The following is a 113,678-nucleotide window of genomic DNA, read 5'->3' as shown; positions in this document are numbered from 1 at the left end:
ACCGGGGGCGCCGCCGCGCTGGTGCGCCCCGATCAGTATGTCGCCGCGCGCTGGAAATCCGCAAGCCCGGCCGATATCGAGGCCGCGCTGGCGCGCGCCAAGGGAGGAACGGCATGCCTGCACTGAACCTGACGTCCGCGCTGAAAGAGCATGACGAGATCTACGAACAGCTCGTTCGCATGCATGAGGGCCTCTCGGAGCAGGAAAGCCTGAAGCTCTGGGCCAGATTCGCGCTCATCCTCATCAATCATATCGGTGATCGTGATGTCGTCGACGAGGCGATCCGGCTTGCGCGGTCGCACGCTGCTTCATAACGGTCTCCGGAGCAATTTGCGTTCAGGCCGATCCATCGAATTGAACGCAAATTGCGGTAAAATGTGAAAATGAGCGCGGGATGGCGATTCAGCCTGATCACGTCCCGCTCTAGGTGAAGGCCGGCTTCAGCCACCGGGCGGAGAGGTGACTGTCGACCACCGCATCGACAAAGGCGACGCCCTTGAGCCCATCGGCGGAAGTGGGAATGGAGGCGGGATCGTGGGCGGGCGTGCGCCCCTCGATATGGGCGCGGATGGCCTCCGCATAGCCCGTGTAGAGGTTCGCGAAAGCCTCGATGTAGCCCTCCGGGTGGCCGGGCGGCGTGCGGGCGCGGGTTTTCGCGTCGAGCGCGAGGTCGTCCCGCCCGCGCTTGATGATGGCGGGCGCGCCGCCGAGCGGCGTGAACGCCAGTTCGTTCGGCTGCTCCTGCTGCCACGTCAGGCTTGCCTTTTCGCCATAGACGCGCAGGCGCAGGCTGTTCGACTGGCCGATGGCCACCTGCGAGGCCCAGAGCAGGCCGCGCGCGCCGCCCTCGTAGCGCAGCAGCACATGGGCGTTGTCGTCCAGCGCGCGCCCTGCAACGAAAGTTGCAAGGTCCGCGAACAGCGACTCGACCTTCAACCCGGTCACGAAGCCGGCCAGATGATAGGCGTGGGTGCCGATGTCGCCGATGGCGCCGCCGCGGCCGGATTTCTTCGGGTCCGTCCGCCACGCCGCTTGCGCGTTGCCTTGCAGTTCGATGCCGGTCGCCATCCACTCGAGCGGATATTCCACCTGCACGACGCGGATCGCGCCGAGTTCACCCGCCGCCACGAGCGCGCGCGCCTGGTGAATGGCGGGATAGCCGCTGTACGTGTAGGTCACGCCGACGAAGAGGCCCGTGGACCGCGCGCGTTCGTGCAGGGCCACGGCATCGTCGAGCGTGGTCGTCATCGGCTTCTCGCAGATGACGTGAAAGCCCGCATCGAGCAACGCGGCGGCGATGGGGAAATGGGTATGGTTCGGCGTGCAGATCGCCACCACGTCGACCCGGTCCGCGCGTGCGATCTCGCCGGCGATGAGGGCGTGCACGTCGTCGTAGGAGCGGTCGGGGGCGATGTGGTTGGCGGCGGCGAAGCGGTGGCCGCGCCCGGCATCGGCGTCGAAAGCGCCGGCGACGAGGTCGTAGTGGTTGTCGAGGCGCGCGGCGTAGCGGTGGATGCCGCCGATATAGGCCCCTTCGCCGCCGCCGATCATGCCGAGGCGCAGGCGGCGGGATGGTGTGGTTGCTGATGTCATGGGCGGGCTCCGGGTATGCTCGCAGGCCAAGCGTGGCTCACAGGCCAAGCGTGGCTTACAGGCCAAGCGTGGCTTACAGGCCAAGCGTGGCTTGCAGGCCAAGAATCTGGCGGTTGACGGCGCGGTCGGCGTCGGCCTTCACGAAGTCGTCGAAAGGCCGTTCCGCGACGCGGATGATGTGGTCGCGGATGAACCGCGCGCCTTCCCGCGCGCCGTCTTCCGGGTGCTTCAGCGCGCATTCCCACTCCAGCACGGCCCAGCCGTCGAAGTCGTAGGCCGCGAGCTTGGCGAAGATGGCGGCGAAGTCGACCTGCCCGTCGCCGGGCGAGCGGAACCGGCCGGCGCGCGAGATCCACGGCTGGTAGCCGCCATACGCGCCGGTCTTGCCGGTGGGACGGAATTCCGCGTCCTTGACGTGAAAGGTGCGGATGCGCTCATGGTAATGATCGATATAGGCGAGGTAATCGATGGATTGCAGCACGAGATGGCTCGGATCGTACATGATGTTGCAGCGGGCGTGGTTGTCGACGCGGGCCAGAAACATCTCGAAGGTCAGGCCGTCGTGGAGATCTTCGGTCGGGTGGATCTCGTAGCACAGGTCGACGCCCTCGGCGTCGAAATGGTCGAGAACGGGCCGCCACCGCCGCGCCAGCTCGTCGAAGCCCTCCGCGATCAGGCCGTCCGGCCATTGCGGATAGGGGTAGAGATAGGGCCACAGCAGCGTGCCGCTGAAAGTGACGTGCCGGTCGAGTCCGAAGCGGCGCGAGGCGGTGGCCGCGAGGTGCAGTTGCCGCACGGCCCATTCCTGCCGCGCGGCCGGGTTGCGATGGACCGCCGCGGGCGCGAAGGAATCGGCGGGCAGATCGAACGCCGGATGAAGCGCCACGAGCTGCCCCTGAAGATGGCTCGCAAGCTCCGTCACCACGAGGCCGTGGCGGGCGAGCGTTCCCGTGATTTCATCGACATAATCCTGGCTGTCGGCGGCCCGCTCCAGATCGATGACCCGGCTGTCCCAGGTGGGGATCTGCACGCCGGCGAAGCCTTTTTCGGCCGCCCAGCCGGCCAGGCCGTCCAACGTATTGAACGGAGGATCGTCTGCGGCGAACTGGGCCAGAAAGACACCGGGACCTTTCAACGTGCGCATCGGCGAACTCCTCGACATGATGCAATTGGACATGATTCAGTTTGCAGGGCGGTATGACGGCCGTCGCTGCGCCGCGCCGCAGATCGCGGCCCCGATGAAGGCGGCGATGCAGCCGCCGAGAAAGACCGTGGCCTCGTCGCCCACGAGGATCAGCACGCCGAGCACGGGGCCGGCGAACCCGAGCGCCAGATCCTGAAAGGCGGCGAACGCGCCGAGCGCCGTGCCCCTGTCCTGAGGGCTCACGCCCTTGAGCGCCTCGATCGCCAGGGAAGGAAAGATCAGCGAGCAGCCGAGCCCGGTGATCGCCGCGCCCGCAAGCGCGACGGCGGGCGAGGGAGAAAGCCACAGCACCAGTTGCCCCACGGCTTCCACGGCGAGGGAGATGCCGGCGACGCGCATGCCGCCGAGCCGGTCGGGCAGGTGCCCGACGACGAGCCGCGCGCAGGCGAAGGCGGTGCCGAAGGCCGTCAGCGCCAGCCCCCCGCCGGACCAGCCCCGCGCCGCGAACATCAGCGAGGCGAAGGTGGTGAGCGCGGCGAACCCGAGGCCCGCCAGCCCGAGCAGCGAACCGGGAAAGCGGATGCGGGCCACGATTCCGGGAAGCGGCTGCCGCTCCCCGCCGGCCGGCGGCACCGCAGCGAGCGGCAGCGCCACGATCAGCGCGAGGACGGGGGCGCATGCCGCCGCCGCAGCGAGCGCGGCGAAGCCCGATGTCTCGAAAAGCGCCACGCCGAGCGGCGCGCCGGCCGCCAGCGCGCTGTACTGGGCGACGCCGTTCCAGGATATCGCCTGCGCGGCGCGTCCCGGCCCCGCGCGGCCCACGGCCCATGTGAGGATGCCCGTGATGACGAGGCTCTCGCTCACGCCGAGCACAATGCGCCCCGCCAGCAGGATCGTCAACGCGAGAACCGGCGTGGCGGTTGCGGCCGCGCTGGCGAGAGCGACCACATTGGCGGCCGCGGCGAGGCAGATGCCCAACAGGAAGATCGGCTTCGTGCCGGCGCGATCCGCCGCGCGCCCCGCCCACGGGCGCGCGGCGAGATTGGCCAGCGGTTGCAGGCCGACGGCCAGGCCCGCCACCACCGTGCCGAAGCCCAGCTCCTCATGCACGAGGATGGCGACGACCGGCAAAGGCATGCTGACGGCAAGGTAGGCGCAGAACATCGCGACGCACAGCGGCGCGAGACGGCGCGCCGCCGCCGGCTCGGCCGGAGCCCGGGCGATATCCTGTTCGGCGTTCGGCATCGCGGTGGCTTCCGTGAAGTGCGTTCAGAGCGGTGCGGCGGGCGCGGGCGCGGAATCGTAGGCCGCCCAGATCGATTGATCGTAGTTGACCACCGAACCCGTCATCAGGCCGGATTCCGCGCTGGACAGGAAGGCGACCGCGCGGGCCACCTCCTTCGGGTCGATCAGCCGGCCGAAGGGCTGCGCGGCGGCGGCCGCGTCCAGCCAGTTCTCTTCGGCCCCGTGATATTCGCGCTGGATGCGGTCTTCGCCATCGGAGGCCATCCAGCCGATGTTGAGAGCGTTGACGCGGATACGGTTGCGCAGCACCGCATAGGCCGTGTTGCGCGTCAGCGTCGCCAGCGCGCCCTTCGAGCTGCAATAGGCGGCGATGAAGGGCTGGCCGGCTTCCGCCGACATGGAGCAGATGTTGACGACGGTGCCTTCCGTCTTTTCCCGGCGCATCAGCTTGAGCGTCTCCTGAATCAGGAAGAACGGTCCACGCACGTTGACGGCGAACATGGCGTCGAACAGCTCCGGCGAGGTATCGAGGATCGTGCCCCGATCGGTGAGCGCCGCCGCGTTGACGAGCGCGTCGACACGGCCGAATTCGCTGTCGGCGCGATGAATGACGCTGCGGCAGTCCTCGACGTTGCCGAGATCGGCCTGCTGAAACACCACGCGCGCGCCGCTGCGCTCGGCGATGGCCTGCGCCTGCGCCTCGCCCTTGTCGCGCGAGCGGCCGCAGATGACGATGCCGGCCGCGCCCCGCGCGGCGAAGAGGGAAGCGATGGCCGCGCCAAGCCCCTGCGTGCCGCCGGTGACGACGGCGATCTTGCCTTCAAGCGTGCTCATGCTGCATGTCCTTCTATCGTGTAGCCGGCGTCGACGAGTGCGCGCGACAGGGCGTCGTAGCCCTTGACGGCATATTCGGCGGGTGGCGCCTTGGCGGGGTCCTGCTCGGCCTCCACCACGAACCAGCCCTCATAGCCGGTACCGGCGATGCGCTTGACGATGGCGCCGAAATCGAGCGAGCCGTCGCCCGGAACGGTGAACGCCCCCTTGAGCACGGCGTCGAGGAAGGAATCGCGGTCGCGGTCGAGACCGTCGATGATCGGCGCGCGGATATCCTTGGCGTGGACGTGAACGATGCGGCTGCCGTGCTTCTCGATCACGCGCAGCACATCGCCGCCCGCGAACGCGAGGTGCCCGGCATCATAGAGCAGGCCGACCGCCTCGCCGGTGTGGCGCAACAGCAGGTCGATGTCGTGCTCGGATTCGATGGCCGTGCCCATGTGGTGATGGAAGGCGAGTGGCACGCCCGCCTCGGCGCAATGCTCGGCGAAGCGGGTGAGCCGGTGGCCGTAGACGCGGATTTCATCCTCGGACAGCCGGCGGCGGGTGTTCAGGGGCGCATTGCGCTTGTTCTGGATCGTGCCCGCCGTCTCGCCATAGGCGAGGCATGCGGCGCCGAGCGCGCTGAACAGGGCGAGCTGGCCGGCGACCTTGTCCTTTTCCGCCGCGAGATCGTCGGGCGCGTCGAGGACCGTGCCGGAATACCAGCCCGAGGCGAGTTGCAGGTTGTGGGAAGTCAGCTCCCGGCGCAGGTCCGCGATGGCCGTGGGAAATTTGCCGCCGGTCTCGACGCCGGAAAATCCGGCCGCGCGGCTTTCCCGCAGGCAGGTTTCAAGGGGAGTATCGCCGCCGAGTTCGGGGAGGTCGTCGTTCGACCACGCGATCGGGGCAATGGCAAGCTTGGCTTTCATGCGTGCGACTCCTCTGTCCGGCACCGCGCGACGGCGGCCGGAGCAGTTGCAGGATGGAAAACGAGGGGTTGGGCGTCAGACGCCGACGCGCTGCTTCCTGCGCGCATCGAGTTGCTGCCGCGAGGCTTCGCGGACGCTCTCGCGTTCGCTGACCTGCGGCACGCCGACATCCCACCAGGCATCTCCCGGCGTCCAGGTAAAGGCGTCGGAGACGATGGTGAGCACGGTCGTGCGGTCCGTGGTCTTCGCCCATGCGACGGCCTCGCCGAGTTCCGCGAGGCTCTCGACATGGCGCGTCAGCGCCCCCATGGAGCGCGCGTGCGCCGCGAAGTCGACGGGGAACTGGTCCCTTACGCGGCAATCCTTGATCAGATTGTTGAACGACGCGCCCCCCTTGGCGTTCTGGAGGCGGTTGATGACGGCATAGCCGCCGTTGTCGCAGACGATGAGAATGAACTTGTGTCCGGCCAGCACCGACGAATAGATTTCGGAGTTCATCATCATGTACGTGCCGTCGCCGATCATGACGATGGGCGTGCGGGTGGCGTCGGCCATGGCCGCGCCCCAGCCTGCGGCAATCTCGTAGCCCATGCAGGAGAAGCCGAACTCGCAGTCGAAGGTGTTGGGCGTCTTCACACGCCAGTTCTTCACGACTTCACCCGGCAGGCCGCCCGCCGCCGTGATCAGGAGATCGCGCTCGCCCGCATGGGCGTTGACCACGCCGACGACCTGCGCATAGGTCGGCACCGGCTCGTTGTTCGGTCGCTGGTAGGTGTCGAGCGCCTCGTTCCAGCGGGCGAATTCCGCGCGGCCCTTCCGCGTCCAGCCGGCCTCCGCCGTCCAGTCGCCGAGGGCGGCGTCGAGTTCGGAGACAGTCTCCAGCGCATCGCCGACGACAGCGAGCGCCCGGTGCTTGGTCGCGTCCCAGCGCGCCGCGTTGATCGACAGGAAGCGCGCTTCCGGCGCGAAGACGGACCACGATCCGGTGACGAAATCCATCAGCCGCGTGCCCACCGCGATCACGACATCGGCCTCCGCCGCCAGCGCGTTGGCGGATGTCGAGCCCAGGATGCCGATGGGGCCGACATGGACGGGATCATCGTGGACGACGGCGCCCTTGCCGGCGATGGTTTCGGACAGCGGAATGCCGCGCTTGTGCGCGAAATCCGCCAGCGCCCGCTCCGCGCCCGAATAGCGCACGCCGCCGCCCGAGATGATCAGGGGGCGCCGCGCCGATTGCAGCAGCGCAACGGCTTCGGCGAGGCGCTCCCGGTCCGGCCGGGGGCGGGGAATGGCGTGGATCGTCTCCTCGAAGAAGGCTTGCGGATAGTCCCAGGCGATTTCCTGCACGTCCTGCGGCAGGGCGATGAAGGCGGGGCCGCAATCGGCGGGGTCGAGCATCGCCGCCACCGCCTGCGGCAGCGAGGAAATGATCTGCTCGGGATGGGTGATGCGGTCCCAGTAGCGGCTCACGGCCTTGAAGGCGTCGTTGACGTTGATCGTGGGATTGCCGAAATGCTCGACCTGCTGCATCACCGGGTCGGGACGGCGGTTGACGAACGTGTCGCCGGCAAGCAGCAGCACCGGCAGGCGGTTGGCGTGGGCGAGGCCCGCCGCCGTCACCATGTTGAGCGCGCCCGGGCCGATGGAGGCCGTCGCGACCATGATCTGCCGCCGGCGCTTCGCCTTGGCGAAACCGATCGCGGCCAGCGCCATCGCCTGCTCGTTTTGCGCCCGCCAGGTGGGCAGCCTGTCCTGCACCGCCTCCAGCGCCTCCGACAGGCAGGTGACGTTGCCGTGGCCGAATATGGCGAAGACGCCGGGAAACAGCGGAACCTTCTCTCCGTCGACAAAAGTTTGCTGCGCACAGAGATAACGCACCAGGGCTTGCGCCACGGTGAGGCGAACCGTTGACATGAAATGGTCCCTCCCAGGACTGTCGGCATTCTCGACTGTCGGCATCCTTGTCGGTGCCTGTGTTATGAAATTTATATTGCTGATATTATGTTTCTGCAACAAAAATTGCAAAAAGGGGCAAAAATTTTGTAATCATTTGGAAAATATGGATTAATTCACTTTCTTGCGCATCATGGTCTCGGTGACGGTGGGAATGCGCGGCGTCTGATCCGTGTTCGGATGGAGCCTGATGGCCGTCGCCGTCGCGATGGACTGAATGAGGCACATCGGCGCCGCCAGCGAGCGGGAAAAAGTATATTCGTCTTCCGCGATCGTAAACAACACCTCGGCATCCTTGGCGAGCGGCGAGAGCTGGCTGTCGGTGAGCGCGATCAGCGGGATGTCGCGCGCGACGGCCGAATCGGCGATGGTCACGACCTCCTTGGCGTAGTGCCTGAAGGCGATGGCGACGAGCACGTCCCGCTGCGTCATCGTCGCCGCCATCTCGGCCGCGAGCCCGCCGGAGGGATCGAGCAACACCACACGCCGGTGCAGCATCGTGAGAAGATAGCGCATGAGCGAGGCGATCGGTTCGGATCGCAGTTGTCCGGCGATGTAGACGGTATCCGCCTCCGCCAGAAGCACCGAAGCCCGTTGCAGGTCATCCGCGCTCACGGTTTCCAGCAGGTCCTGCAAGGCCGCGATGTCCCGCACGACCAGCGCATGAAGATGGCCGACGCTCTCCGTGCCGGAATAGCGCGACAACTCCTCCTCCAGCGCCCGGATGCGCTCCTGGAAACCGGGGGCGGCCGTGGCGATGCGGGTCTGGAACACCGTCTGCATGTGCTTGAAACCCGAAAAGCCGAAATGCTGCGCGAAACGGACGAGGCTCGACGAATGGGTGCCGCATTTGCTCGCCAGCGCATTGATCGATTCGAGCGCGACGCTGTTGGGATTTTGTGTCAGGAAGCGGGCGATTTGCTGAAAACCGGCGGACAGCCGCGGATATTCCTTCGTGATCAGATTGACGACGCCCTCGTAATTGTCGGGCACCGGCCATGTGACGCTCAGTTTCTTTCGGGACATGCATGCTCTCCGGATGTCTCTCGTGACGCACGGTCGGTTGCCGCGCGCCGCATCGATTATTGCAGGAAACGGCTTGACAAGGAAAAATAATTGCTAAATTAATTAAGCAACAATTTTTGTTGCGGATCATTCCGCCGATCCCCCCTGCGTCTGGCGGCCATGGCGGACGGCGCGCGGACACAGGCCCGCCGAGGGTGGAAAATCGTCAAGGATTTCATTGTTTCCCGAGTGTGATTCCGATGCGTCTCGCGACGAGCCCGCATTGAATCTAGCCACACAACAAAGAAACGCAACAAAAGTTGCAACATTGCCGGTCCTGCTACGGATCAATCCCATGGGGGAGGAAGCAGACATGTATGAGAGTTTCGGGCTTTTCATCGGCGGCGGCTGGCGCTCCCGGGGCGGCGGAGGCGTGATCGAGGTGGAAGATCCGGCGACGGCATCCGTTATCGGTTCCGTCCCTTCCGCCGGCGTCGCGGAGGTCGAGGAGGCCATCGATCTCGCGCAGGCCGCGCTGAAGACCTGGCGCGCGACTCCGGGCTGGACGCGGGCGGATGCGCTGCATGCGATCGCCGACCGGATGGTCGCCCGCGCGGAGGAGGCGGCGCGCATCATCACGCTGGAGACGGGCAAGCCGCTGGCCCAGTCGCGGCGCGAATGGGGCCTGTCGACGGACCAGTTCCGCTGGTACGCCGAGGAAGCCCGCCGCATCTACGGCCGCATCGTGGAAAGTCGCGCGCCGGGCGGGCGCATCGAGGTGCTGCACGAGCCCGTGGGCGTCGTGGCCGCTTTCACGGCGTGGAATTTCCCGGCCGTCCTCGTCGCGCGCAAGGTCGCGCCGGCGCTGGCGGCGGGTTGCAGCGTGATCGTGCGCCCGTCCAGCGAAACGCCCGGCAGCGCCATGATCATCGTCGATTGCGTGCGTGAGGCCGGCCTTCCCGCAGGCGTCGTCAGCCTCGTCGCGGGGTCGGTCTCCGCCACCTACGAACCGCTCGTCGCCTCGCCCGTGGTGCGCAAGATCACGCTCACCGGCTCCACCGCCGTCGGCCAGCGGATGATCCGCGACTCGGCGGCGACGGTGAAGCGCGTCAGCATGGAACTCGGCGGCAACGCGCCGCTCGTCGTGTTCGACGACGCCGATTTCGACAAGCTGCTCGATCTCGTGGTGCCGACGAAATATGCCAACGCGGGGCAGGTCTGCGTCAGTCCCGACCGCTTCTACATCCACGAGTCGCTCTACGACCGCTTCGCGGAGGAGTTCGCGCGCCGCGTGGCCGCGTTGAAGCTCGGCCACGGCCTTGAAGAAACGTCCCAGATGGGGCCGATCATCAATCTGCGCCGCCTGGAGGCGATCGAGGGGGTGGTGGCGGACGCGCAGAAACGCGGCGCGCGGCTGCTCGCCGGCGGCAAGCGGCCGCAGAACGGCGGCGGCTACTTCTTCGAACCCACGGTGCTGAAGGATGTGCCGGACGACGCGCAGGCGCTTGCCGAGGAAAACTTCGGCCCGATCGCCGCGATCACGCCTTTCAGCCGGCCGGATGAGGTCTACGAGCGGGCGAACGCGGGCGATTTCGGCCTCGCGGCCTATGTCTTCACGCAGAGCGCGGCGCGGGCGCGAGAAGCGGTGGCCAGTATCGAGTCCGGCATGGTCGGCGTCAACAGCTTCGCGCTGGCGGCGGCCGAGGCGCCGTTCGGCGGCATCAAGCTGAGCGGCATGGGACGGGAAGGCGGCAGCGAGGGAATCCACGATTTCCTGAACGTCAAGCTGTCGCAGGTCGCTTTCTGAGGGGCGCGTTCATGTTCAAGAATCCGATACGGGAAAGATGGGCGGCCGGTGAGGCGGTCGCCAACGGCTGGTTGTCCATCGCATCGCCCTTCGTGGCGGAAATCATGGCGGGCCAGGGGTATGACGCCGTCACGATCGACCTGCAACACGGCTTCGTGGGTGTCGAGGCGGCCGGCGCGATGTTCCAGGCGATGCGCGGCAGCAGCGCGGCGCTGATGGCGCGCGTGCCCTGGCTCGATCCGGGCGATATCATGAAGGTGCTGGACGCCGGGGCGCACGGCGTCATCTGCCCCATGATCAACACGCCGGAGGAAGCGGCCCGGCTGGTGTCCTACGTGCGTTATCCGCCGCTGGGCGTGCGCTCCTTCGGCCCGACGCGGGCGATGTTCGCGGCGGGCAGCGACTACGGCCAGCATGCCGACCGGGAGATCGTCTGCTTCGCGATGATCGAGACGCAGGAGGCGGTCGCCAATCTCGACGCGATCGTCGCGACGCCGGGCCTCGACGGCGTCTACATCGGGCCGGCCGACCTCACGCTGGGGCTGACGGGCCGCACCTACCGCACCGGCTTCGACCGGGAAGAACCCGAGATCGTGGAGGCCATCCGGCACATTCTCGACAAGGCCCACGCCGCCGGCATCCGCGCCGGCCTGCATAACGGCTCCGCCGAATATGCCGCCGGGGCGGTGGGCTGGGGGTTCGATCTCGTCACCATTTCCAACGATGTCCGGCTGCTCGCGGGTGCGGCCGAGGCGAGTCTCGCCACCTTCCGCCGGAGCGTGGAAGGGCGCGCGCAAGCGGGGCGGGAAGCGGACGCGTCTCCCCGGCAGATTCAAGGAGGATATTGACATGCCTCATGTTCTCGTTGCGGGCCGCATCCATGAAGCGGGCATCGAGCGGCTGCGCCGGGCGCCGGGATTCACGTTTCAGGTCGTCGACGAGGTCTCGACCGAGGCTTTCGCGCCCCACGTCGGCGCGGCGGATGCCCTTCTCCTCCGCACCCAGCCGCTGCCGGAAAGCGTCATCGCCGGGGCGCCGGAGTTGAAGATCGTCTCGCGGCACGGCGTCGGCTACGATTCCGTCGACGTGGCGGCGCTCAATGCGCGCGGTATCGCGCTCGCCATCGTCGGCGACGTGAATTCCGTGTCGGTCGCCGAACATACGCTGATGCTGATGCTGGCCGTGGCGCATCGCACCATTGCATATGACGCGGCGACAAGGGCGGGGCGCTGGGCGTTCCGCAACGGCTTCGAGGCGACGGAACTGTTCGGCAAGACGGTTCTCGTCGTCGGTTACGGGCGGATCGGCCGCGCGGTTGCCCGGCTGTGCGCCGCTTTCGGCCTGCGCGTGCATGTCCACGATCCCTTCGTCGACGCCGCGCGCATGGAAGGGGACGGCTTCCGCCCCTTGTCGGATCTCGACGCCGCCCTGCACGATGCGGACGTGGTGACGCTGCACGTGCCCTTTTCCGGCGGGCCGCTGTTCGGCGCGCGGGAACTGGCGCTGCTGAAGCCGGGCGCAGTCGTCATCAACACCGGCAGGGGCGGGCTGGTCGACGAGGCGGCGCTCGCCGAGGCGTTGGCCTCCGGCCATGTCCGGGGCGCGGGCCTCGACGTCTTTTCCGCCGAGCCGCCCGACAGCGATAACCCGCTGCTCGCCTCGGACCGCGTGGTGCTCAGCCCCCATTCGGCCGGCCTGACGGTGGAATGCGCCGAGCGGATGGCCTTCTCGGCGGCGGACAACATCGTCAGCTTCTTCGAAGGCAGCCTGAGCCCCTCGCTGGTCGTCAACCGCAACGCCATCGCGTTCGGACCGCGGGAAGCCGAACACGCCTGAAGCGGCCTGATCCGCCTGCAACGATAAAACTATTTTTCGGGGAGAGATGCAAAATGGTGCGTATCGCCGTTCTTGGCGCCGGCCGCATCGGCCGGATCCATGCCAGAAATGTCGCTGAAAACCCGGCCGCGACGCTCGTCGCCGTCGCCGATCCGTTCGGAACGGCGGCCGCCGACCTCGCCGCGCAGTTGTCGAGCGAAGCCGCGCTCGATCCCGTGAAGACCATCGAGCGCGAAGACGTTGACGCGGTCGTGATCGGCACGCCCACCGATACGCATGTCGATCTGCTGCTGCACGCGGTGCGTCACGGCAAGGCCGTGTTGTGCGAAAAGCCGATCGATCTCGCGCTGGCCCGCGTGGATGCCGCGGTGGCGGAAATCGCCCGGCTCAACGGCCGCGTGATGCTGGCCTTCAACCGGCGTTTCGATCCCAGCGTCAGGGAGTTGCGCCGGGCCATCGATGCAGGCGACATCGGCGAGGTGCGGCAGGTCGTCATCACAAGCCGCGATCCCGGCCTGCCGCCGGAAGGGTATCTGCGCTCGTCCGGCGGCATCTTTCGCGACATGACCATCCACGACCTCGACATGGCGCGCTGGCTGCTGGGCGAGGAGCCGGTGGAGGTTTCGGCGATCGGCGGCAGGCTTGTCGATCCCGAACTGATGAGCGCCGTGGACGACTACGATACGGTGATGGTGCAATTGCGTACCGCATCGGGCCGCCAGTGCCACATCAACAACTGCCGCGAGGCGGTTTACGGCTACGATCAGCGGCTGGAGATATTCGGATCGACGGGCGCGGTGTTCAACGAGAACCTGCGGCCGACCACCGTGCGGCGCTGGACGCGCGATGCCACCGACGTGCGGCAGCCGTTGCTGAACTTCTTCCTTGAACGCTACGCCGATGCCTACCGGGCGGAAATGGACGCCTTTATCGACGCCATCGCGGAAAACGCGCCGCTCCCCGTGACGCCCCATGACGGGCGACAGGCGTTGCTGCTGGCCGACAAGGCGCTGGAGTCGCTGCTCGCGGGCAAGACCGTGGCTGTCTAAAGCGTTTTCAAGCAAAGCGGATACCGCTTTGCGTGAAGAAAACGCGTCAAGTCAATAAGATAGAGCATTTCTGCGTTTCAACGAAACGCCGAAATGCTCCAGGGGAGAAAAGATCATGCGTTCGGAAATCGGTGTCGGCATCATCGGCACGGGATTCATGGGCAAGGCGCACGCCTTCGCCTATCGGTCGGTGGCCTCGTATTTTCCCGAAAGCGCCATGCCGGTGCTGCAAGTCGTCGCGGATGTCAACGAGGCGGCGGCGGAGGCGGCGAAGGCGCAGTTCGGCTTCCGGCGCGCCACGACGGACTGGCGCGATCTCGTCGCCGATCCGGCGGTCGCGATCGTCTCCATCACCGCGCCCAACGTCCTGCACAGGGAAATCGCGCTGGCGGCGGCCGCGGCGGGCAAGCACATCCATTGCGAAAAGCCGCTCGCGCCCGATGCAACGGCGGCGCGCGCCATGGCGGATGCCGCGGCCGCGGCGGGCGTCGTCACGCAGGCCGGCTTTAACTATCTGCAAAATCCCCTCATCAGGCTGGCGCGGGACATGATCGCGGCCGGGGAACTGGGCGAGATCACCTCGTTTCGCGGTATCCACGCCGAGGATTACATGGCCGATCCGCAAGCGCCGTGGACCTGGCGGCTCGATCCGGCCGGCGGGGGCGGCGTCATCGCCGATCTCGGCAGCCATATCATCGCCATGGCGCGGTTCCTGCTCGGCGGGATCACGCACGTGAACGCCGATCTGGAGACCGCCATCGCCAGCCGCCCCATCGCGCCGGGGGCGGCGGAACGCCGGAATGTGGAGGTCGACGACATTGCCCGCCTCACGTTGCGTTTCGCACGCGGCTGCGGCGGTCATGTCGAGGCCAATTGGGTCGCGACGGGGCGCAAGATGCATCTTGCTTTCGAAGTGGCCGGCAGCAAGGGGTCGCTCGTCTTCACGCAGGAGCGGCTGAACGAGTTGCAATTCTACCGGGTCGGCGACGATCCGCGCCATGCCGGATTCGTCCGCATCGAGGCCGGACCGCAGCATGCGCCTTATGGCCGCTTCTGTGTGGCGCCCGGCCATCAGCTCGGTTTCAACGACCTCAAGGTGATCGAGGTGGCGGCGTTCCTTCAGGCCATCGCCGGGCAGGCGCAGGGGAGCGGAGAAGCCATCGGGCCGGATTTCCGCGAGGCATGGGAGATCCAGAAAGTCATCGACACCGCAATCCGTTCCTCCGCCAGCCGCTCCTGGCAGGCTGTTTCATAACGGGGATGGCGAGATGAGCGAGGAAAAGCCTCCCGTTTCTCTCCCGCCGGTTTCGCTGCGCAGCGCCCGGCGGTTCGCATCCGACGATCTGCGCGGTTTCGGCCATCGCTCCCGCGTCATGCAGATGGGCTATGCGCCTGAGGATTGGGCCGGCAAGCCCGTCATCGCCATGGCGCGGCGGGCGGGACACGACATCTCGCTCGACGACTTCGACGCCATGAGCCGCAAGGTGCCGGTGATCGCCAACATCAGGCCCAGCGGCGACACCTATCTGATGGAGGATTTCTACTATGCCGGCGGTCTGCCGGCATTGATGAAGCGGATCGCGCCGCATCTCTTCCTCGGGGAAACGACCGTAAGCGGCCGGACGCTGGGCGAGACCATCGCCGGTGCCGAAGTTCACCGACGACGACGTGATCCGCCCGCTGGAACGGCCGATCTATGCCGAGGGCGCGCTCGCGGTGCTCAGGGGAAATCTGGCCGAGAACGGCTGCGTCATCAAGCCGAGCGCCTGCGCGCAACGTTTCCTGCAACACACCGGCCCGGCGCTCGTGTTCGACGATTATCCGTCGATGAAGGCCGTCATCGACAGAGACGACCTCGATGTGACGGCAGACCACGTGCTGGTGCTGCGCAACGCCGGCCCGCAGGGCGGCCCCGGCATGCCGGAATGGGGCATGCTGCCCATTCCCCGCAAGCTGGTGCGCCAGGGCGTGCGGGACATGCTGCGCCTGTCCGACGCGCGCATGAGCGGCACGAGCTACGGCGCCTGCATCCTGCATGTGTCGCCGGAGGCATATGTCGGCGGCACGCTGGCGCTGGTGCGGACGGGCGATCTCATCACCGTCGACGTGCCGCGCCGCCGCATTCATCTGGAGATCGGAGACGCGGAACTGGCCAGCCGCCGCGAGGCGCTGACGCCGCCGTCGCCGCGTTTCGGCCGGGGCTACGGCTACATGTTCGCCCGTCACATCCAGCAGGCGGACAAGGGATGCGACTTCGATTTTCTGGAAACCGGGTTCGGACCCGCGACGGGCGAACCGGCCATCTTCTGACCGACCGAAATCGTATCGGCTGCAAGAATGAAAATTGCATGAAATAAAATTATGCAATAATTATTGCAGAAAGAGGCGATTTTCGGGTAGTCTCCGCATACCGGCCTTACGGGGCTCGGTTTCGGCATCCGGGAGCCGGCAGGCGCAGCCCCTGCTCCCGTTCCGCAAGAAGCAGCCGTTGCAACAATACGATAACGACGGCTTATGAACCGGGAGGATACTGACAATGAAGAAGCTTTTGATGGGTGTCGCGATCGCCGCGCTGTCGACCGGCATCGCTCACGCCAGGAACATCGGCATCAGCATGTCGTTGTTCGACGATAACTTTCTGACCGTGTTGCGTCTCAACATGCAGGACTACGCGAAAACGCTCGACGGCGTCAGGGTGCAGGCCGAAGATGCGCAGGGAGACATCTCGCGCCAGCAGAGCCAGATCGAGAACTTTCTCGCGTCAGGTGTCGACGGCATCGTCGTGATGCTCGTGGATGCGGATTCCGGCCCCGCGATCTCGGCGGCGGCGGCGCGTGCGGGCGTGCCTCTGGTCTTCGTCAACATGGCGCCGACGGGAGTCGACAACCTCCCGGCCAACCAGGCATGGGTCGGGTCGGACGAGATACAGGCCGGCACGCTTCAGGCGCAGGAGGTCTGCCGCCGGCTCGGCGGCAAGGGCGAGGCGGTCATCCTGATGGGGCAGCTTGGCACCACCGGCCAGCGCGGCCGCACCAAGGCGGTTCATGACGTGCTGGCCACGGACGAATGCAAGGGGATCTCCGTTCTCGCCGAGGAGACCGGCAACTGGATGCGCACCCCCGGCATGGACATCATGACCAACTGGATCACATCCGGCCTGAAGCCTGACGCCGTGATCGCCAACAACGACGAGATGGCGCTCGGCGCGATCCAGGCGCTCAAGGCCGCCCGCGTCTCGCTGGACGACGTGGTGGTTGCCGGCGTGGATGCAACGCGCGACGCGCTGCTGGCCGTCCAAAGCGGCGAACTCGATCTGACGGTTTTCCAGAACGCCCGGCAGCAAGGCGTCGGCGCGATCGATGCGGTGCTGAAGATCGCCGGCGGCGAGAGCGTCGAGCGGAAGAACTTCGTTCCGTTCGAGCTTGTGACGAAGGAAAACCTGGAGAGTTACCTCGCTCGCAACTGATGACGGAACGCATCCGATTGCATTCACGCGTTGCGGACGAGGCTGGCGACATCTTTTCCGGCAAATGGCGGAAAGTTTGCGACGGCCTCCGTCCGCGGCGCGCAGCCGAGGAAGGAAGCGCGAGCCATGATCTCGAACAAGACTTTGGAGGCGGTCGAGGCCTATACGCAGGGCAGGGGAGACGATCTGCTGGTCGTCGAGGGCATCAGGAAGGAATTTCCCGGCGTCGTGGCGCTTGACGATGTGCGGTTCAGGCTCAGGCGCGGCACGGTCCACGCGCTGATGGGCGAGAACGGCGCGGGCAAATCGACCCTGATGAAGATCATCGCCGGGATTTACACGCCGGACCGCGGCCGCATCTACCTGCGCGGGGAGGAAGTCACGCTGGACTCGCCCCTTGGCGCGCTGGAGCATGGCATTGCCATGATTCATCAGGAACTCAACCTGATGCAGTTCATGACGGTGGCGGAAAACATCTGGATCCGCCGGGAGCCCAAAAACCGTTTCGGATTGATCGATCATCGCCGCATGAGCCGCATGACGCGCGAACTGTTCGAGGATCTGCATATCGACATCGATCCCGATGTGGAGGTGCGGAAGCTGTCGGTCGCCGCCCGGCAGATGGTCGAGATCGCCAAGGCCGTGAGCTACCAGAGCGACGTGCTCATCATGGACGAGCCCACCAGCGCGCTGACGGAAACCGAGGTCGAGCACCTGTTCGACATCATCCGCAAGCTGCGCGCGCAGGGCAAGGGCATCGTCTACATCACGCACAAGATGAACGAGCTGTTCGAGATCGCCGACGAGTTCTCGGTGTTTCGCGACGGCACCTATGTGGCGACGCACGACAGCGCCGACGTCACGCGCGACGACATCATCAGGATGATGGTCGGGCGCGAGATCACGGACATGTTTCCCAAGGAGACCGCCGAAACAGGCGATGTGGTGCTCTCCGTGGAAGGGCTGACGCTCGACGGCGTGTTCCGCGACATCAGTTTCGACCTGCGCGCCGGGGAAATCCTCGGCATCGCGGGCCTTGTCGGCTCCGGCCGCTCCAAGGTGGCGGAGGCGCTCTTCGGCGTGACGCCGGCGACCTCCGGCGCCATCCGCATCCGGGGCCGGGAAACGGCCATCCGCAGCCCGCGCGACGCCATGCGCAACGGCATGGCCTTTCTCACCGAGGACCGCAAGGAAACCGGCTGTTTCCTCATGCTCAGCGTTCTGGAGAACATGCAGATCGCAGCCCTGCACAACGCGCATGTGCGCGGCGGGTTCGTCGATCAGACGGCCGTCAACAAGCGGTGCGAGGATATGAAAGGCCGGTTGCGGATCAAGACCCCCGGCCTGCACGAGCGCATCGAGAACCTGTCGGGCGGCAACCAGCAGAAGGCGCTGATCGCGCGCTGGTTGCTGATCAAGCCGTCCATTCTGATCCTCGACGAGCCCACGCGGGGCATCGATGTCGGGGCGAAGGCCGAAATTCATCGCCTGGTCAGCCAGCTCGCATGCCAAGGCGTCGCCATCATCATGATCAGCTCGGAACTGCCGGAAGTGCTCGGCATGTCGGACCGCATCATGGTGATGCACGAGGGCCATGCAACGGGGATCGTCGACCGCAGCGAGGCCGATCAGGTCAGGATCATGGAACTGGCGGCCAAATAATCAAGCAATATCGGGGAGTGAAACAGGAATGTCCATACAACAGATCGACACCGCCGTGGTGGCTGCGGACCGTTCCCGAAGGCGGCTGCCGCCCGAGCTGAACATTCTGTCCGTGCTGCTCGGCGTCGCCCTGATCTTCGAGGTGCTCGGCTGGGTTCTGCAAGGACAGAGCTTCCTGATGAATCCGCAGCGCCTGACCATCATGATCCTTCAGGTGAGCGTGATCGGCATTATCGCCGTGGGGGTGACGCAGGTCATCATCACCGGTGGCATCGACCTGTCGTCCGGCTCCGTGGTCGCCATGTCCGCGATGGTGTCGATGAGCTTCGCCCAGATCGCCACCGATCGCGCGGTGTTTCCGGGCCTCACCGACCTGCCGGCGATCGTGCCCATCATGATCGGGCTGACCTGCGGATTGCTGGCCGGCCTCGTCAACGGCGCGCTGATCGCCTACACGGGAATTCCGCCGTTCATCGCCACGCTCGGCATGATGGTGACGGCGCGCGGCTTCGCCAAATGGTATACCAAGGGCCAGCCGATTTCCTTCCCCACGCCGGAGTTCGCCGCCATCGGCTCGGGCATCTGGCCTGTCGTCATCTTTCTTACCGTGGCGGTGATATTCCATGTCTGCCTGCGCTATACGAGATACGGCAAGTTCACCTACGCGATCGGCGCCAACCCGCAGGCCGCGCGCGTTTCGGGCATCAATGTCCGCACCCATCTCGTGAAGGTTTACGCCATTGCCGGCCTGCTCGCCGGTCTGGCGGGCATCGTCACGGCGGCGCGCGCCCAGACGGCGCAGGCGGGCATGGGCATGATGTACGAACTCGACGCCATCGCGGCGGCGGTGATCGGCGGCACCTCGCTCGCCGGCGGCGCGGGGCGCATCACGGGCACGGTGATCGGCACGCTGATCCTGGGGCTCATGACGTCGGGATTCACTTTCTTGCGCATCGACGCCTACTATCAGGAGATCGTCAAGGGCTGCATCATCGTGACGGCGGTTATCGCGGACGTCTATCGCCAGAAGAAGCGCTCGAAAGGGGCCTGAAATCCCGATCGCGGCGGACGGGATCGCGTCTCCCATCCGCGCCGTTCAGTGATAAGGCACGAAGCGTCGGCGCTCCTCGCGGAACCGGCGCACGACGAAATCCCGCAGCGCCGCGATTCTCCTGATGTTGTGCGTGTCGGGATGGGAGAGCAGATGGTAGCTGCGGCGGAAGCCGATCTCGGGCAGAATGCGCGTCAGGCCATCGATGCCGCCCGCCGCGAAGTCGTGCAGGACGCCGATGCCGGTGCCGGACCTCACCGCCTCGATCTGCCCCATGACGCTGGCGCAACGGAATTTGCTCCGTGCCTGTCTTTCCAGCGTGGCGGAATAGTCGAGCGCCGACGCATAGGCGAGATCCTCCACGCCGGTGACGACCGTATGGTCGCTCAACGCCTCGATGGAGGCGGGCGTGCCGGCGCGTTCGAGATAGCCGTGCGCGGCGTAGACGCTGAGCGTGTAGTCGATCAGACGCGATATGACCAGCCGGCCTTCGGCGGGGCGGTCCAGAACGATGGCCAGATCCGCCTCGCGCCGCGACAGCGAGAAGGTGCGGGGCAGGGGAACGAGTTCCACCACGAGATCGGGATGGCGGCGCGTCAACTCGCCCAACTCGGAGGCGAGGAAGTAATTCCCGAGCCCGTCCGGCGCGCCGATCCGCACGGTTCCCGAAACATCGGCGTCCTCCTCGCGGAAGCTTTCCGCCACGCCGAGCAACTCGAACTCGATCCGCTCCGCCACGGGAAGCAGGCGCTCGCCCGCCTGCGTCGGGACGCAGCCCGACGCCCGGCGCTCGAAGAGCGGCGTGCCGAGCGCGCCCTCCAGCGCGTCGAGACGGCGCGCGACCGTCGCGTGATTGAGCCCGAGACGCCGGGCGGCGGCAAGCAATTGCCCATGCCGCGCCACCGCGAGGAAGATGCGCAGATGATCCCAATCCATATGCCGGTCCATCCAGACTATAAATCCCGCACATCGATTGATGGAAAAACGGGATTGATGTGCGAAACGCGATATTGGATGACGGTATCGGGTTCGTCAATGCCGCCCGGCATTCATCCGCCCGCAAGCGACAGGACAGGGATTACGAGGAGGTCATCGTCATGACGGGGAACATCAATCATTTCATCGGCGGACGCGAGGTCGCCGGCACGAGCGGCCGCACCGCGCCTTCCTTCAACCCGGCCACCGGCGAGGAAACCGGGCGCGTGGCGCTCGCCTCCGCCGCCGAAGTGCGCCACGCGGTCGAGACCGCGCTGGCGGCGGCGGCGGACTGGGCCAACACCACGCCGCTGCGCCGGGCGCGCATCCTCAACCGCTTCCTGCGCATCATCGAGGAACGCATCGACGATCTCGCCGCCGTCATCACCGCCGAGCACGGCAAGGTGTTGTCCGATGCCAAGGGCGAGATCCAGCGCGGCCTTGAGGTCGTGGAATTCGCGACCGGCATTCCGCAGCTCCTCAAGGGCGAGATCACCGAGAACGTCGGCACGCGCGTCGACAGCCATTCCGTGCGCCAGCCGCTCGGGGTCGTGGCCGGTATCACGCCGTTCAACTTCCCCGCCATGGTGCCGATGTGGATGTTCCCGGTGGCGCTGGCCTGCGGCAACGCCTTCATCCTGAAGCCCTCCGAGCGCGATCCTTCCGCCTCCCTGCTGCTGGCGCAATGGCTGAAGGAGGCGGGCCTGCCGGACGGCGTGTTCAACGTGGTGCAGGGCGACAAGGAAGCGGTCGACGCGCTCCTTCACGATCCCGACGTGCAGGCCGTCAGCTTCGTCGGCTCCACGCCGATCGCGCGCTACATCTACGAAGTGGCGGCGAAGACCGGCAAGCGCGCGCAGGCGCTCGGCGGCGCGAAGAACCACATGATCGTCATGCCCGACGCCGATCTCGACCAGGCGGTCGATGCGCTGATGGGCGCGGCCTACGGCTCGGCCGGCGAGCGCTGCATGGCGATCTCGGTCGCGGTGCCGGTGGGCGAGAAGACGGCGGATGCGCTGATCGAAAGGCTGGAGCCGCGCGTGCGCGCGCTCAAGATCGGTCCCGGCACCGATCCGCAGGCCGAGATGGGGCCGCTCGTCACGCGGCAGCATCTCGACAAGGTGCGCGGCTACATCGACGCCGGCGAGGCGGAAGGGGCGAAGCTCGTCGTCGACGGGCGCGGGCTCGCGCTGCAAGGTTACGAGAACGGCTACTTCATCGGCGGCACGCTGTTCGATAATGTCACCACGGACATGAAGATCTACAAGGAAGAGATCTTCGGTCCGGTGCTCGCGGTGGCGCGCGCGGACAGCTACGCCACGGCCGCGAAGTGGATCAACGAGCACGAGTTCGGCAACGGCACGGCCATCTTCACCCGCGACGGCGATGCGGCGCGCGAGTTCGCCCACGCCATCAAGGTCGGCATGGTGGGCATCAACGTGCCGATCCCGGTGCCGATGGCGTTCCACTCCTTCGGCGGCTGGAAGGCGTCGCTGTTCGGCGATCACCACATGCACGGGCCTGAGGGCGTGCGTTTCTACACGCGCCTGAAGACCATCACCACCCGCTGGCCGACCGGCATCCGCGCCGGCAGCGAGTTCGTCATGCCCACACTCGGGTGACGCCCGGCTCCGGGCCGGACACCGGAAGCGCCTCTTTGCGAGCGGGCCGCCGTCCTTGCGACGGCGGCCCTGCCGCTCGTGCACGGGCGTTGCCGTTGTTTCGGTCGCGGGATTGTTTCATTGAAAAGGTTCGGATCGGCGATCCGGCGTTTCGGGCGCGACCGAACTCATCTTCGGCAGGAGTTCCGCCAGCCAATCGACGAAAACGCGCACCTTGTTGCTGAGGTGCCGGTTGGGCGGATAGATGATGTGCAGCGGCTTCGGGGCCGTGCACCAGTCCAGCAGGAGCGGGACGAGGCGTCCGTCGGCGATCGGCTCGCGCGCCATGAAGGTCGGCAGTTGCATGATGCCGTGGCTGGCGAGGCCGGCGGCGAGATAGCCCATGCCGTCGTTGACGGCAATGGTGTAGCGCCCGGTGATCTCGATCGTCTCGCTGTGGTTCTGGTAGACCATCGGCAGAATCCGGCCGCCGAGCGCCGGCCGATAGGCGACGATGCGATGGCCGTCCTCGATGTCGCGCGGATGGCGCGGCGTGCCGAAGCGGGCGAGGTAATCGGGCGTGGCGCAGGTGATGACCTGCATCTGGCCGATCCGGCGGGCGATCAGGCTCTGGTCGGTGATCTCGCCGGCCCGCACCGCGCAATCGAGATTCTCGCCGAGCAGGTCGGCCGGACGATCGTTCAGGCCGAGATCGAGCTGGATGTCGGGGTAGCGCGCGTTGAATGCGTGCAGCGCCGGGATGATGACGGATATCGCCAGCGCCGAACTGCAATCGACCCTGAGCCGACCGCCTGGCCGCGCCTGCGCCAGCGTCAGGCTGGCGTCGAGTTCGTCCAGTTCCGACAGGAGACGCAGCGCCCGCTCGTAATAGGCCGCGCCGTCCATCGTCACCGTCACGCGCCGCGTGGTGCGGTTCAGCAGCCGGGTGCGCAAATGCCCTTCGAGCTGCTGGATCAGCTTGGTGACGGTCGGCTTCGGCATGTCGAGAATCTCGGCCGCGCGGGTGAACGTTCCCGCCTCGACCACCCTCACGAAGGCTCGCATCGCCGCCAACTGGTCCATCTTGCTCCGATTGTTTCTCCTGGTGAACAATGAATGAGCGAATATCCTATTTATTCCAAAACGTCGATTCACTAATTTGTGCTGCATCGCAATACCGAGGATGGGCCATGCCAGTGACCGTCGCGCAGGAGCTTCAGCCGGTTCTTTCCGTCTTTTGGCGGGAAGAAAGCCTGAACGTCCGTGGGGAGGCCTTTTCGGGGCGTCTCTACGTTCCGGCCAGGGTGCCGGAGAAGGCCGGCCTCGTGCTGCATCTGCATGGCGGCCACTTCAACAGCGGCTCGCCGGCGGAAGGGCAGGCCGTCGCGGCGGCTCTGACCGAGGCCGGCGCGGTCGTGTTCTCGCTCGCCTATCCGCTCGCGCCGGCCCGGCGTTTTCCCGAGACGCTCGAACTCGTCTATGGCGCGCTCGAGGCGCTGGCGAAGGGGCGGAGCCGCCGGGTGGCGCGCGGCGCGCCGCTCTACGTCGCCGGCGAGGAGGCCGGCGGCAATCTCGCCGCCGCGCTCGCCATGATGGCGCGGGACCGCGGCGGCCCGGCGCTTGCCGGCCAGATCCTGCTGTCGCCGATGCTCGACGCCTGTCTCGCCACCGCTTCCCTGCGCGGCGCACAGGCCGGCCCGGTCGGCTGCTGCTGGGCTGACGGATGGGCGGATTATCTCGGCACGCCCGAGCGCGCCGCGCATCCCTATGCCGCGCCGCTTCAGGCGGCGCGCCTCGCCGGCCTGCCGCCGGCGCTGCTGATCAGCGCGCAGGACGACCCGATGCGCGACGAGGCGGCGCAATATGCCGCCCGGCTCGGCGCCGCCGGTGTCACCGTGCGCCATGTCGAAATCGCCGCGCCGACGCATTGGCCGCAGGCTTATGCGGATGCGCCGCAGAAGGGTTCCTGTCTCTGTCAAACCTGCGGCGAAATCGCCGCCTTCTACGGGCGCACCGCGCCTTCCTGACACGCTTTCCTTCCATTTATTCCGCATTCCTGTCGAAGAAGGATCAACCCTATGATTCAGGGAACGAACCGTCGTGGCCTGTTGGCCGGCCTCGCTGTCTCGGTCGCGCTGGCCGCCATCGTCGCCTTCACCCTTTCCGACATGCGCGCGCAGGGCGATACCGTCGCCGCTCCCGCTCCCGCTCCCGCCGTGCCGGTTTCCGTCGCCACGGTCGAAGCGCGGGAGGTTGTGCCGTGGGCCGCGTTTTCCGGCCGGCTGGAGGCGATCGAGCGTGTCGAGTTGCGCTCGCGCGTTTCGGGCGTCGTCGAGGCGGTGCATTTCCGCGAGGGCAATCTGGTGAAGCAGGGCGATCTGCTCGTCAGCATCGACCCCGCGCCCTATCTGGCCGAGCTTGAACGCGCCCAGGCGCAGGTGCTTGCCGTGCAGGCGCGTGTCGCGCTTGTCGAGAAAGAGCACGAGCGCGGCCGGCAACTCATCGCCACCCGCAATCTGTCGCAACGCGATCTCGATACCCGCGTCAACGCCCTGCGCGAGGCCGAGGCCAATCTGCGCGCGGCGGAGGCCGCTCGCCGCACGGCGCAGCTCAACGTCGATTACACGCAGATCCGCGCGCCGATCAGCGGCCGTATCGGCCGGCTGGACGTCACGGTCGGCAATCTGATCGCCGCCGGCAATCAGGTGCTGACCAGCCTGTTGTCGGTCGATCCGATCTACGCGGCCTTCAACGCCGACGAGCGCAGCGTGCTCGACGCGCTCGCCTCGCTGCCGGCCGGCTCGCATGCGCTGGAGCAAATTCCGGTGCGGATCGTGACGGCGACGGCCGAGGCGGGGCAGTTCGGCGGCCGCCTGCATTTCGTCGACAACGGCATCGACGGCGCCAGCGGCACGGTGCGGGTGCGTGCGCTGCTCGACAATCCCGACGGGCGGCTGATGCCCGGCCAGTTCGTGCGGGTGCAGCTCGGGCGGGCGCGGGCCGAGCCGCAGCTTGTCATCAACGAGCGCGCGGTGGGCACCGACCAGAACAAGAAATTCGTCTTCGTCGTCGGCGACGACAGCAAGGCCGCCTGGCGCGAGGTCTCGCTCGGCCCGTTCCATGACGGGCTGCGCGTGGTCAATGACGGGCTGAGGCCCGGCGAGCGCATCATCGTCAACGGCGTGCAGCACGTCCGGCCGGGCGCGGCGGTCGCGCCGGAGCAGGTCCCGATGGCGGAGAAGAGCGAGCTGAAGAAGCCCGCGACCGAACTCTCGCAACGTTGAACCTTCGGCTGAACCGACGACCGTCCGCGGAGGCCGCGAAGCGGGACCGCGGACCCGAGGCTACATGCCTGCAAGGATATGTCGCTCGAAAAGGGGGCACTCCATGAACCTGTCCAAGTTCTTCATCGACCGGCCGATCTTCGCGGCGGTCCTTTCCGTTCTGATCTTCCTGGCAGGGCTGCTGTCGATGAGGGCCCTGCCGATCTCCGAATACCCCGATGTCGTGCCGCCGACCGTGGTGGTGCGGGCGCAATATCCCGGCGCCAGCCCGCGGGTGATCGCGGAAACCGTGGCGACGCCGATCGAGGAGCAGATCAACGGCGTCGAAGGCATGCTCTACATGTCGAGCCAGGCGACGACCGACGGCGTGATGACGCTCAACGTCACTTTCCGGCTCGGCACCGATCCCGACAGGGCCCAGCAGCTCGTGCAGAACCGCGTCGCCCAGGCGGAGCCGCGGTTGCCCGAGGAGGTGCGCCGGCTCGGCATCACCACGATCAAGAGTTCGCCGGACCTGACGATGGTGGTGCACATCATCTCGCCGAACGGCCGCTATGACATGACCTACCTGCGCAACTACGCGGTGCTCAACGTCAGGGACCGTCTGGCGCGCGTCGACGGCGTCGGTCAGGTCCAGATCTTCGGCTCGGGCGACTACTCGCTGCGCGTCTGGCTCGATCCGCAGAAGGTCGCCGAGCACGGCCTTTCCCCCGGCGATGTCGTGCGCGAAATCAGGGCCCAGAACGTGCAGGCCGCCGCCGGCGTCATCGGCGCCTCGCCGAACGCGCCGGGCCTCGATTTCCAGCTCTCCGTCAATGCCCAGGGCCGGCTCGAGTCGGAGGAGGAGTTCGGCGAGATCATCGTCAAGACAGCCGGCGACGGCGCGGTCGTGCGCCTGAAGGACATCGCCCGCATCGAACTCGGCGCTGCCGAATACGCATTGCGCTCGCTGCTGAACGGCCAGTCGGCGGTTGCGGTGCCCATCTTCCAGGCGCCCGGCTCCAACGCCATCGCGATCGCCGATCAGGTCGACGCGGTGATGGCCGAAATCAAGCAGAACATGCCGGAGGATGTCGACTACAGCATCGTCTACGACACCACCCAGTTCGTGCGCGCCTCGATCAACGCCGTCGTCCACACGCTGCTGGAGGCGGTGGCGCTGGTCGTGCTGGTCGTCATCGTGTTCCTGCAAACCTGGCGGGCGTCGATCATCCCGCTGCTCGCCGTGCCGGTCTCCATCGTCGGCACCTTCGCGGTGATGTATCTGCTGGGCTTCTCGATCAACGCGCTCAGCCTCTTCGGGCTCGTGCTGGCCATCGGCATCGTCGTCGACGATGCGATCGTCGTGGTCGAGAACGTCGAGCGTAACATCGAGAACGGCCTTGCCCCACGGCAGGCGACCTACAAGGCCATGCGCGAGGTTTCCGGCCCGATCATCGCGATCGCGCTGGTGCTCGTCGCGGTCTTCGTGCCGCTCGCCTTCATCTCCGGCCTCACCGGCCAGTTCTACCGCCAGTTCGCGCTCACCATCGCGATTTCGACGGTGATCTCGGCGGTCAATTCGCTGACGCTCTCGCCGGCGCTCGCGGCGCTGCTCTTGAGGGGCCACGACGCCCCGAAAGATGCGCTGACGCGCGGCATGGACCGGATGTTCGGCTGGTTCTTCCGCGCCTTCAACCGCTTCTTCCTGCGCTCCTCGGAGGCCTATGGCGGCGGCGTGCGCCGGGTGATCTCGCACCGCGCGCTCATGCTGGGCGTCTATGCGCTGCTGCTCGTCATGACGGGCGTGCTGTTCAGGGCGGTGCCGGGCGGCTTCGTGCCGGGGCAGGACAAGCAGTATCTCGTCGGCTTCGCGCAATTGCCGGACGCCGCGACCCTCGACCGCACGGAGGATGTGATCCGCCGCATGGACGCGATCGCGCTCAGGCATCCGGGCGTCGAGAATGCGATCTCCTTTCCGGGCCTGTCGATCAACGGTTTCACCAACTCGTCGAACGCCGGTGTCGTCTTCGTGGGGCTGAAGCCCTTCGACGAGCGCAAGGATCCGTCCCTGAGCGGCGACGCCATCGCCATGCAGCTCAACAAGGAGTTCGCCGGCATCAAGGAAGCCTATATAGCCATGTTCCCGCCGCCGCCGGTGCAGGGGCTCGGCACCATCGGCGGCTTCAAGCTCCAGATCGAGGATCGTGCCGGGCTCGGCTACGCCGCGCTTGACGAGGCGACCAGGGCCTTCATGGCCAAGGCCGCGCAGGCGCCGGAAATCGCGGGCATGTTTTCCAGTTTCCAGATCAACGTTCCGCAGCTTTACGCCGACATCGACCGCACCAAGGCCCGCCAGCTCGGCGTGCCGGTGAGCGAGGTGTTCGACACGTTGCAAACCTATCTCGGCTCGACCTATGTCAACGACTTCAACCGGTTCGGCCGCACCTACACCGTGCGCGTGCAGGCCGACGCCCCCTTCCGCGCCCAGCCGGAGCATATCGGGCGGTTGCAGGTGCGCTCGAACACGGGAGAGATGATCCCGCTGAGCGCCGTGCTGAACGTGCGTGCCGACGCCGGCCCCGAGCGCGCGATGCGCTACAACGGTTTCCTCTCCGCCGACATCAACGCCGGCGCGGCTCCGGGCTTCTCCTCCGGCCAGGCGCAGACGGCGGTGGAGCGCATCGCCGCGGAGACCTTGCCGAAGGGCTTCGCCTTCGAATGGACCGAACTGACCTATCAGGAGATCCTCGCCGGCAATTCGGCGGCGATCGTCTTTCCCGTAGCCATCCTGCTCGTCTTTCTGGTGTTGGCGGCGCAGTATGAGAGCCTCACCCTGCCCATCGCGATCCTGCTCATCATCCCGATGGGCCTGCTGGCGGCGCTGGGGGGAGTGTGGCTCACGGGCGGAGACAACAACGTCTTCACCCAGATCGGCCTCGTCGTGCTCGTCGGCCTGTCGGCCAAGAACGCCATCCTGATCGTCGAGTTCGCGCGCGAGCTTGAATTCGAGGGCAGGACGCCGGTCGAGGCCGCGATCGAGGCGAGCCGGCTGCGCCTGCGGCCGATCCTGATGACCTCGCTCGCCTTCGTGATGGGCGTGGTGCCGCTGGTCGTCTCGACCGGGGCGGGGGCCGAGATGCGTCAGGCCATGGGCGTCGCGGTTTTCGCCGGGATGATCGGCGTCACCGCCTTCGGCATCTTCCTGACGCCGGTCTTCTACGTGCTGATGCGCAAGCTGGCGGGCGAGCGGCCGCTGGCGAGGCACGACGCCGAGGCGCCCGTGCCGCAGGCCGCGGAGTGACGGACAAGCCCGTCGAACACCGTTCCCACCCGTTTTCGACATGGGAGCGTTTGACTCGGAGCCCTTGATGATGTACGACTGACGAAATTATAAATTCGTCAGTCGTAAAGAGAGGCGCTCGAAGTGATGGATGACACTCCCGCAACCGGGGCCGACAATGCCCGGCAGGAGAATGTGTCGAGGATACTCGACAGCGCGGAGCGCCTTTTTCGTCATTACGGCTACAGCAAGACCAATGTTGCGGACATCGCCCGTGATCTCGGCATGTCGCCGGCCAACATCTATCGGTTCTTCGATTCCAAGGTCGACATCCATCAGGCTGTCTGCGGGCGCATGCTGGCGGCTTCTTATGAGGCGGCTCGGACGATTTCCCGCCTGCCGCTCAGCGCCGGCGAGCGGCTGCGCCGCCATGTGATGGCGCAATACCGGATGACGCTTGAGACCATGGTCGACGAAGAGAAGTGCCACGAGATGGTCATTGTCGCCATCGAGCGCGACTGGCATGTGATCGAACAGCATATCGACCGCATGCACGCGATTATCGCGGATCTCATCCGGCAGGGCATCGCGGCGGGTGAGTTCGCGCCGCAGGACGCCGACATCGCGGCGCGCTGTTTCGGCGCGGCGACCGTCAACCTGTGCCATCCGCAAATGGTCGCCCAGTGCCGCGCCAAGGAAAATCGGGCGGCGCCGGAGCAGATCGTCGAATTCGCCCTCAAGGCGTTGAAGGCATAGGCGGGGTCGCAGCGGCCCCGCCCGAAGGGATTTCTTAACGTGGAGTACAGGCGGATGTCCGTCGTCAAAGCCATCATTCCCGGAGGGCGGGGCCGCGCCGGTCTTTCCGTGGCCATGCTGTCGCTGCTGCTGCTTGCGGGCTGCACGGACGAACAGGCCGAGGCTCCGCATGTCGTGCGGCCCGTCAAGGTCGTCGAGATCGCGGGCGCGCATCACGGACGCACGTTGCAGTATTCCGGTTCCCTGAAGGCGCGCACCGAGATGAATCTCGGCTTCCGCGTCGGCGGCAAGATCACCCGGCGGCTGGTGGACATCGGCGACAGCGTCACGGAGGGGGAAGTGCTGGCGCGGCTCGATGCCGTGGACTACGAACTGTCGTTGAAAAGCGCCGCCGCGAGCCTTGAGGCGGCCAGGCGGCAGGTCGAGACCGCCGCCATCACGCGCAACCGCGCGGAGCAGCTTCTGGCCCGCAACGTCGTCGCCAAATCGCAGTTCGAACAGGCCGATCTCGCCTATCAGCAGGCCGTGGCCATGCGCGATTCCGCTCAATCCGCGCTCGCCCAGGCGGAGAACCAGGTGAGCTACACGGAACTCAAGGCGGTCGGGAACGGCATCGTGACGGGCGTCGCCGCCGATGTCGGCCAGGTCGTCGGCTCCGGCACGCCCGTCGTCACCGTGGCCGTCGACGGCGAGAAGGAAGTGCAGATCGCGGTTCCCGAGGTGGACATCGCCCATTTCTCGCCGGGCAAGGCCGTGAAAGTCGGTTTCTGGTCCGACGCCATGCTGAGCCTCGACGGCAGGGTGCGCGAGGTGGCCGGCAGCGCCGATCCGCAGTCGCGCACCTTCGCCGTGCGCGTCAGCGTGCCGAACGATCCGCGCATTCTGCTCGGCATGACGGCTACCGTCAAGACCGAAGCGGAGGCGCGCGAGCCGCTCATATCCATTCCGCTCAGCGCGTTGTCGAAGCGGGACGGCGCCGCCATCGTCTGGGCGGTCGACAAGGCGGCGAGGACGGTGCATGCCCGGCCTGTCCGGGTCGCGGATTTCACCGCTGATGGCGTGCGCATCACCGAGGGGCTGGCCGTGGGCGATGTCGTCGTCACCGCCGGCACGCAGTTCATGACCGAGAACCTGCAAGTGAAGCTGCCCGATTCCGCGCCGCATCAGTCCGCCGCCGCCCGGAGGGACGTGGTTCTGCGCTAGAGCATTTCGGTGTTTCGTTGAAACGCCGAAATGCTCTATCTCATTGACTTGACGCATTTTCTTCACGCAAAGCGGTATCAACTTTGCTTGAAAACGCTATAGAGCGCGTCTTCCTTCCGCCCGATACGAGTAGGGGCGGGCTCGCGCTTGCGTCGCCGCAGGCACGGGACCCTCCTTGCGCAGCAACCGGACATCGCCGATGACGACCTCCACCCCGGAAAAGCAGTCCTTCAATCTCTCGCGCTGGGCCATCGGCCATGCCAGCATGGCGCGCTTCCTGTTCGGCTTCATCCTGCTGGCCGGCGCCTTCGGGCTGTTTCGCATGGGCCAGAAGGAGGACCCGGATTTCACCTTCCGCGTCATGGTGGTGCAGGCCGCCTGGCCCGGTGCCTCCATTCAGGAGATGGAAGATCAGGTGGTGAACCGCATCGAGCGGAAGTTGCAGGAAACGCCCCATCTGGATTTCATCCGCTCCTACACGCGCGCCGGCAGCGCCATCATCACCTTGCAGATCGAGGGCGACACAAACGCCCAACAGGTCGCCGACACCTTCTACGAGGTGCGAAAGAAGGTGGACGATATCGCCGGCGAACTGCCCGAGGGCCTGATCGGGCCTTATTTCAACGACGAGTTCGGCGATACCTTCATCACGCTGCATTCGTTCAGCGGCGAAGGGTTCACCTTTCCCGAGCTGAAGAAGCTCGCCGTTCAGGCGCGCGACATGCTGCTGTCGACGCCCGGCGTCGAGAAGGCCGTCATTCTCGGCGATCAGCCGGAAAAGATCTTCATCGACATCTCCTCGACGGCGATGGCGGAGCGGGGGCTGACGCTCGACGACCTGCGCAACGCCCTTGCCGGGCAGAACACGGTGGATTCGGCCGGCTTCGTCGAGACGGAAACGCGGTCGGTGCGCATCGCGGTCGAGGGCAGCGTCAACCGGCTGGAAGATATACGCAATCTGCGCCTGCGCACCGGCGGCCACGTCACCCGGCTCGGCGATATCGCCACCGTCTCGCTCGGACTGGAAGACCCCTTCGCGCGAAAATTCCGCTTCAACGGTGCGGACAGCGTCCAGGTCGGCGTGGTGATGGCGGCAGGCTACAAGGTGACGGATGTCGGCCGGGCGGTGGAGGAAACCTACAGGCGTTTCGAGGCCGTGTTGCCCTATGGCGCGCGGATCGATCAGATCTCCAATCAGCCCGAGGTGGTGACGGAAGCCGTCGGCGAGTTCATGAAGGCGCTGGGCGAGGCGCTGGCCATCGTGCTGGTCGTGTCGTTCCTGTCCATCGGCTGGCGCGCGGGGCTCGTCATCGCCATCGCCATTCCGCTGACGCTGGCGGCCACATTCGCCATCATGTACGAACTGGGGATAGAGCTTCAGCGCATTTCGCTCGGCGCGCTCATCATCGCGCTCGGCCTGCTGGTGGACGATGCGATGATCGTCGTGGAACTGATGGAGCGCAAGCTGGAGGAGGGGCTCGTCAAGATCGAGGCGGCGAGCTTCGCCTATACCTCGACGGCGTTTCCGATGCTCACCGGCACGCTGATCACCACCGCCGGCTTCATCCCGGTCGGCTTCGCCGCGTCCACGGCGGGGGAATATGTGCGCTCGCTGTTCTATGTCGTCGGCATCGCGCTGGTGGTGTCGTGGTTCGTGGCGGTCTATTTCACGCCGTGGCTCGGCTACATGATCCTGAAGCAGCGCCATCACGCCGGCAACCATCACGACGTTTTCGACACGCGCTTCTATCGCCGCCTGCGGGGCGCCGTGAGCTGGGCCGTGCGCCACCGCCTCGTGGTGCTCGCGCTCACGCTCGTCGTTTTCGCGGCGAGCCTGTGGTCCTTCCAGTTCATTCCGAAGAACTTCTTCCCGCAATCCTCGCGGCCGGAAATCCTCGTCGACCTCTGGCTGCCGGAAGGCACCAGCATTCACGAGGTCGAAAGGCAGGCGAAGGCGCTCGAAGCCCGCATCATGAACGACGACGACAAGCGCTTCGTCGCCACCTATATCGGCGAGGGCGCCCCGCGCTTCTTCCTGCCGCTCGACCAGCAGCTTCGCAACCCGAATTTCGCGCAGCTCCTCGTCATGGCGAATGACGAGCCCGCCCGCGAGCGCCTGATCGCCAGGCTGCGCCGCATCCTCGCCGAGGATTTCCCGGACATTCGCGGCAAGGTCGACCGCCTCTTCCTCGGCCCGCCGACCGGCTGGCCGGTCCAGATGCGCGTCACCGGGCCAGACCGCGGCGAGGTGCGGCGCATCGCCGATCAGGTCAAGGCGCGTTTCCTCGCGCATCCGCAACTGGCCTCCGTGCATGACGACTGGCTGGAGCCCGTGACCGCGATGCGGCTCGTCGTGGATCAGGACCGCGCCCGCGCGCTCGGCGTGACTTCGCAGCGCATCCGCCAGATGCTGCAAGCGGGTATGTCCGGCGTGCCGCTCGGCGCTTTCCGCGATGGCGAGGAGACCGTCGCCGTGGTCGTGCGTGAGCCGGATGCCAGCCGGCGTCTGCTCTCGGCGGTGGAGTCGATCTACATCCCGACGGATTTCGGCGGCTTCGTGCCCCTGTCGCAGATGGCCAAGGTCGTGCCGGAACTGGAGCAGGGGATCGAATGGCGGCGCGACCGCCTGCCCACCATCACGGTGCGCGCCACCCTGCCGGACAGCGTGCAGCCCAACGATGTCGTGCTGAAGATGTATGCCGACATGCAGGATCTGCGCGACCGGCTGGAGCCCGGCTACCGGGTGGAGATACAGGGCGGCGCGGAGGATTCCGCCGAAAGCCAGGCGTCCATCGCCGCCAAGGCGCCGGTGATGATGGCCGTCATCATCGTGCTGCTCATGGTGCAGCTCCAGCATTTCGGCAAGGCCATGCTGGTGCTCGTCACCGGGCCGCTCGGCATCATCGGCGCGGCGGCGGCGCTTCTCGTCAGCGGCGCGCCGTTCGGCTTCGTCGCCATTCTCGGCGTGATCGCCCTGCTCGGCATCATCATGCGCAATTCGATCATTCTGGTCGACCAGATCGACCAGGACATCGCGGCGGGGATGGAGCGCTCCGAGGCCATCGTGGGCGCGGCCGTGCGGCGCTTTCGCCCCATCGTGCTGACGGCGATGACCGCCGTCCTCGCGCTCATCCCGATATCGCGCGGCGTGTTCTGGGGGCCGCTGGCCTATGCGATGATGGGCGGCATCCTGGTGGCCACCGTCCTGACGATCCTCGTGCTGCCGGCCGGCTACGCCCTGTTCTTCGGCAACAAGCGCAGGGAGCGCGAGCAGGCGGCGGCCGTCGCCGCCACGCAAAGCGAGGTGGCGGCGCGATGATGCGCCCGGCCCGCGGGGGCCGGGCCTGACGGCGCGACTTTACGGAGCACCGTTTTCCAGCATCTCCTGGAACGTCTTGCGCAGATCCCGCTTGAGGATCTTGCCCGCCGTGTTGCGGGGCAGCTCGGGCAGGAAGATGACGCGCTTGGGCAGCTTGAAGGGCGCGAGCAGCGGGCGCACATGGGCGACGAGATCTTCCTCCGTCGCCTGCGAGCCCTGCCGCAGCACCACGAGCGCCGTCACCGCCTCGATCCACTTGGGGTCGGGGAGGCCGACGACGGCGACTTCCAGTACCGCCGGGTGAGTGAACAGCGCTTCCTCGACCTCGCGGCTCGCCACGATGGTGCCGCCGGTCTTGATGATGTCCTTCACCCGGTCGACGACCGTGATGTAACCTTCCTCGTCGCGGATGCCGACGTCGCCCGAGTGGAACCAGCCGCCCTCGAACGCCTCCTTCGTTTCCTCCGGCTTGCCCCAGTAGCCGACGAGCAGTTGCGGCGAGCGGTGCACGATCTCGCCGGACACGCCGGGCGGCACGTCGTTCATGTCGGTGTCGACGATGCGGGTCTGCACGTTGTAGATCGGCCGTCCGGCGGAGGCGGGGCGCGCGTCGTGCTCCTCGGGACGCAGCACGGTCGCGAGCGGGCCGATCTCGCTCTGTCCGTAGCAGTTGAAGGTCTGCGCGCCGGGCAGGCGCTCGCGCAGCTCATGCAGCACCGGCACCGGCATGATCGATGCGCCGTAGAAGACCTGCTTCAGCGACGACAGGTCCCGCTTGTCGAAGTCCGGCGCGCGCAACAGGCTGATCCACACCGTCGGCGGCGCGAAGAACGAGGTGATGCGCTGTGCCTCGACAAGCTCCAGGCAGATCTCGGGCTTCGGCGTCTCGATGAGCACGGTGGTCGCGCCCACCAGCAGTTGCGGCATGGTGAAGACATGCATCTGCGCGGAATGGTACAGCGGCAGCGCCGCGAGCGCGCGGTCCGCCGCCCGGAAACCGAGTTCGATGATGCAGCTTTCGTATTCGGACAGCAGCGAGCGATGCGTCATCATCGCGCCCTTGGGGGCGGCCGTCGTGCCCGATGTGTAAAGGAGTTGCACGACGTCCGTGTCGTCGTTGGCGGCGCCGATATCGGACGCGATCGTCAGGCTCTCGTCGAGGGCGGTGGCCACGATGTCGAAATCGCCGCCGCCGGAAAGCGAGCCGATGACGGACAGCCCCACGATGTCGGCGACGGCCTCACGGGCCTTTTCGGCCAGGGCGGGATCGACGAAGAGGGCGCGCGCGCCGGACTGGTGAACGATGTAATGCAGTTCCCGCCCGACCAGCGCGTAGTTGATCGGCACATGGACCAGACCCGCGCGGGTGCAGGCCAGCCACAGGATGAGGAAGGCGTCGGAGTTGCGGCCGTAGGCCGCCACGCGGTCTCCGGGTTCGAGGCCCGCCGCGAGAAGCCGCGTCGCCACCCTGTCGAGCGCCCGGTCCAGCCCGGAAAAGCTCCATTGCCGGTCGCCGAAAATGAGCGCCGTCCGTTCCGGATAGCGGCCCACCGCGCGCTGGAATGCGTCGGAAATGGTGTTGCGTCGTGCGCGATCACCGATGTCCCGCACGGGCGACAATGCTGCACACATGGTTGGCCTCTCCCTGTCGTGGTTATCCCGCGCCATCCGGCGCGGGGATTGCCTTGTTCAAGCTGATATGGTCGAATATTCGGATATGATCCGCAAATATTATCGCGGTATGTCCATGCCGTAATAGGGTATGGCATGTCGGAATCGTGTTCATTGATTCTCGATTTCAGATATTGCGAGAAATCAGTTCTTTCATGATTTCGGTCGTGCCGCCGTAAATACGCTGCACGCGGCTGTCCGCGTAGAGGCGGGCGATGGGATATTCCAGCATGTAGCCGTAGCCGCCGAAGAGTTGCAGGCAGGTGTCCACGATGGCGCACTGCTTCTCGGTGGTCCACCATTTCGCCATGGCCGCGGTGGTGGCGTCGAGCCCGCCGTCGGCGAAACGGGCCACGCAATCCTCGACGAAGACGCGGCCGATGGCGGCTTCCGTCGCGCATTCCGCCAGCCGGAAGGCCGTGTTCTGAAAGGCGCGCACGGGGCGGCCGAAGGCCTCGCGCTCGCTCGTGTAGGTCTTCGCCAGCTCGATGGCGTAATCGATCGTCCCGATGGCGCCGATGGCGAGCATCAGGCGCTCATACGGCAGTTGCGCCATCAACTGGGCGAAGCCCGCGCCCTCCTGCGGGCCGATGAGGTTGCGGCGGGGGATACGGCAATCCTCGTAGAACAGTTCCGCCGTGTCCTGCGCCTTCTGGCCGATCTTGTCCAGGTTGCGCCCGCGCCGGAAGCCGGCGAGACCGTCCGTCTCCACGCCGATGAGCGACACGCCGCGCGCGCCGTCATCGCCCGTCCGCACCACGGTGACGATGAAATTCGCATTGATGCCGTTGGAGATGAAGATCTTCGAACCGGAGACGATGTAGTCGTCGCCCCCGGTCACGGCCCGCGCCCTGATCGCCTTCAGATCGGAGCCGGTGCCGGGCTCCGTCATGGCGATGGCGCCGACGAATTCGCCCGATGCCAGCTTCGGCAGCCAGCGGGCCTTTTGCTCGGGCGAGCCGTAGGCCAGCACGTAATGGGCCGCGATCAGATGGACATGCAGGCCGAAGCCCGTGATGCCCAGCCGGCCCAGCGCGTCGAAGATGACGGCGTCGTGGAAGATCGTTCCGCCGCTGCCGCCGTATTCCTCCGGCAGGGAGGCGCCGAGAATGCCGGCCTGCGCGGCTTTTTCCCAGAAGGCGCGCGGCACGATGCCCGCCTTCTCCCATTCTTCCTGATACGGCAGGTATTCCGCCGTCAGGAAGCGGACGATGCTTTCCTGAAGAAGGGCGAGTTCTTCGTTCCACCAGCCCGGTTTGCGTGTCATCGGTGTTCCTTGCCTGCCTTCCGAAACCGCAATCCGGTCACAGCCGCTCGAAGATGGCGGCGATGCCCTGTCCGCCGCCGATGCACATCGTCACCAGCGCATAGCGGCCCTTGATGCGTTGCAGTTCATAGATGGCCTTCGTGGTGATGATCGCGCCCGTCGCGCCCACCGGATGGCCGAGCGAGATGCCTGAACCGTTGGGATTCACCTTCGCGGGGTCGAAGCCGAGTTCCCGCGCCACCGCGCAAGCCTGTGCGGCGAAGGCTTCGTTCGATTCGATCACGTCGAGGTCGTCGACCTTGATGCCCGTCCGCTCCAGCACCTTGCGGGTGGCGGGGATGGGGCCGATGCCCATCAGTTCCGGCTCGACGCCCGCGTGCGCATAGCCGACGAGGCGGGCGAGCGGCACGAGGCCGTCGCGTTCGGCGCGGCCGGCTTCCGCCAGCACCACGGCCGCCGCCGCGTCGTTGATGCCGGAGGAATTGCCGGCCGTCACCGTGCCGTCCTTGCGAAACACCGGCTTCAGGCCCGCAAGGCTCTCCGCGGTGGTGTCGGCGCGCACATGCTCGTCGGTGTCGAAGACCGTGACGCCCTTGCGCGTGGCGATCTCGACCGGCGCGATCTGCTCGCGGAAATAGCCGGCCTCGATGGCGTGGGCCGCGCGCCGGTGGCTTTCGGCGGCCAGCGCATCCTGATCCTGCCGGCTGACGTGAAAGCGCTCCGCGACGTTCTCGGCCGTGATGCCCATGTGGATCTTGTGCCATGGGTCGTGCAGGATGCCGAGCATGTAGTCGATGCTGCGGCTGTCGCCCATTTTCGTGCCCCAGCGGGCGTCAAGGGCGAAGAACGGGCCGCGGCTCATCGATTCCGCGCCGCCGCCGATGGCGATGTCGGTATCGCCGAGCCGGATGGCCTGCGCGGCGGAAACGATGGCTTGCAGCCCGGAACCGCAGAGGCGGTTGACGTTGAAGGCCGGAACCTCCTTCGGCAGCCCGGAGTCGAGCGCCGCCACGCGGGCGAGGTAGGCGTCGTTGGGCTCCGTCGGGATGACGTTGCCGAACACGACATGTCCGACCTGATCGGGCGCGACCTTCGAGCGCTCCAGCGCCGCGCGCGTCGCCTCGGTGGCAAGGCGCGTCATCGGGACGTCCTTCAGGCTGCCGCCGAACGTGCCGATGGCGGTGCGGGCCGCACCGACGACGACGATTTCGCGAGTCATATCCTTCCTCCAGTTGCTTCCGTTATGCCGATGGCGGGCCGCGGCACGCATGCCGCCCCGTTTGCATGTCGTTTCGCTTGATGCTGTTTCGCTTGCATCCCGCGTCGCTTGCGCGTGCCGCCCTACCCGCGCGGCCGCGCGGGCATGCCCGTTGAAACAGGCCCTTGATGCAATGCAGCTTGGTATGGGGACTTCATGCGACCTCCCTTGCCGCCTTCTCGTTTCCCGGAAGGCGTCCTGATGTGCGGCGGATATGCAGGGCTTGCCAGACGCAGGCTTCGCTGTGATGCGCGTGATGTCTCACTCACGACAGGCCAGTTCGTATCCGCTTTATTTTGACATGCATATTAGCGAGCGGCGTCGAGATCGCAGATGACAGAGCTTGCCGAAATATATACATTTCCCGCCATATGAAACGTCACATGTCCGGCGGGCGAGCCGCCGACAAGGCCATGATCGAGAACTGTCGCGACCCCGGCGCCGAAACGCGCACCATTCCCATCCGCTTCATGACCGAGATGCTGGCCTGTGCGTCGCAGCGCGGACCGGTGGATACGGCGCGCGCGCTGGCGACGGTCGGCCTTCCGCCGGATCTGCTGGGACAGGAGGGCGCGCGCGTCACCGTGGCGCAGTTCGGGCAGCTCTACCGGTTTCTTGCCGGCACGCTCGACGACGAATGCCCCGGCTTCTTTTCCCGGCCCCTCTATGGCGGGACGTTCAAGTTTCTCTGTCTCAACCTGCTGAACGCCGACAATCTGCGCGTCGCGCTCTACCGGTTCGGCCAGTATTTTCGGCTGATGCTGGACGATCTGCGTTTCGAACTCGGCCGCGAGGATCATCTGGGCAAGATAACCATCGTCCAGCTTGCGCCGCCCGGCCCGCATCACGTGCTCGTCCACGAGGTGATGCTGATGCTGCTGCAAGGGGTGGCGTCCTGGCTGGTGGGGCGCAGGATACCGTTCTGCCGGGCGGAATTCGCCTTTCCCACGCCCGAATACGCATCCGAATACGTCAACATCTATCCCGCGCCGGTGTTTTTCGACTATCCGCGCACGACCTATTATCTCGAACTCGGCTATCTGGATCTGCCGATCCGGCAGAGCAAGTCGACGCTGGCGACCTTTCTGCGCAACGCGCCGATGGACTGGATTCAGGTCGCCGTCAACGAGAAGCGCATGACGCACCGCGTGCGCGATATCCTGAAGACGCAACTCGGCTTCGCCACGACCATCGAATGCGCCGCGCAGGGGTTGCATCTCTCCACCCGCACGCTGGCGCGCCGGCTGGAGGAGGAGGGCACGCATTTTCAGGCGGTCAAGGATGCGTTGCGCCGGGATGTGGCGATCGCCCAGATCCTCAACACCAGCATGTCCATCGCCAGCATCGGCGCCATGCTCGGCTTCGACGATCCCGCCGCCTTCAACCGCGCCTTCCGCAACTGGACGGGAAGCCCGCCGGGCAGCTACCGCAGGCGCGGCGTGAAGCCGCTGCCGGCCGACGACCCCGCAGCGGAGCGCGACTGACATTCCTCGCCAAAATACCGGCATTTTCGGCCATCCCCTTTTCGGGGCCGGCGTCTTCGTTCTACCTTGCGGCAAATCGTGATGCGCCCGCGTGACGACGCGCCGGCGCGAAACCTGTGCAATGAAAACATGATCGGGAGAAATGCATGACGGCCGGGGAGGCACGCGCTGAAGGCGCGCATGAACACGATATCGCCGTACTCTACGAGGCGCGCGACGGCGCGGCCTGGATCACCTTCAACCGTCCGGCGCAGCTCAATGCTTTCGACCTCGCGCTGGCGCAGGGCTTCCGCGAGGCGGTGACGCGGGCGCTTCGGGACGACGACGTGCGCGTCATCGTCGTGCGCGCCGCCGGGCGCAGCTTCAGCGCGGGCGGCGATCTCGGCTATCTGCAAGCGGCGCAGGACAAGCCCGGCGCGGCGCTCGCGCTGATCGAGCCCTTCCACGCCACGCTGGCCGATCTCGCCCGCACGCCGAAGATCGTGCTCGGCAGCCTCAAGGGCGCTGTCGCGGGCGGCGGCATGAGCCTGGCGCTCAATCTCGATCTGCTGATCGCGGCGGACAATACGGTGTTCAATTTCGCCTATGCCCGCATCGGCACCTCGCCCGACTGCGGCGGCTCGTGGGCGCTGCCGCGCCTCGTCGGCCTGCGGCGCGCGCTCGCCATCGCCTTGCTGTCGGAGAGCGTCGACGCAGGGGAGGCGCTGTCGCTCGGGCTCGTCAACAGCGTCGTGCCCCGCGAGGCGCTGGACGAGGAAACGGCGAAGCTCGCCGCCCGTCTGGCGCAGGGCGCGCCCCTCGCGCAAGGGAACATCAAGGCATTGCTGCGCGCTTCGCTCGACAACGGCTATGACGCCCAGCTCGCGCGCGAGGCCACGGGCTTCGCCGCCTGCGCGCGCACGCAGGACTTCGCGCAGGCGCTCGACGCCTTCATCGACAAACGCAAACCGGTCTTCCACGGCCGCTGACGCGCCGCGCGGGCATCGCGGACGACGGCACCACGAGAGGTTTCCATGGCTACGCAAATCGTATTTCCCACCGTGTTCGGCGTGGAGCGCGCCGGTATCCGCCGCGCCGCCGTGATCGGCGCGGGTTCCATGGGGGGCGGCATCGCCGCGCAATTCGCCAACGCGGGCATCCCCGTCGATCTTCTGGATATTCCGGGCGGGGAGGGCGCCTCCCGCCATGCGCCGGCGCAGACGGGCATCGAACGCCAGCTCAGGGCCGGCGGCTTCATGGACCCCGCCGTCGCCGCGCTGGTGCGCCCCGGCAACACGGAAGACGATCTCGCGCGCCTTGCGGATGCGGACTGGATCGTCGAGGCCATCATCGAGGACCCGGACGCCAAGCGCGCCCTGTATGCCCGCATCGATACCGTGCGCAAGCCGGGCTCCATCGTGTCCTCGAACACCTCGACCATTCCGCGCGCCGCGCTGGTCGAGGGGGCGGGCGAGCGTTTCCGCGCCGATTTCGTCATCACCCACTTCTTCAACCCGCCGCGCGTGATGCGTCTCGTGGAGCTTGTGTCGACGGCGGAGAACGATTCCGCCGTCGTCGAACGCGCGCGGCTGGCCTGCGAGACCGTGCTCGGCAAAGCGGTGGTCGACTGCAACGACACGCCCGGCTTCATCGCCAACCGTATCGGCTGCTACTGGATGGCGGTCGGCGTGCTGGAGGCACTGCGCCTCGGCGTGACGCCCGAGGAGGCGGATGCTGTCGCGGTGGCGCTGGGCGCGCCGAAAACCGGCGTGTTCGGCCTGCTCGATCTCGTCGGCATCGATCTCGTGCCCCATGTCTGGGGCAGCCTGCTGAAGGCCCTGCCGCCTGAAGACGGCGCCCATGCCTTTGACCTGCCGGCCGATGGCCTCATCCGCACGCTGATCGGGCGGGGGCTGTTCGGCCGCAAGGCGAAGGCCGGTTTCTACCGACTCGCGGCGGACAGGTCGCGCGAGGTGTTCGATCCCGCCTCCGGCGACTACCGGCCCGAGCGGCCGTTCGACCCCGAAAGCCTGCCCGGCGGCGGGCGCGACGTGGCGGCGCTGGTGGCGGACGACGGCAGGCTCGGCCGCTATGCGTGGAGCGTGCTGTCGCACCTCGTCGCCTACACGGGCGCCTGCGCGCCCGAGATCGCCGCCGACACCGCCGCCGTCGACACCGCCATCGCGCTCGGCTACGCATGGCGCGACGGCCCCTTCGCGCTGGCGCAGAAGGCGGGCCTCGCCGACATCGTCGCGCGTCTGGAGCGGGAAGGGCGCGCGGTTCCCCCGCTGCTGCGGCATGCGCATGCGGCGCAAGGCTTCTTCAACGCCGCCGGCGCGCCCTTGCTGTCGGACGGGCAGGGCTACCGCGCGCAGGCGGATGCGGCGTCCGGCGTGATCCGCCTCGCGGCCGTGAAGGCGGCGGGCAAGACGATCGCCGGCAACGAGGCTGCGTCCCTGTACGATCTCGGCGACGGTGTCGCCTGTTTCGAGATCCACACCAAGCTCAACAGCCTCGCCGCCGGCGTGTTCGATCTCATCGAGGAAGCGCTGGCGCGCGCGGGCAAGGATTTCAGCGCCCTCGTCATCGGCAACGACGATCCGCGCGCCTTTTCAGCCGGCGCGGACCTCGCATTCATCGCCGCGCTGGTGGAGCGGCAGGACTGGCGCGCGCTGGAAGCCTATATCGCGCGCGGGCAGGCGCTCTACCTGCAACTGAAATACGCGCCGTTTCCCGTGGTCGCGGCCGCGCACGGCTTTGCGCTGGGCGGCGGATGCGAGCTGACGCTGCATGCGGACACCGTCGTTTCCCATGCGGAACTCACCATCGGATTGCCGGAGTTCAAGGTCGGCATCATCCCTGCCTGGGGCGGCACGACGCAACTGCTCGTGCGCGCGCAGGCGGGGCGCGCGGGCGATGCCGTGTCAGCGGCGCGGCGGGCTTTCGACATCGTGACGGCGGCGGAAACGTCGCAATCCGCGCGGCACGCCTTTTCGCTCGGCCTGCTGCGGGCCGGCGACGGGATCGTGATGAACCGCGATCTGCTGCTCGCCGCCGCTGCGCGCCGGGCGGCCGAACTGCGCGAGGCAGGCTATCGTCCGCCGGAGAAGGCGGCGATCGAACTGGCGGGCAAGGCCGGCTACGAGCATCTCGTGGAAATCGCCCGCGACAAGCGGGACGCGAATGTTTTCACGCAGACCGACGTCGCCATTGCCGAGTCGCTGGCGCGGGTGCTGACGGGTGGCGCGGATGCGGCTGCCGGCGGCGCGCAGACCGAGGAAGCCGCCATGCGGCGCGAGCTGGAAGCACTGCTCGATCTTGCCGCCAAACCGGAAACGCAGGAGCGCATCCGGCATGTGCTCGCCACCGGCAAACACCTGCGCAACTGACTTGCCAGCGGACTTGCCAGCGGACTTGCCAACAGACTTTTCAGCGGACTTGCATTGAACAATGCCGATGGCCGATGAGAATGACTCATTGGCCATCGGCGAGGCATGCCATCTCTTACCCGGTTGCGGACGAGGTGCGGGAGAGGCGGGACCGGCGGATATAGAACACGCCGTAGGCCAGGCCGATGATCGCGGCGAGCGTCGACGCCAGCAGCACGCCGAGCTTGGCGGCGCCGAGCAGGCCCGCATCCGTGAAGGCGAGATTGGCGATGAAGATCGACATGGTGAAGCCGATGCCCGCGAGCAGGCCCATCAGCAGCACGCCCGCCCATGTGACCTGCGGCGGCAGGTTGCAGATGCCGAGCCGCACGGCGCCCCAGCTCGCCAGCATGATGCCGAGCGGCTTGCCGACGACCAGCGCCGCGATGACGCCGAACATCACATGACCCGCGCCGGCATGCGCGATATCGATGTCGTCGAGGGTCACGCCCGCGTTCGCCAGCGCGAACAGCGGCATGATGCCGAAAGCGACCCAGGGGTGCAGCGCCGATCCGATCCGCGTCACCGGCGCCAGCAGTTCGCGCTGGGCCAGGCGCAGCTCACGCAGCGGCCGGCTCATGGCGGCCGCATCGCGGCCTGACGCCCCGGCGATATCGAGACATTCGCGCACCGCCCGCGCCGCCGCATCGAGCGGCGCCTCGTCGGCGCGTCCGGGAAGCACCGGCGTCAGCAGGCCGAGCACGACGCCGGCGAGCGTCGGATGCGCGCCCGTCTGCAACAGCCCGATCCAGACGATCGCGCCCGGCGCGACATAGGCGAAGGCGTTGCCGATCCCGATTCGCTGCAAGCCGATGACGGCGATGATCCCGAGCAGCGCGACGAGCAGGCCGCTGAAGTCGAGCCCGCCGGAATAGAACAGCGCGATGATGAGCACCGCCACGACATCATCGATGATGGCCAGCGCCAGCAGCAGGATGCGCACATTGCCGGGAATGGATTTCCCCAGGATCGCCAGCACGCCGACGGCGAAGGCGATGTCGGTTGCCGTCGGCACCGCCCAGCCGTTGAGGAGCGGCGGGCGGCCGTTGATCGTCGCGTAGATGAGGGCCGGCATCAGCACCCCGCCGAGCGCGGCGATGACGGGAAGCGCCGCGAGCTTGAGATTCGCCAGCGCGCCGTCGTGGATTTCCCGCCGGATCTCCATGCCCACGACGAGGAAGAAGACGGTCATCAACGCATCGTTGATCCAGAAATGCAGGCTTCTGGTAAAGACGAAATCGCCGAAACCGAAAGTGACGGGCGCATGCCAGAAATCATGATAGCCGTGCGCCCACGGCGAATTGGCCCAGATCAGCGCGCCGGCCGCGGCTACGAGCAGGACCACGCCGCTCACCGCCTCGATATGCATGAAGCGCTCGACGGAGCGCATGGCCCGCCGGGCGACGATCTGGGCGCGGGTCGGCGGACGGTGGGTATGGAAACGGCTCATGGCACAGGTTCTCCTGTGCTGGCGGCCCGACCAACACGACAAACCTGCCACCCGGACCCTTGCCGACATGACACCCGACCGTAAATCTAGCCGCTCGCAACTGATTCGCCCACGCCGAAAATGCGCCGGCGCGTCCGCGTCTGGACGGGACGGTGCACAGCCCATATCGTGAGCGCCGGACGTCGGGGAACGTGAACGGCAACGGCAAGAATTTTTCGGGGGAAACCGGTGAACCTGAGGCAGCAGATCCTGGCGCTGGCCATCGTGCCGCTCGTGGTCGCCATTCTCGCGATCACGGCGCTGATCACCTGGCAGTCGACCAACCTCGTGCGCTCCAGCATCGACACGTTCGAGCGCAACATGCTGGCGGCCAAGCAGACGGAGCTTCTCAACCTCACCAACCTCGCCCTTTCGGCCATCAACGACATCTACGTCAGCGCCGGCCCGGACGACGAGGCGGCGAAGGAAAAGGTCCGCGATATCCTGACCGCGCTCGACTATGGCGAAGACGGCTACTTCTTCGTCTACGATTACGGCGGCACCAGCATCGCCCATCCCCGGCAGACCTTCCGTCCCGGCCGGAACTGGATCGACCTGACCGATCCCGACGGCAACAAGGTCATCGCCAGCCTGATCGAGAAGGCGCGCGAGGGCGGCGGGCTGTTCCAGTACAAATGGGAGAAGCCTTCCGCCAGCGCGACCGCCGACAAGCTCTCCTTCGCGGTCGGCCTCGACAAATGGGGCTGGATGCTGGGAACGGGGGTCTATCTCGACGATGTTTTCGCCCAGACGGCGGCCGCCAACGCCGACTTGCGCGGCAGCATCGGGCGCACGTTCTTCATCGTGGCGATCATCGCCGTGCCGGCGGTGCTGGTCGTCTTCGCCACCTGCATGCTGATCAACCTGCACGAGCGCCGGCTCGCCGACGGCAAGCTGAAGAAACTGACCCAGCGCATCATCGACACGCAGGAGGAGGAACGCTCCCGTGTCGCGCGCGAGCTGCATGACGGCATCTCGCAGAATCTCGTCGGCGTGCGCTACGCGATCGATCTGGCCCGGCGCAAGGTCGACCATGATAACGTCGAGGCGGTCAACGCCATCGAGCGGGGCGCGGGCGCCCTCAACGACGCCATCAAGGAGGTGCGCCGCATGTCGCACGAACTGCGCCCCCGCGTGCTCGACGACCTCGGCCTGACGGCGGCGCTGGAGGCGCTGGTGCACAACTTTTCCGAGCGGAACAACGTCGAGACCACCCTCGAATCGGTCGCCTTCAAGAACCGTCTGGTGCCCGAGGCGAAGATCGCGCTCTATCGGGTAGCGCAGGAGGCGCTGACCAACATCGAGCGCCATGCCAATGCCACCAGGGTGACGGTGCGCTTCTCCAGCACGTCGCAGCCGGAAACCGGCGGCGGCCCGGCGCGCGGGCGCGTGCGGATGGACATCATCGACAACGGGCGCGGCTTCCCGGCGGCGGGGTCTCAAGCCGCGGGCCTCGGGCTGCGCAACATGCAGGAGCGGATGGCGCATTTCGGCGGCTACATCGAGGTCGACAGTTCGCCCAAGGGAACGCGGCTGACGGCGGTGCTGCCGCGCTCCGCGCTGATCGGCCAGCACAATCTGGCGGAGGCGGCCTGATGCCCGGTACACCCGCCACGACGGTGCTGCTCATCGACAATCATCCGCTGGTGCTGGACGGCCTGCGCTCCATCCTCGAAACCTACGACCACATCGCGGTGGTGGGCACCGCCCCGCTGGCGGCGGAAGGGCTGGAGATCGCCGTCCGCACCCGGCCGGCCGTCATCCTGATGGATATCAACATGCCCCGGATGAACGGCATCGACGCCATCGAGCTGTTCAAGGAGCGGGTGCCGGAATGCCGGCTGCTGATGCTGTCGATGCACGACAGCCGGGAATATATCTCGACCTCGGTCATGTACGGCGCCTCGGGCTACATCCTCAAGGATGTATCGACGGAGGAGATCGTCGCCGCCATCGATGCGGTCGCGGCCGGCGGCACCTATTTTTCCGCCGGCGTGCGGGAAGCACTGCTCGAACGCCAGACGCCGCAGACGCAGACGAACGCGCTGACCACCCGCGAGCAGGACGTTCTCCTGCTCATCGCGCAGGGCGTAAGCAACCGCGATGCAGCACGCGCGCTTGATATTTCGGAAAGAACGGTGGAAACCCATCGCAAGAACATCAAGAAGAAGCTCGGCATCGCGACGACCGCCGGGCTCACGCGTTACGCCATCGACAACGGACTGATCGGCCGCGGGCGCCCGGCCTGATCGGTCGCAGGCGCTCAGGCGCCTTTCTGGGACGGATTCTAGCCAATGACGGAAATCTTTCTGCTGCTTGCGGGCATCTTGAGCGGCGCGGTCAACGCGCTGGCCGGCGGCGGTTCGTTCATCCTGCTGCCCGCGCTCATGTTCGCGGGCGTGCCGCCGGTGCTCGCCAACGCCTCCAACACCTATGCGGCGATGCCGGGCTATATGAGCGGCGCGGCGGGGTTCTGGAAGTCGATCATCCGCTATCGCGAGCGGCTCATCGCCTATTCCGTCGTCTCCGTCATCTTCGGCTATCTCGGGGCGGAGCTGCTGCTCGTCGTTTCCGACGAGCAGTTCGCCGCGATCGTGCCGTGGCTGATGTTGATCGCCGTGTTGCTCTTTGCCTTCGGCGGCCGGGCGGCGGCGTTCATGCAGTCGCTCTCGTCGAACCGTCCGGGCGCCAGAACGGCCGGCGCCGTGGCGCTGTGGGTGTTTCTGGCGGCGGTGTGCGCCTATGGCGGGTTCTTCAATGCCGGGCTCGGCATCCTGCTGCTCGCCTTCCTCGCCACCGCGGGCCTGACGGACATTCATGCGATGAACGGGCTGAAGCTGTGGATTTCGGCGCTCATCGCGCTCGTGGCCGTCATCCGCTTCGCGGCGAGCGGCGCGATCGACTGGTACAACGGCTCGATCGCGCTGCTCGGCGTGACGGCGGGCGGATATCTGGCCGCGCGCTACGCCTATCTTATCCCCGCGAAAGCGCTGCGCATCGCCATCATCGTCTACGGCGTGACGATGACGGGCTATTTCTTCTGGAAGGTGCCGGGCTGAAAAAAAGGAGGGCGGTTGCGCCGCCCTCCGGTCTTCGCTCTCCGCTGCCGATCCGGGGTCAGCGGCCCGCGGCCTGCGCGGCGAACACGTAGCTGTCGTAGGTGTATTCGGCGACGCGGAACCACTCGAAGCCTTCGTCGCGGAACTGCTTCCACGCCGGGTAGATCTTCGCCCAGGCGGGATGCTTGCTGCCGTATTCGGCGTAAAGCTCGAAGGCGGTCTTGTAGGCGGCGTCCAGCACGTCGCGCGGCAGCGGGCGCAATTGCGTGCCCTTGCCGACGAGCGAACGGATCGCCGTCTTGTTTTTCACGTCGTAGAGCGACTGCATGTTGATGTTGGCGGCCTTGAACGAGGCTTCGAGCGCGGCCTTGTAGAAGTCCGGCAGCTTTTCCCATTCGCCTTTGTTGATGTAGAAGTGGATGGTCAGGCCGCCTTCCCAGTAGGCGGGATAGTAGTAATACGGCGCGATCTGGTAGAAGCCGAGCTTCTCGTCGTCGTAGGGGCCGACCCACTCGGCCGCGTCGATGGTGCCGCGCTCGAGCGCCGGGTAGATATCGCCGCCGGGCAACTGCTGCGGCACCACGCCGAGGCGCGACATCACCTCGCCGGCGACGCCCGCGATGCGCATCTTGACGCCCTTGAGGTCGGCAAGGCTCTTGATTTCCTTGCGGAACCAGCCGCCCATCTGCGCGCCGGTCGCGCCGCCCGGCCGGCCGATGATGTTGTAGGCCGACAGGAACTCGTCATACGCCTCGTTGCCGCCGCCGTGGTAGAGCCAGGCGTTTTGCAGGCGCGAGTTGAGCCCGAAGGGGATGGCCGAGCCGATGGCGAACGTCGGGTCCTTGCCGGTAAAGTAGTAGCCGCAGGTGTGCGCGATCTCGACCGTGTTGTTCTGCACGGCGTCGATGGCCTGCGGGCCGGGCACGATTTCGCCGGCCTGGAACACCTGGATCTGGAACTTGCCCTGGGTGATGGCCGAGAGGGTCTGCGCCGCCACCACCGCGCCGCCGTAGATGGTGTCGAGGTTGTTCGGAAAGCCCGAGGTGAGCCGCCAGCGGATGCTCGGCAGCTCCTGGGCGACGGCCGGCGCCGAAAAGGCGGTGGCGGCGGCAGCCGCCGCGCCGGCGCCGGTCAGCGCGGTTTTCGACAGGAAGCCTCTGCGATCGATTGCGTTGGTCATGGTTTCCTCCACGAAGTTATCATGCTGGATCGATACCGGCCGGGGCGATGTCGGCGGGGCGGGCGCTGCCGCCGCCGCGTCCCTCATCGTCCCGGCGGCCGTTCAGTTGGGGGCGTCCGCGGGTTTCGCCCCGAACGCCGGCGGCGGCGGGAAGGCCGGCGCCGAACTCTCCGGCGCCGGGGGAGCGCCGAATGACGGGGCCGGCGGCGCGCCGAAGGGGGCCGCCGGCGTGTCGAACGGGTTCTCGCCGCCCGCGCCGGGCATGGGCACGTTGAGCTGGATGGTCGCCGGATCGAAGGTCCGCTCGCCCGCCTTGTAATGCATGACGAGCTGCGGGAAGGCCACCACGACCGCGACCATGGCGAGCTGGATGATGAGGAACGGTATCGCCCCCATGTAGATCTGCATCGATGTCACGGGCTGGATGGTCGCCCCTGTCACCCTGTCCCTGTAGGCGCGCACCGGAGCCACCGAGCGCAGGAAGTACAGCGAGAAGCCGAACGGCGGATGCATGAACGACGTCTGCATGTTGATGGCGAGCATCACGCCGAACCAGATCAGGTCGACGCCGAGGCTGTCGGCCACGGGCGCCAGCAGCGGGATGATGATGAATGCCAGCTCGAAATAGTCAAGGAAGAAGGCGAGGAAGAAGACCAGCAGGTTGGCGAGGATCAGGAAGCCGATCACCCCGCCGGGCACCGACGTCATCAGGTGCTCGACCCAGACGTGGCCGTTGACGCCGTAGAACGCCAGCGAGAACACGCGCGCGCCGAGCAGGATGAACATCACGAAGGCCGACAGCCTGGCCGTGGCGTGCAGCGATTGGCGCAGCAGCGACACGTTGAGCTTGCGGTTGAACGCGGCGAGGATCAGCGCGCCCGTCGCGCCCATGGCGCCGCCTTCCGTCGGCGTGGCGATGCCGAGGAAGATCGTCCCCAGCACGAGGAAGATCAGCACCAGCGGCGGCACCAGCGAGGTGATCACCTTCTGCAACAGCTTCCAGCCGTGCAGGGTGCGCGCCTCCTTCGGCAGGGCCGGCAGCTTCTGCGGGCTGAGAATGGACACGACGATGATGTAGAGGGTGTAGATGCCCACCAGGATCAGGGCGGGGAAGAGCGCGCCCTTGTACATGTCGCCGACGGAGCGGCCGAGCTGATCGGCGAGGATGATCAGCACGAGGCTCGGCGGCACGATCTGCGCCAGCGTGCCCGAGGCCGCGATCGTGCCGGCGGCGACCCTGCGGTCATAGCCGTAGCGCAGCATGATCGGCAGCGAGATGAGGCCCATGGAGATCACCGACGCGGCGACGACGCCCGTCGTGGCGGCGAGGATCGCGCCGACGAAGATCACCGCGAAGGCGAGGCCGCCGCGCACCGGGCCGAACAGTTGGCCGATGGTGTCGAGCAGGTCCTCCGCCATGCCGCTCTTTTCGAGGATGAGCCCCATGAAGGTGAAGAAGGGGATGGCGAGCAGCGTCTCGTTGGACATCTGCCCGAAAATGCGGTCCGGGATCGCCCCGAACAGGTTGATCGGCAGCAGGCCGAGCTCGATGCCGATAAAGCCGAACGCGAACCCCACGAACGCCAGTGCGAAAGCCACCGGATAGCCCAGCAGCAGCACGACGATCAGCGAGGCGAACATGATCGGCGCGAGATTTTCCGAAATGATTGCGATCACGACAGGTCTCCGGCGCGCCGTTATTGGGATTGGAGGGCGGCTGCTTCGGCATCCGCCAGCAGGACGGGATCGGGGATATCGCCGCGCAGGATGGCGATCCGCTTGATCAGCTCCGACACGCCCTGAAGGGCGAGAAGCGAGAAGCCCAGCGGCATCAGCGCCCAGACCGGCCAGAGGATGAGACCGCCGGTGTTGTTGGAGACCTCGCCCGAAGCGAATTTGGCCAGCACGATGGGCCAGGACAGGTAGACCGTGATGAGGCAGAACGGAAGCAGGAAGAACAGGGTGCCGAATATTTCAATCCACAACTGGCCGCGCCGCGGCAGCTTGCCGTAGAGCAGATCGACCTTGACGTGCTCGTTGTTGAGCAGAGTGTAGGCCGCCGCCAGCAGGAAAACCGCCGAGAACAGATACCACTGCGCTTCGAGCCAGGCATTGGAACTGAGCGAGAACGCCTTGCGGGCGACGGCGTTGACGGAGCTGATCAATACCGCAGCCAGCATCAGCCAGGATACGGTTTTGCCCACGAATGTATTCAGGGAATCTATGGCACGCGACAATGACAGGAGTAATGCCATTCTTGCTTCCTCCCCCGCCTTGAAGGCGGTTTGGTATATTGTGACAAAGCCATCGTTTGCAGGCCGATCATTGTCGGCGAACGATTGATCCTCATTATTTCATGTCCGCAGGCGCCACAATAAATCTGCGCGCGGATTGTGATATCCGCTACGTAGAACTGGGTAGAACGGAAAGCGGGCCTGCCCCGGGCAATCCGGCCCCGGGCGACGGCGAGAGCGGCCGGCTGCCGATGGCGTCGATCATGATCTTGTCGGAAAACGGCGGGGTCAACCGCCCGCGCCGCTTTTTCCATAGACGGCGGGGCGGGCGCCGAATCAAATTTCATTGAAGCGCAGGAGCGCCGTATCCGTTCGATCCGGCGCGTTTTCCTCACGCAAGCCGTTATCTGCCTGCGAGAACCTGATTTCGTGCTCCAGAAGCCAGCGTTTACGGTTGAGCCCGCCGGCATAGCCGGTGAGCGCGCCGCTCTTGCCCACGACGCGGTGGCACGGCACGACGATCTGGAACGGATTGTTGTGATTGGCGCTCCCCACGGCCCGCGCGGCCCTGGGATTGCCGACCCGTGCGGCCTGTCCGGCATAGGTGGCGGGACGTCCCGCCGGGATCTCGCGCAAGGCCGCCCAGGCGCGGTTCTGGAAATCGGTGCCGCCGAAAACAACCGGCAGCGTATCGATCGCGGCGAGATCGCCGGCGAAATACCGCTCGATCGCCGCCGCCACGGATGGCGGAGCGCCGCCGGGGCTCAGGCCGTAGCCGGCCCGGCCCAGCCGACGCCGGAGCAGGCGGTGAAGCCGCTCCTCGATATCCGCGTATTCACAGGCGTGAAGGCGTCCCCCGGCGTCGGAAACCAGCAGCAGGTCTCCGACGGGTGTTTCCATCCGGCCGCGTATCAGATCAATTCGCATCGTGAAAGATGATCCCGAGTGTGTGGCGCATTCCCGAGCGGATGCGGCTGACGCCGTGGCGCAGGTTGACGCGATAGGAGCCCTTCGCTCCCCGCACGGGCCTGTTATGGACCGCGAAAACCACGGCGTCTCCCTGCGCGAGCGGCACGACCTCGGCGCGGCTTTGCATCCGCGGACGCTGCTCCGTCAACACGAACTCGCCGCCGGTAAAATCCCGGCCGGGTTCGGACAGGAGAAAGGCCGCCTGAAGCGGAAAGGCGAGGTCGCCGTAAAGATCCTGATGCAGACAGTTGAAGTCGCCCGAAACATATTGCAACAGCAGCGGCGTCGGCCGATTCTGGCCCGCAGCGTGGCATTGTCCGAGAAAGCCGGCATGGTCTTCGGGATAACGCCGATCGACGCCCATGCGCTCGCACCAGTCGTTGGCGATGCCGGCGAGATGCGGATAGAGCGCGGTTCGCAAGCCGCCGACGACATCCGGCAGCGGATATTTGAAGTAGCGATACTCGCCCTTGCCGAAACCGTGCCGCGCCATGTGGACATGACTGCGGAAATGCCTCTCGTGCGGATAGAGCGCCGCGAGCCCGTCGCATTCTCCGGGTGACAGAACGCCTTTCAGCACCGCGCAGCCATGGTCGTTCATTTCTTGAGCGAAAGCGCTCCAGTCACGGCCGGCAAGCCGCCTGCCGGCGGCGGAGACGGCCTCTTGCGCCGGAATGCGGCCGCTCGCGGCGCTCATGCCTGCGTCTCCTTGTCGAGCAGGGCGCGCTTGCGCTCCACGCCCCAGCGATAACCGGAGAGCGCGCCGTCGTTGCGCACCACGCGGTGGCAGGGAATGGCCACGGCGATGTGGTTGGCGCCGCAAGCCTGCGCCACGGCGCGGAACGCCTTCGGCTCGCCGATGCGCCGCGCGATGTCGGCGTAGGAGACCGTCTGTCCCGCCGGCACCTGCCGCAGGGCCTGCCATACGCGCTGTTGAAACGCGGTGCCGCGGATGTCGAGCGGGAGATCGAGGCCGATCCGCGGCGCCTCGACGAAGCCGACCACCTGAGCGACGAGCTTTTCGAATCCCGCATCGCCGCCGATGATATTGGCTCGCGGGAAGCGGTCCTGAAGATCGCGCACCAGCGCATCCGGGTCGTCGCCGAGCGTGATGGCGCAAATGCCCTTGTCGCTTTGCGCCACAAGGATGGCCCCCAGCGAGCATTGCCCCACGGCAAAGCGGATGTCGGCGTTCCTGCCGCCGTTCCTGTAGGCGGTGGGCGTCATGCCAAGCACCTCGTTCGATTGCTCGTAAAAGCGGCTGTTGGCGTTGAAGCCTGCGCCGTAGATCGCGCCGGCGATGCTGTCGTCCCGCGCCAGAAGCTCGTCCCTGACCTTGCGCGCCCGGTGCGCCGCCGCCCAGCGCCTCGGTGTGAGTCCTGTGATCGCCTTGAATTGCCGATGAAAATGGAAACGACTCATACCCATCCGTTCGGCGAGATCATCGAGCTTCGGCAGCGCGTCGGAAGCCTCTATCAGCCGGCAGGCTTCCGCGACGATCGCCGCATTGGCCTGTGCGGGCGATTGTCCCGCGGGGTTGCAGCGCAAGCACGGTCGAAAACCCGCCGCTTCCGCATCGGCAAATGAGGCGTAAAAGGTGACGTTGGCGGGCTTCGCGGTGCGGGAAGGACAGGAGGGCCGGCAATAGACGCCCGTGGTCTTCACTGCATAGACGAACGCTCCGTCGGCATCCGCGTCGCGTGCGATCACGCTTTGCCAGCGCGGGTCCTGCTCTGTCAATACTCTTGCCTCAGACATGGCGTTTGCAGACATGGCGTTTGCGCCCCGGTCAATGATGTTGACGACAATATAATGCAGGGCGTCGGCGGGCTCACCCCGTTCCTTGCTTTCAAATTCGCGGTCGGGGCGGATTTCGGGAACAATGTCGGGAAGGCGACGTTGCTTCTTCCGTAGTCGTCCGAATTTGACGAGGAGGAAGGATCATGCCCGCGCGATCAAGAGCCCAGCAGAAAGCGGCCGGCGCCGCCCTCTCGGCGAAGCGCGACAGCCGCGAGAAGCGCCGGTTGAAGGGCGCATCGAAAGAGATGTTCGAGTCGATGACCGAAAAGGAACTGCGCGATCTGGCTTCGACAAAACACAAGGGGAAGCCCGAACACGTCTCCAAATCGTAGATCGGCCGCATTTCCAGCGCTGCCATGCGGATGGGCCGTGTGCGGGTGAAACCGCCGGGCCGGTTACTTGTTTTCGGCCTCGTCCTTGATGCCGGCGGCTACCTGCAATTTTCGCAAGATCCACAGAATGGCCACACCCAGCCCGGACGCCAGCAGGGCCAGCGGCCACAGCCCGAGGCCCGCCGAAAGGCCGATCGCGCCGGCAAGCCACATGCTGGCCCCGGTCGTGAGGCCCTTCACGTCGCCTCTGGAATAGACGACGACGCCCGCGGCCAGGAACGCGACGCCGGCCGTGACGGCCTCGACCAACCGGATCGGGTCCATGCGCGCGGCATCGCTCGACGAATGCAGTTCGTTCATCATTTCGAGCGTCACGATGCAGAGTATCGCCGCGGCCACGCCGATCAGCATGTTGGTGCGCAATCCGGCCTCGATCCGGTGAAGTTCCCGTTCGAGGCCGATCAGCCCGGAGAGGACCGCGGCTCCAAGCAGGCGCACGAACACGACCTCCAGCGGTATGGTCATCGACATCGACAACTCCTGAAGCAATGTTTCCTGCATGTCCTGTCCCTCGGAGCGGCCCGTCATGATCCATCCGGTACTGAACGCCGTGTGCGTGGCGAGTGTTCCCGTCCGGCGCGATTGCGTGAGCGGACGGGCCGGAATGGGAACAGTTTCGGCAGAGGGGCGTTACCGGGAGCATGGCAAGCACGGAGGCACACCATGGCGGACTCGACGGACGACCGGAATCCCCGGCCCGAGGAAAAGCAGGAGGTCCTGCCCGCGACCAGGACGCGCCCCGGAGGCGTGGGACGCACGGTGTTCTACATACTGGTGGCGAGCCTGATCCTGGTTGCGATCGCTTGGTTGGCGCTTGAAATGTGGGCATATGGCGGCGCGGCGGGATCTTGAGAAATGACGGCGGGTTTGGCGACGGGGGGCAGAAAGGTTACGCTGAAGAAAAGACAGTGGAAGAGGCCCGCACGATGAACAACCTGGACCTTGGCGTGGTCGGCAACAGCACCGTCGCGGCGCTTGTCGACAATCAGGCGAGCCTTGTCTGGATGTGCTATCCTCAGCTCGATGGCGATCCGGTGTTCCATTCCCTCCTCGGCACGGCCGCGCATGGCGGCGGTGCTTTCGACATCGCGCTCGAGGGGCTGAGCGCGAGCCGCCAGTCCTACGCCCACAACACCGCCATCCTCGAAACCGTGCTGGAATCGGAGGACGGCGGGCGCGTGCGCGTCACGGATTTCGTTCCGCGCTTCAGGAGCCGCGGCCGCATATATCGTCCCGCGATGGTGGTGCGCAGGATCGAGCCGCTCGCCGGCACGCCCCGCATCACGCTGCGCGTCCGCCCTTCGGGAGACTACGGGCGGCTGCCGGCGGAGGTGACGCGCGGCTCCAACCATGTCCGCTATATCGTCGGGCGGCAGGTGCTGCGCCTGACAACCGACGCCTCGCCCGGCCTGATCGTCAACGAGGTGCCTTTCATTCTGGAGCGCACGCTGACCTGCCTGCTGGGGCCGGACGAGATTCCCTCCGAGGCGCCGGGTATTCTCGGCGCGCGCTTTCACGACGAAACGGCGCGCTACTGGCGCGAATGGGTGCGCTATCTCGCCATTCCGTTCGAATGGCAGGACGTCGTCATCCGCGCCGCGATCACGCTGCGCCTGTGCGCGCTGGAGGAGACGGGCGGCATCGTCGCCGCGCTCACGACCTCGATCCCGGAATTCGGCGCGTCGGGCCGCACCTGGGATTACCGCTACTGCTGGCTGCGCGATTCCTTCTTCACGGTCCGCGCGCTCAACCGGCTCGGCGCCACCCTCACCATGGAAGACTATATCGGCTATGTCACCAATGTCGTGACGCGCAACGGCGAGCGCGAGTTGCAGCCGTTGTTCGGGCTCCAGTTCGAGGCACGGATACCGGAGGAAGTTATCGAGGGTCTGCCGGGCTACCGGGGTTACGGGCCGGTGCGGCATGGCAATGCCGCCTACATGCAGCACCAGAACGACGGCTACGGGTCCGTGATCCTGGCCATCGCGCAATGCTTCTTCGACGAGCGTCTCCAGCGTCGCGGCGACCTTGCCCTGTTCGAGCGGCTCGAGGCGCTCGGCCACCGGGCGGTGGCGGTATGGAACACGCCGGACGCCGGATTGTGGGAGTTTCGCGCGCTCGCCCATGTTCACACGCATTCGGCCGCGATGTGCTGGGCGGCCTGCGACCGGCTGGCGCGCATCGCGCTGAGGCTCGATCTCGCGGACCGCGCGGCGTTCTGGCGCGAGCACGCGGACGCCATCCGCGAGGAAATATTCGCGAATGCGTGGAACAATGAGCTGCCCAGCTTCGTTTCCTGCTTCGGTGGGAATGATGTCGATGCGAGCCTGCTGCTGCTCGCCGATATCGGACTCATACGCGCCGACGATCCACGTTTTCGCTCCACCGTCGAGGCCATCGGGCAGCGGCTGAAGCGCGGATCGCATCTTTTCCGCTATGCGGGCGAAGATGATTTCGGTGTACCCGAGACGGCGTTCACGATCTGCACGCTCTGGTACATCGAGGCCCTCGCCAAGATCGGGCGGGAAGGGGAAGCGCGCGCCCTGTTCAACGAGTTGCTCGGACGGCGCAACAGCCTCGGCCTGCTGTCGGAGGGCATTCATACGGAGACGGGAGAACTCTGGGGCAACTTCCCGCAGACCTATTCGATGGTGGGTCTCATCCACGCCGCGCTCTCGCTGTCGCGGAAATGGGAGGAAGCATTCTGAAGTGTTTTCGAGCAAAGAGGATAATGGATTGCTTGAAGAAAATGCGTCAATTCACTGAACTGAAGTATCGCGGCGTTCCATGGAATTGTCGAAATGCTTTGGAATGACGGGTCAGGGGGCGTTGTGAAACTGATCATTGTATCCAACAGGGTGACGGTGCCCGGCCGCAAGAGCCATGCCGCCGGGGGGCTGGCGGTCGCGCTCAACGATGTGCTCGCGAAGCGGCGCGGCATGTGGTTCGGCTGGAGCGGCAAGATCGGCCCCGAGCAGACACAGGCTACCTTGTCCGATGTCGGGGGTGTCACCTATGCCCTGTGCGATCTTTCCGAGGAAGATTACGCGGAGTATTACAGCGGCTTCGCCAACCGCGCCCTGTGGCCGCTACTGCACTATCGCCTCGACCTGACGGAATTCGCGCGCAAGGATCTCAACGGATACAGGCGCGTGAACAGCTATTTCGCCGATCTGCTGCTGCCGCACATCGCGCCCGACGATGTGATCTGGATCCACGACTATCACCTCATCCCGCTGGCGGAAGCGCTCCGGGCGCGGGGCGTCGCCAACAGGATCGGCTATTTCCAGCATATTCCGTGGCCATCGGTGGATGTTTTCCTGGCGTTGCCGAACCATGCGGAGATTGCGCGCGCGCTCACCGCCTGCGACCTCGTGGGTTTCCAGACGCGGCGGGACGCGGCCAACTTCGGCGACTATCTTGTCTCCGAAGCGGGGGCGACCTCGGACGATCACATGCACTACCGCGTCGGCGGCAACAGGCTGCGGGCGGGCGTATATCCCGTCGGCATCGACCGGACGGGTTTCGCGCGGGCCGCCGCGCGCGCGGCGCGAAGCCGTTTCGTGCGCGATGTCGAGGAGAGCTTCTCCGGCCGCGCGATGCTGCTCGGCGTCGACAGGCTGGACTATTCCAAGGGGCTCTCTCAACGTCTCGATGCTTTCGCGCGCCTGCTGGAGACCCATCCGGGATATCTGGACAAGGTGACTTTCCTGCAAATCACGCCCCGCAGCCGGGCCGACATTCCCGAATACGCGGCCATGCAGCGCGCGCTCGGGGAGACGGCGGGGCGGATCAACGGGCTCTATGGAAAAGCGTCCTGGACGCCGATCCGCTACATCAACCGCACGCACACGCGCGCGGAACTGGCCGGCCTCTATCGTCTGGCGAAGGTGGGGCTGGTCACGCCGCTGCGCGACGGCATGAATCTGGTCGCGAAGGAGTTCGTCGCCGCCCAGGACCCGGCCGACCCCGGCGTGCTCGTGCTGTCGCGTTTCGCCGGCGCGGCGACGGTGCTGAAAGGAGCGTTGCTGGTCAATCCCTATGATCTCGACGGTACGTCGAAGGCCATCGATCAGGCGCTCAAGATGCCGTTGGAGGAACGCGTCAATCGCTGGACGACCATGTGGGCGGGCGTGGGCGAAACGGATATATCGCAATGGGGCGAGCGTTTCCTCGCCGATCTGGAAAGCGCCGGCGAAGACGGTGATTCCGCAACCCGGCCGGACGGCGACATGCCGGTTGCCGAGGTTCTCGCTCCATCGGCGGTCGATGACCCCGGTGTCCTGTCCGCCGGCGCCCGGCGCGTCCGGTTGAAAACGCCGCGACGGGCGATCGGGCTTCCCGCGGCGTTTTCGTCATGCAGATAGCCGGCGGCAACCGGCCGGGGGAAGCGGCGGCGCCGCCTTCGTTCCCCGCGTGGGCCACCGACGCGCCGGTTCTGACCGCACTGGCGGAAAATCCGGCGCAATGGGCGCTGTTCCTCGATATCGACGGCACGCTTGTCGACATCGCGCTGACGCCCGATACGGTGGACGTGCCGGCCGGCCTGACGGACAGCCTCGCCGCCGTCATGAGGGGTCTGGGCGGCGCGATGGCGCTGGTGACGGGACGCGCGACGGATTTCGTCGACGGGCTGTTCCATCCGCATCGTTTCCCGCTCGCGGGCCTGCACGGCGCGCAGATGCGTCTTGCCGACGGCCGCAGGCGCGACAGCGAACCCGGCCCCGCGCTGCTGCGGGCGAAGGATATGCTGCGCGCGGGCGTGCGAAACTGGCCCGGCGTCCTTTTCGAGGACAAGGGAGCGGCGGTCGCGCTTCACTTCCGCCTCGCGCCGCAGCAGCAGGAGGCCGTCGAAAACCTGATGCGGGATGCCGCCGTGCTCGCCGGGCCGAAATGGGCGCTGCAACGCGGCAAGATGGTCATCGAACTGAAGCCGGCGGCGGCCGACAAGGGTGCGGCCTTGCGATCCTTCATGGATACCGGGCCGTTTCTTGGCCGGTGGCCGGTCGCGATCGGCGACGACCTCACCGACGAGGACATGTTCGCAACCGCGATCGCGCTCGGCGGGCAGGCGGTCAGAGTGGGAAAGGACGCCAGGCGATCGCTGGCCTCCGGCCGGCTGCAAACGCCCGCGCAATTGCGCGAGGCGCTTGCAGGCATCCGCGCCATGTGGGAAAAGGGCAGGCCGTCAATGGAGCGTGGCGGCGAATGGAACGGCGGGCATTCAGGATGAATACCGACGCTCATCCACCCTTCTTGTCCGGGCCTGAACTTTCCGCACCCCGAAGGACGGCGAAGCGAAAAGTGGATACGCTTTTCAGCATCATGATCCGACGAGGCGGCGCGGTTCGCGCGCGGCCTTGCTGACGGCAGGGAGGAGCGCCATGACGCCGTTTGCCCAACTCAGCCTGCTCGTTCGCTGCGCATTGGGTAACGAGCCCGATCCCGTCGCCGCCATCGCCGCCGCGGGCATCGATGGCAAGGCCGTGCTCCGCCTTGCCCTCCAGCACAGGATCGCGCCTTATCTCGCCGGTCTGGCGGCCGATCCCGCCATTGGCCCGGTTCTGCCGCGCGATCTTCGCGGTCTGCTCGCGACTGTCCGGGACGCCAATGCGGAAAGGAACGCGCGGCTGCTGCGGCAGGTCGAGGAAGCGCTGGCGTTGCTCAACCGCGCCGGCATCGAGCCTGTCCTCCTCAAGGGCGCTGCGCGGCTGGCCGACGGCGTTCATGACGATATCGCCGCCCGCTTCATGCAGGATCTCGATTTTCTCATTCCCCGGCAACGGCTGGAGGATGCGGCGCGGATTTTGCGGGCGGCCGGATACCGCCCTGTCGAGCCGGCCGATCCGAACGGACGCGAGCACCATCACCTGCCGGGCTTGTGGCATGAGCAGGTGGAGGCAAGCATCGAGCTTCATCGGGAGGTTGCCGGTTCCCGGTGGCGGCATCTGCTGCCCACGGATGATTTTATCATCCGATCGACCGCCATTCCGATCGGCGGTTGCGTGGCCCGTTTGCCTGCGCCGAGTGACAGCCTCGTCCATCTCGCCGTGCACGGCTTGCTCGCGCATGCGCGGCTGCTCAAGGGCAGCCTGCTGCTGTCGGAGGTGGTGGAGTGCGTGTTGCTGGTGCGTCGGGCGGGGAATGCGGCGCTGACGGAGGCGTCTGCCCGCGCATCGGAGGCGGGGGGCGGGCTGGCCTTTGCCGCTTTCCTGCATACCAGCGAACTGATCACCCACGAGCCTTTGCGGGTTGCGGGGCAGGTCGCGGGCGCGCAAGGCGTCGCCGGCCGCCTGCTGGGGCTGCGCGCGGTATGGCAGCAGGACAGCCGGATGCTGCGGATTGCGGGTTACGTTGCGTGGGCGGCCACGACATTGCGCCACAACCCGGATGTCCGGCAGCACTTTCCGGGGCGTCTGGCGCAGGCCGCGTTCTATGGCAAACGCTGGCAGGAAATCCGCAGCCTGCTTCGTCACTAGAGCAACTTGCGTTCAAGCCGACCCATCGGCTTGAACGCAAGTTGCGGTAAAATATGGAACTTAGAGCGGGATGGCGATTCAACCTGATCGCATCCCGCTCTAAGAGCAGTTTGCATTCAATTCGATGGATCGACCTGAACGCAAACTGCTTTAAACCGCGCGCCGAACCGTGTCGCGCCCGCTCAGTCTTCGACGCCGCCGGCCGTGGCCGCGGCGCGGGCGCTGGCGGGATCGAAGAGCAATGCCACGATCGGCGTTGCCGCCGCCATGTTCAGCATGATCTTCGCCGCCTCGCGGCGATCCAGCTCGGGGGCGCCGTTTTCGGTGGCGGGAGCGACTTCGGATTCATGGCCGTTTTCGGTGCGGGACGTCGACTTGTCAGTCATAATGTTCATCCTCCTCAGAAACACACGGAACGATGCTTGTCGATTTTGGTTGCGCATTGTTTTCGGAAAAGGCTATCCGCCTTCCGATATACTGATCTAAAAAATGAAATCGCTCGCCGTCAGATTGGTCACGCCGAGCAACAGCACCGAATTGACGCCGTCGAACTTGACGAGCGTATCGGCGCTGCCAATGGTGCTGATGGTCAGTGCCGCAAACGATGTGGCGTAGGCGCTGACATCGATCTTGTCCGCATCGCTCTTTCGGAAATCGTGTATCGTGTCCTGCCCGCTGCCGGGGCCGAAGATGAAGGTATCGGTCCCGCCGGCCGAGATGCCGGGACCATCGCCCCACAGATGGTCGTTGCCGGCGCCGCCGGTGAGCCTGTCATTGCCGAACACCAGTTCGTCGCCGGTCGAACTGCCGTTCGGCGGGGTGAACGCGCCTGCGTCGCCGTAGATGGTGTCGTTACCGTCGCCGCCGTCAAGAATGTCGCTGCCGAAAAACAGATATGGAATGACGTTGCCGCCCGCCAGATCGAGAGCGCCGACATCGCCGTAGATGACGTCGTTGCCCTTTCCGCCCCTGATGGTGTCGAAACCAAATTCGATCCATTGAAAGAACGTCGTGGCGTTCGTCAGGTTGAAGCCGCCCGTATCGCCGTAAAGAACGTCGTTTCCGTCATCGCCGTCGATCGTGTCGCCGCCGAAGTTCAATCTTCTGTTGGCCAGAAAGCCGTTCGTGACCTCGAATTCGCCGATATCCCCGTAGATGGTGTCGTCGCCCTTGCCGCCGTCGAGCAGGTCGCCGGGAAGGGAGCGCGCGGAAATGACGAAATTGCCGTCAGCGAAACGGAAAACGCCCGCGTCGCCGTAAATGGCGTCGTTCCCGTCGCCGCCGTGAATGGTGTCAGCGCCGAAGCCTTGAAGCCAGGGCGTCGAGAAATCTTCCGCGAAGCCGTAAACCGCCGCATCGCCGTAGAGATGGTCGTTACCCGAGCCCGACCAGATCGTATCGCTTTCCGTCCAGCCCACAGCCGTCACGTCCAGCGCATAATCCGGGATATCGTAGCGTGCCTGCCGCTGCGGATTGACCGTGAGATCGAGGATGTCGCTTCCCTCGCCGAGGTTGAACGTATGGAACGTGTTGACGAAACGCTGGGTCGTCTTGTCCTCGTTGACGCCTCCGTTGAACAGGAGATCGTAGATGATCGCGTCGTTCTTGTTGGTGGAATGATGATCCCCGTTAAGGATGCCGTCGCCATCATCCTGCAAGATGCCGCGATTGAGATTTCCCGTCGTTCGTTTGCCGGCGAGTGACGCAGTTTGCTGCGTGTTCCATATATTCGTGGCCCAGCCGCTTGTGATGGTTGCGCTTGTAACGAAACTGGTCATGCTGGCTTCCTCCTTGTGCTTCGGATTTCACCCGTGCTGCATCCTGCGCCATGTACGATGTGACATCCGCGAAATGCATGTTTAAGTGGAGCGAATAACTATCTGTGATTGTTTGTATTGGATTGAGAGTTGTGTGTGAAACTGATTAATTGAATTACGATTACTGAACATCTATCACATTCGCATTTGAGTGGCAAACGGATACGGATGTTGTATGCAAAAAGCATCGATGCGTCATCGTCATCACGCTGAATGTGTTGGTTTAGAACACCTTGCGCACCTGCGACATCGGTGTCGCCTCGAAAGCGCCGACCGCGCCGATTCCGGCAGTAAACCGCCGCGCGGGTTGCGCATGGAGGCGATGACGGTCCAGTCATGAAATCATGCTGGTCGAGGCGCTGCGCGTCATGTTCCGGGAAGGCTGCGAAGCCCCGCTGCGTCATCATCACGAGATCGCGGCCGGGGGCGCTCCTTCCGGGACGATGCTGCTGATGCCGGCGTGGATTCCGGGCCGCTATCTCGGCGTCAAGCTCGCCAATGTCTTTCCTGGCAACGGCGCGCGCGCCCTGCCGGCGGTGCAGGCGCTCTACATCCTGTGTTCCGGCGAAACCGGCGAAGTGCTGGCGACGCTCGACGGCAACGAGCTGACCGCGCGGCGCACCGTCGCGGCTTCGGCGCTTGCCGCCGCCTGTCTCGCGCGCCGCGACTCCGAAACGCTGTTGCTGGTCGGCGCCGGCCGGCTGGCGAAGCTGATGGCGCAGGCTCATGCGGCCGTGCGGCCGCTTCGTCATATCATGGTGTGGGGCAGGGACGCGGCCAAGGCCGCGGCACTCGCCGGGGAATTGCGCGATGCGTTCGCGCAGGTCTCGGTGGCGGACGACATCGCCTCCGCCATGGCCAGGGCCGACATCGTGAGCTGCATGACGCTGAGCCGCGAGCCGCTCGTCCATGGCGCATGGCTGCAACCCGGAACGCATCTCGATCTCGTCGGCGGTTTCCGCCCGGACATGCGCGAGACCGACGACGAGGCCGTCCGGCGCGCCAGCGTCTTCATCGATACGCCCGGCGCGATCCACGAGGCCGGCGACATCGCCGCGCCGCTCGCCACGGGGGCGCTGGCGCTCGACGACATCCGCGCCGACCTCGCGGCGCTGGTGAGGGCCGCCCATCCGGGCCGAACGGATGAAAAGGAAATCACGCTCTTCAAATCCGTGGGCGCGGCGCAGGAGGACCTTGCGGCGGCGATCCTCTGCTACGAGCGCGCGCTCGCCCGCCGGGAAGCCGCCTGAGCGGCCGCGCGTGCGGATCTTGGCGGCGCATGCCGATGATTGAAAACAGATCAAGCAATCACACAATGGGGAACTGTTTCATGAAACGCATTCTTGCTTCGGTATTCATCAGTCTTGCTGCACTCGGGGGAGGCGTGCAGGCCGAGCCGGTTCGCGGCGGGCGCGCCAATATCGTCATCCAGCCGGAGCCGCCCAGTCTGATGATCGGGCTGTTCCAGAACGCCACCACCCAGACCGTCGCGGGCAACATCTGCGAGGGCCTGCTGCGCTACGACACGAAACTCAACCCGCTGCCCTCGCTCGCCCGCAGTTGGACCGTTTCCGACGACGGCCTCACCTATACGTTCACTCTGGAGGAGGGCGTGAAGTGGCATGACGGTGCGCCCTTCACCGCGGCGGATGTGGTGTTCACGGCGGATGTGTTCCTGCGCGAGCGCCATCCCCGCTTCCGCGCGGTTCTCGCGCATGTCGAGTCGATCGCGGCGCCTGATGCGAACACCGTGGTCTTCAAGCTGAAATCGCCCTTCGGTCCCTTCCTGAACATCTTCGAGGTCGGCTCGATGCCGATCGTGCCCAGGCACATCTACGAAGGCACCGATTTCAACGCCAATCCGGCCAACAACACGCCGATCGGCACCGGCCCGTTCAAGTTCGGGGAATGGGTCAAGGGCTCCTACATCAAGCTCGTCAGGAACCCCGATTACTGGGACGAGGGCAAGCCTTATCTCGATGAAGTCTATTGGCACGTGATCCCGGACGCGGCGTCGCGCGCCGTCGCCTTCGAGACCGGCAAGGTCGACATCCTTCCCGGCGGCGCGGTGGAGAACTTCGACGTGCCGCGTCTGGCCGCGCTCGACAATACCTGCATCACCGAATCCGGCTGGGAGTTCTTCGGCCCGCAGTCCTGGGTGTGGTTGAACAACCGCCGCGGGCCGACCGCCAGCAAGGAATTCCGGCAGGCGATCATGTACGCCATCGACCGGGACTTCATCCGCGACGCCTTGTGGAGCGGCATCGGCAAGGTCTCCACCGGGCCTTTCGTGGCGTCGACTTCGGCGGCTGGGTCGACGATGTGCTGATGCGCGTGACCGAGTTCTTCCAGACCGTGCCGAGCTTCGCGCTGGCGATCGTGATCGTGGCGATGTTCCAGCCTTCCGTCGTGTCGATCACGCTGGCGATCGCCGTGGTCTCGTGGCCGCCCGTGGCGCGCCTCGTGCGCGGCGAGGTGCTGTCGCTGCGCCGGCGCGAATATGTCGAGGCCGCGATTCTTCAGGGGTTGTCCGCCCGCTCGATCATCCTGCGGCAGGTGCTGCCGAATGCGGTCTCGCCGATCATCGTGATGGCCTCGCTGATGGTGGCGAGCGCGATCCTGCTGGAAAGCTCGCTTTCGTTCCTGGGGCTGGGCGATCCGAACATGATGTCCTGGGGTACATGACCGGCGCCGCGCGCACGGTGATCCGAACCGCGTGGTGGCTGTCCTTTTTCCCCGGCGTGGCCATCGTCGTCACCGTGCTGGCGCTCAACCTCATCGGCGAGAGCCTCAACGATGCCTTCAACCCGCGCCTGTCGCGCCGCCGTTCGTGAGGGAGGCAAGCATGGAACCCGCTCTCGCCATCGAACATCTGACCATCGACCTGCCGGAAGGCGCCGATTTCAGGGCAGCGACATCACCCGCCTGACGGAGCCCGGATATCAGGCGCTTCGCGGCGCGGGCATCGCCATGATCTTTCAGGAGCCGATGACCGCGCTCAACCCGCTGATGCGGGTAGGCGCCCAGATCGCCGAGGTTTTCGAGGCGCACGGCCAGTTGACGCCCGCGGAGCGCGCATCCCGCGCCCTGCACCTGCTGCGCGAGGTCGGCATTCCCGATCCCGAGCGCGCGCAACATGCCTATCCCTTCCAGCTTTCCGGCGGCCAGCGTCAGCGCGTGGTCATCGCCATGGCGCTGGAGCCGAAGGTGCTGATCGCCGACGAGCCCACGACGGCGCTCGATGTGACGACGCAGGCGAAAATCCTGAAGTTGATCAAGGATTTGCAGACGCGGCACGGCATGGCGGTGATGTTCGTGACCCATGATTTCGGCGTGGTGGCCGAAATTGCCGATGATGTGGCGGTGATCGAACTGGGCGAACTCGTCGAATACGGCCCGGCGTCGAAGGTGCTGGCCAGTCCCGATCATCCCTATACGCGACGCCTGATCGACGCGATTCCGAAGATCGAGTTCCATCCCGCGCAGGCGCGGGAGGAGCCGTTGCTGCGCGTGCGGCATCTGGTGAAGACGTTTCACATCGGGGAGCGCGTGGTCAAGGCCAGCGATGACGTGTCCGTCGACGTGATGCGCGGCGAGACGCTGGGCATCGTGGGTGAATCCGGCTCCGGCAAGTCGACGCTGGGGCGGGCGATCGTGCAGCTCATGCAGAGGGGCAACTGGGCGTCATCACCGCCGCCGTGATGAAGCTTCATCCCCGCCCGGTCGAGCGCGTCGCGGCCATGGTCGCGATGGAGCGCCTCGACCGTGCGCCCGCGCTTCTGCATGCCATGCAGGATGCTTCCTCCGGGGCGGTCGTGGCTTTCGAGTTCATGCCGCGCAGCTTCATCGAGGGGCATTTCGCCGTCGCTCCCGGCGCGCGGGAGCCGTTCGAGCGGCCCTATCCGGTCAATCTCCTGATCGAGCTTGCGGCGACGCGGGCCGGCGGGCTGGAGGAAACGCTGGAGGAGGTTCTGACCGGCTGGATGGAGGCGGGCGAGGTGGCCGATGCCGTCATCGCCCGCAACGAGGCGCAGTGGCGCGCGATGTGGGCGCGGCGCGAGGCGGCGGCCGAAATCTCCTTCCGCAAGCATCCCGTGCTGGACACGGACATCGCGGTGCCGGTCGACCGGGTGGCGGATTATCTGCGCGACATCGAACCGCGCCTGCGCGCCATCGATCCCGATTGCGAGGTCATGTCCGTCGCCCATCTGGGCGACGGCAACATCCATTACACCTGCTATCCCTCGCGCGGGGAGAAGACGTTGCTCGCCGCGCTGCGCGCCGGGATCGACGCGCTGGCGCAGGAGATGAACGGCACCTTTTCCGCCGAGCATGGCGTGGGCCTGTCGAAGCTCGCGCCCATGGCGCGCCACAAGGACCCCGTGGCGCTGGACGTGATGCGCGCGATCAAGGCCGCGCTCGACCCGAAGGGCACTCTCAATCCCGGCAAGACCTTGCCTGAAAAGACGTTTCTCGACAAGGCCCAGCCCGGCAACAGAACGGAGACGACGGAATGAAGGCTGTTTTCGACCAGCGCCAGCGGCTGCACGATCCGCAGTTCCGATTGCAGGACGGCAAGGTCGTCGTGAACCCGGACCGGCCCGCGAGAGTGGACGAGTTGCTCAAGGGCGTCGCGAAGGCGGGCCTCGATCTGACCGCGGCGACGGATCACGGCATCGCGCCGCTGGCCGCCGTGCATACGCCGCGCTATCTGGACTACCTGCGCAGTATCCACGCGCGCCGCTCCGCCGAGGTCGCGGGGCTCGCCGAGGTCGTTCCCGGCCGCATCGCGCCCGCCCGCAACGTGTTCTATTCCGACGACACCGAGGCGCAGATCGGCTTTCACAACACCGACACCTCATGCCCGATCTCGGCCCATAGCTGGGATGCGATCTACTGGTCGGCACAGACCGCGCTCACGGGCGCGGATCTGATCCTCGCGGGGGAGCGCGCGGCCTATGCGCTGTCGCGGCCTTCCGGCCACCACGCCTATCGCGAGATTTCGGGCGGGTTCTGCTTTCTCAACAATGCGGGCATCGCGGCGCAATATCTGCTCGCGCACGGCCACCGTCCGGCCGTTCTCGACATCGACGTGCATCACGGCAACGGCACGCAGGACATTTTCTACGATCGCGACGACGTGCTGACGGTCTCGCTGCATGTCGATCCCGCGGGCTTCTATCCCTTCTACTCGGGCGGCGCGCAGGAATGCGGCGCGGAGCGCGGCGTGGGCTGCAACCTCAATCTGCCGCTGAAGCGGGGCGCGGGGGAGGCGGACTATCTGTCCGCGCTGAAGCGGGCGCTCGGCCGGATCGGCGCCTTCGGCGCGTCGGTCGTGGTGGTGGCGCTCGGCCTCGACGCGCATGAAGGCGATCCGTTCCAGGGGCTGAAGGTGACGACCGCCGGCTTCTCGCGCATCGCGCAGGCCGTCGCCGGTCTCGGCCTGCCGGTCCTGAACGTGCAGGAGGGCGGCTACATGCAGCCCGAGCTGGGTCACAACCTGGCGAGCTATCTGTCCGGCCTGCAAGGCGTCTGACCGTTCGCCCGCTTACCGATCACGGCGGCCCCGACGGGGCCGAACATGCAATGCCCTCCACCCCAACGCATGAGGCGATCATGACAATATCGGCAGAAACCCGCGTCGATCTGACGCGATTCTGGACAACCATCGAGCGCTCGGCGCAGATCGGCATCGGCCGTCCGGGCGGGCTGTCGCGGCTGACGCTCGGCGACGCCGACCGCGACATGCGCGACCAGTTCGTCGCGTGGTGCCGGGAGGCGGGTCTGAGCGTTACGGTGGATACGATGGGCAACATCTTCGGCCGCCGCGCCGGCCGGGACGACAGCCTGCCGCCGATCCTGATCGGCAGCCATCTGGACACCCAGATCAACGGCGGGCGCTTCGACGGCATCGTGGGCGTGCTGGCCGGGCTGGAGGTCGTTCGCACGCTCAACGACGCGGGACATACGACCCGCCGCCCGATCGTGGTCGTGGACTGGACGAACGAGGAAGGAGCGCGGTTCTCGCCGCCCATGGTCGCCTCGGGCTGCTTCGTCGGCCGCTACGCGCCGGACTGGTGCCACGATCTCGTCGCGGACGACGGCGCGCGTTTCGGCGACGAACTGGAGCGGATCGGCTACAAGGGCGACGTTGCGTGCGAGGCCGGCGCGATCGACGCCTATTTCGAGCTGCATATCGAACAGGGACCGATCCTCGACGCCGAGGGCAAGCAGGTCGGCTTGGTGACGGGCGGCTATCCCAGCTATGGCATGCGCGTGCGTTTCGACGGCGAAACGGCGCACACCGGCCCGACACCGATGGATCTGCGCCGCAATGCGCTGGTCGCGGGCGCGCGCTTCCTGACGGCTGTCGATGACATCGGCTGGGAATGCGCGGCGCTCGACGGCAAGGCCACCGGCTCGCGCCTCGCGGCATGGCCGAACAAGCCGGGCATTCTGTCGGAACGCGCGGAATGCGTGGCCGACGTGCGCCATCCCGACCCGGTCGCCGCCCGCGTCATGGCGGAGAGGGTGCGCCGGGCCGCGCAGGAGGCCGCGGCCAGGGCCGGCTGCACGGTGACGATGGAGGATGAATGGTTCTGGGGCGGCGACATCTTCGACGCCGGGCTCATCGCCCTGATCCGCGACGAAGCCGTCCGGCAGGGCTACGACTGGCGCGATATCCGCTCCCAGGCCGGCCACGACGCCTATCATCTGGCGATGCACTGTCCATCCGCGATGATCTTCACCCCTTGCAAGGGCGGCATCACCCACAATAACAGGGAAAGCTGCGACATCGAGGATTTCCGTGCCGACCTCAACATGCTGCTGCATGCGGCGGTGAGGCGGGCGGACCGCTGATCGCCGCGAGGGCGCTACAGGGAAGTCCGGTTCTGTTCCACCACCGCTTCCATCGATACGTAGCTCGACGTGTTGCCGACATGCGGCAGGACCGAAATCTTCTCCGCCATGGTGCGCCGGAAATCGGTCATGTCGCGCGAGCGGAGCTTGAGCAGATAGTCGAAGCCGCCGGCGATCATGTAGCACTCTTCTATTTCCGGTATGGCGCGGACGGCTTCGTTGAACTGCTCAAGGGCGCGCTGGCGCGTGTCGGTCAGGCGAACCTCGACGTAGGTCACATGGCTCAGCCCGAGCTTCAGTGGCGAGAGAATGGCGCGATAGCCGGTGATCAGGCCCATTTCCTCCATCTGCCTGATGCGAAGCGCAACCGGCGTCTTGGACAGCCCCACCTTGCGCGCCAGCTCCGTGATCGGGATGCGGGCGTTCGCGACGAGTTCCGCCAGGATCTTGTAATCGGTGCCGTCCAGGTTCACGGTCAATCTGAAAATCCGTCGAAAATAATGCCGATGGGCCATGGAAATATATGATAATGGACACATCGTCCACATCGATTGCGATATAAAAGGCTGATCGATAGGGAGATCGACATGAGCCACGTCAATCCGACCGTGTTCTCCACGCAAGCCAAGTTCCACGATGAAGCGGAGCTGCTGCGGGATCTGGCCGCGCAAGCGCAGCTCGACGCAGGCCGGCGGGAGGCGATCACGCGCCGGGCCGCCGATCTCGTGCGCCGCATCAGGCGCGAGGCGAAGCCGACGCTGATGGAGCATTTTCTGGCGGAATACGGCCTTTCCACGCGCGAGGGCGTGGCGCTGATGTGCCTTGCCGAGGCGATGCTTCGCGTTCCCGACCGCATGACCATCGACGCGCTGATCGAGGACAAGATCGCGCCGTCGGATTGGGGCCGGCATCTGGCCAAGGCGTCTTCCCCGCTGGTCAACGCCTCGACATGGGCGCTGATGCTGACGGGCAAGGTGCTGGACGACGACCAGCCGGGGATCGCGGGCACGCTGCGCGCCGCTGTCAGGCGTCTGGGCGAGCCGGTGATCCGCTCCGCGGTGGGGCGCGCGATGAAGGAAATGGGCCGGCAATTCGTGCTTGGCCAGACCATCGCGGATGCGCTGGAGCGGGCCAGAATCCGCGAGGATCAGGGTTTCACCTACAGCTATGACATGCTGGGCGAGGCGGCGATGACGGCGGAGGACGCCGCCCGTTACGCCGGGGATTACGGCGCCGCCATCGCCGCCATCGCGAAGGCGTGCGACAAGGGCTCGGTACGCGCCAATCCGGGCATCTCGATCAAGCTGTCGGCGCTGCATCCGCGCTACGAAGCGGCGCAGGAGGAGCGCGTGCTCGCCGAACTGGCGCCGGTCGTGCTGGATCTGGCGCGGCAGGCCAAGGCCGCCGGCATGGGCATGAACATCGACGCCGAGGAGCAGGACCGGCTCGTCCTCTCGCTGAAGGTGATCGAGGCGGTGTTGGCCGATCCCTCGCTCGCCGGCTGGGACGGCTTCGGCGTCGTGGTGCAGGCCTACGGCAAGCGGGCCGCATTGGCGATCGACCTGCTGCATGAAATCGCCTGCCGGCTCGACCGCCGCATCATGGTGCGTCTGGTCAAGGGCGCTTACTGGGATACCGAGATCAAGCGCGCGCAGGTGGAGGGGTTCCCCGGCTTTCCCCTGTTCACCAGCAAGGTCGCCACCGATGTCAGTTATATCGCCAACGCACGCAAGCTGATCGGCTATGCCGATCGCATCTATCCGCAGTTCGCCACCCATAACGCGCATACGGTGGCCGCCATTCTGGAGATGGCGAAAGGGGTCGATTTCGAGTTCCAGCGGCTGCATGGCATGGGCGAGCGGCTGCATGACATCGTGCTCGCGGAAACCGGGGGCCGCTGCCGCATCTACGCGCCCGTCGGCGCGCACCGCGATCTGCTCGCCTATCTCGTTCGCCGCCTGCTGGAAAACGGCGCCAACTCATCCTTCGTGCATCAGATCGTCGATGAATCCGTCAGCCCGGAAGACATCGCCCGCGATCCTTTCGCGGCGCTGGCGACGGCCCGGCCGCCCGCCGGGCTGGTCGCCCCGGATGCGCTGTTCGGCGAAAGCCGCAAGAATTCGGCGGGCTTCGACCTCAGCGACGAGGAGGTGCTGGCCCGGATCGAGGCGGCGCGCGACGTCGCCCTGCCGGACGCCCATCCGCTGACCGTTTCGGAACCGCACGGCACGATGCAGGATGTCGTCAACCCGGCGACCGGCGACAGGATTGCCGGCGTGCTGATGGCGGACGCCGAAACGGCCGCCCGCGCCATCGCCGACGCACGGGTCTGGGATGCGCCCGCGGCCGAGCGGGCGAAGATCCTGCGCCGCGCGGCGGATCTCTACGAGGCGCACTACGGGCCGATCTTCGGCATTCTCGGCCGGGAGGCGGGAAAATCCCTGCCCGATGCGGTGAGCGAGTTGCGCGAGGCGGCGGATTTCCTGCGCTATTACGCGGCCGAGGCGGAAGGGCGCGTCGCGGCGGAAGGGCGCGCCGATGCGGCGCGGGGCGTCATCGCGGCGATCAGCCCGTGGAACTTTCCGCTCGCCATCTTCACCGGCCAGATCGCGGCCGCCCTGGCGGCGGGCAACGCCGTCGTCGCCAAGCCGGCCGAGGCTACGCCGGTGATCGCCGCCTGCGCCGTGCGCCTGCTGCACGAGGCGGGCGTGCCCAGAGAGGCGCTGCAATTGCTGCCCGGCCGCGGCAGCGTGGTGGGCAGGGTCATCACCTCCGATCCCCGCATCGCCGGCGTGGTGTTCACCGGCTCGACCGATACCGCGCGGACCATCGCGCGCGCCATGGCGGACAATCTCGCGCCCGGCACGCCGCTGATCGCGGAAACCGGCGGTCTCAACGCCATGATCGTCGATTCCACCGCGCTGCCCGAACAGGCGGTGCGCGATATCGTCGCCTCCGCCTTCCGTTCGGCGGGCCAGCGCTGCTCGGCGCTGCGCTGCCTGTATGTGCAGGAAGATATCGCGCCGCATCTGATGACGATGATCAGCGGCGCGATGGACCAGTTGAGCGTCGGCGATCCGTGGTTGCTGTCCACCGATGTCGGCCCGGTCATCGACGCCGACGCGCAACGGGAAATCGCGGAGTACGTCACCGCCAACGGCGATCGCGTCCTGCACAGGCTGAAGGCGCCGGCGCAGGGATACTTCGTCCCGCCGACGATGCTGAAGGTCGGCGGCATCGCGGACCTCGCGCGCGAGATCTTCGGCCCCGTCCTGCATGTCGCGACGTTCAGGGGGCAGGATCTGGATCGGGTGATCGCGGATATCAACACGCGCGGCTTCGGCCTGACCTTCGGTCTTCATTCGCGGATCGACACGCGCGTGCAGCAGGTGGCGGATGCCGTTCACGCCGGCAACATCTATGTCAACCGCAACCAGATCGGTGCGGTTGTCGGCAGTCAGCCGTTCGGCGGCGAAGGTCTGTCGGGCACCGGGCCGAAGGCGGGAGGGCCGCTCTACCTGCCGCGCTTTCTCGCGTCCGCGCCGCCGGCGGTTCCGGCCGGCACTTGGCTGGCGAGGGCGGATGAAAACCGCCTCCGCGATCTTCTCGCCGGCTTCTCGCCGAAAAAGACCGGCGAACGGCTGATGCCCGGCCCCACGGGCGAACTGAACCGCCTGTCCTTCTACACGCGCGCGCCGCTGCTTTGCCTCGGCCCCGGCGCGGAAGCCGTCGAGGCGCAGGTTGCCGCCGTCGAGGCGCTCGGCGGTCATGCCGTCGGCGTCGAAGGCGAATTGCCGCCCGAGGCGCTGACCCGGCTTGCCGGTTTCTCGGCGGCGATATGGTGGGGCGATGAAGCGACCGGGCGCGCCCATGCCAATGCTCTGGCCGGCCGGGACGGCGAAATCGTTCCGCTGATCACGCGCATGCCCGATCCGGCTTATGTCTTGCACGAGCGTCATCTGTGCGTGGATACGACCGCCGCCGGTGGAAACGCCGCGCTGCTTGCGGGATGAACGAAGCCGGGCGGCGTTGCGCCCGGTTTTTCCAATGCCGCGCGTATCCTTCAGGCGTTACGCGACGACCAATGATATGCGCCCAGCGCTTTCCCGGCGATGGCATCGACCACGTTGTCGCCGAGCGCGTCGAGCATCTCCTCGTGCTCCCAGGTGGCAAGGTGGCTCTCATACCAATTGCCGTTCACGCTGCCCTGCGGCATTTCCCCGAGCGGGATCGAGATCAGGATGTCGTCGACCCATTCCTTGAGACGGGCAATCTGCGCCCTGGCCGCATCCTTCGGCATGTGCTCCATCACGTCGCCGGCAATGGCGAGCGTCGGGCGCGGCGAGATGGTACCGATATCGAGATGCAGCACGTCGGCGACGATGACCAGATCGTATTTCGACCGCAGATCGAACTGCGCGATGTAGGGAGCCCACACCTCGACGCCTGTCCAATGCGCGTGGAAATGCGGGCGCATCAGCTTCGCGTAAGTTCCCGCGCCGATACCGATATCGAGCACGCTCTCCGGCCGGATAGCGAGATATTTGTCGAGCATCCATTCCTTGTGTTCGGCGTATGAGTGCGGCATCTGTCGCTCCTGTCGTGGTCGTGTTCGCGGCTGAGTGAGTCCTCCGCCCGATCGTCAGCGATATCATAACGCCGCCGCCGAAAAGCACGGGAGCGTGGTATGGTGAGCGGCCGCGCAACTTTTATGGGCGCGGAAAGGAGGTGGCGATGGCCGAGGCGGCAACCCGGCAAGGTCGGATCTATCGTGATTTCAGCCGTGTCCTCGACTACGCGGCCTATGACGCGCTTCCCGACGACTGGCTGATCGGCGTCACCGATGTGGTCGATTCGACCGCCGCCATTGCGCGGGGCGCGTATCAGGAGGTGAATTTCGCCGGGGTGTCGATCATCGCCGCCGTTGGCAACCGGCTCGGCAGCTACGATTTTCCGTTCACCTTCGCCGGCGACGGCGCGGCCTTCGCGCTGCCGGGCGAGGCGCGGGCGGCTGCGACGCAGGCATTGGAGCAGGTCATCGCGTCTGCGAGCACGGACCTCCGCCTGACGCTTCGCGGAGGGCTGATTCCGCTGTCGGACATTCGCGCCGGCGGCCATGACGTCAGGATCGCGCGTTATGCGGTCTCCGATCAGGCCGTCTATTCCATGTTCGCGGGCGGCGGGTTGAAATGGGCCGAGACCGAACTGAAGCGGGGGCGATATGCGATCGCTCCGGCCGAGGGGGTGCCGAAGCCCGACCTCACCGGATTGTCATGCGAGTGGCTGCCGATCCCGAACCGTCGCGGGCTTATCCTGTCGCTGCTCGTGGAGCCATGCGAAAACACGGACGGCGAGACATTCGCCGCGCTGGCGCGGCAAGTGCTCGCGGTGTTCGACGCCGATCCCCGGGACGGACATCCGCTGCCGATGACCGTCCCGGCGTTGTCCGACAGCGGCAGGCGCGTCGATGTCGGAGAATGGCTCGAAATCGCCTCGCATTCCGATTTCAGGAAATACGACGACGTTCTGCGGCTGACGCTCGATTGCTCGCAGGAACAGGCGGATGCGGTGGAGGCCATGCTTCGGCGTGCTGCCGGGCAGGGGCTCGTCCGCTACGGCGCGCATCGCCAGACGCACGCCCTGATGACGTGTCTGGTGCCCTCCGTCAATCCGAAGGCGCACCTGCATTTTCTGGACGGCGTGGGCGGCGGATACGCGAAGGCCGCCGAAATGCTGAAGACGAGCGCGCGCCATCGTGAATGAGCTTATGACGGCCTAAAAGGATACGAAGCTTTTTTATTCGATGTGATATAGAAGTGATATAATAAAAATATAGAGATAATAAGGTTTACGCTTTCATTCTCTTTCCGAATAATGCAGGAAGTCCCCATGCTTGCGTTGCATTCATGCAACGTATCAAGGAAAAGCCGTTCGGCATGCGACGGGAGACGGCTTTTATCGAAGTCGTTCGGCGCCGATGTATCATTCCGAAAACGCTGGCAGATTTCAGTACGGTTTCCGTCATGCACGCCGGCGAGTGCGCCTGGCATCCTGGAATAGATCTAAATCATTGTCATTGAAGCGGAATTTTTGTGAGCCTATGGTTCGCGCACTGGTGTTCCCACACGGTGACAGCGTGTCGGCGCCGTCCATGAGCGGTTCTGCGCTGGTCCGATGGTACGATCACGTTTTTCTTCCCCGTCTTTTCGGTTGACATGCGGCCCCGACGATCGGGCGCCGGTGCGTGGCGTGTCGGCGCCTGCGCGGGTTTGGGCTGCGAGGCTGTCATGACATGGGATTTGCACGGCCTGTTCATCCGGCATGCGCGCGACATCAACCGCTTCCTGCGCCGACGCGGGCATAGCGCGGAGACGGCCGAGGATCTCACGCAGGACACGTTCGCGCGCGTGCTCGCCTCGCCGCCGCCGGAAGCGGGCGCCAACCACAATCCGCGGGCGTATCTCTATCAGGTGTCGCGCAACCTGAGTATCAATCACCGGCGCAGGGAAAGCCTGCTGCGGATTGCGGACCCGCAAGAGGGCGAGATCGATCGGATGACCGATCCGTCACCGTCCGCCGAGGCGATCGTGTATTCGCGCCAGTGCCTTGCCCAGGTCGAAAACGCCCTTGCCGAACTGCCCGAGCGGACGCGGAAAGCTTTCGAGATGCATCGTCTGGATGGCCGCACCATCGCGGAGGTGGCGGCGGAACTGGGCCTGTCGACCGGCAGAACCTGGGGGCTCATCAGGGAAGCCTACCGGCATGTTCTGGCGCGGGTCGAGGGCTCCTGAATTTTTTCCGCCGGGTGAATATCGACGCTGCTCGTTTGTAATAGAAGGATAGGCGCGAGTCGCCGCCCTCCGGCTGCGGCCTGTCGAGGGAGCACGGATGAGCGGAGCAGGGCAGGGAGAAGACGAGGACCGTCTGACGGACGAAGCTATCGATCTCGTAATCCGTCTGCAAAACGATCCCGGCAATCCCGTTGCGGTCGAGATGGTGCGGGTGTGGCGGGCGCGCAGCCCTGCGCACCGGCGCGCGTGGGCGCGCGTGTCCGCCATTCACGGCGCGGCTGGCGAGGTGCTGACCAATCGCCGCAAGATGGCCCGGCGCGAGAATCAGGGGTTGACCCGGCGCAATCTCGTGGCCGGCGGCGGGCTGGCGCTCGGCGCCGTGGCTGCGGGCTACGCGTTGCTGCCGCAGGCGCTGATCCGCGCCCGCGCCGATTTCGTCACCGGCACGGGAGAAATCCGCCAGGTGGCGCTCCCCGACGGCAGCGCGGCGACGCTCGGCCCGGACAGCGCATTGTCCGTCGATTTTTCGGCTGCCCGCAGGAAGATCGAACTGCTGTCGGGCATGGCTTACTTCGAGGTGGCGCCGGATGCGGCAAGGCCCTTCGTCGTCGCGTCCGGCGATTTCACGGCGACGGCGCTGGGCACGGCTTACGACGTTTCGAGCGATGCCGGCTTCGTCACCGTCTCCGTCGATCGCGGTGTGGTGGAGGCGCGCGCGCCCGGCGGATCGCTGGCGGCGGGAGCGCGGCTGGAGGTCGGCGACTGGCTGATGTTCGACCGCTCTTCCCGCGATGTGGAACGCGGCCGGCGCGATGCCGACCAGATCGCATCCTGGCGCGACAACTTCATCGTCGCCGAGAAAGAGGCTGTGTCGGCGCTTGTCGCGCGCATCGGCCGCTGGCTTCCCGGCCGGGTCGTGGTGGCCGATCCGTTCGTCGGCGAGCGCCGCGTGAGCGGCATCTTCGATCTCAACGATCCCATGCGCGCGCTCGAGGCGGTCGTGCATCCCACCGGCGCGCGCGTGCGCCGGGTGTCTTCCCTGCTGACCGTCATTTCGCCTTTCTGAAAAAGTTTCCGCGTGCGGTGAAAATTCCGTCGCCCCGATTGTATCAGCTACAGGGGCACGCACGATCAGAGGTTCACGCGCTGCGAGCCCCGCCTTCACAATCGGAGCTGGAGCAGGTCGAACATGGGACAGGGGAGCAGGGCGCTTGGGACTGAAACGCTTGGGACTGAAGCGCTTGGGACTGAAGCGCTTGGGACCGGAGCGCTTGGGACCGGAGCGCTTGGGGCTGAGGTGCGGGGGATCCGGCCGCCCGCGTCGGGCCGGATTGCCGGCCGGCGGTTCGGCTCCCGCTGGGCGGAGGTCATCTTCACCGCCCAGCCTTTGCTGCCCGTGGCGCAGGAGTTCTACGCCGACATGAAATCGCGCCTCGCGTCTCATGGCCGGACGCCGGATCAGCTTCACATTCTGCCCGGCCTCATGCCCATCGTCGCGGAAACCGAGGCGGAAGCGCGCGATCTGCTCGCCGCCCGGCAGGCGGGGCAGGACGGTTCCGCGAAGCGGATGAGCGAGATGGTCGGCTTCGACCTGTCGGCATTGCCGCAGGACGAGCCCATCCCGCCTTCCGTTCTGCCAGAGCGGGGCACGACCAACGGCATGCGCGGCCGCGCGGATCTCTATCTCGATCTCATCCGCCGGCATGGCCTGACGCCCCGTCAGGTGCTGGCGCAGAATGCCCATCTCGCCTTCGCCGGCACGCCTCTGCAAACGGCCGACCTCATCACCGAATGGTTCGCCGGCCACGCCTGCGACGGTTTCACGCTGATGTGGCCGAGCATCGCCGCCAACAGGCTCTTCGTGGACAAGGTGGTTCCCCTCTTGCAGGAACGGGGCCTTTACAGAACCGCCTATCGGGGCAACACCCTGCGCGAGCATTTCGGCTTCTCGCGCCCGCCGGGCCGCCGCGGCTGATAGGCGGGCGCGAGCCGGGCCGCTCCTCCCGCCCGGTCAGAGCAGGAAGTCGGTCGTCACCAGTTCATGCAGCCCCTTGAGGCGGATGAAGAAATCCGCGTTCCGGTCGGCGTTCAGATCGGCGGTGACGTAGGTGTCGCCGCTCGACCAGTGAAAGCGGACCTCGCCGCCCCGGCCCGAGAACTCCGCCTCGCCGATGAAGGAGAATTTCTGCCGTCCGCCGACAAGCTGGTTGGCGTCGAAATCCAGCCAGATCAGATCGCCCTCCAGGCCCGGCCCCTGCCGGAAATCGTGGATCGTATCCATGGTCAGGAAGGTCGATTCCGCCGCCGAGGTGTATTTGAAGCGATCCTGCGCCTTGTCGTCAGGCGCTCCCTCGGCGTTGCCCCAGAGCTGGTCGGCGCCGATTCCGCCGATCAGGACGTCGCGCCCCGTACCGCCGATCAGCACGTCCTTGCCGCCTCCGCCGTAAAGCACATCGTCGCCCGAGTTGCCCCAGAGCGTATTGGCGAGGTGGTTGCCGATCAGCGTGTCATCCGACAGGCTGCCCGAGACGTTCTCGATTTCGAGCAGAAGATCGCCCTCTGCGTCGCCGCGCCTGCCGCGCCCGGTCGTCAGATCGACCTCGACACCGAGGCCGCTGTTGTCGTCGATGTAATCGACGGTATCGATTCCCTCGCCGCCATGCAGCAGATCCCCTCCCGCGCCGCCGATCAGCACGTCGTCGCCGGTGCCGCCATAAAGGCTGTCGTTTCCGCCCATGCCGTAAAGCTGGTCGTTGCCCGCGTCGCCGTAAAGCCGGTCATCGCCCTCGGGCTGCGTGCTGAGCGGGGAGCCGTCGCCCACCAGCACATCGTCGCCATCGCCGCCGTACAGCGTATCCGAGCCGCCTTCCCCGGCGATGAGATCGTCGCCTTCCATGCCGCGGATGACATTGTTCAGGATATCGCCGTGCAGGCGGTCGCCGTGGCGCGAGCCGGTCAGGTTCTCGACATTGGTCATGCGGTCGATGATGCTCCAGTCGTCGCGGTCTTCCGACCCGACGTTCAACGTTACCGAGACGCCGGTGCGCGCGCCGTAATAGCTTATGGTGTCGATGCCCGCGCCGCCGTCTATCACGTCGCCGTCGTTCAGCGCGTAGATCAGGTCATCGCCGTCGCCCGCATAGATCGTGTCGCGGCCCTCGTCGCCGGAGACGATATCCATGCCCGCGCCCGCGACGATCAGATCGTCGCCGGAGCCGCCGAACAGCTCATCCGCCAGATTGCCGCCGGAGATGGTGTCGTTGCCGCCATAGCCCCAGATGAAGTTGCGATGCCCGGACAGACCGGACAAGGCGTCGTCGACATTGGTGCCGAATGTGTATTTCTTCTGTGCGGGGAGCTGAGTTTTCTGAACCATGATCTTTCCTTTCTCGCAAATGAACGGGCGGCGCGGCCGCCCCTGACGGTTGTGTTCACGACAGGACGCTTTGCGCGGTCGGCGCATGCCGCCCGACGATGCCGGCCATCATGCCGACGGTTTCTTCGCCGCGCGGGCCGGTATCGATTCGGGGCGTGCCCCGGACCGGACTGCGCGGTGCGTCAGGCCGCGAGCGGGATGGCGGGAGTGTCGGCCGGATCGGCCGGGCGCGAGGTCGCCGAGGGCGGATCGCCGAGCGCTGCGATGCTGAGATGCCAGGCGAAATCGGGACAGGCCCTGAACAGTCTCCGGGCATCGGCCAGCGAGAGGCTGGCGATCTCGGCCCCGCCCGCCGCGCGGACCGTGCCGGACGCATCTCCTCCCGCGAAGACCGCGTCGAGCCCGATGAAACTGCCCGACGGCAGGCGGCGTCCGCCTTCCGCGACGACCCGCCCGGAGATGACGAGATGCAGCCCGGTTGTCGCCGCGCCACGCTCCGCCAGCCGGCAGTCCGCGCCGATGCGGCGCGAACGGGCATGGCGCATGAACCAGGCGCGTTCCCTTGCGACGTCGCCGATGATCACGCGGTCACGGGCGTCACCTCGCCGCAATTGCGCCAGCCGCCACAGGTTCAGCGGCAGGAGGATCAGCTCGGTCAGCATGATCGGATAGCTGGCGCTGAGCGCGCCGTAGGCCAGAAAAGCAATGCTGCTGCCGGCTCCCGCGATCCGAAGATGCAGGCAATTCCGCATCGACCACGCCGCGATTGTCAGCGTGGTGCCGAGATATCCGATGAATTCGATCCAGTCCCACATCCCGACCTCCGGTCGCGCAAAAGCGTTGGTTGGTAAGGAGGATGTTTCGGCCCGGATGTTTCATGCGGATGTCGGCACGGTTTCCGCGTTGTGGTCCCGCCTCAGCCGCCCGTCAGCGGGCGCCGGATCTTGCGGGATCGAACAGCCGCCAAGCGAGGGCGGCGAGAAGAAGGCCGATGAGCGCGCCGGCGGCGGGGCCGACGAAGAAGGCCATCATCATGCCTTCCGCGCCCTCGCGGTCGAATATCCCGAACAGTTCGGTGCGGGCGATGTAGACGGCGAGGGCCCCGGCTTCCCCGACGATCAGACCCGCCGCGAAAGCGACGCAACTCGCGATGATGCGCATACGATCCTCCGATCCGGCGTGATTTTCTCGGCCCGCCTTGCTCGGGATGCCTTGCACGCCTGAACGGACGGCCGCGATCCGCCGGCGGGAGCGAGGGGATGCCCGGTCGCGATCGGTTGCACGATCGGTTGCGCCGTCACTTGCACGATCACTTGCACGATCACTTGCATGGCACGCGGTTCAACGTGCATAGTCGTGGGGGGTGGCGTCAATGCAAGTCATGGGCATGACGATACTCGAAGGAATTTGTATGTACGACCGTTCTCTCATGTATAAGCCAGCCGGTATCTCGTTGGCGTCCATGCCGCGCCAGACATGTGCGCAGGCGATGCGGCAATATTTCGCCGGCTCCTTCAATGCGCGCGAGTTCGAGCAGCTTCAGGAAACGGTTCTGGATGCGGATATCGCCATGGTTCCGTTGCCGGGCGCGGGGGTGGAATTTGGCGAGATTTGCGGGGCGGCGGTTCGATGGCAGGCTTCTTCGTCGCCCGGCCGGCGGGACGGCGTCATGTTCGTCACGGGTTCGAGCGGTTTTCTTCATGAGAGCGACGGCTGCGAGCGTCGTCGGTTCGGGCCGGAAGAGGTGCTCGTCGCGACCTTCGGCAGCGCGCCGCGGATTGCGTTCGATCGTCATGGCCTGATGCGGGCGGTCTGGGTCGACCGCCGGCGGTTGCAGGCGCTTCTGCCGGGTGTGGATCTGGCCCGGCCGCGCTCCATTCCCGCGAACGGTTGCGGGCCGGAGATGCTTTTCGATTATGCCGGGGCGCTTGTCCGCGAAGCTCCGCTTCGCTCGCCGTTGCCGGGCGTCGCGGCCGCGCATCTCATCGAGCTTGCCGCCCTTGTCCTGAAGGCGGCCGACGCGACGGCGCTCGCAGCCGGCGAGGGAGGGGCGCGGGCGGCGCGGCTGGTGGCGATCAGGGACGATATAGCCGGCATGTTCAGGTTGCCGGCCTTTTCCCTGACGATGGTGGCGGAGAAGCACGGCATCAGCCCCCGCTACGTGCAGGCGCTTTTCGAGGAGAGCGGAACGACCTTCACGGAATATGTGCGGAAACTGCGCCTCGAACTCGCCCGACATCGCCTCTCGGACCCCGCTCATCGGCGTGTCCGCATATCGGAAATCGCCTTCGAGGCGGGTTTTTCGGATCTCAGCAACTTCAACAGGCTGTTCCGCCGCCATTTCGGCGATTCGCCGTCCGGGATACGCGCGCGCCATCGTCACGAAGCCCGCGAGGCGTCCGGCGCCCGGCGTTTATCCGGGAGCGGGGGCGAATGACCAGCAGCCTGCGGGCCGCGACCCGATCCCTCTCCGAAAAGGATCGCCTGTCCTACATGCGCGAGTTCTATGGCCGGCAGCTCGTGGGCCTGGATCTGGAGCCGCTGCCGGGAGCCGGGTTCGACATGGACATGGCCGCCCTGCAATTCGGCCGTGTCAGCATCGGCTACGGTTCCCTGTCTCCCCTTGCCGCCGAGCGGTCGAAGACGCTGGCGGCCGACGGCAACCACAAGATCATGCTGGGCACCTACGGGGCGCCCTTCCAGTCCATCGACGCGCGCGGAAACGAGCTGATCATCGCTCCCGGCGACGCGCTGGTGATGTCGATGGACCAGCCCGTCCGATGGCTGTTCCGCGAGCGCAGCGTCACGACGGCCATCCATGTGGACCCGGAGGCTCTCCGGTCGCTTCTTCCGACCTTCGATCCCCGCGGGCCGGCTCGTCTCGCCGTCGGGGCATCCGGCCTCGATCTGCTTTTCTCCTATGCCCGCTCGATCGCGCGCGTGACGGATGTCTCCGCGCTGCCGGACGAACTGCCCGCGCGCCAGCTTCTGGAACTCACCGCCTTCACGCTGGGCAATGTTCGCCATCCCGATGAAGTCGGCGCGACGGCGAGCGTGCGCGCCGCGCGCCTGGCGGCGATCCGCGCCGATGTGCGCGGGCTCTTCCACCAGCAGGGCCTGTCCGCGCGCGACCTGGCGGCGAGACACGGCATCGGCGTTCGCCATCTTCAGAGCCTGTTCGAGGAAAGCGGCGTCACCTTCACCGCATATCTCCAGTCCGTAAGGCTGGATTTCGCCCGCGCGCGTCTTGCCGAAGCGCCGGATTTCATGCGGATACTGGATATCGCCCTGGATGCGGGCTTTTCCGACCTTTCGACCTTCAACCGCCTTTTCCGCGCGCGGTTCGGCGACACGCCCACCGCGTTGCGGCGGGAGGCGGCCCGCCGGCGTCAGATCCCGCAAAGCGGATAGCCCGGCGAGGTGAGGCCGCAACGGCCGCCGCATGCGGAGAGGACGAGCGGCGCGGCCAGCGCCGCGGCAATCAGGAGCAGGCGGATCGGAATCATCGGGCATTCTCCGTCGTCGGCTCGTACAGATAGCCTTCGCCGCGAACCGTCCTGAGAACGGTCGGGCTGGCGGGGTCGGGCTCGATCTTCTTGCGCAGCCGCGCGATGCGGATATCCACGCTCCTGTCCGCATCGCCGAGCCGCCGCCCGTGCGAAAGCTCGCAAAGCCGGTCGCGCGACAGGATCTGACGCGGATGGCGCGCGAAGGTCTCCAGCAGCTCGTACTCCTTGATGCTGATCTCTATCTCGACGCCCTCCGCGTCGAGCAGCCTTCTGGCTTCCGGGTCGAGCCGGAACGGTCCCAGCGAGAGCGTCGGCCGGACGGCGGGCAACCCGCCTTGCGGCGGAACGCGCCGCAGGATCGCGCGCACCCGCGCCAGCAGTTCGCGCAGTTCGAAAGGCTTGGCGAGATAGTCGTCCGCTCCGTTCGAGAGGCCGGCGATCCTGCTGGTCTCGTCGGCGTTGGCGGTCAGCATGATGACGCCCATGCGCTCGGCCGCGCCCCGCAGCCGCTTCACGATCGAGAAACCGTCCTCGCCGGGCATGTTGACGTCAAGCAGGATGAGGTCCGGCCGTTTTCCCGCCATCAGGCGGTCCAGTGCCTCGCCGTTTTCCGCCATGCTGACGGCATAGCCCTGCAAGGTCAGATAGTCCTCGATCATGGCGCGCACGCCTGGCTCGTCGTCCACCACGAAGATATGAATCCGGGGCTCCATTCAGTCATTCTCCTCGTTTGCCGCGGCGGGTTCGCATGAGGCGCCCCGCCGTCGTCCGTTCAGCAGCGGTCCGAGAACGGCGCGCAGGGCGGGCAGCTCGACGGGCTTTTCGAGGATCGGGACGTCGACGCCCAGCGACGCCCGCGCCCCGAGCGCATCGCCGGTCATCACGACCACACGCCCGGAAAGGCCCGGGAAACGATCCGCGATATGCGTCACCAGACGATCGCCCCCGAGATCCGGCATCCGCAAATCGGTGAGGACGGCATCGAAGTCTCCTTCGGCGAGCGCGTCCTGCGCTTCGCGGCCGCTGCCGACCGTCGTCACGACGGCTCCCCGCGCCTCCAGCGCCTCGCGGATATAATCCGCGATCCCCGGCTCGTCGTCCGCCACCAGAACCTTTCCCGCAAGGAGCGCCGCGGAAGTTTCCGCCTCCGCCGCTTCCGGCGCCGCTTGCCGCGATATCGGCAGTTCGACCCGGCATATCGCGCCGCCCTCGCGCCGGGCGTCGAGGCTGATCGCGCCCCCGTGAGCCTGCACGATGCCGAGGCAGACGGACAGCCCGATCCCGGTGCCGATGCCCTGCGGCTTGGTGGTGAAAAAGGGTTCGAAGACACGTTGCCGGGTCGCTGCATCGAGGCCGTGTCCCGTATCGGCGACGGTGACGACGAGCTTGTCGCCTTCCCGAAACGACCGGATCGTCAGGCGGCGCTCGCCGCTCGCATCCATCATCGCCTGCTGGGCGTTCAGCGTCAGGTTCATGAAGACCTGATGCAACTGGTCGCGATCCGCCAGCACGACCGGAAGGTCGTCGCCATGGTCGATGACGACCTCGATCCCGTTGCTGCGCAGGCCATAGGCCGCCAGCTCCACCACATCCTCGATGATCGGCCCGATTCGGATCGGCGTTTTCTCGATCGGCCGGGAGCGCGCCATCGCGAGAAAAGTCCTGACGATGCGCGCGCAGCGTTCGGCGGCGGTATGGATCTCGCCGGCCCTTCGCCGCGTCGCCTCGTCGTCGGCCAGTTCACGGAGCATGCCCGCGTATCCCACCACGATGGAAAGCGGGTTGTTGAGTTCGTGCGCCACGCCCGCGAGCAGCGAGCCGAGGGCGGCCATCTTCTCGCTTTGCCGCAACGCCTCTTCCGTCTGCTTGCGCTCGGTGATGTCTCGCCCCACGGCCTGAATCTCGACGAGCCGGCCCTCGGTGTCGAAGATGCCCGTGTCCATCCACTCCTCCCAATGAAACGTGCCGTCCGGGAGAATGCTTCTGAAGACGATCCCGGCCGTGGGGGAGGCGGGGGTCAGCGAACGCAGGTGCTGGTCGTGCTTGAGCTGGTCTTCGTCAAGGATGTAGCTGAAGTCGCTTACCTCCCGGTCGCCGGCCTCCGCCGGCTTCATGTCCATGTAGCGGCAATAGGCGTCGTTGGCGAAGGTCGGTATGCCCTCGGGCGTATAGCGGACGACGAATTCGGTCTGCGTGTTGACGACCGTGCGATAGCGCGCCTCGCTCTCGCGGATCTGGAGATCGGCCTCCCGCGCCGCGGTCACGTCGCGCAGCAGCATGACCTGCCCGCCGTCCGGCATGGGCGAGCGATAGCAGGCGATCCAGCGGCCGTCGATCGGCGTGGCGCTTTCGGCGAGCGAGGCGAGCGCGCCGATGTCCGCCATCCTGCGTCCGATCGGGGCGAGGGCGCGCCCGGCCTCGCCCAGCATGCCGGCGAAGGCTTCGTTGTGGAAGGCGATCCGCCCGCCGGCGTCGATGATGGCGAAGCCGTCGAGCAGGCTCGCCATGGCGGCCCGGAAACGCGACTCGCTTTCCCTCAGGCGTTTCTGGTAGCTGGCGTTCTTGGTAAAGGCTTCCGATATCTGCGCGACGCCCGTCTGCCACATGGGAGGAAGGCGGGGTGCGCGCACGTCGCGCCCGGCCGCGCGGGCGCGGACATATTGCGCCAGGCCGAAGCTCGGACGGATGTAGTTGCGATGCAGGAAGAAGAGCAAACCGCCGAGAGTGACCGCAAGCCCGATGAGAATCCAGCCATAGGCCGCGAACCGCGGCAGCAGATATGCATTGAGGTCTCCGCCCGGCAGGATGTAGAGAAGCCGCAACGGGGTGCCGGAAAACGTCCGCGACAGAACCCAGTCCCGCTCCCGCGCCTCGAAACCGGCCGGGTCGCTCCCGCCCGCGCGCTTCGCAAGGTGCCCCGAGGCGGAAAGATACGCGCGCATCGCCGCACGGTCGCCGCCGAAGGACGCGCCGCGCACGCCCAGCGTTTCCCCCTGCGCGTTCACGATGGCGAGAAAGCCGACCGGCTGACGCATATGGGCCAGAACGTTGTCGAAGGTCGTGAGAAGCACATCCGTCCCGACGATACCGTAGAAGCGTTCGTTCGCATAGACGGGCGCGCCGATGGTCAGCATCGGACCGGCGCCGCCGGCGTCCTCGTAGACGGATGTCCAGTAGATTTCCCGTCCGGGATTCTTTTCCGGCGTTCCCGACTGAAAGACGTCGTAGGAAAGCCAGTGGGCCACCAGTTCCTCGACGCTGCCGACCGGCCGGCCGGCGGCGGCCGCGATGTCGCCGAGCGACACATGCGGATGGATGGTGATGAAATCGCCGCGCGCGGAAAAGAAGTAGCTCCAGTGCGACATGGAACCCAGCCGGTCCTCGACCGACACGACATCGAGCATGGCGAGCGCCGCGTCGACCGGCCCGATCTCGTGGGGAGGGCGTGTCAGCAGGTCCGGCACCCCCAGCAGGTTGCCCGCGCGCGAGGCATGCCCGCCCGGAGCCCATTCCATGCCGGGAAGGTCGCCCTGCGGCAGGCGCGCCGTCACCGGGGCGAGCTGGGCCGCCCGCCGGACGGCGACCGGCGTGCCTGCCGCGAGAATGACGTCCTCCATGGTGATGCGCATGCGTCCGAGCTGCCGGCCCGCGCTGGCGAGCATGCTCTCGACCGCGTAATGCTGCTCGCCCGTCTGGCTGGCGAATTCGGCCAGCAAGGTCGCGCGCTGCCGGGAAAACTGATCGAAGCCCAGCCCCACGATCAGCGTCGTCAGGGGCAGCGCGCAGACCAGCAGCATTCGCGAGGACCGCCCGATCCCGAATGCGCGCGACGCGTTCGTCATCAAGACTCCAACCATGTTCATGCCGGGCCTCGCCTCCATCGGCCGCGATGCCGCGGCCGCTCGATCGGTAAATCGGCTCGGGCGAAGGGATGAGGTCCACGTTGCAACCCGGCCAGAGTCGTCGGCCTTTGTTTCGCGGGCATGTCGGGAGCGGGGATCTCCCGGCCGTTCCGCGCGCTCGTCCCGGCCGGGGCCGGACGGCCGAAACCACGGAGAGAACAGCACGGGACGATTTCCGAGCCAAGCGGATCCGCACTGCAAGAACCAATGAAACGCCAATTGTTTCAATCAGTTCGCAATCCGCATAGATCGGGTTCGCCATATGCGGAGATTTGCTTGCCGACACCGAAGTATAAGGACCGGCAATCCGCCTGTCCGGGGCGGAACCCAGGCGATGGATTCGACATGGCAGATCTCATTGTTGTCGACGACGATGCGGCGTTGGGCCGGATGCTCCGCGAAGTGCTCGGCATGACCGGACACGATGTCCGTCTGGCGACGGGGGCGGGGGAGCTGGAAGCCGCGCTCGGCCGCGCGCTTCCCGACCTCGTGGTCCTCGACGTGAGCCTTCCGGGAGAGGACGGCCTGAGCATCGCGCGACGGCTGCGCAAGGCTCACGATTTCGGTATCATCATGCTCACCGGCGCGGGCGCGGTCGTCGACCGGGTGGCCGGTCTGGAAGTGGGCGCGGACGATTACGTCACCAAACCTTTCTCCGTCTTCGAACTGGCGGCGAGGGTGGAGGCGGTGCTTCGAAACCGCCGTTTCATCCGCGATGGCATGGTGCCCTTCGGCGCCCTGACGTTCGATCTCAAGCGCTGGAAGCTGTTCAAGCCGAACGGCGACGAGGTGCGGCTCTACCCCACCGAGATCGATCTGATCGCAGCCTTCGCCACCAATCCGGGCAAGATCTTGAGCCGCGACGACATCCTGCGGCTCGCTCCCGCCCATGGCGACAATCCGGTGGACCGAAGTGTCGATACCCGTGTGACGCGGCTGCGGCGGAAGCTGGATCACCTCGGCCATGACGGCCGGCTCATCAGGACCTGCCGGGGCAACGGCTACATCTACCGGGGCGCCTCCGGAATCTGACCCTGCCGGCAGACAATCGGCTGAAACCTGCCGTCTCTACCCGGTTGCCCGCGGAGAGGCTGCGCACCCGTCGCGCATGCCCGGCACGGACAACGGGTGATACATGCACTGGATGGAGCTGATCGGATATTGCGGCACGGCGGTCACGACTGTCGCCTATGCGATGAAGACGTCGATCCGCCTGCGCGTCGCCGGCATGCTGGGCGGCATGGCCTTCCTGGCCTACGGCGGCCTCACCGGCAACAATCCGGTCATGCTGATGCAGATGGTCGTGCTGCCGCTCAATGCGCTGCGGCTTGTGGAGATTCTGCTCGTCCGCTCCCCCTGTTGCGCGGATGACGCGGGCGCGCACGAGCCGCGATAAAGAATACCTCCGGCCCGTTCGCCCGGATTCAGCTTTGGCATTCGCCGCGCTATAGTTCGCCGCGCTATAGTTCGCTTGGCCCGTCGACAGGAAGGGTGATGCGGAGGAAGGTTGCGTGGGGGCGATGGAGAGCGACGGGGCGGGGAAGGGCGGATCGGCCATGTCGGCTTTGCTGTTGCTGGGAATGCGCGGGTTCGCATGGCTGCCGGCGAGAACGTGCCGCTGACGGAGAAATTGTCTCTGCTCGCGGGTTATCTCGCGACATCGCCGGCGCGCGGCCGCCGGCGCGGGCAGATCGCGGCGCAGCTCTGGCCGGATCGCGGCGAGGAGCAGGCGCGGGGTAGCCTGCGCAACGCGCTTTCCCGGTTGCGCGCCATCGGCGTCGGCGTCGCGACGGATGGCGACGTGGTGGCGCTCGCGCATCCGTCCATCGATATCGACCGGCTCGCCGCGGCGGCGCGGTCGCCGCTGGACGTCGATGCGGCGATGGCCCTGTCGCTGCCTTTCCTCGATGGAATCGAGGCATCGGGGGCCGAAATTCAGGACTGGCTGGTTTTCGAGCGGGCGCGACACCGCACGCTGGCCCGGCGCGCGCTCACCCTCGCCAGCCGCGCGGCTTCGGAGCGCGGAGACGCGGCCGAGGCCCTGGCGGCGGCCTCGCTCCTGCTTACGCTCGATCCTTGCCGCGAGCGCAGCCACAGGCTCATCATGCGCCTCCATGCCGCCGCGGGCGACCGGGCGGCGGCGCTCAACCAGTTCCGCGCATGCGGCGACATCCTGCGCGCCGAACTCGGCCTCGCCCCTTCGGAGGGAACGCAGGCGCTGGCGCGGGAGCTGTCGGGCGGCGGGGGCGGCCCGGCATCGCCGACAGTTTCCGCATCGCGCAGCGGGGACGACGCTTCCATGCCCGGCATGGCGACGCCCGCGCCCGCGCCGCTCCCGGAAGCGGCGAAGGCCGCGCACGGCTTCCGGCTGTCGATTGCCGTCCTGCCCTTCGTTCACGACGAAGGCGATCTGGACCAGCGCTTTCTGGCGGAAGGCATCGCCGACGACATCACCACGGAGCTGACCCGGCACCGCGATTTCCTCGTGATCGCCCGCCCGTCGAGCCTGAAATTCTCGGTGCCCGCCGAGGCGGCGCGCGATTTGGGGGTGCGTTACGTCGTCACCGGCACCCTGCGCGTCGGCGCCGGCAGGGTCAGCCTGTCGGCGGGGCTCGTGGACGAGGTTTCCGGCCGCCACCTGTGGGCGGTGCGCCACGAAGGGGCGATGGACGACTTCTTCGTCCTGCGGGACCGGATCGTGGCGGAACTCACGGCCGGGCTCGACGCGGAAATACGCCTGGCGGAGCGGGAGCGGGCGGCGGGAAGGCCGCCGGCCCATCTCGGCGCTTGGGAGCTGTTCCATCACGGGCTCTGGCATGCCTATCGCTTCGAGGCCGGCGAGATCGCGCGGGCGGAAGTCTGTTTCACGCGCGCGGGCGCGCTTGCGCCGGATTTCGCGCTGCCCCACGCCGGGCTCGCCTATGTGGCGGTGCTGCGCACCGCGCTGCTGATCGAGACGAACACGGCCGCGGGCGTTGATGGTGCTTGCGCTCGTGCTTGCCGAGACCGGGCGCCGCGACGAGGCGCGCGGGCTGCTCTCGGGCAGGGGCGGGGCGATTGCCGGCGTCCGGCCGGACGTCATCTGGCCGATGATCGCCCGGACGCTGCCGGTCGGTGGGCGCATCCGCGCCGCGCGCGCTCTGGCCCTCATCGGCCTCGCGCCGCCCGGCGAGACGGAGGCGTGAAATCGCGCGGCCCTGCGATTCTAACGATGGCGTGACGCTGCGCTGACGCCCGTCTCGCGCTCCGGCGACGGCCGGCCGCTACAAGACCGACCCGTCGCATTCGAGCCTGACGTGGTCGTTCAGACATTCCGGTCTGTCCAACTACACCGCCCGCTTCACGAAAGTCGATGCGAGGCTCGACTGGAAACCCGAAAAGCCGGAGGCGTCGGCGCTTTCGGTCGAGATCGACCCGCTGTCGGTGCGCACTGATTACCCCTGGCCGGAACTGGTCGACTTCGACGCCAAGATCGGCGGCGACGCGGACTTTCTGGCCGGCAAGCCGATCGTCTTCGTCTCCAGGCGGATAATCGTGACCGGCGCCGACACCGGCATCGTGGAAGGGCTGCTGACGTTTCGCGGCGAGACCCGTCCGGTAACGCTCGACATCGTATTCAACGGTTCCGTTGCCGACCATCCGATGACGAGCGCCGCGAAGCTCGGGTTCTCGGCGCGGGGCACGATCCGGCGGAGCGAATGGGGGCTCGATTTCGCGATCCCCGAACTGGGCGACGACGTGAATCTCGTCATCGAAACCGAGATGGTGCCCGCCGATTACGTCTTTCATTAAAGCGCGTTCCGGTCAAAGGGAATCCTTCGGTCGACAAGAACGCGCTGAAAATCGAGCGATGCGGGCGTGCGCCCGGAGACGGGCGCATCCTTGTCCGGCGGGCGTCATCGTCAAGTCGGATTTGCGGGTCTATTGTTGCGAAGATCCGTATTCGCCGGAGCGAGTCTTTCCGGGCGGTTTATATGGCGTTCTTTCAGGTCGATGCAGGAGGTGTGGCGTGGGAAAAATTTCGAGAATGGTGTTTTCGATCGCTTCGTTTCTGATCGTCGCGGGCGGCGCGGCGCTCGCCGATGACGTCTATGACCGGTGCCTCGACAAGGGAGACGGGACGAACGCCTCATGGGCGCAATGCGGCGGCGAATGGGTGGCGCGCGAGGACGCGAAGCTGAACCGGGTATGGCGACAGGTCTACGGCCAGACGGAAGGCCAGACAAAGACGGATCTTCTGGCCGAGCAACGCCTTTGGAACGCCTATAAGGAAGCGTCCTGCAGCTTCTACGCCAATGGCGATTGGGGGCGGCAGGGGCAGGTTCTGGATTTCGGCCAGTGCCGTGCGCTTGTCATCGCGACGCGAACCCGCGAGCTGGAGGGATACGGCAAGTTTTTCTCGCCGCAATGAAACACGTGCTTGCGCCTTGCGGAACACCGCTCGGCGCTCATCCTTTCAGGGCGCTTAGCCCCCCGCTTTCGAGCCGGCGAAGCGATACGTCCAGCTTGGCCTCGGCCTCTCTTATCTCGCGTGCGGCCCTGCGCAGATAACTCAGATGCGCATGCGCGGCGGAGCGGGCGTCATCGGGGCGCTTCTCGATGATCGCCCGCGCGATGGACAGATGCTGTTCGCGCAGGAGATCGCGCACATAGGGAAGCGAGAACAACCGCTGCCGGTTGAGGAGCACGTCGGTTCTCAGGTTCCCGGACAGCGCGCGCATGATCTGGAGCAGCACGAGATTGTGGCTCGCTTCGTAGATCGCCATGTGCATCTCGACATCGGCCTCGGCCTCCTCGGCCGGGTCGTTGGCGGCATGGGCGCGTTCGATCCGCTCGGCGCATTGCCTGATGCGATCGATATCGACCTGGCTGGCGCGCTCGGCTGCCAACGCAGCGGCCGAGCTTTCCACGATGTCGCGAAACTCCAGATAATCGTCGGTGATTTCGCTTCGCTCGCCCAGCAAGGCGATCAGGGGATCCGAGATCGTCGCGGCCCCCAGTTGCGCGACCTTCATGCCTCTTCCCTCCCTGCTTGTCAGAAACCCTTTCTGCTCAAGGGATTTCAGCGCATCCCGAAGCGTCGGGCGCGAGACGTTGAGCCGCTCCGCGAGTTCGCGTTCCGGCAAGAGGGGCTCTCCGGGACGCAAGGACCCTTCCAGAATGAGCCGTTCGATATGCCTCATCACCAGATCGGCGGCTCTCTCCGGGCGGTTCAACCTGCTGTCGCTCATGTCGGTCACGATTTTGGTCATCTCCGCTGTCCAATAGCTCAACACACGCCATCGTCACAACATTCCATCCGCGTCGGAAAATCAATTGCACCCTTGACGCTCAAGGTAAAATTATTTTACCAAAATGCGTGGACGGCGAAAGAGCCCCACCAACATCGAACACAGCCGCCATCGTCCGATAGCACGACGAACAGTGCACGCGATCGGCGCTCGGGAGGAAAGCCAAAGATGCCCTGGTCACAGGTCTATGATCCATTTGACAGCATGGTCGTTTCGACCCTGCTCGCCGCGTTGCCGATCGTCGTTCTTCTGGGCGGGATCGGCCTCTTTCACATGAAGGCGCACCTTGCGGCGGTGCTCGGTCTTGTCGTCGCTCTCGTCGTTGCGGTGATCGGATTCGGCATGCCCGCCGGAATGGCGGGAACGACGGCGGTCTACGGCGCGGCCTACGGCCTGCTTCCGATCGGCTGGATCATCCTCAGCGTGATCTTTCTGTACCGGCTCACCGAGAGGACCGGGCAGTTCAACATCCTGCGCGACAGCATCGCCGGCCTCACGCCCGACCGGCGCCTTCAGTTGCTGTTCATCGCGTTTTCTTTCGGCGCGTTCTTCGAGGGCGCGGCCGGTTTCGGAACCCCGGTCGCGGTAACGGCGGCGATGCTGATGGGGCTCGGCTTCGCTCCTCTCGCGGCGGCGGGCCTGTCGCTGATCGCGAACACCGCGCCGGTCGCGTATGGCGCGCTGGGCACGCCCGTCATCGCACTGGCGGCGGTGACGGGGCTCGATCTGCACGAGCTTTCCGGCATGATCGGCCGCCAGCTTCCCTTTTTCTCGGTGATCGTGCCGTTCTGGCTCGTATGGGCCTTCGCGGGGCGCAAGGGCATGCTGGAGGTATGGCCGGCGCTGCTCGTCGCGGGCGCGTCGTTCGCGATCCCGCAATATCTCGTGTCGAACTTTCACGGCCCCTGGCTGGTGGACATCGTGGCCGCGATCTCGTCCATGATCTGCCTCGCGGGCTTCCTGCGGGTATGGTCGCCGAAGCGGATATGGACCTCGACGGGCGGCGGGGAAGAGGCGGAGCCGGTCCAGGTGAGGCATTCGCATTCCGGCGCGACGATCTTCCGCGCCTGGCTGCCGTGGCTCATCCTGTCGGTCTTCGTGTTTGCCTGGGGCACGCCCCAGATCAAGGTCTGGCTCGATTCCATCTGGATCTACCGCCTGCCGGTGCCGGGGCTGCACGAGATGGTGATGAAGGTGCCGCCGGTCGTCGAAGCGCCGCACGCCGAGGCCGCCGTCTATTCGCTGAACCTGCTGTCGGCGACGGGAACGGGCATTCTGTTCGCGGCCGTCGTGTCGGGCTTCGTCCTCAGGTTCTCGCCGGTCGCGCTGGTGCGGGAATATTTCCAGACGATCTGGGTGGTGCGGTTTTCGCTCGTCACCATCGCCGCGATGCTGGCGCTGGGTTTCGTGTCCCGCTATTCGGGCACCGATGCGACGCTCGGCCTGGCTTTCGCGCAGACGGGCTGGATCTATCCGTTCTTCGGCACCCTTCTGGGGTGGCTGGGCGTCGCGCTGACGGGCTCGGACACCGCCTCGAACGTGTTGTTCGGCGGCTTGCAGAAGATCACGGCGGAGCAGATCGGCGTCTCGCCCGTGCTCATGGCGGCGGCCAACTCTTCCGGCGGCGTGATGGGCAAGATGATCGACGCGCAGAGCATCGTCGTCGCTTCCACGGCGACCAACTGGTACGGCCATGAAAGCAGCATCCTGCGTTACGTGTTCTTCCATTCCATCGCCCTTGCCTGCCTCGTCGGCATTCTGGTGATGGCGCAGGCCTATGTGCCGCCGTTCACGGCGATGGTGCCCTGACGGGTCTGCGGCGAGGGGGCGCATCTCCCTCGCCGGTGTCGGAGTCATGAGGAGGCCCGGACAGATGTCCACCATAGCGATGCCTGCCCCGGACGCGGGAATACTCGCCCGGAAACCTGAAATCGTCGCGGCTCTCGTCGCGGCGCTTCCGCCGGAGACGGTCATTTCCGATCCCGAGGAAACGCGCGCCTATGAGTGCGACGCCCTGACCGCCTACCGGTGCCCGCCGCTCGCGGTGGTGCTGCCGCGCACGACGGAGGAGGTGGCGACGGCCATGCGCATCTGCCACGCGTTGCGCATTCCGGTCGTGCCGCGCGGCGCGGGCACGTCGCTTGCCGGCGGCGCGCTGCCGACGGCCGACAGCGTGGTGATCGGCACCCTGCGCCTGCGCGAGGTTCTGGAGGTCGATACCGCCAACCGCTTCATTCGCGTGCAGACCGGCGTCACCAATCTGTCCGTGAGCGCGGAGCTGGAGGCGGAAGGCTTCTTCTATGCGCCCGATCCGTCCTCGCAGCTCGCCTGCACCATCGCCGGCAACATCGGCATGAACTCGGGCGGGGCGCATTGCCTCAAATACGGCGTCACGACCAACAACCTGCTCGGCGTCCGCATGGTTCTGACCACGGGCGAGATCGTGGAGCTGGGCGGGCCGCTGCTCGGGACGGCCGGGCTCGACATTCTGGGCCTCATCTGCGGTTCCGAGGGGCAACTCGCCATCGTCACCGAGGCGACGCTGCGCATCCTGCCGCGTCCCGAGGGCGCGCGGCCCATGCTGATCGGTTTCGACAACGCGGAGACGGCGGGCGAGTGCGTGGCGCGCATCATCCGATCCGGCCTGCTGCCGGTGGCGATCGAATACATGGACGATGTCTGCCTGCGGGCGGTCGAGGCCTTCGCCAAGGCGGGCTATCCCGATTGCGCGGCCGTGCTGATCGTCGAGGTGGAGGGCTCGGAGGAGGAGATCGCGCACCAGATTGAACGCATCCACGCCATCGCCGGGGAACTCGAGCCCGTCGAGTTCCGCAGCAGCCGCAATGCCGACGAGTCGCTGGCCATCTGGAAGGGACGCAAGTCGGCCTTCGGCGCCATGGGGCGGCTGGGAGATTATTTGTGCCTCGACGGCACGGTGCCGGTCTCGAAGCTGCCCTACACGCTGCGGCGCATCGGTGAATTGTCCAGGGAACATGGTCTGGAGGTCGCCAATGTCTTCCATGCCGGCGACGGCAACATGCATCCGCTGATCCTCTTCAACGCCAACAAGCCGGGAGACCTCGAAAAGGCGGAAGCCTTCGGGGCCGACATCCTGCGGCTTTGCGTCGATGTCGGCGGCTGCCTCACCGGCGAGCACGGCGTCGGCATCGAGAAGCGCGACCTGATGGGCAAGCAGTTCGCGCCCGACGACATGGCCATCCAGATGGAGGTCAAGGGCGTGTTCGATCCGGGCTGGCTGCTCAACCCGGCCAAGGTGTTCCCGCTGGAGGTGAGCCGGCCTTACCGCGAGGAAGCGGCCAGATGCTCATGAATACGAAGGATACCGATGCCATGACAGGCGAGACGGCCGTCAACGCGCCACGCGACGAGGGGGAGGTCGCCGCCTTCGTTGCGGAAAGCCACGCAGGCAGGCGGCGGCTTCGGATCGCCGGCGGCGGAACGCGCCTTCAGGCGGGCGCGGTGGACGCCGACAGCCTGCTGACCACGCGGGAACTTGCCGGCATCGTGACCTACGAACCGGGGGCGCTGACGCTGATCGCGCGGGCCGGCACGCCTGTGGAGGATATCGAGAGGGTCCTCGCGGCGGAAGGTCAGGCGCTGGCTTTCGAGCCGATGGATCATCGCGTCCTGCTCGGCGCGAACGGCACGCCCACCATCGGCGGCGTCGTGGGCGCGAACGTGTCGGGTCCGCGCCGCGTGCAGGCCGGCGCGTGCCGCGATCACCTGCTGGGCGTTCGCTTCGTCGACGGTCGGGGCCGCATCGTCAGGAACGGCGGCCGGGTGATGAAGAACGTCACCGGGCTCGATCTCGGCAAGCTGCTGTGCGGATCGCACGGCACGCTCGGCGTGCTCACCGAGGTGGCGCTCAAGACGCTGCCCGTGGCCGAAAGCCAGCAATCGCTCGCCTTCCCCGGCGTTTCCGCCGGCGAGGCGGCGGCGATCTTTTCGGCGGCGCTGGGAACGCCGTTCGAGGTGTCCGGCGCGGCCTTCCATGCCGGGACGGCGTGGCTGCGGATCGAGGGGCTGGCGCCGCAGGTCGACTACCGCCGCGAGCGCCTGACGAGCCTGTTCCGTGACCGTGAGATCGGCGTGATCGACGATGCCGAAAGCCGCCGCCTGTGGCGCGGGCTGCGCGATGTGCGGCACTTCGCCGGCACCGCCGATGCCGTCTGGCGCATCCTCGTCAAGCCGACAGACGCGCCGGAGGTCGTGGCCGCGCTGGAGCGGCTCGGCGGCGAGACGTCGCTCGACTGGGGCGGCGGCCTGATCTGGTACGCCGGCGGCGCCGACGCGCCTTCCGTGCGGCGGGCGGCCGGATCGGGTCGCGCCGTCGCCGTCCGCCGCGCGGCGCTGCCGGCACAGGCCGCTTTCCCGCCCGAGCCGAAGGCGGTCGCCGATCTTTCCGCCGCCCTGCGCAGGACGTTCGACCCCGCCGGAATATTCAACCCCGGCCTGATGGGTGAGTGAGATGCAGACGATCTTTACCGAAGAACAGCTTGCCGATCCCGCCACGAGACGCTCGAACGAGATCCTGCGTTCCTGCGTTCATTGCGGCTTCTGCACCGCCACCTGCCCGACCTACAAGGTGCTGGGCGACGAACTCGACAGCCCGCGCGGGCGCATCTATCTCATCAAGGACATGCTGGAAAACAGCAAGGTTCCCGATGAGAAGACGGTGAAGCACATCGACCGCTGCCTGAGTTGCCTGAGTTGCATGACCACCTGTCCGTCGGGCGTGCACTACATGCATCTGGTGGACCACGCGCGTGAATATATCGAGCGCCGCTACAGGCGCCCGTGGGACGAACGCGCCCTGCGGTGGCTGCTGGCGCGGGTGCTGCCCTATCCTGCCCGCTTCCGCCTCGCGTTGATGGGCGCGCGGTTCGCAAAGCCGATTGCACGGTTCCTGCCCGATGCGCGGCTTCGGGCCATGCTGGAAATGGCGCCCGCGCGCGTTCCGCCCCCCAGCGCCAACGACCGACCGCAGAGCTTTCCGGCCGAACGGAGGCGGCGCAAGCGCGTGGCGCTGCTGACGGGGTGCGCCCAGCGCGCGCTCAACACCGACATCAACGACGCCACGATCCGGCTGCTGCGCCGGCACGGCTGCGAGGTCGTCGTTCCGAAGGGCATCGGCTGCTGCGGGGCGCTGACGCATCACATGGGAAAAACGCACGAGAGCCATGCGATGGCGGCGGCGAACATCCGCGCCCTGGCGGCGGAGATCGACGGGGAGGGGCTCGACGCGGTGGTGATCAACACTTCCGGCTGCGGCACCACGGTGAAGGACTACGGCCATATGTTCCGCAACGATCCCATCGCCGCGGACGCCGCGCGCGTGGCGGCGCTGACGAAGGACGTCACGGAAGTGATGGGCGATCTCGGCCTCGGCGACGCCTCCCACGCCGCGCCCCTGCGGGTGGCCTATCACGCCGCCTGTTCGCTCCAGCACGGCCAGCAAATCCGTTCCGCCCCGAAGGACCTGCTCAAGGCGGCGGGCTTCCAGGTCGTCGAGCCGAAGGACAGCCACCTGTGCTGCGGCTCGGCGGGGACGTACAACCTCTTGCAGCCCGCGATTTCGGCGCAGCTCAAGAGCCGCAAGGTGGCCACGATAGAGGCGACCCGCCCGCAGGTCATCAGCGCCGGCAACATCGGCTGCATGATGCAGATCGGCTCCGGGACCGGGATTCCGGTCGCTCACACCGTCGAACTGCTGGATTGGGCCACCGGCGGCCCGCGCCCGCGCAGCCTCCGGGATCTCGCCCCCGTCTACGCGGCCGGCAGTCCGCCGGCGGGCCGGGCGGCGCGCGCGGTCAGCAACGCGTGACGGCCGGAGGCTTTCCGCGCTTTAGTTCCAATCGGAAAGCGCCCTATCGCGCCCCCAGCCGGTTGGATACCTCGGCGGCGGCGTCGGCCACCCGGCGGCCAATCTCGCGTACCCGTGCGTCGGGCAGCCTGATCGTGGGGCCGGAAATGGAGATGCCCGCGACCGCTTCGCCGTGGCTGTTCAGGATGGAGGCGGCGACGCAGCGCATGCCCACCGTCCGTTCCTCGTCGTCGAGCGAATAACCTCTCCGCCGGGTGATCGCGACGGCATCATGCAATTGCGCCGCCGTCACGATCGTCTTGTCCGTGAAGCGGTCGAACCGGGCCGTCCTGATGAACGCGGCGAGCCGCGCGTCGTCGAACGCGCTCAGCAGCGCCTTGCCGATGCCGGAGGCATGCAGGGGCGCGCGCGTGCCCGGCGGAAAGAAGGCCCTGATCGTCTCGTGGGTTTCCACCTGGCTGACGAACAGGACATCGCCGTCGCGCTCGATGCCGAGATTGGCGGTTTCTCCGGTGCGGGCCATGAGATCCCGCATGATCGAGCGGCTGCGCTCGACGAGGTTCGTGCGCCGCAGGAAGGCCGAGCCGAGCCGGAAAGCCTCCGGGCCGACGAACCATTCCTGACGCTCGGGATCGTTCTCGACATATTGCCGCTGCTCCAGCGTCGCCAGCACACGATGCATCGTGGCCGCCGATTGCCCCAGATGGGCCGACAGCTCCGTCAGCGTGACGCCTTCATGTGCCGCCAGCGCCTCCAGAACATCGAGCGCCCGGTCGAGCGCCTGAATGTTCGATGTCGCCGGTGCGGGAACCATCCCTTTCGGCCGCCCCCGGCGGCGGGTGGGCTGTTGCATGCGGATACCTCGCGTTCGGTTCTCTGAGCGGAAAATCATGATCATGAAAATTTATTTTGCACAATGAAAAATTATAATATATTGATATTTATATATTATTTTATATAATCGGTATTTTGAAAAAATATTTCAAAAAAATTTACTGTGCTTGCGCCCCATGCTAGTTGTCGTTTCACACAAGGAGGAGCCGCCAGGAGGAAGAGCCATGAGCAGCCAGAATCCGATTTTCATCCCGGGCCCCACGAACATACCGGAGGCGTTGCGTAAGGCGGTGGACATGCCCACCATCGACCATCGCAGCCCGCTTTTCGGCAGGATCCTGCATCCCGCGCTGGAAGGCGTGAAGAAGGTGCTGAAGACGACGCGGGCGCAGGTTTTCATTTTTCCGTCCACCGGCACCGGCGGCTGGGAAACGGCGATCACGAACACGCTCTCGCCCGGCGACAAGGTTCTCGCCACGCGCAACGGCATGTTCAGCCACCGGTGGATCGACATGTGCCGGCGCCACGGCCTCGATGTCGCCGTGGTGCCGCGCGACTGGGGCGAGGGCGTGCCGGCCGACCGCTTCGAGGAAATCCTGACCGCCGACAAGGCGCAGGAGATCAAGGTCGTTCTCGCCACGCACAACGAGACGGCAACCGGCGTGCGCTCCGACATCGCCGCCGTCCGCCGCGCGCTGGATGCCGCCGGCCATCCGGCGCTGCTGTTCGTCGATGGTGTCAGCTCCATCGGCTGCATGGATTTCCGCATGGACGAATGGGGCGTCGACATCGCCGTCGCCGGATCGCAGAAGGGTTTCATGCTGCCGCCGGGGCTGGCGATCGTCGCGGTCTCGCCCGGGGCGATCGAGGCGGCGGAGCGTGCGACGCTGCCGCGGACGTTCTTCGACATTCGCGACATGGCGAGGGGCTATCTCAATAACGGCTATCCCTATACGCCGCCGGTCGGCTTGCTGAACGGGCTCAGGCTCGCGACCGAAATGCTGCTCGACGAGGGGCTTGAGAACGTCTTCGCCCGGCACCGCCGCATCGCGGAGGGCATTCGTCGGGCCGTCACGGCCTGGGGGCTGCGGTTCTGCGCCGTCCGGCCGGAGCTTTATTCGGATACCGTCACCGCGATCCGCGCCCCCGAGGGCTTCGATGCGAACAGGATCGTCGCCCATGCGTTGAACGCCTACGGCGTTGCGTTCGGAACGGGGCTCGGCGATGTCGCCGGCAAGGTCTTCCGCATCGGCCATCTGGGCAGCCTGACGGATGTGATGGCCCTGTCGGGCATCGCGACGGCCGAGATGGCGATGGCGGATCTGGGGCTGCCGGTGAAGCCGGGCGTGGGCGTGGCCGCCGCGCAGGAGCATTATCGCCACGGCGGCGCGCAGAAGCAGGCCGCTTGAGAAGGGAGGCGTCAATGTACATTCCAACGCTGGACGATATGCTGCTGGCGCGCGCCCGCATCGCGCCGCATGTGCACCGCACGCCGGTGCTGACCTCGCGCATGCTCGACGAACTGACCGGGGCGACGCTGTTCTTCAAGTGCGAGAACCTCCAGAAGGCAGGGGCCTTCAAGGCGCGCGGCGCCTCGAACGCGGTTTTCGGATTGTCGCAGGAGCAGGCCGCACGGGGCGTCGCGACCCATTCGAGCGGCAATCACGGCACCTGCCTGTCCTACGCGGCGGGGCGGCGCGGCATTCCCTGCACGGTCGTGATGCCGCGCACCGCGCCGCAGGCGAAGAAGGACGCCGTGCGCGGCTACGGCGGGCGCGTGGTGGAGTGCGAGCCGTCCACATCGAGCCGCGAGGCGGTTTTCGCCGGCGTCGTCGCCGAAACGGGCGCGGAATTCGTGCATCCCTACAACGACCATCGCGTGATCGCGGGGCAGGCGACGTGTTCGGCCGAACTGATCGAGCAGGTCGAGGGGCTGGATGCCGTCGTCGCCCCGATCGGCGGGGGCGGGATGGTTTCGGGCACCTGCCTGACGCTTTCGAACCTCGCGCCGCAGGTGAAGATCTACGCGGCGGAACCCGCGCAGGCCGACGACGCCTTCCGCAGCTTCAGGGCCGGCCATATCATCGCCGACGATGCACCGGACACGATCGCGGACGGGCTCAAGGTGCCGCTGAAGGAACTGACCTGGCACTTCGTCAGCCGTCACGTCACCGATATCCATACCGCTTCCGAGCAGGCGATCGTCGATGCGATGAAGTTGATCTGGAAGCGCCTGAAGATCGTGATGGAGCCGTCGAGCGCCGTCCCGCTGGCGACGATCCTGCGGAATCCCGAGGTCTTCGCCGGCAAGCGCGTGGGTGTGATCGTCACCGGCGGCAATGTCGATCTCGACAGATTGCCGTGGAACTGAACGGCTTTGGAACCAAGGAGAGGAACGATGAACAAGCCCGCCAATTTCGCCCATCTCGAGGTCGGCTATGACGTGCCGGCCCTGCCGGGCATGGACGAGGCCGATATCCAGACGCCTTGCCTGATCCTCGATCTGGACGCGCTGGAGCGCAACATCAGGAAGCTCGGCGATTACGCCCGCGCCCACAACATGCGCCACCGCGCCCACGGCAAGATGCACAAATCCGTCGACGTGCTGAAATTGCAGATGGAACTGGGTGGCGCGGTCGGCGTCTGCTGCCAGAAGGTATCGGAGGCCGAGGTGTTCGCGCGCGCCGGCATCAAGGACATTCTGGTGACAAACGAGGTCCGGGATCCCGCCAAGATCGATCGCCTAGCGCGGCTGCCGAAATACGGCGCGAGCGTCATCGTCTGCGTCGACGACGTGGACAACATCGCCGATCTGTCGGCGGCGGCGCGGAAGCACGGCACCGAACTGGGCGTCTTCGTCGAGATCGATTGCGGCGCCGGACGCTGCGGCGTGAAGACCGGCGCGGAGGTCGTCGACATCGCCCGCGCGGCGGTGGCGGCGCCCCATCTGGCCTTCAGGGGCTTGCAGGCCTATCAGGGCGCCATGCAGCACCTCGACCGCTACGAGGATCGCAAGGCCAGGCTGGACATCGCCATCGCGCAGGTGAAGGAAGCGGTGGCGGCGCTGAAGGCCGAGGGGCTGGAGCCGGAAATCGTCTCCGGCGGCGGCACGGGCTCCTATTATTTCGAGAGCAATTCGGGCGTCTACAACGAATTGCAGTGCGGTTCCTACGCCTTCATGGACGGCGACTACGGCCGCATTCTGGACAAGGACGGCAAGCGCATCGACAAGGGGGAATGGGAGAATGCCCTGTTCATCCTGACTTCGGTCATGAGCCACGCCAAGCCCCACCTCGCGGTGGTCGACGCGGGCCTCAAGGCGCAGTCGGTGGATTCGGGCCTGCCCTTCGTCTACGGCCGCGACGATGTGAAATACGTCAAATGCAGCGACGAGCATGGGGTGGTCGAGGACCCGCACGGCGTTCTCAGGATCAACGAGAAGCTGCGGCTCGTGACCGGCCATTGCGACCCGACCTGCAATGTCCATGACTGGTATGTCGGCGTGCGCAACGGCAAGGTCGAGACGCTCTGGCCGGTTTCGGCGCGCGGCAAAGCCTTTTGAAGAACGGCCTGCTGAAAATAATGGCCGGGGCCTGCCCCGGCGCGATATCCACAGGAGGAAGGCTCATGATCATCGTCCCTGAGCGCGAAATCGCCGGGCTCGTGTCGGCCGACGCTTGCTTCGCGGCGGTCGAGCAGGTCTTCGCATCGATGGCGAAGAAATCCGCCCGCAATTTTCCCGTCGTCCGCGAGGCCATCGGGCATGCCGATGCGCTCTACGGCTTCAAGTCGGGGTTCGACCGCGAGAGCCTCGCGCTCGGCCTCAAGTCCGGGGGCTTCTGGCCGCGCAACACCGAGAGGGGGCTCACCAACCACCAGTCCACCGTGTTCCTGTTCGATGCCGATACCGGCCGCTGCCGCGCGATGGTGGGCGGCAACCTGCTGACGGCCTTGCGCACGGCGGCGGCTTCCGCGGTTTCGATCAAGCATCTGGCGCGCGCCGATTCCAGGGTGCTCGGCATCGTCGGGGCCGGTCATCAGTCGACCTTCCAGCTCAGGGCCGCGCTCGATCAGCGCCCGTTCGAGAAGGTGGTGGGCTGGAACCTGCATCCCGAAAAGCTCGGCCGCCTCGCCGCGGTCGCGGCGGAGAAGGGCGTTCCCTTCGAGGCGGTGGATCTCGACCGGCTCGGGGCTGAAGCGGACGTGATCATCACCATCACCTCGTCGTTCGCGCCGATCCTCAGGGCCGCGCAGGTGCGGCCGGGCACCCATCTCGCCTGCATGGGAACCGATACGAGCGGCAAGCAGGAAGTCGAGACCGCTCTCGTCGCGCGCGCCACGGTGTTCACGGACGAGATAGCCCAGGCGGTGACGATCGGCGAGGCGCAGCACGCCGTCGCGAAGGGGCTGATCGGCGCCGGCGATATCGTCGAGATCGGCGCCGTCATCAATGGCGATCATCCCGGCCGCGCCGCAACGCGGGAAATCACCCTCTTCGACGGCACCGGCGTGGGGCTTCAGGATCTGGCCGTGGCCTCCGCCGCCGTCGATCTGGCGCTTGCCGGGGGCGTGGCCGTCGAGGTGGATTTCTGACGGAATGGATCGCTGAGGCCCAGCGGGCGGCGAAAGTCGATTCCCGCGTTCAATGATCCATCGCGGGCGAGGACGCGATCTGCCGGATGAGCATCCTGACCGCCGGAGCGCTTTCGGCCGTGCGGAAGATCGCGGCGACCTCGGAGGGAATCGGCTCGCCGGCGATGGGGCGAAAAACCACGTTCGGCATCTGCACGATATCCCGCACCACGCCCGGTATCACCGATATTCCCGTGCCGAGCGATACCTGAGTCAGCACGGCGAGCAGGCTGCCGGGCGAGGAGACGATACGGGGCTCGAACCGGCCGCGCCGGGCCACCTCGTAGGTGCCCGCCCGCTGCTCGGGCGCGATGAACGCTTCCCCCGCCAGCAGGCCGGCGCGCAGCGGCTGCGTCTCTCCCGCCACGCCGTGGGTGGCGGGCAGGGCGAGACAAAAGCGGTCGCGCAGCAGGACATGCCTTTTCAGCGCGCGCGGCAGCGCCATCGGCAGGCGCACGAAGCCGATGTCGATATGGCCGTCGGCGACGAGGCCGGGCAGTTCGCCCATCGGGCACTCGCGCGCGCCAAGGTGCACGTCCGGCCACGCCTCGCGGAAGCGGCGCGTCTGCTCCTGAAGGACTCCGGCGTAGGCGGCCGAACCGACATAGCCGATCTCGACGCGGCCGATCTCGCCCCGGCCGGCGCGGCGGCCGACGCTTTCGGCCCGCGCGTACTGGTCGAGGACGTTGCGCGCCTCGGCCAGAAAGATCTCGCCCGCCGGCGTGAGCGCGACCGAACGCTTCGTGCGGGCGAAAAGGCGCGCCGACAACGTGCGCTCGATTTCCTGAATCTGCACCGTCAGCGTCGGCGGGGCGATGTTGAGCCGTTCGGCCGCGCGGGCGAAATGCAGCTCCTCGGCGAGCGCCACGAAATAGCGGAAATGTCTCAGCTCCATCCCGGCGCACCGCATGAATTAGTCCATACCTAATAATAATCGAGAAAGCCGCGAATGAAAGGAATTCAACGATGCGATTGACTGGGGACGCCTGACCACCACGGAGGAGATCGTCGTGCCGGAAGCATCCGCCCCGCACCTGCCAGTCCATGCCCGCGCACACGGCGAGGCCCGGCCATGACTCTCGGGGTTTCTCTCGAACGCGGGACGGCGCGGCCGTTTCTCGTCCTGCTGACGGCATCCACCGGCTGCGCGATGACGGTTCTCGACACCAACATCGTCGCCATCGTGCTGCCGACCGTCGCGCGCGATTTCGGCGCCACCTTCGCGGAGATCGAATGGGTGGTCAGCACCTACGTGCTGTGCTTCGCTTCGCTGCTGCTGCCCGCCGGCGCGGTCGCGGACAGGTTCGGCCGCCGGCGCGTGTTCCTGATCGGCATCGCCGCCTTCGCCCTGACATCGCTCCTGTGCGGACTCGCGCCGTCCGCGGCCTTCCTCTATGCCGCCCGCGCCCTGCAAGGCGCGTCGGCGGCTTTCCTGCTGGCGCCGGCGCTCGCCGTCATCGCCCACACCTTCCATGGCGAGGCGGAGCGGAATCGGGCCTGGGCGATCTGGGGCAGCATCATGGGCCTGACGATGGTGCTCTCGCCGATCGCCGGGGGCGTCATCGCGCATCTGCTCGGCTGGCGATGGGCCTTTCATGTCAACCTCCCGATCTGCGCGGCGCTCGCCGCCGCCGCCGTCGCGTTCGTGGGGGAATCGCGCGACGAGGCCGCCAGACGGCTCGATCCCGCCGGCATCGTGTTCTTCGCGTCGGCGATGTTCGGGCTGACATGGGGGCTCATCAACGGGCAGGCGCATGGCTGGACATCCGCGACCGCGCTTGCCGGTTTCGCGGCGGGTATCGGTGCGTTCGCAGCCTTCGTCGTCGCCGAGCGGCTGCAAGTCCGCCCGATGCTGGACCTCGGGCTTTTTCGCAACCCGCGGCTTGTCGGCGGCGTGTGGGCCATGTTCGCCTATGCCGCCTGCGCGCAGGTGATGGCGTCGCTCCTGCCTCTCTTCCTCCAGAACGGGCTCGGCCGCGCGCCGCTGGAGGCGGGTTTCGCCATGCTGCCCTTCGCCCTCGCCATGCTGGCTTTTCCGCATGTCGGCCGGCTGCTCGGCCGCCGATTGATCCCGGCGGACATTCTCGCCCTCGGCCTTCTGGTCGTCGGTTTCGGCAATGCATTGACGGGGTGGGCGGCGCGGCTCGGCGACCGGCCGCTTGTCATGCTCGGCATGGTGGTCCTCGGCGCCGGCGGCGGCCTGCTCAACGGCGAGACCCAGAAGGCGATCATGAGCGTGGTGCCGCGCGAGCGCGCGGGCATGGCGTCCGGCATCAGCACGACGGCGCGCTTTTCCGGCATTTTACTGGGCTTCGCCACGCTGAGCGGCGTTCTGGCCACCGCCGTGCGCGGCGTGCTCGCGCCCGGTTCCTGCGACGGGGGCGACGCCTGCCGTCAGGCCCGCGCCTTCGCCGACGCGGTCGTCGCCGGCGATCTGCCGCAAGCCGTCGCCGGTCTCGCGGGGGCGGAACGGGAGGCTGCGACGACACAGGCGCTTTCCGCCTATTCAGCCGGATTCTCGGTGGCGCTGCTCGCGGCGGCGGCGATCGCCGGGCTGTCGGCCGTCGCCGTTCGGCGGCTGATGCGCGCGCCTCGCGGTCCCATTGCTTCAATGAAACGGTGACGGCGTTTTCCCGGCGCTCGAACGCTGCTCAGGCTCTGATCAGGCTTGCCGCCGCCTTGCCCGCGCTCTCCATGTAGCTCGGATCGCGGTGGAGCAGGACGACGGCGAAGGCGCCGTCGAGCAGCAGGATGATCTGGCGGGCGAGGAGAGGGGCGTCCCTGTTTTCGCCCGCCTCTTCGATGACGGAGCAGAGCCATTCCTCGACGCGCTTCTTGTGCTCGCGCCCGGCGACGATCGCCGGATGGCCGGGCAGGTTGATGAGTTCGACGGATGTCCGGAGAAAGCCGCATCCCTTCCATTTCGGATGCCGCGCCGAACGGGCGAGATTCCGGAAAATGCCCTCGATCCTCTCCGCCAAATCGCCTTCCGTCTCGGCGAACCAGCGCTTGAACACGGCCAGGTTCGGCTGATCGCGGGTTTCGAGGTAGGCGGCGATCAGATCGTCCTTGCTGCGGAAGTGATAATAGAGCGAACGCTTCGTCAGCCCCGCCTTTTCCGCAACGGCGTCGACGCTGACGGCCCTGATGCCCTCGTCGTGAAACAGCTTTCCGGCGGCGGCGACGATGCGTTCGCGCGTGGTCGCGGGGATCTTGCTCATGGCTTTTTGTATACCGACCAGTGAATATACACAACGATGCGCGCGGCCTATCCTGGCGACATGAACCAGACGACGCATCACCCCCCTATCATGGAGAGCCAGGCGGTCGAGATCGTCTGCCGCGACGGTGTTCGCCTCGGCGGCCGCTTATGGTGCGCGCCGGACGGCGGCGGGCACGGCAGCGTCATCGTCAACCCGGCCACCGGCGTGCTCTCGCGCTACTATCACCGCTACGCCCTTTTCCTGACGGCGCGCGGCTTCGATGTCCTGACATATGACTATCGCGGCATCGGCCTTTCCCGTCCCGCGCGCCTGAAAGGCTGCGGCTATCGCTGGCGCGACTGGGGGGAGCGCGATTTCGACGCGGCTCTCCGCTACATGAGGCAGCGCCGCGACGGTCCGCTGGCGGTCGTCGGGCACAGTATCGGCGGCTTCCTGCCGGGGCTCGCGGAGAGCGCGCCGCTCATCGACCGGATGCTGACGGTCGGTGCGCAATATGCGTGGTGGGGCGATTACGTTGCGCGCCACAGGCTCGGCCTGATCCTGAAATGGCATGTCGCCATGCCGGCGCTGACGGCGCTGTGCGGCTATTTTCCCGGCCGGCGGCTGGGGTGGCTGGAGGATTTGCCCGCCGGCGTGGCGAACGAATGGAGTTTTCGCGGGCCGCGTTTCGAGCGCAGCCATCCGCGCGCGGAGCGGCAGCGGGCCGTTGCGCGCATGGCGTCCGTCACCGCGCCGATCCTCGCCATCTCCGTTGCCGATGACGAGTTCGGCACCGTATCGGCGGTCCGCAGGACGCTCGGCTATTATGCCGGCGCCGAGCGGAACGCGGTGCTTCTGAAACCGGAGGATTACGGCCGGGACGCCATAGGCCATTTCGACCTGTTCCACGACAGCCATGCAAGCGGCTTCTGGCTCGACACCCTGCTCTGGCTTCGGGACGGCCGCAATCCGTGGCCGGGCCGCATCATCAATCGCTGACACGGGAATCCCTTCATGCCTTGCATATCGTGCTGGAGAAATCGGTTCACACAGCGCTCTTCACTTTGACGACAATATATCTGGCAGAGCGTCAGGCGGGGATGAAGGACGTCAGGTGGCTGAAGAGGTTTCGCGCTGCGGGGGGCAATTCCGCTTCGGCGCGGATGCAGACCGAGAGGTGTCGCGTCGCCCATGCGTCGGCCAGCCGGACGATGGCGGGACGCGGCGAACGGCGACACCGGCGCGCCGCCGTTTCCGGCACGATGCCGATGCCCGCGCCTTCAGCGGCGACGCGGCAGATGGCGTCGAAGGTGCGCAGCCTCACGCGGATCTTCTGTCTGGCGCCGATTCTCGCCGCCTGCGCGTCGATGTGCTCCTGAAGGGCGCCGCCCGTCAGCCCGATGAAATGCTCGCCGAAGAGGTCGGCGAAGCGCGCATGCCTTCTCGCCGCCAGGGCATGATCGCGCGCCGCCACCACGATCAGCCGGTCGACGGCGAAGGGCCGCAGCGTCAGCCCGTGCGTGTCCACCGCATCCGACAGGATGCCGATTTCGGCGAAGCCGGCCGCGACGCTGCGGGCGATCTCGGGGCTTTGCCTCTCCTTCAGATCGATGTCGACCTGCGGGTGCGCGGCCATCCATGGCGCCAGCCGGTCGGGCAGGAACTCCGTGAGCGCGGCCGTGTTGGCCAGAACGCGGACGGTGGCGCGAAGCCCCTTCGCGTATTCGCCCATCTCGCCTCGCATCTGCGCCATTCGGAGCAGGATCGCGCGTGCATGATGGGCCAGCGCCTCGCCGGCCTCGGTGGGCGTGACGCCGCGCCGCCCGCGCTCGAGCAGCCTGACCTCGCCGACCGCCTCCATGTCGCGCAGCCGCTCGCTCGCGGCGGGCAACGAAAGGCCGGCTTCCGCGGCGCCGTGGGTGATGATGCCGGCATCCACGACGGCCAGAAACAGGTGAAGGTCGGTCAGGTCGAAACGCATGATGCAAGGATATCGCATGACGAGGCTTCGGGCCAGCCGAAGTCAGGCTATGGAACGTCCGCATTGTCCGGGGCGTCGGATGCGTTATGCAGGAGCCATGTTCGAAACATCCGCATTCCTGCTTGCCGCCGTCGCGGCGACCTTCTTCGCCGCCGGTGTCGTCAAGGGCGTCACCGGCATGGGCTTGCCCACGGTGGCGATGGGCGTGCTCGGCGCACTCGTCTCGCCGCTGGCTGCGGCGAGCCTGCTGATCGTCCCCTCCTTCGTCACGAATATCTGGCAGCTTCTCGCCGGGCCGGGCCTGGGGCCGCTGATCCGCCGGCTCTGGCCGATGATGGCGGCCATCGTCGCGGGAACGCTGCTCGGCACGTCATGGCTCGCCGCCGGCGATACCCGCCCGACCACCGCGGCGCTCGGCGCGGCGCTTGTCGTCTACGCGGGCTTCACCCTTTTCGCCCGTCAGTTTCACGTGCCGCCGCGCCTGGAACCGTGGCTGTCGCCGCTCGTCGGGGCGGCGACGGGCATCGTGACCGGCGGCACCGGCGTGTTCGTCATTCCGGCCGTGCCCTATCTTCAGGCGCTCGGGCTCGCCAGGGACGATCTCGTGCAGGCATTGGGGCTGTCGTTCACGGTATCGACGGTTGCGCTGGCCGCCGGTCTCGGCGCGCGCGGCGCATTCCAGCCGGACGGCATCGTGCTTTCCGCCCTCGCGGTCGCGCCGGCTTTGGCCGGCATGCTGGCCGGCCAGCTTGTCCGCAACAGGATCGGTCCCGCCGCATTCCGCCGCGGGTTCCTGTTCTGCCTGCTGCTGCTGGGCGCGCAGATGTGTCTGGGATCGCTCTCCTGATCGGCCGCCCGGAGCCCGCCGGCGTTCTGATGAAACGCCGGAAAGCTCTCGTTCCCCTGAAAATTCTAGAGCGTCGGACGTTCTGATGGAATCAGAACTGACGCTCTAACTTTTTGATTTAACGCATCTTTGTCGACGAAAGGTGGTGCCCGCTTTTCTGCACGATGCTCTATCCTGTTTTAACTGAAACAGGATAGAATCCGTTTTCTTTTTTCGAGCGAATTCTGATCGATAAAATGATTTCCATTTGATCGGAAAGCGCTTTATTTGCTGTGGGCATCCGGCGTCTGCGGCGCCTCGGCCCAGCAATAGAATTTCGACGTGTTGCCGATACCGGGGTTGAGGACGTTGCACGGGTCGAGATTGCGATAGAATTTCTTGAGCGTCGGCTTGGCGTGGTAGAGATGGCCGACGTTGTGCTCGGCCGGATATTCCGCGCCGCGGTCGTCGAGAATGCGCCACATCGCATGTTCGATGGCGATCGGATCGTGACCCTTGCGGACGATGTAGTCCTGATGGAAGACGTGGCAGAAGAAGTGCCCGTAGTAGAGCTTGTTGACCAGCTTGCCCCCGATGTCCGCCGGCAGGCGCTCGAACCAGTCCGTGTCGTTGCGGCGCAGGGCGATGTCGAGCGCCACGATGTCCTCGACGCTGCCGCGGTGCGTGTCCCGGTAGCGGATGGCCGCGCTCGCGACGGCGAAGCGGTGCAGGAACGCCTTGCGGCCTTCCTCGGCGTCGCACTCGAAGAAATCGCCGTCGTTCGCTTCGAAGAAGGATTTGAGGAACGCCCGCGTCTCCTCCACGCTGTCGGCCGACACCCGGACCAGCAAGTGATGGTCGTAATGCGCGCGGAACTCCTTGATGCGCCGGGGCAGGTGGCCGGGCAGCAGCGACATCGCCGCTTGCAGGATGGTGTCTGTGACGCCCCGAAGGCCCAATCCCTCGAAGAAGGCGTCGATGCGGCTCTTCAGCGCGAAGGCTTTCGGCACATATTCCGTGCCCAGCCTGTCGATGAGCAGGAAGACGTCCTTGCCGTAGGTTTCGCCGATATCGAAGGCATCGCGGTGGATGTATTCGCCGGCGATCGGCAGCTGCTCCGGAACGGTGAGCATGTACCGGCGGACGCCGGTCAGGCTCGCGGTGTCGTTGGCGCCGATATAGAATACCTGGCTCTGCTCCGCCGGAAAGGTATCGAGCCGCACCGCGAACAGCACGAGCTTGCCGGCCGAGCCGGAAGCCTCGAAAAGCCGCCCCGGATCGGCGTTGAAGCGGGCGGGCGTATCGGCGTCGACATCGCGCACATGCCGGCCGTAGTTGTGGTCGGACGCGGCGAGACGTTCGTCGTGGATAACGTCGGCGGGGGCATAGCGGCCCTTCTCCAGCCGGTCGAGGATTTCCTCGGGCTCGTTGCCGAGTTGCACGCCGAGGTGGTTGACGAGGCGCAGGACGCCGTCCTCGCCGACCTGTCCGTAGAGCGCGAGCTGCGTGAATGCGGGCCCCCGGCGCACCAGCGCTCCGCCGGAGTTGTTGCACACGCCGCCCAGCACCGATGCGCCGATGCAGGATGACCCGATCACCGAATGCGGCTCGCGCCCGAGCGGCTTCAGCATCTTTTCGAGACTGTCGAGGGTCGCGCCGGGCAGGCAGATCGCCTGCCGGCCTTCGTCGACGAGCTGGACGCCGGAGAGGCGGCGCGTGCTGATCAGCACGATCTCGCGGTCATAGGCGTCGCCGTCGGGGGTCGAGCCGCCGGTGAGGCCGGTGTTGGCCGCCTGCATGATGATGATCTTGCCGGCGCGCACGGCGGCCTGCGCCACGCGCCATTGCTCCACCAGCGTGCCCGGCCGGACGACGGCGAGCACGTTGCCGTCGCCGAAGCGGTAGCCCTTGCGGAAGCGGCGGGTTTCCCTGGCGCCCGTCAGCACATGCCTGTCGCCGACGATATCCCTGAACGATTTCAGCAGCGTCTCGTTACCGGTGTTCGTCGCGCTCATGGAACTTGTTTCACCTCCGCAGCGATGGCTTTCGTGAGTTCCGGGTCGATGGCCAGCGAACTGCGGTCGAGCTCGGCGATCGATTTCACGCCGGTCAGCGTCATGGCGACGCGCAGCTCCTTCTCGAACAGTTCGAGCAGGTTGACGACGCCGGCCTCGCCGGCCGCCGCGAGCGCATAGACGAAGGCGCGGCCGATGAGCACCGCATCGGCCCCCAGCGCAATGAGCCGCACCACGTCGAGACCGGTGCGCACGCCGCCGTCGACGAGGATCTTGAGGTCGCCGCCGACCGCTTCGGCGATTGCCGGCAGCGCCCGCACGGACGACAGCACGCCGTCGAGCTGGCGCCCGCCGTGATTGGACACGATGATGCCGTCAGCGCCGAAGCCGACCGCATCGCGCGCGTCGGCGGGATCGAGAATGCCCTTGATGACGATGGGGCCTTTCCAGAAGTCGCGAATCCATTCGAGATCCTGCCACGAGATGGAGGGATCGAAGTTCGCGCCGAGCCAGCCGATGTAATCCTTGAGGCCGGTCGCCTTGCCCAGATACCGCGAAACGTTGCCGAGATCGTGCGGCCGGCCGTTCACGCCCACATCCCATGCCCACGCGGGATGGGTGACGGCTTGCAGCAGGCGGCGGAATTCGGCGTGGGGGCCGCTCATGCCGGAATGGGCGTCACGGTAGCGCGCGCCGGGCACCGGCATGTCGACGGTGAAGACCAGCGTCTTCACGCCGGCGGCCTGCGCCCGTTCGAGTGCGTTCTTCATGAAACCGCGGTCGCGCAGCACATAAAGCTGGAACCAGATCGGCCGCTCGATGGCCGGCGCTACTTCCTCGATGGGGCAGACGGAGACGGTCGACAGGGTGAAGGGCACGCCCTTGCGCGTTGCGGCGCGCGCCGCCTGCACCTCGCCGCGCCGGGCGAACATGCCGGTCAGACCGACGGGAGCGAGGACGACGGGAATGTCGAGCTTCTCGCCCCACAGCTCCGTGTTCACGCTGAGATCCGACATGTTGCGCAGCACGCGCTGGCGCAGGGCGATGTCGGCGAGGTCACCGACGTTGCGGCGCAGCGTGTGCTCCGCATAGGCGCCGCCGTCGATGTAGTGGAACAGGAACGGCGGCAGCTTGCGCCGGGCGGCTTCGCGGTAGTCGGTGGAGGCGGAGATGATCATGGCGTCTACACTTTCGCCGACGGCGGACGGAACGCCCGTGCCCTGCGGGCCTCGTCCTCGTCGATGGATTTCAGGGAATTGTGCACGAAGTCGATGTGCACATGGGCGGCGAGACGGGCGCGCTCGGGATCGCCGGCGATGACCGCCTCCATCAGCTCGCGGTGCTGTGAAGACAGCGGCTCGAACACGCGCGGCAGCGTGTACAGCTTTTCGAGGTTCTGGGAGATATTGGTTTGCAGCAGGTTGAAAAGGCCGCGCATCACCTGAAGCAGCACGAGATTGTGCGACGTCTCGGCGATGGTCAGGTGGAAGGTCGCATCGGCGCGCGCCTCGTCCATGGGGTTCTCGCGGTCGTGCAGGGCGATCATGGCGTCGAAGCAGGTGCGCAGCTTGTCCTTGTCCTCGTCCGTGGCGCGCAGGGCGGCGTGAAAGGCCGCCGCGCCCTCGAGCGCATGGCGGATTTCCAGCACGTCGTAGCGATAGGCCGGATTGTCCTTGAACAGCCCGGCCAACGGGTCGACGATGGCCTCGTCCGACCATCCCGGCAGGGGAGCGTTGACGTAGGTGCCGCCGCCGGCGCGGCTGGTGAGCCGGCTGCGGCTGGCAAGTTTCTGAATCGCTTCGCGCACGGAGGAGCGCGAGACGCCGAGTTCCTCCGCGAGCTTGCGTTCGGCCGGCAGACGGTCGCCCGGCTTCAGGCCGCGTGCGTTGATCAGGATCTCGAGCTGATCGGCGATGTGATCGGACAACCGCATGGGTTTCATCGTATCGGTGTTCCCGGCTCCCGGATTTTGGTCAGACCAAAATTTAGGAAAAGCCGTGGGAAAGGTCAATACGCGGTATTCTCCAATGTCCCGGAGAAGTGTTTGGAAACCGCCGCCGGCCGCGCTGACGCAGGCCGGCGGCGAGGCGCGTCAGGGGATCATCCACGTCAGGACGTAGGCTTGCAACGTGGTGATGATGCCGATC

95 protein-coding genes and 3 pseudogenes (2 of these 98 only partly in view) are annotated in these 113,678 nt (G+C 66.5%); 60 read left to right on the top strand and 38 right to left on the bottom strand.

The window, feature by feature from the left end; genetic code table 11:
- Positions 1 to 126, top strand: the final stretch of a protein-coding gene (locus ACOYJQ_RS08850; protein ID WP_433457738.1) for an FAD-dependent oxidoreductase. It extends 1,455 nt beyond the left edge of the window; only the last 126 of its 1,581 coding nucleotides appear in the window; its start codon lies beyond the left edge, outside the window; the stop codon is at positions 124 to 126.
- On the top strand, positions 114 to 314 hold the full coding sequence (locus tag ACOYJQ_RS08845) for a DUF2783 domain-containing protein (RefSeq protein WP_433457737.1): 201 nt from the start codon (positions 114 to 116) through the stop codon (positions 312 to 314). The genes ACOYJQ_RS08850 and ACOYJQ_RS08845 overlap by 13 nt, the downstream gene beginning before the upstream one ends.
- 109 nt (positions 315 to 423) lie before the next feature.
- Here the strand turns inward: ACOYJQ_RS08845 and ACOYJQ_RS08840 are convergent, their stop codons facing one another.
- The 7 genes from ACOYJQ_RS08840 to ACOYJQ_RS08810 form a co-directional block, all read right to left on the bottom strand.
- Positions 424 to 1,593, bottom strand: coding sequence for a Gfo/Idh/MocA family protein (locus tag ACOYJQ_RS08840; RefSeq protein WP_433457735.1), 1,170 nt, complete (start codon positions 1,591 to 1,593; stop codon positions 424 to 426).
- A 73-nt stretch (positions 1,594 to 1,666) separates the two neighbouring features.
- Positions 1,667 to 2,737, bottom strand: coding sequence for a sugar phosphate isomerase/epimerase family protein (locus tag ACOYJQ_RS08835; RefSeq protein ID WP_433457734.1), 1,071 nt, complete (start codon positions 2,735 to 2,737; stop codon positions 1,667 to 1,669).
- Between the two features lie 36 nt (positions 2,738 to 2,773).
- The gene (locus ACOYJQ_RS08830) at positions 2,774 to 3,982 is read right to left on the bottom strand and encodes an MFS transporter (RefSeq protein ID WP_433457732.1); all 1,209 of its coding nucleotides are present in this window, start codon (positions 3,980 to 3,982) and stop codon (positions 2,774 to 2,776) included.
- A 24-nt stretch (positions 3,983 to 4,006) separates the two neighbouring features.
- The gene (locus ACOYJQ_RS08825) at positions 4,007 to 4,816 is read right to left on the bottom strand and encodes an SDR family oxidoreductase (protein ID WP_433457730.1); all 810 of its coding nucleotides are present in this window, start codon (positions 4,814 to 4,816) and stop codon (positions 4,007 to 4,009) included.
- Positions 4,813 to 5,727: a myo-inosose-2 dehydratase gene (gene iolE / locus ACOYJQ_RS08820; RefSeq protein WP_433457729.1), complete on the bottom strand. Its 915-nt coding sequence runs from the start codon at positions 5,725 to 5,727 to the stop codon at positions 4,813 to 4,815. The genes ACOYJQ_RS08825 and iolE overlap by 4 nt, the downstream gene beginning before the upstream one ends.
- A gap of 75 nt (positions 5,728 to 5,802) precedes the next feature.
- Positions 5,803 to 7,644 (bottom strand): 3D-(3,5/4)-trihydroxycyclohexane-1,2-dione acylhydrolase (decyclizing), encoded by a 1,842-nt coding sequence (iolD, locus tag ACOYJQ_RS08815; protein ID WP_433457728.1) that lies wholly within the window; start codon positions 7,642 to 7,644, stop codon positions 5,803 to 5,805.
- 150 nt (positions 7,645 to 7,794) lie between these two features.
- Positions 7,795 to 8,709, bottom strand: coding sequence for a MurR/RpiR family transcriptional regulator (locus tag ACOYJQ_RS08810; RefSeq protein ID WP_433457727.1), 915 nt, complete (start codon positions 8,707 to 8,709; stop codon positions 7,795 to 7,797).
- A 352-nt stretch (positions 8,710 to 9,061) separates the two neighbouring features.
- Here ACOYJQ_RS08810 and ACOYJQ_RS08805 point away from each other — a divergent pair, with 352 nt between their 5' ends.
- The 9 genes and pseudogenes from ACOYJQ_RS08805 to ACOYJQ_RS08765 all read left to right on the top strand — a co-directional run bounded on the left by ACOYJQ_RS08805 (position 9,062) and on the right by ACOYJQ_RS08765 (position 19,559).
- Positions 9,062 to 10,495 (top strand): NAD-dependent succinate-semialdehyde dehydrogenase, encoded by a 1,434-nt coding sequence (locus ACOYJQ_RS08805; protein ID WP_433457725.1) that lies wholly within the window; start codon positions 9,062 to 9,064, stop codon positions 10,493 to 10,495.
- Positions 10,496 to 10,506: 11 nt separating this feature from the next.
- On the top strand, positions 10,507 to 11,343 hold the full coding sequence (locus ACOYJQ_RS08800) for an HpcH/HpaI aldolase family protein (protein ID WP_433457724.1): 837 nt from the start codon (positions 10,507 to 10,509) through the stop codon (positions 11,341 to 11,343).
- Position 11,344: 1 nt separating this feature from the next.
- Positions 11,345 to 12,331: a hydroxyacid dehydrogenase gene (locus ACOYJQ_RS08795; RefSeq protein WP_433457723.1), complete on the top strand. Its 987-nt coding sequence runs from the start codon at positions 11,345 to 11,347 to the stop codon at positions 12,329 to 12,331.
- A gap of 53 nt (positions 12,332 to 12,384) precedes the next feature.
- Positions 12,385 to 13,380 carry an inositol 2-dehydrogenase gene (iolG, locus tag ACOYJQ_RS08790; RefSeq protein ID WP_433457721.1) on the top strand — a complete coding sequence of 332 codons (996 nt, stop codon included), beginning with the start codon at positions 12,385 to 12,387 and terminating at the stop codon, positions 13,378 to 13,380.
- A 115-nt stretch (positions 13,381 to 13,495) separates the two neighbouring features.
- A complete protein-coding gene (locus ACOYJQ_RS08785; protein ID WP_433457720.1) occupies positions 13,496 to 14,635 on the top strand; it encodes a Gfo/Idh/MocA family protein in 1,140 nt (379 codons plus the stop codon).
- A 160-nt stretch (positions 14,636 to 14,795) separates the two neighbouring features.
- Positions 14,796 to 15,690: pseudogene (locus ACOYJQ_RS08780) on the top strand (dihydroxy-acid dehydratase domain-containing protein); the annotation flags it as partial.
- Between the two features lie 226 nt (positions 15,691 to 15,916).
- Positions 15,917 to 16,846, top strand: a complete 930-nt coding sequence (locus tag ACOYJQ_RS08775; RefSeq protein WP_433457719.1) for a sugar ABC transporter substrate-binding protein — start codon at positions 15,917 to 15,919, stop codon at positions 16,844 to 16,846.
- Positions 16,847 to 16,972: 126 nt separating this feature from the next.
- Positions 16,973 to 18,508: a sugar ABC transporter ATP-binding protein gene (locus ACOYJQ_RS08770; protein WP_433457718.1), complete on the top strand. Its 1,536-nt coding sequence runs from the start codon at positions 16,973 to 16,975 to the stop codon at positions 18,506 to 18,508.
- A 28-nt stretch (positions 18,509 to 18,536) separates the two neighbouring features.
- Positions 18,537 to 19,559, top strand: a complete 1,023-nt coding sequence (locus ACOYJQ_RS08765) for an ABC transporter permease (RefSeq protein WP_433457717.1) — start codon at positions 18,537 to 18,539, stop codon at positions 19,557 to 19,559.
- Positions 19,560 to 19,604: 45 nt separating this feature from the next.
- Here ACOYJQ_RS08765 and ACOYJQ_RS08760 read toward each other — a convergent pair whose 3' ends face one another.
- A complete protein-coding gene (locus tag ACOYJQ_RS08760) occupies positions 19,605 to 20,495 on the bottom strand; it encodes a LysR family transcriptional regulator (protein ID WP_433457858.1) in 891 nt (296 codons plus the stop codon).
- Positions 20,496 to 20,656: 161 nt separating this feature from the next.
- Between ACOYJQ_RS08760 and ACOYJQ_RS08755 the strand changes: the two genes are divergently transcribed.
- Positions 20,657 to 22,156 (top strand): CoA-acylating methylmalonate-semialdehyde dehydrogenase, encoded by a 1,500-nt coding sequence (locus ACOYJQ_RS08755; protein ID WP_433457715.1) that lies wholly within the window; start codon positions 20,657 to 20,659, stop codon positions 22,154 to 22,156.
- Positions 22,157 to 22,273: 117 nt separating this feature from the next.
- Here the strand turns inward: ACOYJQ_RS08755 and ACOYJQ_RS08750 are convergent, their stop codons facing one another.
- Positions 22,274 to 23,218, bottom strand: coding sequence for a LysR substrate-binding domain-containing protein (locus ACOYJQ_RS08750; protein ID WP_433457714.1), 945 nt, complete (start codon positions 23,216 to 23,218; stop codon positions 22,274 to 22,276).
- Positions 23,219 to 23,325: 107 nt separating this feature from the next.
- On the opposite strand from ACOYJQ_RS08750, the gene ACOYJQ_RS08745 reads away from it, so the two are divergent.
- The 6 genes from ACOYJQ_RS08745 to ACOYJQ_RS08720 all read left to right on the top strand — a co-directional run bounded on the left by ACOYJQ_RS08745 (position 23,326) and on the right by ACOYJQ_RS08720 (position 33,959).
- Positions 23,326 to 24,162, top strand: coding sequence for an alpha/beta hydrolase fold domain-containing protein (locus tag ACOYJQ_RS08745; RefSeq protein ID WP_433457713.1), 837 nt, complete (start codon positions 23,326 to 23,328; stop codon positions 24,160 to 24,162).
- A 51-nt stretch (positions 24,163 to 24,213) separates the two neighbouring features.
- Positions 24,214 to 25,419, top strand: a complete 1,206-nt coding sequence (locus ACOYJQ_RS08740; RefSeq protein ID WP_433457712.1) for an efflux RND transporter periplasmic adaptor subunit — start codon at positions 24,214 to 24,216, stop codon at positions 25,417 to 25,419.
- Between the two features lie 103 nt (positions 25,420 to 25,522).
- On the top strand, positions 25,523 to 28,702 hold the full coding sequence (locus ACOYJQ_RS08735) for an efflux RND transporter permease subunit (protein WP_433457710.1): 3,180 nt from the start codon (positions 25,523 to 25,525) through the stop codon (positions 28,700 to 28,702).
- 126 nt (positions 28,703 to 28,828) lie between these two features.
- On the top strand, positions 28,829 to 29,437 hold the full coding sequence (locus tag ACOYJQ_RS08730) for a TetR family transcriptional regulator (RefSeq protein WP_433457709.1): 609 nt from the start codon (positions 28,829 to 28,831) through the stop codon (positions 29,435 to 29,437).
- A 54-nt stretch (positions 29,438 to 29,491) separates the two neighbouring features.
- Positions 29,492 to 30,640 carry an efflux RND transporter periplasmic adaptor subunit gene (locus ACOYJQ_RS08725; protein WP_433457708.1) on the top strand — a complete coding sequence of 383 codons (1,149 nt, stop codon included), beginning with the start codon at positions 29,492 to 29,494 and terminating at the stop codon, positions 30,638 to 30,640.
- Between the two features lie 199 nt (positions 30,641 to 30,839).
- A complete protein-coding gene (locus ACOYJQ_RS08720) occupies positions 30,840 to 33,959 on the top strand; it encodes an efflux RND transporter permease subunit (protein ID WP_433457707.1) in 3,120 nt (1,039 codons plus the stop codon).
- A gap of 39 nt (positions 33,960 to 33,998) precedes the next feature.
- Here the strand turns inward: ACOYJQ_RS08720 and ACOYJQ_RS08715 are convergent, their stop codons facing one another.
- The 3 genes from ACOYJQ_RS08715 to ACOYJQ_RS08705 form a co-directional block, all read right to left on the bottom strand.
- Positions 33,999 to 35,591 (bottom strand): acyl-CoA synthetase, encoded by a 1,593-nt coding sequence (locus tag ACOYJQ_RS08715; RefSeq protein ID WP_433457706.1) that lies wholly within the window; start codon positions 35,589 to 35,591, stop codon positions 33,999 to 34,001.
- 166 nt (positions 35,592 to 35,757) lie between these two features.
- A complete protein-coding gene (locus ACOYJQ_RS08710) occupies positions 35,758 to 36,897 on the bottom strand; it encodes an acyl-CoA dehydrogenase family protein (protein ID WP_433457704.1) in 1,140 nt (379 codons plus the stop codon).
- A gap of 37 nt (positions 36,898 to 36,934) precedes the next feature.
- Entirely contained in the window at positions 36,935 to 38,116 is a 1,182-nt protein-coding gene (locus tag ACOYJQ_RS08705; RefSeq protein ID WP_433457702.1) for an acetyl-CoA C-acyltransferase family protein, read from the bottom strand.
- A 422-nt stretch (positions 38,117 to 38,538) separates the two neighbouring features.
- On the opposite strand from ACOYJQ_RS08705, the gene ACOYJQ_RS08700 reads away from it, so the two are divergent.
- The 3 genes from ACOYJQ_RS08700 (at position 38,539) to ACOYJQ_RS08690 (ending at position 43,007) form a co-directional block, all read left to right on the top strand.
- A complete protein-coding gene (locus ACOYJQ_RS08700; RefSeq protein WP_433457700.1) occupies positions 38,539 to 39,639 on the top strand; it encodes an AraC family transcriptional regulator in 1,101 nt (366 codons plus the stop codon).
- Between the two features lie 146 nt (positions 39,640 to 39,785).
- A complete protein-coding gene (locus tag ACOYJQ_RS08695) occupies positions 39,786 to 40,607 on the top strand; it encodes an enoyl-CoA hydratase/isomerase family protein (RefSeq protein ID WP_433457699.1) in 822 nt (273 codons plus the stop codon).
- 45 nt (positions 40,608 to 40,652) lie between these two features.
- Complete coding sequence (locus ACOYJQ_RS08690; protein WP_433457697.1) at positions 40,653 to 43,007, top strand: 3-hydroxyacyl-CoA dehydrogenase/enoyl-CoA hydratase family protein; 2,355 nt, start codon at positions 40,653 to 40,655, stop codon at positions 43,005 to 43,007.
- 115 nt (positions 43,008 to 43,122) lie between these two features.
- Here the strand turns inward: ACOYJQ_RS08690 and nhaA are convergent, their stop codons facing one another.
- The gene (nhaA, locus tag ACOYJQ_RS08685; protein WP_433457696.1) at positions 43,123 to 44,496 is read right to left on the bottom strand and encodes a Na+/H+ antiporter NhaA; all 1,374 of its coding nucleotides are present in this window, start codon (positions 44,494 to 44,496) and stop codon (positions 43,123 to 43,125) included.
- A gap of 228 nt (positions 44,497 to 44,724) precedes the next feature.
- Here nhaA and ACOYJQ_RS08680 point away from each other — a divergent pair, with 228 nt between their 5' ends.
- The 3 genes from ACOYJQ_RS08680 to ACOYJQ_RS08670 are packed head-to-tail and all read left to right on the top strand — an operon-like array spanning position 44,725 to position 47,594.
- Complete coding sequence (locus ACOYJQ_RS08680) at positions 44,725 to 46,131, top strand: cache domain-containing protein (RefSeq protein WP_433457694.1); 1,407 nt, start codon at positions 44,725 to 44,727, stop codon at positions 46,129 to 46,131.
- Entirely contained in the window at positions 46,131 to 46,784 is a 654-nt protein-coding gene (locus ACOYJQ_RS08675) for a response regulator (protein WP_433457692.1), read from the top strand. Before ACOYJQ_RS08680 ends, ACOYJQ_RS08675 begins: the two co-directional genes overlap by 1 nt.
- A gap of 45 nt (positions 46,785 to 46,829) precedes the next feature.
- A complete protein-coding gene (locus ACOYJQ_RS08670; RefSeq protein WP_433457690.1) occupies positions 46,830 to 47,594 on the top strand; it encodes a sulfite exporter TauE/SafE family protein in 765 nt (254 codons plus the stop codon).
- A 58-nt stretch (positions 47,595 to 47,652) separates the two neighbouring features.
- Here ACOYJQ_RS08670 and ACOYJQ_RS08665 read toward each other — a convergent pair whose 3' ends face one another.
- The 6 genes from ACOYJQ_RS08665 to ada all read right to left on the bottom strand — a co-directional run bounded on the left by ACOYJQ_RS08665 (position 47,653) and on the right by ada (position 53,750).
- Positions 47,653 to 48,774: a TRAP transporter substrate-binding protein gene (locus ACOYJQ_RS08665; protein WP_433457689.1), complete on the bottom strand. Its 1,122-nt coding sequence runs from the start codon at positions 48,772 to 48,774 to the stop codon at positions 47,653 to 47,655.
- 102 nt (positions 48,775 to 48,876) lie between these two features.
- Entirely contained in the window at positions 48,877 to 50,451 is a 1,575-nt protein-coding gene (locus ACOYJQ_RS08660) for a TRAP transporter large permease (RefSeq protein ID WP_433457688.1), read from the bottom strand.
- Between the two features lie 20 nt (positions 50,452 to 50,471).
- Positions 50,472 to 51,029 (bottom strand): TRAP transporter small permease subunit, encoded by a 558-nt coding sequence (locus ACOYJQ_RS08655; protein ID WP_433457687.1) that lies wholly within the window; start codon positions 51,027 to 51,029, stop codon positions 50,472 to 50,474.
- Between the two features lie 315 nt (positions 51,030 to 51,344).
- The gene (locus ACOYJQ_RS08650; protein WP_433457686.1) at positions 51,345 to 51,908 is read right to left on the bottom strand and encodes a methylated-DNA--[protein]-cysteine S-methyltransferase; all 564 of its coding nucleotides are present in this window, start codon (positions 51,906 to 51,908) and stop codon (positions 51,345 to 51,347) included.
- 16 nt (positions 51,909 to 51,924) lie between these two features.
- Entirely contained in the window at positions 51,925 to 52,674 is a 750-nt protein-coding gene (locus ACOYJQ_RS08645; protein WP_433457684.1) for a 2OG-Fe(II) oxygenase, read from the bottom strand.
- Positions 52,671 to 53,750, bottom strand: a complete 1,080-nt coding sequence (gene ada, locus ACOYJQ_RS08640; protein ID WP_433457683.1) for a bifunctional DNA-binding transcriptional regulator/O6-methylguanine-DNA methyltransferase Ada — start codon at positions 53,748 to 53,750, stop codon at positions 52,671 to 52,673. The genes ACOYJQ_RS08645 and ada overlap by 4 nt, the downstream gene beginning before the upstream one ends.
- Positions 53,751 to 53,920: 170 nt before the next feature.
- Between ada and ACOYJQ_RS08635 the strand changes: the two genes are divergently transcribed.
- Positions 53,921 to 54,109 (top strand): DUF3008 family protein, encoded by a 189-nt coding sequence (locus ACOYJQ_RS08635; protein WP_433457681.1) that lies wholly within the window; start codon positions 53,921 to 53,923, stop codon positions 54,107 to 54,109.
- 63 nt (positions 54,110 to 54,172) lie between these two features.
- On the opposite strand, the gene ACOYJQ_RS08630 is transcribed toward ACOYJQ_RS08635, so the two are convergent.
- Complete coding sequence (locus tag ACOYJQ_RS08630) at positions 54,173 to 54,670, bottom strand: MgtC/SapB family protein (RefSeq protein WP_433457856.1); 498 nt, start codon at positions 54,668 to 54,670, stop codon at positions 54,173 to 54,175.
- Between the two features lie 162 nt (positions 54,671 to 54,832).
- On the opposite strand from ACOYJQ_RS08630, the gene ACOYJQ_RS08625 reads away from it, so the two are divergent.
- From ACOYJQ_RS08625 to ACOYJQ_RS08605, 5 genes are all read left to right on the top strand, one after another.
- Entirely contained in the window at positions 54,833 to 55,021 is a 189-nt protein-coding gene (locus ACOYJQ_RS08625; RefSeq protein WP_433457680.1) for a hypothetical protein, read from the top strand.
- A 74-nt stretch (positions 55,022 to 55,095) separates the two neighbouring features.
- Positions 55,096 to 56,877, top strand: coding sequence for a glycoside hydrolase family 15 protein (locus ACOYJQ_RS08620; RefSeq protein ID WP_433457678.1), 1,782 nt, complete (start codon positions 55,096 to 55,098; stop codon positions 56,875 to 56,877).
- A 93-nt stretch (positions 56,878 to 56,970) separates the two neighbouring features.
- Complete coding sequence (locus tag ACOYJQ_RS08615; protein WP_433457676.1) at positions 56,971 to 58,536, top strand: alpha,alpha-trehalose-phosphate synthase (UDP-forming); 1,566 nt, start codon at positions 56,971 to 56,973, stop codon at positions 58,534 to 58,536.
- Entirely contained in the window at positions 58,527 to 59,402 is an 876-nt protein-coding gene (gene otsB / locus ACOYJQ_RS08610; protein WP_433457674.1) for a trehalose-phosphatase, read from the top strand. Before ACOYJQ_RS08615 ends, otsB begins: the two co-directional genes overlap by 10 nt.
- A gap of 151 nt (positions 59,403 to 59,553) precedes the next feature.
- The gene (locus ACOYJQ_RS08605; protein ID WP_433457672.1) at positions 59,554 to 60,648 is read left to right on the top strand and encodes a nucleotidyltransferase domain-containing protein; all 1,095 of its coding nucleotides are present in this window, start codon (positions 59,554 to 59,556) and stop codon (positions 60,646 to 60,648) included.
- Between the two features lie 182 nt (positions 60,649 to 60,830).
- On the opposite strand, the gene ACOYJQ_RS08600 is transcribed toward ACOYJQ_RS08605, so the two are convergent.
- Positions 60,831 to 61,034, bottom strand: coding sequence for a hypothetical protein (locus ACOYJQ_RS08600; protein ID WP_433457670.1), 204 nt, complete (start codon positions 61,032 to 61,034; stop codon positions 60,831 to 60,833).
- Between the two features lie 96 nt (positions 61,035 to 61,130).
- Positions 61,131 to 62,426: a calcium-binding protein gene (locus ACOYJQ_RS08595; protein ID WP_433457668.1), complete on the bottom strand. Its 1,296-nt coding sequence runs from the start codon at positions 62,424 to 62,426 to the stop codon at positions 61,131 to 61,133.
- A gap of 383 nt (positions 62,427 to 62,809) precedes the next feature.
- Here ACOYJQ_RS08595 and ACOYJQ_RS08590 point away from each other — a divergent pair, with 383 nt between their 5' ends.
- From ACOYJQ_RS08590 to ACOYJQ_RS08560, 7 genes and pseudogenes are all read left to right on the top strand, one after another.
- Positions 62,810 to 63,715 carry an ornithine cyclodeaminase family protein gene (locus tag ACOYJQ_RS08590; RefSeq protein WP_433457666.1) on the top strand — a complete coding sequence of 302 codons (906 nt, stop codon included), beginning with the start codon at positions 62,810 to 62,812 and terminating at the stop codon, positions 63,713 to 63,715.
- Between the two features lie 80 nt (positions 63,716 to 63,795).
- Positions 63,796 to 64,755: pseudogene (locus tag ACOYJQ_RS08585) on the top strand (ABC transporter substrate-binding protein); the annotation flags it as partial.
- Positions 64,756 to 64,766: 11 nt separating this feature from the next.
- A pseudogene (locus ACOYJQ_RS08580) lies at positions 64,767 to 65,299 on the top strand (ABC transporter permease); the annotation flags it as partial.
- Complete coding sequence (locus ACOYJQ_RS08575) at positions 65,262 to 66,167, top strand: ATP-binding cassette domain-containing protein (RefSeq protein WP_433457665.1); 906 nt, start codon at positions 65,262 to 65,264, stop codon at positions 66,165 to 66,167. The pseudogene ACOYJQ_RS08580 and the gene ACOYJQ_RS08575, both read left to right, overlap by 38 nt.
- On the top strand, positions 66,167 to 66,982 hold the full coding sequence (locus ACOYJQ_RS08570; RefSeq protein WP_433457663.1) for an FAD-binding oxidoreductase: 816 nt from the start codon (positions 66,167 to 66,169) through the stop codon (positions 66,980 to 66,982). Before ACOYJQ_RS08575 ends, ACOYJQ_RS08570 begins: the two co-directional genes overlap by 1 nt.
- Positions 66,979 to 68,001: a histone deacetylase family protein gene (locus ACOYJQ_RS08565; RefSeq protein ID WP_433457662.1), complete on the top strand. Its 1,023-nt coding sequence runs from the start codon at positions 66,979 to 66,981 to the stop codon at positions 67,999 to 68,001. Before ACOYJQ_RS08570 ends, ACOYJQ_RS08565 begins: the two co-directional genes overlap by 4 nt.
- Positions 68,002 to 68,081: 80 nt before the next feature.
- Positions 68,082 to 69,326: a Zn-dependent hydrolase gene (locus ACOYJQ_RS08560; RefSeq protein ID WP_433457661.1), complete on the top strand. Its 1,245-nt coding sequence runs from the start codon at positions 68,082 to 68,084 to the stop codon at positions 69,324 to 69,326.
- 14 nt (positions 69,327 to 69,340) lie between these two features.
- Here ACOYJQ_RS08560 and ACOYJQ_RS08555 read toward each other — a convergent pair whose 3' ends face one another.
- Positions 69,341 to 69,799 (bottom strand): Lrp/AsnC family transcriptional regulator, encoded by a 459-nt coding sequence (locus ACOYJQ_RS08555; RefSeq protein ID WP_433457855.1) that lies wholly within the window; start codon positions 69,797 to 69,799, stop codon positions 69,341 to 69,343.
- A 114-nt stretch (positions 69,800 to 69,913) separates the two neighbouring features.
- On the opposite strand from ACOYJQ_RS08555, the gene putA reads away from it, so the two are divergent.
- Entirely contained in the window at positions 69,914 to 73,339 is a 3,426-nt protein-coding gene (gene putA / locus ACOYJQ_RS08550; protein WP_433457660.1) for a bifunctional proline dehydrogenase/L-glutamate gamma-semialdehyde dehydrogenase PutA, read from the top strand.
- Positions 73,340 to 73,389: 50 nt separating this feature from the next.
- On the opposite strand, the gene ACOYJQ_RS08545 is transcribed toward putA, so the two are convergent.
- Positions 73,390 to 73,914, bottom strand: coding sequence for a class I SAM-dependent methyltransferase (locus ACOYJQ_RS08545; RefSeq protein WP_433457658.1), 525 nt, complete (start codon positions 73,912 to 73,914; stop codon positions 73,390 to 73,392).
- 146 nt (positions 73,915 to 74,060) lie between these two features.
- Between ACOYJQ_RS08545 and ACOYJQ_RS08540 the strand changes: the two genes are divergently transcribed.
- From ACOYJQ_RS08540 to ACOYJQ_RS08525, 4 genes are all read left to right on the top strand, one after another.
- Entirely contained in the window at positions 74,061 to 75,089 is a 1,029-nt protein-coding gene (locus ACOYJQ_RS08540; RefSeq protein ID WP_433457656.1) for a DUF3095 family protein, read from the top strand.
- 524 nt (positions 75,090 to 75,613) lie between these two features.
- Positions 75,614 to 76,117, top strand: coding sequence for an RNA polymerase sigma factor (locus ACOYJQ_RS08535; protein WP_433457654.1), 504 nt, complete (start codon positions 75,614 to 75,616; stop codon positions 76,115 to 76,117).
- 97 nt (positions 76,118 to 76,214) lie between these two features.
- Positions 76,215 to 77,183 (top strand): FecR family protein, encoded by a 969-nt coding sequence (locus ACOYJQ_RS08530; RefSeq protein WP_433457652.1) that lies wholly within the window; start codon positions 76,215 to 76,217, stop codon positions 77,181 to 77,183.
- A gap of 231 nt (positions 77,184 to 77,414) precedes the next feature.
- On the top strand, positions 77,415 to 78,092 hold the full coding sequence (locus ACOYJQ_RS08525; protein WP_433457650.1) for a hypothetical protein: 678 nt from the start codon (positions 77,415 to 77,417) through the stop codon (positions 78,090 to 78,092).
- 36 nt (positions 78,093 to 78,128) lie between these two features.
- Here the strand turns inward: ACOYJQ_RS08525 and ACOYJQ_RS08520 are convergent, their stop codons facing one another.
- The 3 genes from ACOYJQ_RS08520 to ACOYJQ_RS08510 form a co-directional block, all read right to left on the bottom strand.
- A complete protein-coding gene (locus tag ACOYJQ_RS08520; RefSeq protein WP_433457648.1) occupies positions 78,129 to 79,493 on the bottom strand; it encodes a calcium-binding protein in 1,365 nt (454 codons plus the stop codon).
- A 182-nt stretch (positions 79,494 to 79,675) separates the two neighbouring features.
- A complete protein-coding gene (locus ACOYJQ_RS08515; RefSeq protein WP_433457647.1) occupies positions 79,676 to 80,308 on the bottom strand; it encodes a Crp/Fnr family transcriptional regulator in 633 nt (210 codons plus the stop codon).
- 112 nt (positions 80,309 to 80,420) lie between these two features.
- On the bottom strand, positions 80,421 to 80,654 hold the full coding sequence (locus ACOYJQ_RS08510; protein ID WP_433457646.1) for a hypothetical protein: 234 nt from the start codon (positions 80,652 to 80,654) through the stop codon (positions 80,421 to 80,423).
- 250 nt (positions 80,655 to 80,904) lie between these two features.
- Here ACOYJQ_RS08510 and ACOYJQ_RS08505 point away from each other — a divergent pair, with 250 nt between their 5' ends.
- Both ACOYJQ_RS08505 and ACOYJQ_RS08500 read left to right on the top strand, forming a co-directional pair.
- Positions 80,905 to 81,930 (top strand): helix-turn-helix transcriptional regulator, encoded by a 1,026-nt coding sequence (locus ACOYJQ_RS08505; RefSeq protein ID WP_433457645.1) that lies wholly within the window; start codon positions 80,905 to 80,907, stop codon positions 81,928 to 81,930.
- The gene (locus tag ACOYJQ_RS08500) at positions 81,927 to 82,904 is read left to right on the top strand and encodes an AraC family transcriptional regulator (RefSeq protein WP_433457644.1); all 978 of its coding nucleotides are present in this window, start codon (positions 81,927 to 81,929) and stop codon (positions 82,902 to 82,904) included. The genes ACOYJQ_RS08505 and ACOYJQ_RS08500 overlap by 4 nt, the downstream gene beginning before the upstream one ends.
- 91 nt (positions 82,905 to 82,995) lie before the next feature.
- Here the strand turns inward: ACOYJQ_RS08500 and ACOYJQ_RS08495 are convergent, their stop codons facing one another.
- Both ACOYJQ_RS08495 and ACOYJQ_RS08490 read right to left on the bottom strand, forming a co-directional pair.
- Positions 82,996 to 83,715 (bottom strand): response regulator, encoded by a 720-nt coding sequence (locus tag ACOYJQ_RS08495; RefSeq protein ID WP_433457643.1) that lies wholly within the window; start codon positions 83,713 to 83,715, stop codon positions 82,996 to 82,998.
- On the bottom strand, positions 83,716 to 86,844 hold the full coding sequence (locus ACOYJQ_RS08490) for a PAS domain S-box protein (RefSeq protein WP_433457642.1): 3,129 nt from the start codon (positions 86,842 to 86,844) through the stop codon (positions 83,716 to 83,718).
- Positions 86,845 to 87,249: 405 nt separating this feature from the next.
- Between ACOYJQ_RS08490 and ACOYJQ_RS08485 the strand changes: the two genes are divergently transcribed.
- The 5 genes from ACOYJQ_RS08485 (at position 87,250) to ACOYJQ_RS08465 (ending at position 91,315) form a co-directional block, all read left to right on the top strand.
- The gene (locus ACOYJQ_RS08485; RefSeq protein WP_433457641.1) at positions 87,250 to 87,936 is read left to right on the top strand and encodes a response regulator transcription factor; all 687 of its coding nucleotides are present in this window, start codon (positions 87,250 to 87,252) and stop codon (positions 87,934 to 87,936) included.
- 112 nt (positions 87,937 to 88,048) lie between these two features.
- Positions 88,049 to 88,300, top strand: coding sequence for a YgjV family protein (locus ACOYJQ_RS08480; protein WP_433457640.1), 252 nt, complete (start codon positions 88,049 to 88,051; stop codon positions 88,298 to 88,300).
- Positions 88,301 to 88,498: 198 nt separating this feature from the next.
- Entirely contained in the window at positions 88,499 to 90,124 is a 1,626-nt protein-coding gene (locus ACOYJQ_RS08475; protein WP_433457639.1) for a BTAD domain-containing putative transcriptional regulator, read from the top strand.
- 71 nt (positions 90,125 to 90,195) lie between these two features.
- A complete protein-coding gene (locus ACOYJQ_RS08470; RefSeq protein ID WP_433457853.1) occupies positions 90,196 to 90,696 on the top strand; it encodes a YceI family protein in 501 nt (166 codons plus the stop codon).
- A gap of 235 nt (positions 90,697 to 90,931) precedes the next feature.
- Positions 90,932 to 91,315, top strand: coding sequence for a lysozyme inhibitor LprI family protein (locus ACOYJQ_RS08465; protein WP_433457638.1), 384 nt, complete (start codon positions 90,932 to 90,934; stop codon positions 91,313 to 91,315).
- Between the two features lie 37 nt (positions 91,316 to 91,352).
- Here ACOYJQ_RS08465 and ACOYJQ_RS08460 read toward each other — a convergent pair whose 3' ends face one another.
- Positions 91,353 to 92,156, bottom strand: a complete 804-nt coding sequence (locus tag ACOYJQ_RS08460; RefSeq protein ID WP_433457636.1) for an FCD domain-containing protein — start codon at positions 92,154 to 92,156, stop codon at positions 91,353 to 91,355.
- A gap of 207 nt (positions 92,157 to 92,363) precedes the next feature.
- Between ACOYJQ_RS08460 and ACOYJQ_RS08455 the strand changes: the two genes are divergently transcribed.
- From ACOYJQ_RS08455 to glcF, 4 genes are all read left to right on the top strand, one after another.
- The gene (locus ACOYJQ_RS08455) at positions 92,364 to 94,004 is read left to right on the top strand and encodes an L-lactate permease (RefSeq protein WP_433457635.1); all 1,641 of its coding nucleotides are present in this window, start codon (positions 92,364 to 92,366) and stop codon (positions 94,002 to 94,004) included.
- Positions 94,005 to 94,068: 64 nt separating this feature from the next.
- Positions 94,069 to 95,526: an FAD-linked oxidase C-terminal domain-containing protein gene (locus ACOYJQ_RS08450; RefSeq protein WP_433457633.1), complete on the top strand. Its 1,458-nt coding sequence runs from the start codon at positions 94,069 to 94,071 to the stop codon at positions 95,524 to 95,526.
- Positions 95,517 to 96,683 (top strand): FAD-binding protein, encoded by a 1,167-nt coding sequence (locus tag ACOYJQ_RS08445; RefSeq protein ID WP_433457631.1) that lies wholly within the window; start codon positions 95,517 to 95,519, stop codon positions 96,681 to 96,683. Before ACOYJQ_RS08450 ends, ACOYJQ_RS08445 begins: the two co-directional genes overlap by 10 nt.
- 1 nt (position 96,684) lies before the next feature.
- The gene (glcF, locus tag ACOYJQ_RS08440; RefSeq protein WP_433457629.1) at positions 96,685 to 98,040 is read left to right on the top strand and encodes a glycolate oxidase subunit GlcF; all 1,356 of its coding nucleotides are present in this window, start codon (positions 96,685 to 96,687) and stop codon (positions 98,038 to 98,040) included.
- A 43-nt stretch (positions 98,041 to 98,083) separates the two neighbouring features.
- Here the strand turns inward: glcF and bhcR are convergent, their stop codons facing one another.
- Positions 98,084 to 98,893: an HTH-type transcriptional regulator BhcR gene (bhcR, locus tag ACOYJQ_RS08435; protein ID WP_433457628.1), complete on the bottom strand. Its 810-nt coding sequence runs from the start codon at positions 98,891 to 98,893 to the stop codon at positions 98,084 to 98,086.
- Between the two features lie 205 nt (positions 98,894 to 99,098).
- Here bhcR and bhcA point away from each other — a divergent pair, with 205 nt between their 5' ends.
- From bhcA to bhcD, 4 genes are all read left to right on the top strand, one after another.
- Entirely contained in the window at positions 99,099 to 100,283 is a 1,185-nt protein-coding gene (gene bhcA, locus ACOYJQ_RS08430) for an L-aspartate--glyoxylate aminotransferase BhcA (protein WP_433457627.1), read from the top strand.
- A 14-nt stretch (positions 100,284 to 100,297) separates the two neighbouring features.
- Positions 100,298 to 101,245, top strand: coding sequence for a beta-hydroxyaspartate dehydratase BhcB (gene bhcB / locus ACOYJQ_RS08425; protein WP_433457625.1), 948 nt, complete (start codon positions 100,298 to 100,300; stop codon positions 101,243 to 101,245).
- 27 nt (positions 101,246 to 101,272) lie between these two features.
- Positions 101,273 to 102,436 (top strand): 3-hydroxy-D-aspartate aldolase BhcC, encoded by a 1,164-nt coding sequence (bhcC, locus tag ACOYJQ_RS08420; RefSeq protein WP_433457624.1) that lies wholly within the window; start codon positions 101,273 to 101,275, stop codon positions 102,434 to 102,436.
- A gap of 65 nt (positions 102,437 to 102,501) precedes the next feature.
- A complete protein-coding gene (gene bhcD, locus ACOYJQ_RS08415) occupies positions 102,502 to 103,467 on the top strand; it encodes an iminosuccinate reductase BhcD (protein ID WP_433457623.1) in 966 nt (321 codons plus the stop codon).
- A 49-nt stretch (positions 103,468 to 103,516) separates the two neighbouring features.
- On the opposite strand, the gene ACOYJQ_RS08410 is transcribed toward bhcD, so the two are convergent.
- Positions 103,517 to 104,401: a LysR substrate-binding domain-containing protein gene (locus tag ACOYJQ_RS08410; RefSeq protein ID WP_433457622.1), complete on the bottom strand. Its 885-nt coding sequence runs from the start codon at positions 104,399 to 104,401 to the stop codon at positions 103,517 to 103,519.
- A 177-nt stretch (positions 104,402 to 104,578) separates the two neighbouring features.
- Here ACOYJQ_RS08410 and ACOYJQ_RS08405 point away from each other — a divergent pair, with 177 nt between their 5' ends.
- On the top strand, positions 104,579 to 106,129 hold the full coding sequence (locus tag ACOYJQ_RS08405) for an MFS transporter (protein ID WP_433457621.1): 1,551 nt from the start codon (positions 104,579 to 104,581) through the stop codon (positions 106,127 to 106,129).
- A gap of 28 nt (positions 106,130 to 106,157) precedes the next feature.
- Here the strand turns inward: ACOYJQ_RS08405 and ACOYJQ_RS08400 are convergent, their stop codons facing one another.
- On the bottom strand, positions 106,158 to 106,727 hold the full coding sequence (locus tag ACOYJQ_RS08400) for a TetR/AcrR family transcriptional regulator (RefSeq protein ID WP_433457620.1): 570 nt from the start codon (positions 106,725 to 106,727) through the stop codon (positions 106,158 to 106,160).
- Between the two features lie 60 nt (positions 106,728 to 106,787).
- Here ACOYJQ_RS08400 and ACOYJQ_RS08395 point away from each other — a divergent pair, with 60 nt between their 5' ends.
- Entirely contained in the window at positions 106,788 to 107,708 is a 921-nt protein-coding gene (locus tag ACOYJQ_RS08395; protein ID WP_433457851.1) for an alpha/beta hydrolase family protein, read from the top strand.
- A gap of 91 nt (positions 107,709 to 107,799) precedes the next feature.
- Here the strand turns inward: ACOYJQ_RS08395 and ACOYJQ_RS08390 are convergent, their stop codons facing one another.
- Positions 107,800 to 108,690, bottom strand: a complete 891-nt coding sequence (locus ACOYJQ_RS08390; protein WP_433457619.1) for a LysR family transcriptional regulator — start codon at positions 108,688 to 108,690, stop codon at positions 107,800 to 107,802.
- 97 nt (positions 108,691 to 108,787) lie between these two features.
- Between ACOYJQ_RS08390 and ACOYJQ_RS08385 the strand changes: the two genes are divergently transcribed.
- Positions 108,788 to 109,537 (top strand): sulfite exporter TauE/SafE family protein, encoded by a 750-nt coding sequence (locus ACOYJQ_RS08385; RefSeq protein ID WP_433457618.1) that lies wholly within the window; start codon positions 108,788 to 108,790, stop codon positions 109,535 to 109,537.
- Between the two features lie 263 nt (positions 109,538 to 109,800).
- On the opposite strand, the gene dld is transcribed toward ACOYJQ_RS08385, so the two are convergent.
- The 4 genes from dld to lldP all read right to left on the bottom strand — a co-directional run.
- Positions 109,801 to 111,531 (bottom strand): D-lactate dehydrogenase, encoded by a 1,731-nt coding sequence (dld, locus tag ACOYJQ_RS08380; RefSeq protein ID WP_433457617.1) that lies wholly within the window; start codon positions 111,529 to 111,531, stop codon positions 109,801 to 109,803.
- Positions 111,528 to 112,709 (bottom strand): FMN-dependent L-lactate dehydrogenase LldD, encoded by a 1,182-nt coding sequence (gene lldD, locus ACOYJQ_RS08375; RefSeq protein ID WP_433457616.1) that lies wholly within the window; start codon positions 112,707 to 112,709, stop codon positions 111,528 to 111,530. Before lldD ends, dld begins: the two co-directional genes overlap by 4 nt.
- Positions 112,710 to 112,714: 5 nt before the next feature.
- On the bottom strand, positions 112,715 to 113,473 hold the full coding sequence (lldR, locus tag ACOYJQ_RS08370) for a transcriptional regulator LldR (RefSeq protein WP_433457614.1): 759 nt from the start codon (positions 113,471 to 113,473) through the stop codon (positions 112,715 to 112,717).
- A gap of 150 nt (positions 113,474 to 113,623) precedes the next feature.
- Positions 113,624 to 113,678, bottom strand: the final stretch of a protein-coding gene (lldP, locus tag ACOYJQ_RS08365; RefSeq protein ID WP_433457613.1) for an L-lactate permease. It continues 1,610 nt past the right edge of the window; only the last 55 of its 1,665 coding nucleotides appear in the window; its start codon lies off the right edge, out of view — the gene reads right to left on this strand; it ends in the stop codon at positions 113,624 to 113,626.

This window comes from Pseudochelatococcus sp. (assembly GCF_050946405.1).
Lineage (GTDB): Bacteria > Pseudomonadota > Alphaproteobacteria > Rhizobiales > Beijerinckiaceae > Pseudochelatococcus.
The sequence above is the reverse complement of the archived record's forward strand: the minus strand, read 5'-3'. Positions and strand labels throughout refer to the sequence as shown.

Coding starts and splice junctions, on each gene's coding strand:
- ACOYJQ_RS08845 (WP_433457737.1), top strand. CDS start 114: ATGCCTGCACTGAACCTGACGTCCGCGCTGAAAGAGCATGACGAGATC.
- ACOYJQ_RS08840 (WP_433457735.1), bottom strand. CDS start 1,593: ATGACATCAGCAACCACACCATCCCGCCGCCTGCGCCTCGGCATGATC.
- ACOYJQ_RS08835 (WP_433457734.1), bottom strand. CDS start 2,737: ATGCGCACGTTGAAAGGTCCCGGTGTCTTTCTGGCCCAGTTCGCCGCA.
- ACOYJQ_RS08830 (WP_433457732.1), bottom strand. CDS start 3,982: ATGCCGAACGCCGAACAGGATATCGCCCGGGCTCCGGCCGAGCCGGCG.
- ACOYJQ_RS08825 (WP_433457730.1), bottom strand. CDS start 4,816: ATGAGCACGCTTGAAGGCAAGATCGCCGTCGTCACCGGCGGCACGCAG.
- iolE (WP_433457729.1), bottom strand. CDS start 5,727: ATGAAAGCCAAGCTTGCCATTGCCCCGATCGCGTGGTCGAACGACGAC.
- iolD (WP_433457728.1), bottom strand. CDS start 7,644: ATGTCAACGGTTCGCCTCACCGTGGCGCAAGCCCTGGTGCGTTATCTC.
- ACOYJQ_RS08810 (WP_433457727.1), bottom strand. CDS start 8,709: ATGTCCCGAAAGAAACTGAGCGTCACATGGCCGGTGCCCGACAATTAC.
- ACOYJQ_RS08805 (WP_433457725.1), top strand. CDS start 9,062: ATGTATGAGAGTTTCGGGCTTTTCATCGGCGGCGGCTGGCGCTCCCGG.
- ACOYJQ_RS08800 (WP_433457724.1), top strand. CDS start 10,507: ATGTTCAAGAATCCGATACGGGAAAGATGGGCGGCCGGTGAGGCGGTC.
- ACOYJQ_RS08795 (WP_433457723.1), top strand. CDS start 11,345: ATGCCTCATGTTCTCGTTGCGGGCCGCATCCATGAAGCGGGCATCGAG.
- iolG (WP_433457721.1), top strand. CDS start 12,385: ATGGTGCGTATCGCCGTTCTTGGCGCCGGCCGCATCGGCCGGATCCAT.
- ACOYJQ_RS08785 (WP_433457720.1), top strand. CDS start 13,496: ATGCGTTCGGAAATCGGTGTCGGCATCATCGGCACGGGATTCATGGGC.
- ACOYJQ_RS08775 (WP_433457719.1), top strand. CDS start 15,917: ATGAAGAAGCTTTTGATGGGTGTCGCGATCGCCGCGCTGTCGACCGGC.
- ACOYJQ_RS08770 (WP_433457718.1), top strand. CDS start 16,973: ATGATCTCGAACAAGACTTTGGAGGCGGTCGAGGCCTATACGCAGGGC.
- ACOYJQ_RS08765 (WP_433457717.1), top strand. CDS start 18,537: ATGTCCATACAACAGATCGACACCGCCGTGGTGGCTGCGGACCGTTCC.
- ACOYJQ_RS08760 (WP_433457858.1), bottom strand. CDS start 20,495: ATGGATTGGGATCATCTGCGCATCTTCCTCGCGGTGGCGCGGCATGGG.
- ACOYJQ_RS08755 (WP_433457715.1), top strand. CDS start 20,657: ATGACGGGGAACATCAATCATTTCATCGGCGGACGCGAGGTCGCCGGC.
- ACOYJQ_RS08750 (WP_433457714.1), bottom strand. CDS start 23,218: ATGGACCAGTTGGCGGCGATGCGAGCCTTCGTGAGGGTGGTCGAGGCG.
- ACOYJQ_RS08745 (WP_433457713.1), top strand. CDS start 23,326: ATGCCAGTGACCGTCGCGCAGGAGCTTCAGCCGGTTCTTTCCGTCTTT.
- ACOYJQ_RS08740 (WP_433457712.1), top strand. CDS start 24,214: ATGATTCAGGGAACGAACCGTCGTGGCCTGTTGGCCGGCCTCGCTGTC.
- ACOYJQ_RS08735 (WP_433457710.1), top strand. CDS start 25,523: ATGAACCTGTCCAAGTTCTTCATCGACCGGCCGATCTTCGCGGCGGTC.
- ACOYJQ_RS08730 (WP_433457709.1), top strand. CDS start 28,829: ATGGATGACACTCCCGCAACCGGGGCCGACAATGCCCGGCAGGAGAAT.
- ACOYJQ_RS08725 (WP_433457708.1), top strand. CDS start 29,492: ATGTCCGTCGTCAAAGCCATCATTCCCGGAGGGCGGGGCCGCGCCGGT.
- ACOYJQ_RS08720 (WP_433457707.1), top strand. CDS start 30,840: ATGACGACCTCCACCCCGGAAAAGCAGTCCTTCAATCTCTCGCGCTGG.
- ACOYJQ_RS08715 (WP_433457706.1), bottom strand. CDS start 35,591: ATGTGTGCAGCATTGTCGCCCGTGCGGGACATCGGTGATCGCGCACGA.
- ACOYJQ_RS08710 (WP_433457704.1), bottom strand. CDS start 36,897: ATGACACGCAAACCGGGCTGGTGGAACGAAGAACTCGCCCTTCTTCAG.
- ACOYJQ_RS08705 (WP_433457702.1), bottom strand. CDS start 38,116: ATGACTCGCGAAATCGTCGTCGTCGGTGCGGCCCGCACCGCCATCGGC.
- ACOYJQ_RS08700 (WP_433457700.1), top strand. CDS start 38,539: ATGTCCGGCGGGCGAGCCGCCGACAAGGCCATGATCGAGAACTGTCGC.
- ACOYJQ_RS08695 (WP_433457699.1), top strand. CDS start 39,786: ATGACGGCCGGGGAGGCACGCGCTGAAGGCGCGCATGAACACGATATC.
- ACOYJQ_RS08690 (WP_433457697.1), top strand. CDS start 40,653: ATGGCTACGCAAATCGTATTTCCCACCGTGTTCGGCGTGGAGCGCGCC.
- nhaA (WP_433457696.1), bottom strand. CDS start 44,496: ATGAGCCGTTTCCATACCCACCGTCCGCCGACCCGCGCCCAGATCGTC.
- ACOYJQ_RS08675 (WP_433457692.1), top strand. CDS start 46,131: ATGCCCGGTACACCCGCCACGACGGTGCTGCTCATCGACAATCATCCG.
- ACOYJQ_RS08670 (WP_433457690.1), top strand. CDS start 46,830: ATGACGGAAATCTTTCTGCTGCTTGCGGGCATCTTGAGCGGCGCGGTC.
- ACOYJQ_RS08665 (WP_433457689.1), bottom strand. CDS start 48,774: ATGACCAACGCAATCGATCGCAGAGGCTTCCTGTCGAAAACCGCGCTG.
- ACOYJQ_RS08655 (WP_433457687.1), bottom strand. CDS start 51,029: ATGGCATTACTCCTGTCATTGTCGCGTGCCATAGATTCCCTGAATACA.
- ACOYJQ_RS08650 (WP_433457686.1), bottom strand. CDS start 51,908: ATGGAAACACCCGTCGGAGACCTGCTGCTGGTTTCCGACGCCGGGGGA.
- ACOYJQ_RS08645 (WP_433457684.1), bottom strand. CDS start 52,674: ATGAGCGCCGCGAGCGGCCGCATTCCGGCGCAAGAGGCCGTCTCCGCC.
- ada (WP_433457683.1), bottom strand. CDS start 53,750: ATGTCTGCAAACGCCATGTCTGAGGCAAGAGTATTGACAGAGCAGGAC.
- ACOYJQ_RS08635 (WP_433457681.1), top strand. CDS start 53,921: ATGCCCGCGCGATCAAGAGCCCAGCAGAAAGCGGCCGGCGCCGCCCTC.
- ACOYJQ_RS08630 (WP_433457856.1), bottom strand. CDS start 54,670: ATGCAGGAAACATTGCTTCAGGAGTTGTCGATGTCGATGACCATACCG.
- ACOYJQ_RS08625 (WP_433457680.1), top strand. CDS start 54,833: ATGGCGGACTCGACGGACGACCGGAATCCCCGGCCCGAGGAAAAGCAG.
- ACOYJQ_RS08620 (WP_433457678.1), top strand. CDS start 55,096: ATGAACAACCTGGACCTTGGCGTGGTCGGCAACAGCACCGTCGCGGCG.
- ACOYJQ_RS08615 (WP_433457676.1), top strand. CDS start 56,971: ATGCTTTGGAATGACGGGTCAGGGGGCGTTGTGAAACTGATCATTGTA.
- otsB (WP_433457674.1), top strand. CDS start 58,527: ATGCAGATAGCCGGCGGCAACCGGCCGGGGGAAGCGGCGGCGCCGCCT.
- ACOYJQ_RS08605 (WP_433457672.1), top strand. CDS start 59,554: ATGACGCCGTTTGCCCAACTCAGCCTGCTCGTTCGCTGCGCATTGGGT.
- ACOYJQ_RS08600 (WP_433457670.1), bottom strand. CDS start 61,034: ATGACTGACAAGTCGACGTCCCGCACCGAAAACGGCCATGAATCCGAA.
- ACOYJQ_RS08595 (WP_433457668.1), bottom strand. CDS start 62,426: ATGACCAGTTTCGTTACAAGCGCAACCATCACAAGCGGCTGGGCCACG.
- ACOYJQ_RS08590 (WP_433457666.1), top strand. CDS start 62,810: ATGCTGGTCGAGGCGCTGCGCGTCATGTTCCGGGAAGGCTGCGAAGCC.
- ACOYJQ_RS08575 (WP_433457665.1), top strand. CDS start 65,262: ATGCCTTCAACCCGCGCCTGTCGCGCCGCCGTTCGTGAGGGAGGCAAG.
- ACOYJQ_RS08570 (WP_433457663.1), top strand. CDS start 66,167: ATGAAGCTTCATCCCCGCCCGGTCGAGCGCGTCGCGGCCATGGTCGCG.
- ACOYJQ_RS08565 (WP_433457662.1), top strand. CDS start 66,979: ATGAAGGCTGTTTTCGACCAGCGCCAGCGGCTGCACGATCCGCAGTTC.
- ACOYJQ_RS08560 (WP_433457661.1), top strand. CDS start 68,082: ATGACAATATCGGCAGAAACCCGCGTCGATCTGACGCGATTCTGGACA.
- putA (WP_433457660.1), top strand. CDS start 69,914: ATGAGCCACGTCAATCCGACCGTGTTCTCCACGCAAGCCAAGTTCCAC.
- ACOYJQ_RS08545 (WP_433457658.1), bottom strand. CDS start 73,914: ATGCCGCACTCATACGCCGAACACAAGGAATGGATGCTCGACAAATAT.
- ACOYJQ_RS08540 (WP_433457656.1), top strand. CDS start 74,061: ATGGCCGAGGCGGCAACCCGGCAAGGTCGGATCTATCGTGATTTCAGC.
- ACOYJQ_RS08535 (WP_433457654.1), top strand. CDS start 75,614: ATGACATGGGATTTGCACGGCCTGTTCATCCGGCATGCGCGCGACATC.
- ACOYJQ_RS08530 (WP_433457652.1), top strand. CDS start 76,215: ATGAGCGGAGCAGGGCAGGGAGAAGACGAGGACCGTCTGACGGACGAA.
- ACOYJQ_RS08520 (WP_433457648.1), bottom strand. CDS start 79,493: ATGGTTCAGAAAACTCAGCTCCCCGCACAGAAGAAATACACATTCGGC.
- ACOYJQ_RS08515 (WP_433457647.1), bottom strand. CDS start 80,308: ATGTGGGACTGGATCGAATTCATCGGATATCTCGGCACCACGCTGACA.
- ACOYJQ_RS08510 (WP_433457646.1), bottom strand. CDS start 80,654: ATGCGCATCATCGCGAGTTGCGTCGCTTTCGCGGCGGGTCTGATCGTC.
- ACOYJQ_RS08505 (WP_433457645.1), top strand. CDS start 80,905: ATGTACGACCGTTCTCTCATGTATAAGCCAGCCGGTATCTCGTTGGCG.
- ACOYJQ_RS08500 (WP_433457644.1), top strand. CDS start 81,927: ATGACCAGCAGCCTGCGGGCCGCGACCCGATCCCTCTCCGAAAAGGAT.
- ACOYJQ_RS08495 (WP_433457643.1), bottom strand. CDS start 83,715: ATGGAGCCCCGGATTCATATCTTCGTGGTGGACGACGAGCCAGGCGTG.
- ACOYJQ_RS08490 (WP_433457642.1), bottom strand. CDS start 86,844: ATGACGAACGCGTCGCGCGCATTCGGGATCGGGCGGTCCTCGCGAATG.
- ACOYJQ_RS08485 (WP_433457641.1), top strand. CDS start 87,250: ATGGCAGATCTCATTGTTGTCGACGACGATGCGGCGTTGGGCCGGATG.
- ACOYJQ_RS08480 (WP_433457640.1), top strand. CDS start 88,049: ATGGAGCTGATCGGATATTGCGGCACGGCGGTCACGACTGTCGCCTAT.
- ACOYJQ_RS08475 (WP_433457639.1), top strand. CDS start 88,499: ATGGCTGCCGGCGAGAACGTGCCGCTGACGGAGAAATTGTCTCTGCTC.
- ACOYJQ_RS08465 (WP_433457638.1), top strand. CDS start 90,932: ATGGTGTTTTCGATCGCTTCGTTTCTGATCGTCGCGGGCGGCGCGGCG.
- ACOYJQ_RS08460 (WP_433457636.1), bottom strand. CDS start 92,156: ATGACCAAAATCGTGACCGACATGAGCGACAGCAGGTTGAACCGCCCG.
- ACOYJQ_RS08455 (WP_433457635.1), top strand. CDS start 92,364: ATGCCCTGGTCACAGGTCTATGATCCATTTGACAGCATGGTCGTTTCG.
- ACOYJQ_RS08450 (WP_433457633.1), top strand. CDS start 94,069: ATGTCCACCATAGCGATGCCTGCCCCGGACGCGGGAATACTCGCCCGG.
- ACOYJQ_RS08445 (WP_433457631.1), top strand. CDS start 95,517: ATGCTCATGAATACGAAGGATACCGATGCCATGACAGGCGAGACGGCC.
- glcF (WP_433457629.1), top strand. CDS start 96,685: ATGCAGACGATCTTTACCGAAGAACAGCTTGCCGATCCCGCCACGAGA.
- bhcR (WP_433457628.1), bottom strand. CDS start 98,893: ATGCAACAGCCCACCCGCCGCCGGGGGCGGCCGAAAGGGATGGTTCCC.
- bhcA (WP_433457627.1), top strand. CDS start 99,099: ATGAGCAGCCAGAATCCGATTTTCATCCCGGGCCCCACGAACATACCG.
- bhcB (WP_433457625.1), top strand. CDS start 100,298: ATGTACATTCCAACGCTGGACGATATGCTGCTGGCGCGCGCCCGCATC.
- bhcC (WP_433457624.1), top strand. CDS start 101,273: ATGAACAAGCCCGCCAATTTCGCCCATCTCGAGGTCGGCTATGACGTG.
- bhcD (WP_433457623.1), top strand. CDS start 102,502: ATGATCATCGTCCCTGAGCGCGAAATCGCCGGGCTCGTGTCGGCCGAC.
- ACOYJQ_RS08410 (WP_433457622.1), bottom strand. CDS start 104,401: ATGGAGCTGAGACATTTCCGCTATTTCGTGGCGCTCGCCGAGGAGCTG.
- ACOYJQ_RS08405 (WP_433457621.1), top strand. CDS start 104,579: ATGACTCTCGGGGTTTCTCTCGAACGCGGGACGGCGCGGCCGTTTCTC.
- ACOYJQ_RS08400 (WP_433457620.1), bottom strand. CDS start 106,727: ATGAGCAAGATCCCCGCGACCACGCGCGAACGCATCGTCGCCGCCGCC.
- ACOYJQ_RS08395 (WP_433457851.1), top strand. CDS start 106,788: ATGAACCAGACGACGCATCACCCCCCTATCATGGAGAGCCAGGCGGTC.
- ACOYJQ_RS08390 (WP_433457619.1), bottom strand. CDS start 108,690: ATGCGTTTCGACCTGACCGACCTTCACCTGTTTCTGGCCGTCGTGGAT.
- ACOYJQ_RS08385 (WP_433457618.1), top strand. CDS start 108,788: ATGTTCGAAACATCCGCATTCCTGCTTGCCGCCGTCGCGGCGACCTTC.
- dld (WP_433457617.1), bottom strand. CDS start 111,531: ATGAGCGCGACGAACACCGGTAACGAGACGCTGCTGAAATCGTTCAGG.
- lldD (WP_433457616.1), bottom strand. CDS start 112,709: ATGATCATCTCCGCCTCCACCGACTACCGCGAAGCCGCCCGGCGCAAG.
- lldR (WP_433457614.1), bottom strand. CDS start 113,473: ATGAAACCCATGCGGTTGTCCGATCACATCGCCGATCAGCTCGAGATC.